We start from the raw sequence: 115,343 nt of genomic DNA on the forward strand, positions 1-115,343 counted from the left end.
GAAATTTCGAAAACCATAAGCCACTCGTTTAATGGGCTCTTCGTCAAATAGTGTTGATGAATCCAATGAACAAACTAATTTATCAAAACAGACAGCTGTTAAAGTTGCCTGTTTTTTTGTCTCTTTAAAAACCAATCCCTGTATCGAGTAGATTCTTGCCCAAAATTTTTGAAATTGCTATAACTATAAGCCATCCGCTTGATGATCTTGATTTTATTGTTTGTTCCTTCTACGGTGCCATTGTTGTAGGTGAGTTTGAAGGCGTGTGAATATGCTTCTTTTAGAAATGGTTTTCTGAGAAAGTTAAGTTTAAATCTAGAGTATCTAGTTGTTCTTTGATACTAGCTGAATGAGACATCTTGAATCCTCCTTTGAGTTTTTCCGAAAAATTAATTCTAAAGGATTTCAAGTTGTCTTTGTATGTCTAAAAATAGTAATATCCACCTGTGAAAACGGGTGAATAATTACTCATGTTGGTGGCGACAACACAAGATTCTCTCTTCGTTATGTTGGAGAACTATTACTAATTGAAAGTTGATTGGCAAGCGTCATCTATTGAACTCATTTCTGTAAATACTTTTACTATATGTAATCACCTCATTATTTAACATACAGAAATTTTGAAGTCTAGCGAATGGATTAAAAAGAAACTGTGAATGCTAGTAAGAAATTAATCAAAATTGATTATTTTTTATGATAATATATTTACATTATTTATTTTATGGTGTAGTATTACACCATAAAATAAATAAAAGGAGAAATAATATGCCAGTATTAGAAAAAATTAAAGGTGGAGTTATTGTTTCATGTCAAGCTTTAGAGGATGAACCTCTACATAGTTCCTTTATTATGGGGAGAATGGCAATGGCAGCACAACAAGGTGGTGCAGTGGGAATTCGTGCCAACTCAGTGGTTGATATTGATGAAATTAAAAAAAATATTGACTTACCAGTAATAGGAATCATTAAAAGAGATTATCCAGATTCCGCTGTATACATTACTGCGACAAAACTTGAAATTTATGAACTGTTACAAACTTCTGCAGAAATTATTGCTCTTGATGCAACTAAGCAAAAACGTCCTAATATGGAGTCATTGAGTGACCTTGTAGAAATAATCCACGAAGCAAATCGTTTGGCGATGGCAGATGTATCTACTTTAGAAGAGGCTGTACTAGCAGAAAAAATAGGATTTGATTTGGTTTCTACGACTTTAGCAGGTTACACATTTTATTCAAAAAAGACCGAAACACCAGATTTTGAGTTATTAAAAGAAGTAGTAGAAGCAGTTAGCATTCCGGTTATTATGGAAGGGCATACCGATTCACCTGAACAAGTAACGACCGCTTTGGAAATTGGTGCTTACGCAGTAGTTGTAGGTTCAATAATTACCAGGCCACAAATTATTACAAAACATTATGTTGAAGCGGCACGAAAGGCGAGAATGGATGAATAAAATGAAAGACGAATTATTAGTTTGTGATTTAGATGGGACCTTATTAGATGCTCAAGGGAATATCGATCAAGAAAGTCTAGAAAGTATTAAAGATTTTTGTAAAGATGGGGGGCACTTTGTCATTTGTACAGGTCGAATGGATGCGGACATTCTCTATGTAGAAGAAAAACTTGGGTTTAGTAGTGATTTTCGTATCAGTCAAAATGGCGCTGTTATTAAAGATAATCAAAATAAGATTATTTCTCTACGAACAATTGATAGAAAATTTATTCCTAGTTTAAATCAGATTATTTTTTCTAAAGAATTACGCACAGAAGTTTCAAATCCAACTAATCGACTATTTCCAAGCCCAAGAAACCCTGAAGATGTTGCTGAATTTGTTGATACCTCATTGGTTGTCTCTGATTTAGAAAAAGTTGTCTTAGAAGAAAAAGAACCGATAATTTATCTTACGTTTGGTTCAGCAGAGGTTTTTTCAGAAATACGCCAAGAAATAGAAGATACTTTAGGGAAAGATACTGTGAATATTGTGATGACCAGTCCATCTTCATTAGAGGTGTTTTCAAAAGAAGCGTCAAAAGGAATTGCCCTGGATCAAATTCAAAAATTATTATCAATCAAAGCAGAACATACTTTTGTAGCAGGTGATGCTGAAAGTGATGTATCTATGTTTGCTTATACAAAGCATTCTTTTGCAGTTCAAGATGCAGAAGAAAGTATTCGCCAAAAAGCAGATTACTACGCCAAAACAGTCGGTGATGTGGTGAAATATATTTATGAACAGGAGGATAACTATTGAAAATCGTATATGTCCCTTTAGATGAGCGTCCTTGTAATTATGACTATCCCTTAAATCTGTTACAACAAGCATCACAAGTTTCTTATAAAACTTTATCAAAAGAGATGTTAGGTTATAAGAAAAAAGCGGCTGATACAAATGAAATTTGGAATTTTCTTCAAAAAGCGGTTCAAGATACGGATTATCTGATTTTATCGACAGAAATGGCATTATATGGTGGGTTGTTACCGTCTCGTTTACATGAAATGACCAAGGAAAATAAGAGTGAGTATATAGAAAAGTTACGCCAACTAAAAAAGGATAATCCAAAACTAAAACTTTTTGTTTCAAATCTTATCATGCGAACGCCACGTTATAATAGTAGTGATGAAGAACCAGATTATTATGCTGAATTTGGTGAGCAAATTTTTTTATATGGTTCTCTGTGTGATCAAAAAAATCGACAAGGATTAATAAAGGAAGAGGAACAAAGATTAGCGATTATCAAAGAGGAATTACCCAAAGAAGTGATTGCTGATTATGAAAATCGACGAGCGTTTAATGTCGATATTAATTTAGCAAATATTTCATTAGTTGAAGAAGGTGTGATTGACTTTCTAGCTATTCCCCAAGATGATTCAGCACCCTATGGATATACAGCTATGGATCAAGCTAAAGTTTACGGTCAAATCGAGCAAAAAAACTTGAAAGATCAAATCATGGTTTATCCTGGAGCCGATGAAGTAGGGTTTACCTTATTGGCGAGAGCATATAACGAATTTAATCGCAGAGTACCAAAAGTCTATGTTAATTATTCTTCTACATTGGGACCAACGATTGTTCCGCTGTATGAAGACCGTATCATAAATGAAAGTTTGAAAGCACACGTGATGGCTTGTGGTATGATGCTGACAGATAGTAGAGATCAAGCAGATTATTATCTTGCATATAATACTCCAGGTCAAGTAATGCAAGAATCTTGGAATCAACGGAATAAAAAAGATATTACGTATGATACTTATCGTCATTTGTTGACTTTTGTGCAACAAATTTCTCAAGCTTTATCAAAAAAAATGACAGTTGGAATTTGTGATAGCGCTTTTTCTAATGGTGGTGACCTAGAGCTAATTGCTATGTTAGATAAGCAATCGTTATTGGATAAAATTTCTGTTTATAAAGGCTGGAATACGAATTGTAATTCCTTAGGTAGTACTCTTAGTGCATTAAGTTTTGTTGATAGCACAACAAATGCTAAGAAAGTACGAGATAATCTGTTATCAAACCTATTTGAAGATGTTTTTTATCAAAGTATTATTCGGATGAACTTGACAGAAAATTATCTACCCTCAATTGAAACTGATTATTTCGATTTAAAAAATCAAAGTTCAACAGTAATTGAAGAAGTTAGAAAGTTAATGATTGATTTGTCGAATCAGTATCTGACTCATACTGTAAAAACAGAAACACTTAATTTTACTTCACTAGCGTCACCATGGAACCGTATGTTTGAAATCAACTGCCAAGTTGAATTGAAGGGAGAATAAAAAATGGATAATAATGCTTTTGTAAATAAACTTTTAAATTTTGCCAATAAGTTTTCTAGTCAACGTCATATAACTGCTATTCGAGACGGTTTTATTACATTAATACCAATTACAATTATCGCTTCTTTTTGGGTATTAATTAATAACCTAGTCCTTAGTCCGACCAATGGACTGTTGAAAAATGTGGAAGGTATGACACAATTAATGGATTTGGGTAATCAAATCTATAATGCTTCTCTAGGAATTTTATCTATTCTGATTGCCGCAACTGTCGGCTATAAATTAGCTGTTAGTTACAAAGAAGATGGGTTGTTTGGTGCGGTTTTAGCAGTGGTAGCTTTCTTTATTGTGTTACCCGCAACTGTGAGTATAACTGATGTAAATGGTGAGGGTTTTACTGCTTCTGCTTGGACTCAAACACAGACTAGTGCAACTGGTATGTTTTTAGCTATTATTGCAGCATTGATTTCTGTGACGATGTTGGCAAGTTTTTCAAAAATGGAAAAATTAAAAATAAAAATGCCTGAAAGTGTGCCACCATCTATTTCAAAATCTTTCAATGTGTTAATTCCGGCTTTCTTAGTTACATTAATCTTTGGCCTTGTAGAGGTTTTAATTGTATGGTTTGCTCATACTGATATTCCAACTTTGATTACTAAGTTTTTCCAAGCGCCTCTAATTAGCTCATTCCAATCATTAGGAGGAATTTTGTTATATGTCTTCTTATGTAATCTGTTATGGGCATTTGGATTGCACGGTACCTTTATTTTAGGTTCTATTGGTGAACCAATAATGCTAACAGCCATTCAACAAAATATGGATGCTTTAAAAAATAATACAGAACTACCAAATATTGTAACTAAACCATTCCTTGACTCATTTGCTTGGATGGGTGGTGGAGGCATGCTTCTTTGTTTAACAATCGCTATTTATATTGGTTCTAAGAGAGAAGACTATCGTTCTATTACTAAAGTAGGGACTGTACCAGTGCTATTTAATGTTAGTGAGCCAATGATGTTTGGACTTCCTGTAGTATTCAATCCATTATTTGGAATTCCACTTGTTTTGGTTCCAACGGTAACAACAACTATTGCGTATTTTGCCACACAAGTTGGTTTGATTGCTAAGACTAGTGTATTGATTCCTTGGACAACGCCACCTATCATTTCTGGTTATCTTGCAACTAATGGGGATTGGAGAGCATCAATTTTACAAATTGTTTTGATTGCAATAGGTGTGTTAATTTATCTACCATTTGTCTACATGACAAATAAAGAGAAAGTATAAAAAGTCATACTGAAAAGTTTCGTAAAACTGGTTAGTTTTACGAAACTTTTTATTTGAAACTTCAAAAACGTGTGGAATGAGATAATATTTAGTATAATTACTTTAGACTTTACATATGATGAAAGTAGGAAAATAAGATGGATCTTCTAGCAGTAATCAGTAGTTATCTGCCATCTCTAAGTAAATCTGAGAAAAAGGTAGCCCAATTTATTCTAAGCAATCCAGATGAGATTGAGAAATTATCTATAAATGAAATATCAACCATTGTTGGCGTTGGAGAAAGTACGATTGTCCGATTTTCGCGTAAAATTGGCTTGAGTGGTTTTCAAGAGTTGAAGCTTTCTTTAGCTCGTTCTCAGGCATTAATGTCAGAAAAAACTGCTGGAAAAGAAAATGATGAAGAGCATGTCATTTTAAAACAATATAAAGATAGTTTAGAAGAAACTAAAAGTTTTTTAAATCAAGATGTAATTCAAAAGATTACGAAACTTATTCATGATGCAAATCGTATTTTTATTTTTGCAGTAGGAAACTCAGGGCTAACAGGAATGGAATTAAGTAATCGTTTGAAACGTTTAGGGAAAACTGTAGAATTTGTGACAGATGGTCAATTGCAAAGTATTTATGCCACCATGATGCAAACAGGTGATGTAGCATTTGCTATTAGCACTTCTGGAAATACTGAGGAAATTCTTGCCAATATGAAGATGGCTAAGGAAAATGGTTGCTCTGTGATTGGCATGACTAACTATATAGGTTCTAGAGTAGCCGAAACAAGCGATGTGTGTTTATTGGCATCTTCTAAAGAATATATTTCTGATGCGGGTTCATTTGCAACTACCGTTAATCAATTATTTCTTATCGATATTTTGTCACAGGAATTAGTAAAATTAGATTCTGCACACTACCATGTATTACGTATGAAAAGAAATCAAGCATTGATGAATCGTTTAACGTAGCACAGAAATGCATTCTTTAAACTATCTTTCTATTGTTAACACCCCTAAGTCATGCAATAAAACTAAACAGTTTGATAAAAAACAATGAGTAGTCAATTTATTTTTGGTCAAGAAGTAGTTAAGTATTACAAAATCTATTCTCTGAATACAGTGAATATCATGTATTTAGATGTATATATGTCATTTTGATAAATGTACAACGGAAATTTCAAGCAGATGAGATAGATTATATGCTTGAACAACTACTAAGTAACGATTAGAAGCAACTCAAGATTGAAAGAAATTTTCTGGAACGAGTAAAGAAAACAGGCTTCAAAATACAATAATCTGTGAAAAATCTGATTATTGTATTAGCAGACTCCTTGGAAGAGTAAGGCAAATAGTGTATCAAATAATCTAGCCTCTTTTTCAATCAGGACTGATGAGTTAGATTGAGGTAAATCCAAAACAGAAAGTGAAAGCTTCTGTTTTGGATTTTTTTGTTAATGAAAGATGGGACTGAAGAATCATTTCTGATTCATCAGTCCCATATATTATAGAGACGATTGACCTCGATATACCAAAATTATGCCACGAAATTCCAATTTTTAATACATGCTGTCTAATTTATCCGCTGTTGATATTTGTTTGCTAGGATAAAGGTGACCATATAAATCATAAATTGTTTGTATTGACGTGTGCCTAATGGGTCCTTTAATCATACTAGTTAACGATTTTCTTGTTCAAGTTTCTTTATTTCATAATGGGCGTCAAAAAGTACACACTCTTTTCCAGGAAATGCACTTTCTACATATTTTTCAACTTCTTGAATCCATCGATACAAGCTATTGACGTTAATTCCTAACTGTAGACTAACTTCTTTTACAGAAAATCCTTCCTTAGTTACTAGTTTGACAGTGGCAATTTTAAAAACTTTGTTAAATGAATGTTTGGCATAATCTCAATCCTCGTTTTTCCTTATCTTTTTGTCTTCAAGTCCCAATTATAGTTGCTCTTACATTACAAATTAATACATTTAAATAGTTAATAATTTCAAAATTTGAAATTTTCAACCGCTTTCAATTAAAAAGTGTTAAAGTCTGTTTGTAATATAAAAAAAGAGGAGTGTTTTAAGTGAAAAAACAAGCAGTAGCAATCGCTGGAGCTGGATCAACTCATACGCCAGGAATTATTCAAAGTATCTTACAAAAAAAAGATGAATTTCCTATTAGAAAACTAGCTTTATATGATATTGATGAACCGAGAATGAAATTAGTTTATGATATTATGAAACAGTTTATCCAGCAAGAAGCACCAGATATTGAAGTAATTGTAACCACAAATAAAGAAAAAGCTTTTACAGATATTGATTTTGTATTTGCACAAATTCGACAAGGCGGTTTATCTATGCGTTCAACCGATGAAAAAATTCCACTTAAGTATGGTGTTGTAGGTCAAGAAACATGTGGGCCTGGAGGATCAATTTCTTATGGTATTCGGTCAATTCCTGGTGTGATGGATTTGATTCGTGAAGCTAAGAAATATTCTCCGAAATGTTGGATTTTAAATTATTCAAATCCAGCTGCTGTAGTAGCCGAAGCAACTCGACGTGAATTTAATAATGAGCGGGTTTTGAATATTTGTGATATGCCAACAGCAATTCTACTTTCTTATACCAAAATGCTAGGATTAGACAGCTGGCAAGACTTGGATCCTTGCTACTTTGGGTTAAACCATTTTGGTTGGTTTACTGAGTTATATGACAAAGACGGTGTCGATCGTTTACCAGAATTAAGAGAAATGATTTTGACTCAAGGAATGTCTGTAAGTGATAAACACCACCGTGACCCTGATTGGAATAAAACTTGGAAACAATATGCCAAAATTGTTAATGACTATCCTGAATATTTACCTAATAGCTATTTACAGTATTATTTGTATGCTAAAGAAATGGTTGAAAAGACGGATCCTAATTGGACACGCGCTGATATGGTTATAAATGGACGTGAAAAAGAAATGTTTGTAGAACACGATGAATATTTGAAGAATCCGGATACGTACAAGAGTCCAATTCAAGATTTCACTGTTTTTGGTGATTTTATTGTTGATGCCGCAGCTTCAATTGCATACAACAAAGGAGAACGATTTTTAGTTATTGTTGAAAATAATGGGGCAATTCCAAACCTTCCTTCTGATGCTATGGTTGAAGTTCCTGCCTATATTCGCTCTTGGGGGCCTGAGCCTATCTCTCGTGGACCTATATCAACTTTCTATAAAGGGATGATTGAAAATCAAGTTGCTTCAGAAAAATTGGCTGTAGATGCGTTTTTTGAAAATTCTTATGATAAAGCATTGCAAGCTATTTCTATTAATAAAACAGTTCCTTCAACTACTATAGCTAAACAAATTTTAGATGACTTAATAAAAGCAAATGGCAATTTTTGGCCAATATTAAATTAATGAAAGTGAGTTAAATCTTATGAAAAATAATAACTTTTATAACTCGTTTCAAAAATTGGGAAAAGTTTTGATGACACCAGTTCTATTATTACCTGTTTCAGGTATTTTAGTAGGAGTAGGAAGTGCATTATCTAATCCTGGTTTAATCAAAGTTGCTCCCTTTTTAGGAAGCGAAGTTATGATAATGATTAGCACCTTGATTAAAGATGCTGGAAATGTTATCAATAACAATATTCCTGTTTTATTTGCTATTTGTATTGCTTATGGATTTGTAAAGTCAGAAAAAGCAACTGCGGCGCTTTCAGGTTTTATTGGTTATATGACAATGAATACAGTCATGGGAAGCTTCTTAATCCTACGAGGAATAATTAATTCAGAAAACTTACTTACAGGTCAAAAATCTATTTTAGGAGTCATTACTTTAGACACAGGTGTGTTTGGAGGAATCATTATTGGATTAGTTGTAGCATACTTGCATAATAGATATTATAAAATCGAACTTCCTCCAGTACTATCAATTTTTAATGGAACTAGATTTGTCCCTGCCATTACTGTGATTGTCGCAAGTTTAGTCGGAATTATTTTATCGTTTGTTTTTCCACCTATTCAAAATGGTTTGAATATATCTTCAGTTATTATTGATAAGACAGGTGTATTTGGTGCCTTTCTATATGGATTTTCTGAACGTTTACTTCTACCATTTGGATTACATCATTTTATTTATTTACCATCTTTCTTCACATCTTTAGGCGGAACTTTAGATGTTGACGGAACCGTTGTTGAAGGTGCCGTTAATATTTATAATCAAATTTTGAATATGCCTGGAATGAATTATGATATCGATATAAGTAAATACGTAATGAATGGAAAAGTTGTATTTGCTATGTTTGGTTTAACTGGAGCTGCACTAGCAATTTATCGTTCTGCACGTCCAGAAAATCGTAAAAAAGTAGGGGCATTAATGATTGCTGCTGTAATTCCTAGTGCCATTATGGGGATTACTGAACCGTTAGAATATGCATTTTTATTTGTTGCCCCAGTTTTATTTGGTGTTCATGCATTATTGGCAGGACTTGCCTATGTTTTAACATACCTTGTTCAATTCAATGTTGCTGGACCTTCCGCATTTGGGGGTCCACTACTATCTTTAATCTTTAATGGTATATTGAACAGTGATAAGGGGTCGAATTGGATATGGATACTACCTTTAGGGATAACCTATTTTGTCTTATATTATTTCTTATTTAAGTTTTGTATTGAAAAATTTAATTTAAAAACACCTGGTCGTGAAATTGTAGAAGCAGATGAAGATAGAGGGAGTTCACAAGTTGAAGATGATCTAATTCCTAAAATTGTAGTAGCAGTAGGTGGTGAAGAAAATATAGTTAATGTAGAAGCCTGTTTTACTCGACTAAGGCTTAGCTTAAAAGACATAACTCTTATTGAAAAAGATGGTTATTTTACTGATGTTTTGGGAGCTAATGGGATTGTTAAAGTCGGAGATGGTGTTCAAATAATTTATGGAAATAAAGCAGCCGTATACAAGTCACAGATGCTAGATTATCTAGGGATAGAGTAAAATTTTTATTAGTCTCACAGATTGTTTTGAATTATAATGGTACATGATAAAGGAATAATTCCCTTATTATGTATCATTTTAGGAGGAACTTTAAATGTTTTCCGTATATTCCAATCTTAAGCAATGTGTTGAAAATTTAGATGAGTATGTATCCATGGATTCTATAATTGCCTTGTACATTTTAGAGCACCATATAACGGTTCCTAAAATGTCAATCAAAGAACTAAGTGAAAGTTGCAATACGTCACAGGCTTCTGTTACTAGATTTTGTCGAAGAGTAAATAATAGTAATTTTAAAACATTGAAAGAAGAGATCACTCAGTATAATGAGTATGTTTATCGAGAAATGAATAGTTATTCAAATACCTTAAATCTGATAAGAAAAGAAGATTACTTTCATATGTTGTATTTAGCGATTAAAGATACGCAGCAATTACTAGATGATGAATTGATTAGTCAAGTAGTTCAATGTGTTCACAAAGGAAAAAATCTCTATTTTTTTGGAAGCTCGTTTTCTAATAATATTGCTAAAAATGCATGTGAAAAATTCAATCGTATAAATAAGCTAGCTTTTTCTTTTTCTTCAGTAAAAGCGCAATTAAATGCAATAAAACTAATTGAAGAAAAAGATGTAGTGATATTTATTTCATTCTCAGGTACAAATAAGTATATACAGCATTTGTATCGATTGGTAAAAAGGAAAAATTGTTCTATTATTTGGATTACTTCAAATAATAGTCTTGCTGAAAGAAGTATTTCTTTATATAGAGAATGGGTGTTGATCATTAGTCACCAATCATTAAAAGGTTACGAGACAGCCTTACTAGAAAGTACAAGTATGAATATTGCTGTAGATTTACTTTATTTACAGTACACTAATTCTTTACGTTTGGGAAATATGGGAAATGATATCTTAAAAAAATGAGGAAGTATAGATTTCTAATACTTTAGATAATCTTTATGAATTGATTGTTAATAGCCGTTAAAATGAAAGTAGTTATTATTCGTCCCGTAAAAGCAAGTATTTGCTTTTACGGGACGAATAATTAACTATGTGGACGATTAAAGAAAAAAGTATCTAAACTAAGAATTATTTAGGGATAGAGTGATGGATATATATAAATTTTCTATCTACTATACATTCATAAGTTAATTATTTTTGAAAATTAATTTAATTAAAGTGCGAGGAGAATAAATTATGTTTGAAAAATTCAAAAAAAAAGTTGAAATTAATACTCCTGTTAATGGCAACATTTTAGAAATAACAGAGGTCAACGATCCTGTTTTTAATCAAAAAATGATGGGAGAAGGATTTGCTGTAATCCCCTCAGATGGAAATATTTATTCACCGATAGGAGGAATAGTTAAATCTATTTTTCCTACAAAACACGCATTAACATTGAAGAGTAATAACGGATTGGAGATTTTGATTCATATTGGTTTGGAAACTGTTGAACTAGAGGGAGAAGGATTTCATGCGATAGTAAGGGAAGGTCAAAAAGTAATGAAAAATGAGCTGTTGATGGAAGTTGATTTATCTGTGCTAGCTGAAAATAACAAAGATAATGTGATTATAGTAGTGTTCCCTGAATTGAATAGCAAGAATATAATTGTGAATACGAGTAAAAAGCTAGTCGGAGAAGTAGCTGCTGTATTAAAATAGTAAATTACTTTGAAAAACCTACTATTTCTACTAATTTAAAAAATAGTTTATTAGACATTATATGACATAAACTATTTTTTAGTTTGGTAAATATAGTATAACTTTACTAATATTCATTTAAAACAGACTAAGCATGTAGTGAACCTCTTAAGTTAGACAAAAAATCTGGCTCTTTAACAACTGGTGTTGGTAAAAGTTTAGACAATCTTTAACAGTTCGAATAGTGTCTTTTTCGCTGTTTGCTCTTTTTACGGTCTTCATCAAATAGTGTTGAATCCAACGAACAACTATCTTATCAAATCAGGTGGCTATCAAAGCTGCCTGATTTTTTGTTTCTGTATGAACATCTTTAAAAATCAATCCTTGTATAAAGTAGATTCTTGCCCGAAATTTTTGTTTGAGCAGTGAAGATTGCCCCGTAATCTCTGCACATAAAACGAGAACGTTTCAAGTGTATCACTATTTTTCTACCACGAAGAGGGGAGAGTTATGAACGAGTTAGATGTGTTCCATTATTAACGATTTTTCCTGTATTTTTACAGCCACATTTCCGAAAAAACGTGAGTGTACAGCTTAATTTCCCATGAATGATAAAGGTTACTTATCTGTTGATTATTTGTTCCTCCAACCAGTTTTCCATCAACACTAAATATTGTATAACCAAAATAAAGGACCTATGACATAAGAAAAATGAGACGAAAGTAACCGAACAAAATAGAATGAGTTGCACCAAATCAAGACAAAATTACGACGAGAATCAACTGGATCGAAAGAATGATCTTCTATTGTTCAGATATTTTACTGTCAATTTACTCATGTCACAGGCCCTTTATTTGTCTACAGTCTTATAGTACTTTAAGTGCTACGCATTTAAAGTAGTTCTAACATCATCGGCAACGCTTTGTACTTTTGGTCCGTAGATAACTTGAATATGTGTGTCAGATGGTTTGACAATTCCCAGGCTACCTGTCCTTTTCAGCTTGTCTTCTTCTACAAGGGTTATATCTACTAAGTCTACACGTAACCTAGAAATACAATTATTCACAGCTTTGATATTTTTCTGACCACCTAATCCCTCAATTACTTGAAGGGCTAGAGAATTATCTAAAGGGACACCCTGATTGTTTGATGCCTCCTCTTCTAAGTCCTCTGCAACATCTATAGATAAATCTTTAACAGTGAGATATTTTTTGAAGACTACATAGTAAATCATGGCATAGAATACTCCTACTATGATAATCATATACCAACGTGAACCAGGTTGCATCACGCCCCATACAATATAATCAATCAGACCGCCCCCAGTATTCCCAACTACAACTCCTAGTAAGGACATCAACATGAAAGATAGTCCCCCCATAAGTGCGTGGAATAAGAACAATGTTGGAGCTAAAAACATAAAGGAGAACTCCAATGGCTCGGTAATTCCTGAAATAATACTAGCTGCAACACCAGCAATCATAAGTGCTTTGACTCTTTTTTTCTTATTAGAAGGGCTTGATTGGTAAATGGCTAAAGCCGCAGCTGGCAATCCGAACATCATAAATGGCATTTTTCCTTGTCCTAAAAATTGTGTATAAGGACGTAAAGTTTCAATATCAACCTTATCAAAAAACTGTAAAAAGATATTTAGACAACCTTCTACATTTTCATAAACACCTCCAACAGCTGTTGTCCGAAAGATACTATTCAAGACATGATGCAAACCTGTGGGTATTAACAAACGTTCTAAGAAACCAAAAAGAAAGACACCTAATGAACCTGCATTAGCAATAGCAGTACCCATTGTTGTGATTCCCGTTGAAATTGGTTGCCAAATAAATGGAGCTAGTTGTCCTATCAGACCCATGACAACGATTACAATAATTGCAACAAAACGTTTTCCACCATAGAACGCAATAGCTACAGGAAATTGTATTTTATAGAATTTATTGTGTAAATAAGCAACAATTAGACCTGCCATCATCCCCGCAATAGCTCCCATGTCAATCGTTTCAACACCAAGTATTGGTACTACTCGTAAAGAATCAAAATTAAATAGTTCCGAGTTAATCATTGTACTTGCACTAGCTAAAAACGTATAGTAGCCAATAAATCCTGCGAACGCAGCAGTTCCTTTATCATCATTTGCTAATCCCATTGATATTGAAATAGCAAATAAAACAGGAATTAATGTAAATACAACACCAGAAATAACACGTAATGTATCGATAGTATAGTAAATGATGGGATTTTCAATAAAAGGCAATACTGCAATAATTTGGTCTTTTAGTAAGGCTCCTGAGATTCCTAGTAAAATCCCACATGCTGCTAAAGCAGCAATTGGCATCATCAAGCTACTACCTAGTGTTGAGAAAAAATCCATAATTTTATTTTTATTCATAGTTACCCTCTCATTCTGTAAGCGGTTTTATTATTTTCTTAATATAAGACAACTGAATTTCTTCAGTTGTCTTATCCATTAGCAGTGAGATAAATGTATTACTTTAGTTCTGGCCACATCCCGGCATTAGCTTCGATTAAAGCGTCTAGTATTTTACGAGCTTTTTTCGCATCATTAATCAAACGGTTTAGTGTAAATGCTTGTAATGCTTTTTGGTAAGAATTTTCATAATAAGCATCAACTAATAACTTTTCACTGGAGACTTGATTGACTAAAAGTCCTAAATAAAATTGTGGAATATTCCCAACGCGCATTGGTCGTGGTCCATTTGCGCCAAGTTCACAAACTACTTCAACCATCGCATCGTCTTGCATATTGGCAATTGCACCGTTATTCTCAATAATAAGAATGTGACGAGTGTTTTGGTTAAACGCAATTGCAATTGCTACTTCAATCATCATTTCTGCGTGAGCATCACTAATATCATCAAACTTATTTCCTAAACTTCCTGTTGCTATGACTGCACGACATTCATCAAAAACGCGTTTTTCTCGTCCATTCATAACTTCGTCTGCTCGAGTGTAGTCTTTGTCTAAAGTTCCTACTTTATAGTCTGGATATAGATAATATTGATTATATGTGTTTGGTAAATAGTCTGGGAAATCATTCATCATACCTTCCACCATACCGTAAGTATCTAACCATGAAGGATCTCTTTGTTCGGCATCTTGAGGTAAAAATCCATCCTTCTTAATTAATTCTCTAATTGTTGGTAGCAAATCTTCGCCAGTATTTTTATCGTACATATTTGTAAACCAACCGTAATGATTCAATCCAAAGTATACTGGATCAAGATCTTCCCAAGAACAACCTAATAAGCGACTACAAGAACGAACAACATTTTCTGGTTGATCACAAATATTTAGAATTCGTTCATCACCAGGAAATTCTCTTCTCAACGCTTCAGCAACAATGGCAGCGGGATTAGAATAGTTCAGTATCCATGCATCGGGTGCATATTCTCGAATATCATGAACTGCTTTAATCATAGATACAATAGAACGCAATCCATAGGACATTCCCCCAGGCCCACAAGTTTCTTGTCCAATTAAGCCCATACTTAGAGGGATATGTTCATCTTTCGCACGCATCGGTAAGCCTCCTGCACGCATTTGCATAAATACAAAATCCATACCTTCATAAGCTTCTTGAACATCTGTTGTATAATGAAAATCAAGTTCAGGAAATTGCTCTTTGTATAAAATGTCTCCAAATTTTCCCACAAGTTCTTGACGTTCTTTGTCAATATCGAAAAGAACTAGCTTATTAAGTGGAAATCGCTCTTTCATTTGGACAAAAGATTTTAAAAATCCTAACGTAAATGTACTTCCTCCACCGACGATACAAACATTAAATTTCTTCATTATTTTGTCAACCTACCTTAACTATCGTAAACAAAAATCTATAGGTAATTACCTAGTATGTTCTGTTATTTACGATGATTCTTTTTTCATTCTTGGCCATTGAATGTAAATTCATTATGCCATCACTTGAAATTGAATACAATATATCGTACTATTTTACGAAAGGATAACATAATATGTTTTTTGTTACATTTTGTGAAACAAATTCCTTCAATAGGTTTAAATTTTTATACTAAATTTTATATAAAAAGCAGGGAGAAAATATGTTTGCTGAACATTTGAATAACGAAATAATTAATAGTCTTACTCCAAGTGAGCAAGCTATATTGCAATATATTTATAGTAATTCCAGTGCTATTGAGAATGCCACAGTTCGAGAAGTAGCAGATCACTTATGTGTTTCAACCACAACTATTTTAAGATTCTGTAATAAGCTTAATTTATCAGGTTACAGTGAATTAAAATATTTGTTAAAGAAAAATAATGAACAACAAATAAAGAATGATATTATAAATAAAGAAGCAGGGCATTTGTCACATTTTATAGCGAATGATATTGAGAATACATTATTATTAATTAAAGAAGAGAATATAACGAAAGTTATCAACGAACTAAGTAGCACAAAAAACATTCACCTATTTAGTGGCGGAGGAATTACAGCGAAGGCACTAGATTATTTAGAAAAATTACTTTTCTCTTATGGACGTCAGAATGTCTATCGGTATGAATCAGAGCGATTAGCTGCACATGTATGTACGTCTTTAACCGAAAATGATGTGGTGATACTAATAAGTGCTAGTGGAACTTATGAACCAACAATTAGAATGGCCAATTTATCAAAAATGAATGAGGCTACGATTGTGGCCATTTCGCCTTATACAGATAACGTACTAGCAAAGATAGCTGATATTAATTTTCGTTTTATTAGTCAACCTCGATTTAATAAAAATACAGAATTCACTTCACGTCTACCGATTTTTTTTATTATTGATACGATATTTAAAGCTTATCTGACTTTTAAGGAGGAATCTTCCAATGATTAATTTTTTAGACAGAGTAGATCAAACAAAGTTAAATAAAACAGATATCAGAATACTTACCTATATACAAGAACACCTAGCAATCGTTGTTCGAATGACAATTAATGAATTAGCAGATAGATTATACACTTCAAGCACAGTTATTATTCGTGTTTGTCAAAAAGTTAATCTATCGGGATTTAGTGAATTGAAATTCCTCATAAAAGAAGAATTGATTCACGAGCAAAAACGACAAAGTAGTCTAAGAGAGCAGGTAAATCAACAGATTAATGATTTTTCATTTTATTTAGAGACAGTATCTTTTTCTACTATAGAATCTATTGTTCAATTATTATGTAGTGAACATTCTTTATACATTCATGGGCGAGGACTTAGTGCAATTCCTGCAAGATATATGCACACCATTTTAAACACTTTAAATCGTCGCTGCATTCTAATTGATGACGTAAATCTCATAAATAGTATTAGTCATACAATTCAACCCAATTCAATTATCTTTCTTATTTCAGATAATGATTCTTTGGATACTTACGAAGAAGTATTTGCTAATAGTCAACAAAAACAAGCAGTTGTGATATTAATTACACCTATGAAAAAGTATGTTCCTGAACACTTAGTAAATTACTATTTATTTTGTGATGAAAATTTATTGAGCTATAATAATGTTGATGTGACTCTACGAACCAATACTTTTGTATTGATTCAATTAATTATTGAAGGTGTTAGTCAAAGAATGTTGTAGAGGAACTTCATATGTCTATTAAATGACAATCAATTTTATATGATATGAATTATTTAGAAAAAGTAGACAAATAAGTGAACAGTTTGATGGAATTAGTAATCTAGTTAGTAAGTGACAGAAAGGTTCTTTCCAAAGCTATGTGAAATTGTATAAGCGTAGTATAATTATGGTTATCGTCGAATGACCGTGGCTGTGAATAAGGAATTGAAAACGAAGTACAATGTCAAAAGAATCCGTCGTATCATGCGTATTTTAGGTCTCTACTCGGTCATTAGACGTCGTCGCCCTTCTTGGTAACGGTCTAATCCGATTCATCTGGCAGAGAATCTTTTGAATCGCACCTTTGATTCCGCTACAGCCCCCAATCAAATTTGGTGTACAGATGTGACTGAGTTTAAATACGGAAATGGTCAGAAAGAATACCTCAGTGCAATCGTTGATCTTTGGGATAAGTCAATCGTTGCCTAAACAATCGACAAGAATAAGTAAAGAGTGAGAACCCATACCAACACCGATCAATGCAACACATGATGTAACTAATGATGATTTACCATTTTAAATAGTCAAACTAGAACTGAAGCAACTTTATCATGAATTGTTTCAGTTTTTTTATGTTAAAATAATCGAAAAGATTTATCAGGAGGTAAAACATGATTCGTAAGGCAGCAATCAAAGATAGTCTACAGCTACAAAAAATGTTTACACAAGCCTATCAAACCACCTATCAAGGATTATTACCAAACACGATGATTCAAGCTGACATTCAAAATTTCTATAATCAAGAGAGAATTATTAAGGATATTGAGCCTGCTCTACCTGCATGGTCTGGTTATTTGGTAGCCGAAGAAGAAGGACAAATCGTAGGAGCCATTGGTGGTGGTTTAATTAATACAGAAGAATGCGAAGTGTTTGTACTATATTTAAATCCGGAGAAAAAAAGAAGAGGCTATGGATCGGCTTTGTTGTTTGAACTAACAGAAATTTTCCTTAATTATGGAATAAAAAGACAGTGGGTATCAGTCACAAAAGGCAATCAAATGGGAATACCATTTTATGAGAAGCACGGCTTTGTTTTTCAACATGAACGGCCAGCTTACACCCATGAAAAAAGCAATCGAACATCACTAAGGTATCTCAGAATGTTAACAAAATAACATAAGTAAAAATATCCGAATATTGTGATGAGCAGGAGATATCCGTTATAAATAGTGGAATCCCGAGTACGTTCATTACACTTTGATACAAGAAACTCGCGAGAAAAAATCAGAATGCTATCCATTATTTTAGTTGCATATAAACCTTTTAAGTTAGCCATGAAAGAAATTGAAAAAAAGCCATTTCAAAATTTTGAGATGACTTTTTTAATAGATTGGATTTTTTTTATGAAACAAGCGATTGCTAAAAATAAGAAAGTTCTATTGAATGAAATCGAGGAACATCTGATTCGAGATTTGATTGTTATAGGTTCTTTTGAAATTGACTCGTTTTTTTTAATGGGGAATTTTCGCAACATGAGACGACTGAACTAGAAAATGAACTTGTATAATTACATGAACTTTATATGTAATTCACTGGTCATGATGTAATTTTACTAGTATCAGAATAAATTTAATATCTTCTTTCAAAAAGATTGGAAAGATATGATTTGTATATCTTTTGATGTATAATAATTTTAAAGAAAGGTGGGTCTGTGATGGAAAAGATTAAAATTGGTTCATGGGGCAATACGAGTGCAATACGACTTTCAAAAACGATTATGGCAGCATTAGGAGCCGAAAAAGGCGAACAACTCAACGTTGTGATTGAAGGCAATCGAGTGATTTTAGAAAAAACATCAGAAACTGAAGAAGAATTGACATTTGATGAATTATTTAAGGACTACGACGGTGAAATTTTCCAAGCAACTCCATATGAGTTTGAACCCATAGGTAAGGAGAAATGGTAAAACAAGGCGATATCATCAAAATCAATCTTGACCCTAAAGAAGGTCATGAACAACAAGGTTATCGTCCGTATATTTGCTTAAGTTATAAAGGGGTCATTAAATTTTCCAATGTAGCGATTCTTGCGCCAATCAGCAATACAAAACGAAACTACCCGTTATATGTTCCACTAAAAGATACGAAAACCACTGGAAAAGTTTTATTAGACCAGTTAGTAACCATTGATTTCAATGCTCGAAAACACAGCTATGTGGAAACGGTCAATGAAGAATTTATCGGACAATTATTAAAAATTGTCAAAGTGAATTTTGAGAAAGATTAATGTACAAAAAAGAGAATTACCCGTTTAAACAGGACAATTGCTGCTTCTCTAAATTGAGATTGTATTGATTTCATGATATATTCCTTATATAAGGAAGAGTTGTGCTAACAACCCTTCTATCAGCATCGTTTAAGACGGTGACCAAAGTTAATAATTTTATAGAAATAATCGTCGACTGGCTAAAGAGGATGGTTATTTCTTTTTTGTCATTTTTTACTGTGGATAGGATACCAAAGATAATCGTTACGGTAAAATAACCCAACGCAATCATTAGCCCTAACGCTTCAGCGACTGACAAAAGGGCATCTTCTTTCTAAAGATTTCAGCACTCATTTTCATAAGCACCATCACCTCTCGAATAAGATTAGCCACCGTCACAAACTTTACTGCCATGCAACAAAATATCTTTCGTTGCAATATTTCTAACAATTATTGAATTTTTTAAACAGCAGCTAAAGAAATCATTAAAACTAAAAAGTAAAAGTTAGAACGGATGTAAATATCGAGACCCAGAAACACAGTTAATCAATCTTAAAGTAAGGCAATACGATTAAGAGCTGATAATTACATCAAAATCTGCATAGACTTTGTTAACATCAGTTCCAATGACTATTTGTAGGTCATGTTCACTCTGCTTAACGATTGCAAGAGCACCTGTTTTACGAATCGATTCTTCATCTACAATACTCATATCCTTGACATTTAATCTCAAACGAGTCATACAGTTTGAATAACTAGAAACATTGTCTTTACCACCAACGAATTGTAGAATTTTTTTTGCCATATAGTAATAATTACTATGATTTAGTTTTAATTGTAGTTCTTCCTCAGTAACCTCATCGCTAATTTCAACTTGTTCCACACGTCCAGGAGTCTGCACATTGTCTCTGATAATAATTGTTTTGAAGGTAAAGTAGTAAAGAACGCCAAAAACTAAACCGATGGGGAAAATTAGCCAAGCACGTTCACTCATGTTGTATAAAAGGATATACTGAATAATGTTTTTACCACCGCCATGACTGACACCTAATAAGGCCGTAATGACACCAGCTAAACCGCTATACAATGCGTGGAAAAAATAAAGTTTAGGGGAGGCAAACATGAACGTAAATTCAATTGGTTCAGTAATCCCACCTAACACAGAAGTAATTGCACCAGATGTCATCAAACCTTTAACTTCTTCTTTTTGACTATCAAAAGCTGTTTGATAAATAGCATAAGCAATTGCTGGTATACCGAAGAAAAAGGCAATATAAACACCAGGACCATAAATTCCAGCAGAGATATCTCCTGCAAGGAAGCGTGGAGTAAGACCTTTAACGATTTGACCTGTCGCTGTTGTGTATGATCCTAATTCAAACAAGAAATAAGCATTTAATACATGATGCAAACCAAAAGGAACTAAAATTCGTTGTAGGAAAATGAATAAGAATACACCAAATACACCTAAACTAGCAATTCCAGCACTTAAAGCTGCTAACCACGATTGTGGGTAAACCCATACTACTGAAAAGAAATAAGCCATAATAATTGCCAAGATAGGTGAAAGGGTGATAACCATTTTTTCTCCGCCAAAGAAAGCGAGATAAGTAGGCACGTTCCATTGGCGAGAGTAATTGTATAAGATAGCAACCATCGCACCAAAGATAATCCCACCGAATACCCCCATATTAATAGTTTCATTTAGAAGAGCTATATTTGATTTGAATATCAAAAAGGAGATTGAAGTGGCAAACATCACATAAACTTTTTCGTTGCCTTTTGAATAAGCCACTGCAGCAGCCATGGCAAAAATCAAATCTAAGTTACCGATAATAATAGAACTAGCATTAGCGATGACGGGAGCATCTAACATGGCTGGTGAGAACAAATTACCAATGATTGCGGTAATTGGAATAATCGCAATTGGAATCATCATAGTTTTACCTAATAAAGATAACTGAGTAGAAATTTTATTCCATATTTTTTTCATTTGATAAGCTTCCTTTCGTAAATCATTTATTTTGGTGTAGCTGTTGAATGCGTAAAACATGAATACTTAAATAAATTTGTTCGTTTTCACTAAGTTTTTTCTCGAATATTTTTTTAGATAATACGTTCGCTTTATTAATAACTTGGTTCAACTTAATCAAGTCCATCTCCTTCATTCGTAAAAAACCATCACCTAAAATTACCTCACTTGTATCTTTTTGATTACTTATCAGTCGTTGAGCTAAAAATTTTAAATGGACAATCAATCGTTCATAGATCCAATCATTATATGAACCATCCACTTCATAGCTTTCGCTAATGATTTGAATCATTTGTTTAATAAACTCGGTAATCTTATAAACATCCGTGTTATTGCCTTGCATCGAAGCATTCAGAATGTGCATAGCTAGATAAGAAGCTTCATCATCATCAAAATTCGCGTTATATTTTTTTCTAATTAACTCAACTCCAAATTGCCCGACAGCAAATTCTTTTGGATAGAAGAATTTAATTTCTGTCATCAATAAATTGGGAACAATAATATCCTGATGAAACATTTCTATTTTAAAAGAAATATGATCTGCAAGTTGGAGTAATAGAGAGTCAAGTAAAGGGTAATCAATACTTGCTTGTGCTCTAATAAAAATTTTTCGCGCAATTTCCAATGCCTCCGCATCTATCCGATCGATTATTTGTTGGATATCTTGTTTATTAGGTTCAGATAATTTGAATAATTGATAATCGTCATCTAATGATAGTTCTTTTTGTCCACGCGTCTTATGTCCAATGCCTCGACCAGTAACTAAAGCAATTTGATCGGTGTCAGTAAGTACAGCAATAATATTGTTGTTGTATATTTTTAAAATTTCCATAAATTACCTCAAACCTTTCATAATAGAGTCTGTAGAAACTTAATTTCTTGCTCGGTGTGAGCGGAACTACCTCCTTCATGACCACTAAATGGGTAGTAAAACAGTTCTTTTTTTGACTTGATTCGATTGTAAGTGGCGAAAAAAGCTTTTGCGGGACAAACGTTATCAACGCCACCAACTGAAGCTAACAGAGGAACAGTTAGTCTTTTTGCTAAATTTTTTGTATCAAAATAACTTAGGTTGTGTAAAATAAGGGCTAATTTTTCTGGGTCATATTTACAAATCGATTGAAAGGCTTTAAATGAGCCAGTGTTTTTTAAAACTCGCTGATCAATATCACTATTGCTAGGGACATTAGCGAGTACTGCAGTTGCATTTTGCATAAGGCAACCAATCGCTACAGCTAATCCTCCCGCCTGGCTAGTACCCTCTAAAACGTATTCTGAATAACCTAGTTTTTCTGGTAAAAGGGAAGCTAACATCATATCAGTGTAAATCATTTTTAGGTAACATGATTCTAGATCAAAAGCATTTAATGTAATGATTTCTGACATTGGACCTTGTAGTGGTGTATTACATCCAGTTTCACCACCTTGAAGTCGTACGTCAAAAGTTAAAACATCATAGCCAATGTCTAGCCAATGAAAATAAAGATGCGGTTCCCGTTTAGAGCTTCGATAACCATGAGTAGTTAAGATACATTTCTTGTTGGCATTATTTTTACTACGAATATACCAACCATAGATTTTTGTGCCATCTAAAGCGGGAAATGTAATTTTAAAAACTTCTTTTGTTTTTAAAAAATAATTTTCCTCAGTTAATGAATAAGTAAAATTATATTGCAATATTTCTTGAATTTGTCCTTCCCAAAATTCATCAAAATCGTCTGCTCTCGTTTCCTCTCCAAGATAAGATAAGTAGTTTTCAGGGATATTTTTAGTCATTTTCTCTCCTCCGTTCTTAAAAAAGCGCAAAAAAAGGCAAAACTTGTAAGTTTTGCCTTTCCAGTAGCACCTTAAACAAAATATAACATAGTAAAAAATATGTGTCAACGCTTTCTTTTAAATTAAAGGTTCATTTTTTGACAAGAAACCACTTTTAATGTCATATAATGTAACATGTGAGTTTGGTTAAGCTTTAATCATATATAATTGGATTGTAAGTGTTTAAAAACATAGAGAGTGTTTGACGAAAAGAGTAAGGGAATATTAGTTCTTAATCTAAACTGAAAAGGATCAGTGGTAAAAATTAAACTGAGGGGCAGACCACTTCATATGTCCTAAAAAGAAAAAATCGAAGAAAATTCTGTAATAAGATAAAACAGTAGAAGAGAATCATAACGGCTAGTTGTCTAAAACAATTGTTTGTATTTACATTTTTTTATTCAGCATTGTTCAGTTTTTGCTTTTTGATAATAATCCGAGCTCTATTAAAATAGAATCTCTTAACTGTATTTGTTGTAAAGATACAGTTAAGAGATTCTTTGTATTTACTCAATATTTAGGGGTTGATAATTTTTAAGAATCTATAAAGCAGCTCGCTATTGTTAACTGCTCTTAAAAGATAATAATCCTGTAAGAACCCGTTGTGATTTTGAATTATGCAGATTGTGCAAACGATGATTTCGCAATACTGTTACTCCCAAAATTAAACTTAATATTTCTGAAGTGACTAAAAGGGATGTTAAAGAGAGCAGTTAAAGTTTGCCCTAAAGTTATTTCTGATTAACCATTAGTATAAAGTAAGAATAAATTGAGTAGCTCTAATAACCATAAAATACTGATACAACTTATATGAAAATACTTATGATTAACCAAAAGTGCAATATATTCACGTAAAAAAGCATTGGGAATGAAAAATCGCGTTGTTTTTGCTCCCAGACCATCTATTTCTAAGCCTACATAACGAGCGTAACCAGCAGCTCTAAACGTATGATAATCACTCGTAGAAAAAAGCCCCTTGCTTATATTAAGTTGTTTTTCTGTCAAAATAGCTTTAGAAAATTGCATGTTTTCGTAAGTAGTACGCGAGTTTTCTTCTGAAATAATTTTATCAGGAGGGGCACCTTTACCTAAAGCGTATTTTTTCATTGCGGCCCCTTCTGGAATAGTTTCGTCTATTCCTTGCCCACCGGAACAGATTAGTAAAGGATACTTTCCATTTTTTTTGAATTGTTTTTGAGCAAAAGTTAATGCAGCTTCAATGCGAGAAGCCAATAATGGAGTAACCTGATCACCATCGTAAAGTCCAGCGCCTAAAATAATAATGTAATCTTTATCGTAACTAGGCTTATATAACCGTGTGATAAAAAAAGAAGTGATAAAAGCTAAAAACCAAAAAGCAATGTAGATAGCAACGGGAGTTACCATTGCTTGGTAAACAACAATCATCCATGAAGGAAAAAAATTTTTTAATAGATTTTCCACAATTGGAAACGCAATAAGGATTATTCCTAAAATAAGAGTCAACGTATTTGCTAAAGTATGACTTTCTTTTTTCCAGACGATAGCTGCGTTCCATAATAATAAGATTCCTAATACTGAATAGATGGCAATTAATGGAATCGTGATGATTGCAACCAGGTAGTAGACAAATAAGTATAACCAATGTATCTGACTTTTTTCAGCAGATAAAATAATAGCTACTCCTAAATTGATTAACCAGATATTAGCTAATGCACCATTAAGTAAACGAAATTTATTTTGACGTAAACTAATGACAAGACCCATAAAAACAATAAAGGAAGTTATCCATAAACCAATAATTAGATGAGAATCTATACTATTCACCATATTTTTTCCTCCTATAACAACATTGATAATTACTATATCAAAAATAAAAATTTTAGTCTAATCCACAAAGTTATTCGTAAAACAAAGATCAGTAAATTGTTGCAGTAATTGCATGCTCGCTTATTGTGTCTAGTCATAATCAGAATCAAATAAATGAGGTCATTAACAAGATTCATCGCTTTATAGATGTAGATACATGAAAAAGTAGGGAAGCCTTAGTAAGGATTCCCACCAAAATGAAGTAGTAGTGTAATTTTTTCGGATAAATTAATAGTGAGTAAAAACTTAGCTAGAGTTAGAAAAATAGTTGTTTCGAAATATTGTATTTTTAAGCTAGATTTCTGATACTTTAAAATGAAAAATATAGCTAAAATAGAAGGTATAAAGTATGAAAGAGGAGAAGCATATGGGGAAATTTGAAATCAAAGAAGAGTTCTATTTAAATGAAAAGCCAATCAAAATTATTTCAGGAGCAATCCATTATTTTCGAGTGGTTCCAGAATATTGGCGTGATCGTCTAGAAAAATTACGTTTAATGGGATGTAATACTGTAGAAACATATGTAGCTTGGAATATCCACGAACCTCAAGAAGGAAAATATGAATTTAGTGATGGTTTGAATTTACGGAAATTTATTGAGATTGCTCAAGAAGTTGGTTTATACGTTATTTTACGATCTGCACCTTACATTTGTGCTGAATGGGAATTTGGTGGACTGCCCTATTGGTTATTAAAAGATGCAAATATGAAAATCCGTTTTGAATACAAGCCGTTTATCGATAAAATTGATCAATATTTTGATCATTTGTTGCCACAAGTGACAGACTTGCAAATTACTCAGGGCGGACCAATTATCATGATGCAAGTTGAAAATGAATACGGAAGTTATGCCAATGACAAAGAGTACATGCGTCATATCGCACAAATGATGATCGATAAAGGAGTGGATGTTCCACTAGTAACTTCTGATGGACCTTGGGGAGATATGCTAGAAAATGGAGCTATTCCAGAAATAGCTTTACCTACAATCAATTGTGGTTCAAATGCTAAAGAAAATTTTAAACGCTTACGTGAATTTCATGGAGAAAAGCGTCCGTTAATGGTTATGGAATTTTGGATTGGTTGGTTTGATGCGTGGGGAGATGACGAACATCATCGCACGAGTGTAGAAGATACAAGCAAAGAATTAACGGATATTTTAGATGAAGGATCTGTCAATATCTATATGTTTCATGGTGGAACCAATTTTGGCTTTACGAGCGGCGCAAACTATTATGAAAAACTAACGCCTGATGTCACAAGCTATGACTACGATGCACTGTTGACTGAATGGGGAGATATTACACCAAAATATGAGGCATTTAAGGAAATAATTAGTCGTCATACAGAAATTCCAGAGTTTCCATTGTCAACAAAGATTCAAAAAAAATCATATGGAGAACTACAGGTAACGGATCGCGTCTCTTTATTTGAAACATTGGATACAATCAGCGAAGCGTATCACTCGAACTACCCTGTATCTATGGAAAATTTAGATCAAAGTAGTGGATATATTTATTACCAGAGTAAAATTGGGGCTGCTCGAAAAATTGAAGATTTTCGCTTGATTTCGTGTATGGACCGAGCAAATGTATTTATTAATAAAACGCCTCAGTTTATTCAATATGACTTAGAGCTTGGGAAAAAAGAAAGCTTTACTTTGGAAAAACCTAACAATGAGTTGGGCATTTTAGTGGAAAATATGGGACGTGTAAACTATTCTGTCAAAATGAATCATCAACACAAAGGGATTAAAGATGGCGTAATCATTAATGGTGCTTTTCAAAGTGGTTGGGACATGTACACTTTGCCAATGAATAATTTAGAAAAGGTTGATTTTACAAAAGAATATGTCAAGGGACAACCTAGCTTTTCTCAATTCGTTTTCCAAGTAGAGGAACCAGGTGATACCTTTATTGATATGGAGGGATGGGGAAAAGGCTTTGTGGTAGTAAATGACTTTAATATTGGGCGTTATTGGAAAATCGGACCCCAAAAACGTCTCTATATTCCTGGACCGCTTTTAAAAGCAGGGGAAAATAAGATTATTATTTTTGAATCCGATGGTGAAACGTCAGACAAAGTAGTGTTAACAGACATGCCAGATCTAGGATGATAGATCATTAACACAAGTATCAGTTTAATTAGTTACCTATAGACAGTCAATGGATTTATTCCATCTAATCTTAGCATTGGATGGGATGAATCCATTTTAGAATTCTCAGTATGTATTAGAAAATGACTAATAGATGGAGTGATGACTTTATAGTATCAACTGGTACATAAAAAACCTTAAAGTTAGAGAGTCTCTCCCAACTTTAAGGTTATATACAAAACAATAGAAAATTATTGTCGTTTGTTTTATTTTACAGAACCAAGCATCCCTTGAACGAATTGTTTTTGCAAGATGAAGAATATAATTGCGATTGGTAAAGTAGCTATTACGATACCACACATCATCATTCCATAATCTGGCGTATAAGATGCGCCCATAGCTGATAATACTAAAGGAATAGTCCGTTTATCAGGGCTTTGTAAAGCAATTAATGGCCATAAATAGTTATTCCAGCTATTCATAAATGTAATGATTGCAGCAGCAGCGTAGGTATTTTTTGCTGTAGGCATATATACACGAAAGAAAATGCTAATTTCATTTAATCCATCAATTCGAGCTGCTTCAATCAAATCTTTTGGAAAGGACTTAATATTTTGTCTGAAAAAGAAAATCAGAAAAGCTGTAGAGACAAAAGGAAGTATAACGACAGCGATATTATTAATTCCCAGAAAAGTTCCATTTAGCTTACTAAACATGCGATATAGAGGAATCATTAATGCAGCAAAAGGAACCATCATGGACAATAATAAAATATTGAAAATCATATCTTTCTTTTTGGTTCGATAAATTTCAAATCCATAACCTGCCATTGATGACAAAATTAGTGCTAAGACAGTTGTAATAATGGCGATGACAGCTGAATTCCATAAAGCCTGAACAAAATTTAAATTAGATTGAAATAGATTTTGAAAATTAATAGTTAGTTGATCTCCAATCATTAATTTTCCGGCTGTAATGTCGACCGCTTTATTTGTCATCCCTAAGATCATCCATACGAATGGAAAAATAGAAAGGAAGGACATAACCGATAAGAAAAGATATTTTAATATACGTAAAATAAGTGACATTAGTCTTCACGCCCCCCAATAGCAGTTTGAATAATTGATAGAATGACAATAGCAATGACGATTACGAACGAAACGGCAGCAGCATAACCAAAATTTGGTGTGAATTTGTAGCTTAGATTATAGATATACTGAGATAAAGTAGTCGTTGCATTTGCAGGGCCACCTTGTGTAATGTTTTGAACTTCGTCGAATAATTGTAGCGTACCAATTGTTGATGTAATTGTGGTAAACAAAATGATTGGTTTTAGATTAGGAATAGTAATTTTGAAAAACTGTTGCATTTTTGTCGCACCATCAATATCAGCTGCTTCATAGATAGAAGGTTCAATATTCTGCATTCCTGAGATAAAGAAGATCATGTTATAACCGGTCCATCGCCACGTAATAGCGAAAATAATTAAAAATTTCGCCCAAAAAGGATCAGTCAACCATTGAATCGGTTGCTCCAACAAATGTAAATCTAAGAAAACTTTGTTGACCAATCCATTGGCAGAAAATAAGGATTTCATGATTAAGGAATACGAGACTAAAGAAGTAATACATGGTAGAAACATGGCTGTTCGAAAGAGACCTTTAAATTTCAATTTTTTATCATTGAGAATATTCGAGATGACTAAAGCTAAGAATAACATAATGGGCACTTGAATAATGAGGTACAAGAATGTGTTGCCGAAAGCTTTTTTAAAGGTAGAGTCAGTTAGCATTCTTTGGTAATTTCCGAAACCATTAAAAGTCATGTTATTGGGTGTTCCAGATTGAAACGATGTAAATAATGAAAAGATCATCGGTACAAATACCAATAAAGTAATCAAAGCAACTGGAATAATAATGAAAATATTTCCGTTAGCAAACCAATTTTTTTTCCGATTCATAGTTTTCCACTCCTAATTATTAAAAGAGAAACTCATGATAGATTATCACGAGTTTCTAAATTACTTTAATTTGCAATTTGTGCTTCTACTTGTGATTGGGTGTCGTCTAGGACTTTATCAATATCTTCTCCTGCAATTACCCGTTGTAAACTTTCAGTTAAAATAGACTCAATGGCATAAGTAGAATTTCCGTAATTCACTGCAGGTACTTGACTTGACCAAGTTGAAAAATCTTCAAAAACTTTTTGATTACCGTAGAATTCTTGTTCTTTTTGATATTCTGAAGTTTCTTGAGCAGCATTCATAGTTGAAATTAACCCAATTTCAGAAGCTAAAGTTCCCATTAATTCTTGATTTGATGCAAAAGTATCCTTCAAGAAGTTTTTGGCATTTTCTTCACCAGCCACACCTTTGATGACATACCAACCACCGCCACCAATACTAGAAGCATGAACAGATTGTGAAAGAGAAGCAACTGTAGGAATCGGAGCAATTTTCCATTTTCCACTTTGGTCTTGAGCGCCTTGAATGGAGCTAGAATACCAAGAACCTAAAGGAACTGAAGCAACATTTCCAGATTGAACTGCATTTACACCGCCATCCCAATCAGAGGTTTGTTCAACAAGACCTTCGTTGATTAGCTCAGAGAAGATTTTCAAGCCATTTTTTAAAGACTCGTTATTTTTAATTGTGACTTTTTTTCCATCTTCACCGGTATACCATTCTCCTGCAGATTGCATGATGATACGAATTAACCCTAAATCACTTGGGTTTAGAGAAAGCAGTGGATGACCAGTTTTTTCTTTTACATCCTTCCCGATTTTTACATAATCTTCCCAAGTAATGTTTTGTAAATCCTCATCTGTATAACCAGCTTCTTCTAAGTAATCGGAACGATAGAACAAACCAGCCACTCCAGAATCAAAAGGCACACCATAAATAGTGTCATCGATTTTATTTACTGCAAATTTATAGCTAGAAAAAGCACTTTCGTCGACGATATCTGTTAAATCTACAAAAGCATCATCATAAGCCGTTAAATATCCTTGGATTCGATAATCTTCTATTAAGACAATGTTTGGTAAGCCTTCTGTATTTCCTGAAGCTAAACTCGTATTTAATTTTTGTACAATATCGTCTTGAGCCATGGTTACCACTTCAACATCTACATCTTGATTGTCATAAACTTTTTTAGCTTCCTCAACTGCTTTGATATTAAAGGTCTCATCCCATGCCCAAACAGTTATTTTATCGCTGTCTTCAGCAGCGTCATTATTTGTAGAATTACTATTTCCACAAGCTGTAAATAGCAGTAATGATGATGTAAATAAAATACCCTTTAAAAACTTTTTCATAATTCCCACTTCTTTCAAATTAGTTTGTTTTTCAATAAGAATATACCTCATGAGGAAAGCGCTAACAATACGTTCTTGCTAAAGAGAGAAATAAGTCCTAAAAAAGGAAAAAAATACTAATTGTTTATTTTATAGAATAAGCTATACTTTAAATGGAAGGAGGGAGGACTTATTAACGATTTTGTAAAATTACTGATTGTTGACGATGAAAAAGCTATCAGAGAAGGAATAAAAAATTTAGTATTATGGGAAGAATTTGGTTTTAAAATAGTCGGTGAAGCCAGTAATGGCAGTGAAGCACTAAAACAAATCCGTTTGGTTAAACCACAAATTGTCATTACTGATTTAGTTATGCCGGAAATGAACGGATTGGAACTGTCTAAAATTATTCAACATCAATATCCCGAAATTGAATTCTTAATTCTTAGTAGCTATGATGATTTTGAATATGTCTCACAGTCGTATAAAAACGGGGCTGTCGATTATATTTTGAAGCCAACCTTAAACAAACAGAATTTATTGAAAGCGTTGACAAAAATTGCGCATAAATATACTAGAGAAGATACGCAACGTTCTTTGCAAGAAGAATTACCAAAAAAAGTTGTTCGAATCTTAAATGGTTATTTGGATGACAGTGTTGATGAATTAGCATCTTATTTAAAATATCCCCATTACCGATTGTTGTATACAAATTCTTATTGGTATACAGATAATCAACAAATTATGCGTTGGTACGAAAATGTCGAGACCTTTTCGGAATTAGAATGTCAAAGTTTACCTTTTTTTGCGAATGACGGAGAATTATTATTGTTGCTGTCAAGTCCCACTCCCTTAACACAAGATGATTTAAAGCAATTATTAGCGCCTATTCGTTATACTATTCCACATTTATTTATGATAATAAGTAAGGATTTCCAGGATTTAAATAGCCTAACCAAAACTTATGATTATTTAAAAATGAATGCAAGCGGTCAAAAATTTTACCAAAAGAACCTTAAAATCGTTTTTCCAGAGGATTTTATTTTATTAAATAATGGTGAAAACTTTGATACCAATAAATTTATCAGAGCATTATTAAATAATGATTTTTTATCAAGTATGATTCGGATTGAAGACTTTTTTAATCAAATGATTTTAGCCTTTGTTCATCCAATTTATTTAAAACAACAAGCAAGCAGTATTTTTTATACGCTACTTTCAAGTTTGGAAGGGCGATACCCTCATAATAAAGTGTTTCAAAAATTAAAAAGGAGTTTCTTCAATAAAATAAATGGAAGTACTACTTTGGAAGATTTTTCTAAAATCTTTTTTCAAACATTAGAAGAAATTCAAGCAGGTATAAATAAAGAAGGCACTGAGTTGCTTGAAGATGATTTAGTTAGAGAAATAGCGGTGTATATTCAACAAAACTACAAAACTAATTTAACTTTAAGTGAGTTAGCAGACCACTTTCATTTTAGCTATAATTATTTATCAACCTTTTTTTCAAAACATTTTCAAATGAGCTTCAAAGATTATTTAAGCAAGATTCGTTTTAATGAAGCAAAAAAATTATTAATTCAATCTGACTTAAATTTATCTGAGATCAGTAATTGTATAGGTTATTCAGATTTAAGTTATTTTTCTCGGATTTTCAAAAAAGAGTTTGGTGTAACTCCAACTCAGTATAGGAGAGAAAATCGCTTATGAAGGCTTTTTTAAACAAAAATGAATTGTTTATCCGATTGTTAATGATGTTTATTACCTGTATTGCTATGGCGAGCACACTGGTTTTACTCATCACTTATAATCGATCAAAGGAAACCTATATTGCTTCGTATAGAAATTCCAATCAATTATTAATGCGTAAAATCCAAGACGATTACGAGTATCTCCATGAAAATATTAATTCTATTTTTCAAATAGTCTCGAAAAGTACAGCAACCGTAAATTATTTAAAGAATAAAGAGGTTGATGGAAAAACTATTTTAAAATTGAATGAAGAAATGCAAGATACCCGTTTTGTCACAGCAGATATTCCTTCTAATCTAATTCTTTTAGGTGAAAATGGGCAAACTTTCTTTCAAAATGAAGGTGTCAGAAGCATAGAAATTGAAGAACTATTAGCAGGAGAATTAGTCCAAAAAATAAATAGCTCAGAGAACTTAACACAAATGTATTTTATGGAAAATGGCTTAACAACTGCTACTAAAAGTTCTCCAGGTCTACTATTTGTTCATAAGCTTCAAGATGCGAATGAACAGTATGGCTATGCCTTAATATTTATAACTGAAGCCAATTTTGCCTCTATTTTTCATTCGCTTTTTGATACTACATTGCATAAAACCTTTGTAGTAAATAATGAAACGAATCAAATTGTTTCATCCAACCGAAAAGAATTGGTAGGAGAAAAATTTCTATCCGAAAAAGAGAATAAAGGCTTCTATTCAAATCAAATGAATCTGTATTCTTTTAATTATCGTTTATATGATGTGATTGATGAGAATATTCTAGTTCGAAAGATGAATGTTATTCAACCAATGTTAATTATAACCGTAGCTGGTATTTTTTTAGTTAGTATTTTCGCTTTTTTTATCATTCGACAATTAACAAAACCTTTATATCAATTAATCGATGAGTTGCCATCAGTTATTGATGATGGTTTTTCGAATCAGGTGAAATTAAAAGGAACATATGAAGTGGAAGAACTGGGACGCTCTTATAATCTAATGTTAAAAAGACTTCAAGAGTACTTTGATCAGTTATTAAAAACTGAAAATGCCAAACGTTTGGCAGAAATCAGATCTTTGCAGATGCAGATTCAACCACATTTTATATACAACACACTAACCTCAATCAAATTTCTTATCTTTCAAAATGAAAACGAAAAGGCGATAACTGCTTTAGATCATTTTATTAAATTGTTACGACATAGTCTACGTAACTCAAATGAAGTAGTTACGCTAGCTGATGAAATAAAAGGGCTAAAAGCATATACTGAAATTTTACGACTTCGCTATGGTGATAATATACAAATGAATTATTTTGTTTCAGATGAAGCAAGTAATTGTTTGGTACCCAAAATGATTGTGCAACCGATTATTGAAAATTCTTACTTACATGCTTTTCCAACTCAAGAAGAAGGCTTTATTCAATTATTTGCGACAATGAGAGAGGGCGATTTAATTATTGAAATAATGGATAATGGCATTGGTTTTAAGCCAGAGACGGAATTAGCGGGGAAAACAAGTAAACTTAATTATTCTGGAATTGGACTAAAAAATATTAATGAACGGATTCAACTCCTATACGGAAATCGGTATGGTTTAACTATCCAGTCTGATGAATCGCTAGGAACGACGATTATGATACGTCTACCTAAAAAATAATATGAAATGAAAAAAACAACTGAGAGCAGAAGTAGGCGCTCTCAGTTGTTTTTATTTAGTATAGACCTCTAAATTTTTTTGGGGTATATTGTGTACGTTTTTTAAACATATCAATAAATTGACTAGTGGATTCAAAACCTACTTTTAAGGCAATCATTTGAATGGACAATTGGGGCTCATTAATCAATAGTTCTTTTGCTTGTCGAATCCGAAAGTCAATGATGTATTGGTAGGGGCTTTGTCCCATAAATTTTTTAAAAAGACGGCTAAAATATTGAGGACTTATGAATAATTTCTGAGCAATTTTTTCAACGGTGATGGCTTGATTGTAATTTTTTTGGATTTCTTTTATTCCTGGAGTAATATATTTTTGAAATAATATATGATCTTGAATAGGCTCCTGGTATTGTCCCAGTTGAAGTAAAAAATGATAACTAAGGACGGATAAACTTAGCTGCTCTGGTTCATTTTCAAAGGTAGCAATCATTGTTTTGATTGTTTCTGAGAAGGAAAAACGTTCGGTATCTTCAGCTAAAAGATAGGTCTGATTCGATAAAATATCATTAAACTTACTTTTTAGCTTTCCGTCAAAAGTGATAAAATTTGTTTTCCAATTTTCCGTTATAGGGTAATATGCGTGAGGAATGAATGGAGCGATTAAAATGCCTTCGCCTTCTTTCAAAATAAATTTATGGTGATTAATCCAAATTTCACCAGCGCCTTGCTCTGTTTGTAGCCAATGATATAAAGGATAGCCTTGCATTCTTTGTAGGCTAACTTGCGTCCAATTGTTCCCAATACTTTCAAGACTAATTGGGAGTTGTTGATTGGATAAATTGAAATAAATTGCCATAATAGTCACCTTCAATGTTTCTAAATCTTATATTTTTTAGTTTAACATATTATACATTTTCTGTCAGATAGCGTTTACAATTATTCTGAAAAAGGAGGAGTTCAATTTTGAAAGAAATGAAACGAATGCTTTATGGTGGAGATTATAATCCGAATCAATGGGAAAAAGAAGTCTGGACAGAAGATATGCGCATTTTTAAAAATGCAGCCATTAATTCTGCAACAATTAATGTATTTTCTTGGGCAAAAATCCAACCTAGTGAAGAGGTATACTTTTTTGATGAGCTAGATGAAATTATTGAAATGTTATCAGAAGAAAATTATGATATTGTTTTAGGAACTTCCACAGCGGCTTTACCAGCATGGTTATTTAAAAAATATCCAGAAGTAGGCCGTGTTGATTTTGAAGGACGGCAACATCGCTTTGGTCAACGTCATAATGCGTGTCCCAATAGTTTGGTGTATCAAAAATATGTTACTTGTTTGGTTGAGAGACTTGCGGCACGATACGGTTCTAATCCACATGTAACTATTTGGCATATCAATAATGAATATGGTGGTGAATGTTACTGTGAAAACTGCGAAAAAGCTTTTCGCATTTGGTTGAAGAAGAAGTACCAAACAGTGGAAAGATTGAATAAAGCTTGGAATTTAGAATTTTGGGGGCATACCATTTATGAGTGGGATGAAATTGTAGTTCCCAATATTCTAGGCGATGCTATGAGTGAAAATGAGACTGCATTTGCGGGCTTGTCGATTGATTACCGTCGTTTTAACTCTGATAGCTTATTAAATAACTTTAAATTAGAACGCAAAGCAATCAAAAAATACGACACAGAAACACCCATCACAACCAACTTAATGGGAACTTATAAAGGCTTAGATTATTTTAAGTGGGCGAAAGAGATGGATATTGTTTCTTGGGATAACTACCCTTCTTATGATACACCATGGAGTTTAGTAGCAATGACACATGATTTAATGCGAGGCTTAAAGAATAAGCCGTTTATGTTGATGGAACAAACACCTAGTCAACAAAATTGGCAACCTTATAATTCTTTAAAAAAACCCGGGCAAATGCGTGCTCAAAGTTACCAGACAGTTGCTCACGGAGCAGATACGATTCAATTCTTTCAGCTACGTCGAACGGTTGGAGGGTGCGAAAAATTTCATGGAGCAGTCATTGAACATGTAGGTACAGAAAATACGAGGGTATTTAGAGAAGTTGCTGAACTAGGGCATGAGTTACGTGCTTTGGAAGATTCATTGTTAGGTGCTAAAAATGTGTCTGAAGTAGCAATAATTTTTGATTGGGATAATTACTGGGCTTTGGAATATACAAGTGGTCCAAGTAAAGATTTAAAATACATTAATCAAATTCATCACTATTATCAGTATTTTTATGAGCAAAATATTTCAGTGGATATCATCCCATTTGATGGTGATTTTTCAAAATATAAAGTAGTAGTCGCACCGGTGTTATATATGGTGAAAGAAGGAATGGCAGAACAGTTGGAGACATTTGTTGACGATGGCGGAACGTTGATCACTACTTTTATGAGTGGAATTGTTGATCAGTCAGACAACGTTCACTTAGGTGGTTATCCTGGACCTTTAAGAAAATTAGCTGGTATTTGGGCAGAAGAAATTGATGTCTTAGCACCTGAACAAATGAACAGTATTCAATTTAATGATGGTCAAGAAGGAAAATCGTATTTATTAAGTGATATTCTACATCCAGAAACAGCCGAAAAATTAGGCGATTATACTAGTAATTTTTATCAAGGAACACCGTTTGCAACAGTAAATACATTTGGAGATGGGAAAGTTTACTATATTGGTACACAATTAGATGACAAGTCATTGGCTAAGGTTTTGAATCAGGTCTGCGAAGAAGCAGCGATTCAATCTGTGCTAGGAGAAAAAACATCGTTGGAAGTCGCTTACCGCGAAAAAGACCAAAATGGCTATTATTTCATCATAAACTTTACGCAAGAAATACAGCCATTACCTAAAAAGCTGATTGGAAAAAGCGATATACTGAAAAAACACCAGTTAACCGAAGAAACAGTGCTAGAACCATATGGAGTTTTGTTAGTGAAAGAAAAACTTTCATAAATAATAAAAAAATATGCACCCCCTAAGTTAGATTTTTTCTAACTTAGGGGGCTTTTAGTGGTACAGTAAGCCTATGTGCTTAAAAAAATTATCTGACTTTATAGACAATCTAAAATATTGTGACTATAATTTTATAGAATGGAAATTGTGTTAGTAGTTATTTCCAATATTTCTGTATAAAGTTTGTAATGTTAGCGTGATTAATATGGAATCAATCTTTATTTGATAAAAAGAGGTGAGAAAATGCAAGCAAAATATCAGCTTATTGCTGACCAGTTACGAAAAAAAATTAATCAACAAGAATATAAAATGAATCAAGTAATACCTTCTGAATCTCAGCTGCAAGCAGAGTATCAGGTGAGTAGACATACTATTCGCCAAGCGATTTCTATTTTAGTAAACGAGGGATTATTAAGAAAAGAAAAAGGTTCTGGAACCTATGTGGATAATGTATTTAGCCAAGGACAACCGACACTTATAGAAAGTAAAACAATCGGTGTTATTACTACATACGTATCAGATTATATCTTCCCCTCGATTATTCGAGGAATTGAAGATGTTTTAAGTAAAAATGGTTACTCACTATTATTAGCTAGTACAAATAATAATTACCAAAAAGAAAAAGAGTGTTTAGAAAAAATGCTTCATCAGAATGTTCAGGGATTAATTATTGAGCCAACAAAGAGTAATCAGTATAATCCGAATCTGGCTCTATATGTTCAATTAATGGAAAAGGGGATTCCAATGGTGATGATTAATGCCTCTTATGAAGAGTTAGATATCCCTAAGATTGCTGTAGATGATATTTCTGGAGGATATCTAGCAACAGAATTACTGTTAAAAAATAATCATCGTAATATTTTACTCATAACAAAAATCGATGATTTACAGGGGAAATATCGCATGAAAGGTTTTATTCAAGCTTTTGAAAAATATAAAATGGCATTGGCTGCTGAAAATATAATAACTTATACAACAGAAACTAAAATGGAAGTTCTGTCTATGGTACTTAAAAGAGTTTTACAAGGAGATATTACAGGAATCGTATGTTACAATGACGAACTTGCTAACAATGTTAGTCAATTACTATTGAAACAGAAAATAAATATTCCTCAAGATATATCTATTATTGGAAATGATAACTCTAGCTTAAGTCAGATAGGAGATGTACAATTGAGTACATTAGAACACCCAAAAGAAAAGCTAGGCATTGATGCTGCGGAGTGGATTGTGAAGTCAATTAAAACTGGTAAAAAAATGCCAGGGATTAGTTATACTCCTGACATTATCGAAAGAGATTCTATAGAGAATATCAAAAAGACTTAAGATTTTGAAAATCTTAAGTCTTTTTTTGATTTAGGTGTAATAGAAACAAATTTTCAAGTACATGTACGTATATAAATTAAAAATATATTGACATGTACGTACATCTATCTTAAAATGAAAGGGAATTCAATAGGAAAGGTTTGTGGAGAAATGAATCATGTTGTTGACAAACAAAAGCTAGATATTATCAATGGTCATACTGCTTTAGGGATTGAATTAGGATCAACTAGAATTAAAGCTGTTTTAGTTGATTCAAAATTGGAACCAATTGCTTCAGGGAGTTTTGAATGGGAGAATCAACTTGTTGAAGGGGTTTGGACATACTCTCTGGAGCAAATATGGAAGGGGTTACAAATCAGTTATCAGAATATGACGGCGGAAGTGTCAGAAAAATATCAAGAGACTCTTGATAAGGTTGGTTCTATTGGTTTTAGTGCGATGATGCACGGCTACCTTGCTTTTGATAAAAATGACCAATTGTTAGTTCCCTTTCGTACATGGAGAAATGCGACAACTGAGGAAGCAGAAGAAAAATTAACGAAAACATTTAAATATAATATTCCTCAACGATGGAGTATAGCTCACTTGTATCAAGCAATATTGAATAAAGAAGAACATATCTCAGAAGTAGCCTTTTTTACTACATTAGCAGGTTATGTACATTGGAAATTGACAGGAAAAAAAGTTTTAGGTGTGGGAGATGCATCAGGAATGTTTCCCATTAATCCACTAACAAAAAATTATGACCAGAAGAAAATAGCGACTTTCCAAGAACTCTTAGATGACGAAGGTGTTTCGTTAAAATTAGAAGCGATTTTACCACAAGTACTTGTGGCAGGAAAAAATGCAGGTCGACTAACAGAAGAAGGAGCCAAATTATTGGATCCGTCTGGTGATTTACAATCAGGGATAGCTTTTTGTCCACCAGAAGGCGATGCAGGAACAGGGATGGTGGCGACTAACAGTATTACGAAACGCACTGGAAATATCTCAGCAGGAACATCGGCTTTTGCAATGATTGTATTAGAAGAAGAGATGAGAGAAGTGCATCGTGAAATTGATTTAGTGACTACACCAGTCGGTGATCTAGTAGCGATGGTGCATACTAACAATTGTTCTTCAGAAATTAATGGCTGGTTGAAAATATTTAAAGAGTTTGTTGATGAGTTAGGTATAGATATTAGCATGGATAAACTTTATGAGACCTTATTCAAAAAAGCATTACAAGGAGATGAAGATTGCGGTGGATTGTTATCTTACGGTTATTACTCTGGAGAAAATATCACACGTATGAATGAAGGAAGACCTTTATTTGTTCGCACACCAGAAAGTAACTTTAATTTAGCGAATTTTATCCGTGTACATCTTTCGAGTGCTTTTGGCGCTATGCGTGTAGGTATGGATATTTTAAAAAATGAAGGAATTAAAATTAATCAATTAGTTGCTCATGGTGGGATTTTTAAAACTCCTGAAGTTGCACAACGTATTTTAGCTTCTGCGATGGAAGCACCCGTTACAGTAATGGAGACAGCTGGTGAAGGAGGGGCATGGGGAATTGCGATTTTAGCAGCTTATCTACAAGTAGCAGATGACCTCTCTTTAGAAGATTACTTAAATGAGCATGTCTTTTCAGAAAATGAAGGAGTAACGATTTATCCGACTGATGAAGAGCTAGAAGGATATGAATCTTTCATTCATCGTTATAAAGAAGGATTACCAATTGAACAAGCGGCAATTGATTATTTGAAATTAGGAGGGAAGTAACTTGTTAGAAAAATTGAAGGAAGAAGTTTTTAAAGCTAATTTGGATTTACCCAAACACGGATTAATCAAATTCACTTGGGGCAACGTTTCAGCAGTAGATCGTGAAAAAAATTTATTCGTTATTAAACCAAGTGGTGTTGATTACGAGACGATGAAAGCTAGTGATATGGTAGTTTGTGATTTTGCAGGGAATGTAATAGAAGGTGAATTAAATCCATCTTCTGATACACCTACTCATGCAGTTTTATATCAAAAATTCCCTGAAATAGGTGGAATTGTTCATACGCATTCAACTTGGGCAACTATTTGGGCGCAAGCGGGGCTAGATATTCCTGCGATGGGAACTACTCATGCGGATACCTTTTATGGGGCAGTTCCTTGTGCGAGATTTTTGACACAAGAAGAAATAGATTTAGGTTATGAAGAACAGACTGGCTACTTAATTGCCGATACTTTTGCGGAACGCCAAATTAATCCGATAGAGGTACCAGGAATATTACTTCATGGACATGGTCCGTTTACTTGGGGAAAAGATGCTCAATCAGCAGTTGTTAATGCAGTTGTTTTAGATGAAGTAGCTAAAATGAATCTTTTTGCACGCGAGCTAAATCATTTTGCAGAAGTGTTACCTCAGCGAGTTTTAGATAAGCATTATTTACGTAAACATGGAAAAAATGCCTATTATGGACAAAAAAAGAAATAAGGAGCGAATGAATATGTTAGAAATTGGAAAAAAAGAATTTTGGTTAGTTGTAGGATCACAACATTTATATGGAGAAGAAGCTTTACAAGAAGTGAAGAAAAATGCCCAAACTATTGCTGATGGCTTAAACAATAGTGGGAAATTACCTTATCCAGTCGTACTACAGGAATTAGCAGTTTCAGCTGATACGATTACAAAAGTAATGAAAGAAATCAATTATCGTGATGAAGTAGCTGGAGTGATTACTTGGATGCACACATTTTCACCTGCGAAAATGTGGATTAGAGGAACAAAATTATTACAAAAACCCTTGTTACACTTAGCTACTCAATACAATGAAAGCATTCCTTGGGCAACAATTGACATGGACTTTATGAATTTAAACCAAGCTGCTCATGGAGATCGTGAGTATGGTTTTATTAATGCACGCTTAAATAAACAAAATAAAGTTGTCGTTGGTTACTGGGAAAATGAATCTGTTCAAATACAAATCAGTCAATGGATGGACGTAGCAGTTGCTTACCTTGAAAGTTTCAATATTAAAGTGGCTCGTTTCGGTGATAATATGCGTAATGTTGGTGTGACTGAAGGTGACAAAGTAGAAGCTCAAATTCAATTTGGCTGGACTGTCGACTATTTTGGAATTGGCGATTTGGTACAATATGTAGAGGCTGTTAAGCAAGATGAAGTGGATGCGTTGTTTGAAGAATATCGGGAGTTATACGATTTTGACTTTGGTTCATATGATGAAGAAATTTGGGAAAAGCATGTGAAAGTGCAAGCGCGTCAAGAAATTGGGATTCGTCGATTCTTAGAAGCTGGAAATTATTCAGCTTTTACGTCTAACTTTGAAGACTTGTATGGAATGCAACAGTTACCAGGCCTAGCTGTACAACGTCTAATGATGGAAGGGTATGGATTTGCTGGAGAAGGCGATTGGAAAACAGCAGCGATTGATCGTTTAATGAAAATTATGTCGCATAATCAAAATACCGGTTTTATGGAAGATTACACTTATGAACTAGCGAAAGGAAAAGAAGCGATTCTTCAATCTCATATGTTGGAGGTAGACCCATCATTGGCTGCCAATAAACCAAAAATTATGGTTTCGCCATTATCAATGGGTGATCGTGAAGATCCAGCACGTTTAGTATTTGATGGAAAAGGTGGATCAGGAGTAGTTGTTTCTATGGCTGATTTTGGTACGCAATATAAACTATTAATCAATGAAGTAGATGCTTTTGAGCCGACTGAAGAAGCACCTAATTTACCAGTTGCTCGTGTCATGTGGACGCCAAAACCAGATTTTTATCAAGGAGTGAAATCATGGATTGAAACTGGTGGAGGACATCATACTGTGCTTTCTTTGAACTTAACTGCTGATCAAATTGAAACATGGGCGAAATTAGTTGATTTAGAAACCGTTGTAATTAAATAAGCAATAAAATTGGAACATAAGTCTATTTAACAGTAAAATATCCGAATCTTATAGAGATTACTTCAGCAAATTCTCGTCACAAATTTATTGGAGTTAGTATTACTCAGTCTATATTTTTCGGATATTTTTGTCTTGTTTTTACTTATGTCATAGTTTCAATTGTTTACTTTTAAATTGAAAGAAAAGAGGGCAAAGCAAATGAATCAGGAAAAATTTGGTGTAACAAAAACCGGAGAAGCGGTATTTTTATACACGTTTGAAAATGAAAAGGGCTTAAAAATGACGGTTAGTAATATTGGGGCGGTTTTAACCAATCTATGGGTTCCAGATAAAGAAGGCACACTGAGAGATGTCGTTTTAGGTTTTGATACCGTTGAAGGATATGAGACAAACGATGATTTGTATTTAGGATCAACGATTGGCCGTAATGCGAATCGAATTGCAAATGCTTGTTTTGAATTAGATGGTGTAACGTATCAATTGACTAAAAATGATGGAGAAAACAATCTGCATAGTGGAAAAGCTGGGTATCAATTAAGAGTTTGGGACGTTAAAACGGTAGATGAAGCTAATAATAAGATTACATTTAGCCTAATTAGTCCAGATGGCGATCAAGGCTATCCAGGCGAATTGACTTTAGATGTGAGTTACCAATTAACAGAAGATTCAATAGTGATTACATATCAAGGAAGTTCTTCCAAAGATACAGTGTTGAATCCAACCAATCATAGTTATTTTAATTTGAATGGTCACAACAGCGGAACCATTATGAATCATCGCCTACAGTTACAAGCGAGTCATTTTACACCGATGAAAGACAGCCAAGCAATTCCGACCGGTGAAATTCTTTCAGTGGAACAGACTCCAATGGACTTTAGAGTAGAAAAACCAATTGGAGAAGAGATTGATCAAGCGTATAATCAACTTGTTTATGCGAAAGGCTACGATCATAATTTTGTATTGGATGATCCAACGAAGGGCTTTGTTCGTTTGACAGGCGATCAAAGTGGGATTGTGATGGAAGCAACGACAAATCTACCCGGAGTCCAATTTTACACAGGCAACTTCATGTCACATACTTTAGGCAAAGAAGCAGCGATTTATCGTTTCCGAGAAGGCCTTTGTTTAGAAACGCAATATTTCCCTAATGCAGTCAATGAACCACAATTTCAAACGCCTTTGTTGAAAAAAGGTGCGATTGTGGAGTATTGGGTAGAGTATAGATTTAGTAATTAACTTAAGTGTTAACTACTTTTTCTGTATCTATTTTTATTTTTTTTGACCTTAATCTAAATATTAATGTTAATTATTTTTATCAATACTATAAAATAGTATGTAAAAATGTTATTGACAGCGTTTTCTATTTATTGTATATTTATATATAAGTTAAACGAATTGAGAAAGGAGAATAAAAATAAGCATGAAAATTTGATATCTTATTTCTTTAAATATGAAAGTGGTTACAGAGTAGGATTGAAAATTTAGAGTAAGCATATCAAGATATCGATGTGAGGTTTTGAAAAAAATATTGAATTATTACTAATTTAGTATTTAATATTATAAAAATAAGGAGTGTTAAACATGAAATTGAAAAAAATATTAGGAATCGGTAGTATGGCGTTATTTTCTATTTTACTTCTTGGTGGGTGTGGTAAGAAAGAAGATCCTAATACAATTGTTTTTTGGAATCCGTTGACAGGCGATGACGGAGCATATATGGATAACATGGTAAAAGAATATAATTCGACAGAACCCGAATATCCAGTTAAATCTATTGTAACCTCAGATATGTATACCAAGATATATACAGTCATAAACTCTAAGAAAGATATCCCAGATTTAACTTTAATTCATGCCGATCGTGTTCCAGGGTTCGTTAAATCAGATATGTTAGAATCGATGGATAATGTTTTAAGTAGTAAAGCAGAAATAAATGCAGACAACTATTTACCACAAGCATGGTCAGCCGGAGAAGTTGAGGGTGTTCAGTACACTGTTCCGTTAGACATTCATTCCAGTGCCATGTATTACAATATGGATTTGTTAAAAAAATATAATGTTGAATATTTTTTGGATGATGATGTTGTAACTTTTGATGAAATGATGTCGTTGTCAGATAAAATGGAAGATGGAGACTTTGTTGTTAATAATTCATTGCTTTCATGGGTTATTTTGGCTCAAATTATTAATTTAAATGGCGACATTCAAGTGGATGGTAAACCTACTGTTAATACACCAGAAATGAAGAAAGCGTTAGAATCAATTAAAGGGATTGCTGATGCTGGTCTAATGACCCCTAATGGAGAAGATGGCTACCTAATGTTCCAATCTGGGAATGTGCTATTCTCTACAGATGGTACTTGGACGTCTACAGCGCATGATGAAGTAGATGGTTTGAATTACGGTGTAACTAATGTCTATGGCTATTCGCCAGATAAATTTACTAATAGAGCTTCTTCTCATATGTTTTCTATGCTGACAAATGAAAATAGAACAGATGAAAAAGAGGCTGGAATTGCTGACTTCTTAGAGTACATTCGCGAGAATTCAATTGAATGGGCAAAAGCTGGACAAATTGTAGCTAGTACTGAAGTAGTGGAAAGTCCTGAGTTTAAAGACTTCAAACAATCATTCTTTACTTCTACACCGGAAGAAGTAGAATCATTACACATCTTTACTTATGAATATTATCCTTATGTTGAAGAAGCAATTAATGTCTATTGTATGGATATAGTTTATGGGGATATGAGTATTGAAGAAGGCTTGGAAACAATGCAAAAATTTGTTGAAGATAAGATAGTCGAAAATAACTAGTTTTTAAAACTGTTAAATTAAGCTAATGGTGTATTGAATGTTCAATACACCATTAGAGAAAGAGAGATTTTTATGAAGACAAAACGAAATTTAAAACCAATATTTTATGTTGGACCTCATCTGCTATTGTTTTTAATTTTCATTTGTATACCAACTGTTTATGGTATATATGCTTCTTTTACAAAATGGAATCTAGTGGGGAATCCACAATTTGTAGGACTAGATAACTATAAAACAATTCTATTTGATCAAAGTTCGACATTTAATTTTCAATTTTATAATGGTGTAAAAAACACACTTATATTTGTACTTCTTACAGTTCCGTGGTTAATTATTTTACCATTGTTAATTGCTGTGGCTTTAGAAAATAAGAAAATTAAGTTTAAAAGTGTTTTTCAAGGGATTCTTTATATCCCAGGATTGATTTCAATCTCTGCAGCAGCTTTAATATGGTCGTTACTATTTCACTCAAAATTAGGAATTCCCAATAATGTTTTTGGTATTGATATTTCTTGGGCAGCACATCAGCCTTATTCATGGATTTTAATTTTAATCGTTACAATTTGGGGTGGTATTGGAGGAAATATGATTATTTATAGAGCTGCAATAGCAGGTATATCCCAAGATTTATATGAATCAGCAGAAATTGATGGCGCTAATTCAATGAAAAAATTTTTTCATATAACATTACCTTCTATTAAGTTTCCGCTAATTTATACATTAGTTATGACTACTGCAGGTGCTTTTAATGTTTTTGCTCAACCATTGATGATGACAAAGGGCGGTCCTAAACAAAGCACACATGTTTTAATGATGTATATCCGTTCGTTGGCATTTGGACATGGGGAGTCGATTGCTGGAATGGCATCTGCAATGGCAGTTCTTTTAGGCTTGATTATTTTAGTAATTTCTGCTGCTCAATATTATGTAATGAATAAAAATTCAGTATAGGAGGAAAGTTCATGAAAAAAGAGAGTTCAGTATCTAAATGGATCTCCTATTTATTTTTAACAATTCTTTGCTTTATTTGGATGGTTCCGGTGTTTTTTGGTTTTATGACATCGTTTCGTTCACAGAGTGAAGTAGTATCAATAGGATTCAGAATGTTGCCAGTTGACTGGATTTTAGAAAATTATATTGCTATTTTAGAAAATACTTCGACAGCTCCGATTTTACGGTGGTTGGGAAACTCATTATTTATTGCTACGACACATACAATATTAGTTGTTATTGTCGTTTCTCTAACTGCATATGGTTATTCACGCTTACGATTCAAATACCGAGATCAATTATTTTTCTTACTCATGGGAATTTCAATGTTTCCTGGAGTCGTTAATTTAATTCCTTCTTACAAAATAATTGAATCATTTGGCTGGGTGAACTCACCTTTAGCAATGATTATCCCTGGATTAGCAGGAATGGGTAATATTTTTTTAACAAGACAATTCATGAAGGGAATCCCAAAAGAATTTGATGAATCTGCAAGAGTAGATGGAGCAAGTGAATTCACTATTTACTCAAAAATTATTTTGCCAATGATTAAACCTGTATTAATTGTATGTGCTCTATTTTCATTTACGGGTTCTTGGAATGACTTTTTATGGCCAGTTATCGTATACAATGATGTTGAAAAAATGCCAATAACTGCCGGGTTGTTATTATTACAGGATATTTATGGCAATTATCGAATGGTTGGACAATTAATGGGATCTGCCTTTTTAGCGATTATCCCAACAACATTACTATTTTTATTTGCACAAAAATATTTCGTTCAATCGATGAATTTAAATGCAGGTGTGAAAGGATAAAATATAATGAAGCACAACGCAGAAAAAATATTATTATTAATAGGAGCATGTTGGAATATTTTTACTGCCCTATTAACCATTTTTGGTTATTCAGATTGGTTGAAAAAGGAAGGGACGCAAGCTTTTTCTAGTGCTAATCAAATCGATTATTTTTCAGTTAGTTTGGTAGATAGTTTAGTAAATGTGGTAATGATTTTTGGTCTGTTTATGTTAGTGACAGGAATAGTGACACTTTTTGCTGTTCGCTTTTTAAATGATGAATTACTAAATAAAAAAATTTTAGTGTGGCTCATTTTTTGTGTTGTTATTCAATTTTTCTCTTTTGACTTGATAGGAGTATTTTTATATCTGGCTGCGGTAATTATTTATATTGCTCGTAATCAGGCATATAAAAAAGTAATTAAAAATAATTAATATATAGGAAAGAAGGGAAGATATTTGGAGTATCGTAATCCAATTGTTTTAGAAAGAGCTGATCCATGGGTTTATCGCCACTCGGATGGATATTATTATTTTACTGGTTCTGTACCAGGATATAAGTCAATTGAAGTTAGACGTGCTAAAACGTTAAATGGCTTAGAAGATGGAGAGATCATGACTGTATGGCAAGCTCCTAAAGAGGGACCGATGAGCTGTCTGATTTGGGCACCGGAAATTCATTATATTGAAGGAAAATGGTATATCTATTTTGCTGCAAGTAATGCCGAAGGAGAACGCGATGCCAAGAATCATCATCGGATGTTTGTCATCGAAAATAGTCATGATAATCCTATGAATACTGACTGGGTAGAAAAAGGCCAGATTGTTACACAATTCGACAGTTTCAGTTTAGATGCAACAGTGTTGCAGCATCGAAACCAATTATATTATATTTGGGCTCAACAAGATCCTCGAATTCCAGGTAATTCAAATCTTTATCTTTCAAAGATGAAAAATCCATGGATTTTAGAAGGAAAACAAACATTACTGAGTGTCCCTGAATATGACTGGGAAAAAATCGGCTTTAAGGTCAATGAAGGACCTGCAGCAATAGTAAGGAACGGAAAAGTGTTTATCAGTTACTCTGGTAGTGCCACAGATGAGAATTATGCGATGGGTTTATTATGGGCAGAGGAAGATGCAGATTTACTGGATGGTTTTTCTTGGCATAAGCTTCCAGAACCAGTCTTTGTATCATCGGAGAGTCATCAATTATATGGACCGGGTCATAATTCATTTACGAGAAATGAAGAAGATACGGAAGACGTACTGATTTATCATGCACGACCAGAGAAAAATAAAGTCGGAGATCCGTTAGATAATCCCAATCGTCATGCTAATGCACAAGTGTTTCACTGGACTAGCGAAGGGTTTCCTAATTTTGGAATTCCAGGTCAATCACAAGAATAGGAAAAAGGATTTGTACTTTTTTAGTGTTGGTAGAAAATACCAACACTCTTTTTTTGTCTAAATAATCAAAATGTAATAAAACCGGTTTTCAAAAACTGTCATGACGTAGCTAAGCAAAATAGTAAGCCTTCCTGCAAGTCCTCTGTCATTCTGAGGAATAACGCTATCCGGTATTTTGAAGACTTGCTCAGGCTAAGTTACAAAATAATTTTTGAAAATTATCAAACGATAGTTCGAACATATAAGAAGTATTAGAAAAAATTTTTTTGCCTTATTTAAATGTATTTGTTGAAGTAACAAATAGCCATATTAAGTAATCAAATAGAAGGATTATAGGAGGTTAGGTAGCTTGTCTATTTCACAATTAAAATATTTGTTTATCTTTGGAAATTCTGCCATATCTTACTACTTAAGATAAAAAAAGATCAAGTAGCGAAAATGCTATTTGATCCAAAGATTCTATTCTAAATTCTAGACCTTTACCAATAGTAGTCGTTAAAGATTCTTTTTCCAAATAGTATAATGAACAAATTCCGTTAAAAATAGGTGTAAGGCGACTAGTTACTTTTTAACTATAAAACATTTTTATCTTAATATCTTGAGCATAGTTTCCAAAGTTTCGACCAAATAAACTGCAACCACCAACGTGATCTGCATCCTCTTTAACCTCAATTCTTAGCTTCCATAAATCATTGTCACTACTTTTCAAATCTTCAATCGTTACGTCAGATAAGGGTTCACCATCCATATATGTACCATGATGCATGATGCGGATAGTTTTCAAAAGACCATATTGATTTTGATTGTCTGGATACCAATCAGGAGTATATTTCCCTCTAATATCTGCAAAATCACCAGGGCTTGTCCATGTGCCCACTTCAAGACCGTTTAAAGAAAAAGTAATATCGGATAACCAGTTATTATTGGAGAAAGGAAACTCTGAAGAGATTTCCATTGAAATTTCCATCATTTCTAGTGTTTCATTTTCATTTAAAAAATTTGGTGTTTGATACTCTACAAAGCCTTTTGTAAACCATAACAATTGAGCATCCATTCGAGTAGTGTCCATAAAGTATTTGGGTTCATCAACTTTTCCAATGAAATTATTTGCAGTAGCTAAACCACAAGTTGGCGTGACAGAATAGTTTGTATAATGACCAATGGGGAGTGAACTTTCTTTTGTGTCAAACGCATTGAATATTTTTTCAGGAAAGTTGATCTCAATTTTATCGACACGTAAACTAGAAATTTTCTGTTGTCCAACTTTTTCAGTTTTAATGATATTGGCTTTTTCTAATTTTGAAACATGCATAGTTGTAATAGCGCTGCTCAAACCGATAGCAGAAGCAATTTCTTTGATATTCATTTTATTTTTTGATAAGAGTTGAACAATCTTAATCCGAACAGAACTAGCTAGTGCTTCGTAAACAGGTAAAGCTTCTTCATTAATCTGCAGTTGCATAAAAAAACACCCTTTCTAATAGTTATTTTCAAATATTTTAACATAAATGTTAATAAATAGCTATGTTAATTTATAATTCTGTATTTTATTAATTTTCAAGTTTATCTGCATGATATATAGCTTTTTTTTATTAATGTTAATGTTAATGAATACGAACTTTAATAAAGAATTGAAATTGAATGGAGATAGCAGGGGGTGGGATATTTGTTCTATGGAAGAAAAACTTTCCATTAACAACAAATAATTTTTAATCAATTTATTGAATTTCTGTAGTGATGTTGGACAAGAAACAACATAATCCATTAAGTGACTCAATCCAGAAGATAAATTCTATGTTATTAGTTTTTTTAATATTTTTAAAAAGTTAAAGATGAATTTGAATCTGTGAATGTGCACTGGAGCTGTAGGATTTTTTGTTGGTTTTGGTAATCTCTCTTCTTTTATAAAATATCCAATAAAACTCATTAGTTATTAAATTAACAGGGAAAATCTAAAAAATGTATAATCTGTAATTGAAGTTTACTAGGACTTGATTAATGATGATTCAAAGGTGTTTACGTATTCTAATGGTCTACTATTTATAATAAATCAAGAGGTTTAGGGTTTAGTTATTGCAGAATAACACTATAAAAGCTAGCTGATTCATATGAAGAAACTATTTCATTAGAGTACATAGTTTGATTTCTAGATACTAGATATTTTAAAAAAGTATAATTTTGATGATATGGGGCAAGTGACTAACGGATAATAAATACTTCTGCTATGCAAATGGTTGATTTGAAAAATCGAATTTTCCAATGATTGTGTAATTTATAGCCTTATTAGACAAAAAACAGACTGTCATTAATATTAATATTAACAATTATGGTGTTTTCTCTTTTTTTTTAATAAAAAAACCTCCGATATTAACATGTATGTTGTTGACAACGTTTTCTGCATCTGTTAAAATTCATATAAACATTTATATAAAGGAGGAGCAAATGAAAGCAAAATTAATCGTAAATAAAGTCAATCAATTTGCAGAAGTAGACCCTAGATTGTATGGATCATTTATTGAACATATGGGAAGAGCTGTATATGAGGGGATTTATCAGCCGGGTCATCCTGCAGCTAATGAAGAAGGCTTTCGAACAGATGTCATGGAACTTGTTAAAGAATTGAATATTCCAATTATACGTTATCCTGGAGGAAATTTTCTTTCTGGGTATAACTGGGAAGATGGCGTAGGACCTATCGAAAATCGTCCGAAACGTTTAGATTTGGCATGGCGAACACTGGAAACAAATGAAGTAGGGATGCATGAATTTGCTAAATGGTCAGAAGAAGTTGGAGCCGAAATCAATATGGCTGTTAATTTAGGGACACGTGGAATCGATGAGGCACGAAATATTGTTGAATATTGTAACTTTGAAGGGGGAACCTATTGGAGTGATCTTCGTAAAAAAAATGGTCGAGAAGAACCGTTTGCTATTAAGACCTGGTGTTTAGGAAATGAGATGGATGGTCCATGGCAAATTGGACATAAAACAGCAGAGGAGTATGGTCGTTTAGCAGAAGAAACTGCTAAAGCCATGAAGTTAGTCGATGATTCCATTGAATTAGTTCTATGTGGTAGTTCAGCAAGTCATATGCCGACTTTCGGCGAATGGGAACTGACAGTTCTAGATCATGCGTATGAATACGTTGATTATCTGTCATTGCATCAATATTATGGTAATCGCAACAATGATTTAAAACATTATTTAGCTCGTTCATTAGACATGGATGAATTTATTAGTGGAGTTGTAGCAATTTGCGATGCAATTAAAGCGAAAAAACACAGTAAGAAAACAATCAATTTATCATTTGATGAATGGAATATTTGGTATCACTCAAATGAGCAAGATGGAGCAATTAAACCATGGCAAGTTGCTCCGCCATTGCTAGAGGATGTTTATAATTTTGAGGATACTTTATTATTAGGCTGTCTTTTAATTACATTATTGAAACACGCTGATCGTGTCAAAATTGCTTGTCTAGCACAGCTTGTTAACGTTATTGCACCAATTATGACCAATCCTGAAGGCGACGCTTGGCGACAAACGATTTTTTATCCTTTTGCACAAGTGTCTAATTATGGGCGCGGTCAAGTTATTCGTCCTATTGTTGAAAGTGAAACTTATGCAACAGAGGATTTCGATGAGGTTCCTTATTTAGAAAGTATTGCCGTATTAAACAATGAACAAAATGAGTTGGTTGTTTTTGCTGTCAATCGTGGGGAAGAAAACCTAGCTTTTGATATTCAACTAGATGGATTTAAAGTGAAGGAAATCAAGGAGTTTTCTCAAATGTCTGGACATGATATTAAGGCAGTAAATACTGAAAAAAATGCTGCTATTAAACCTACAAATTCAGAAGAAATTTTATTATCTGAAGGAAAAGCAACAGCAACATTGGCGCCTTTATCATGGAATGTGATTCGTTTGGGAGTATAAAAAGGAGAATAGAAATTTATGACAATCAGTGTTTTAAATAAAAAAAGTGGTCCAAAAATTAGTAAGCACATTTATGGGCATTTTGCAGAGCATCTAGGTCGTTGTATTTATGAAGGATTATATGTAGGTGAAGAATCGACTATTCCTAATATCAATGGTATGCGTACAGATGTAGTAGCTGCATTGAAAAATATTGCTATTCCAGTTTTGCGTTGGCCCGGAGGTTGTTTTGCGGATGAATACCATTGGAAAGATGGTATTGGTCCTAAAGAAAACCGCAAGAAAATTGTAAATACCCATTGGGGTGGTGTAACTGAAAATAATCATTTTGGTACGCATGAATTTTTTGAACTAGTTAGTCAATTAGATTGTGAAGCATATGTTAACGGTAATGTTGGAAGCGGTACAGTTCAAGAAATGCAAGAATGGGTTGAGTACATGACGATGGATGGTGAATCACCAATGTCTACTCTCCGCAGAGAAAACGGACGTGATAAACCATGGAAAGTTGAATTCTTTGGTGTTGGTAATGAGTCGTGGGGCTGTGGAGGAAATATGCGCCCAGAGTATTATGCCGATTTATATCGCCGTTATCAAACATATGTTAGACACTATGGTGAAGAAAAAATTTATAAGATTGCATGTGGACCCAATATCGATGATTACCATTGGATGGAGCAAGTGATGAAAATTGCCAGTCCTTGGATGGATGGTATTAGTTTACACCATTATGCTTTAACTGGTGCTTGGGAAGAGAAAGGTCCAGCTTTAAATTTTGAAGAAGCTCACTGGTGGAGTTTGCTTGATAGCGCTAAAAAAATGGATGAATTGATTACTAAACACAGTACAATCATGGATAAATACGATCCTGAGAAACGTGTAGGATTAATTGTTGACGAATGGGGTTCTTGGTTGAGCGTTGAACCAGGCACAAATCCTGGGTTCTTATATCAACAAAATACAATTCGGGATGCTATGGTGGCAGCAATCACATTAAATATTTTCCATAAACATGCAGATCGGGTACACATGGCTAATATTGCCCAAACAGTGAATGTTTTACAGGCGATGATTTTAACAGAAGGTGAAAAAATGGTGAAAACACCAAGTTATTATGTGTTTGAGCTTTATAAAAATCATCAAGAAGCTGAATTGGTGGAGACTTATGGTGAGTGCCAAGCAACAACATCCTACACTATTTCTAAGAAGGATGATCGTTTGACTATTTCTATCTGTAATTATTCACTGACTGAAGCAGATGTATTGGAATTTGTTTTAGAAGACCAAGCAAAAGTGGTAGAAGCCAACTATATTTATGGTGAAAAAATGGATAGTCATAATGACTTTGAGCAGCCAGAAGAAATCACTCTGACTCCTTTTGAAGATTATAAAATAGCTGAAACTTTACAAGTACAAGTGCCACCTATGTCAGTTACGACACTGGTTGTTGAACTGTAATATGACGTGTATTGGTTGTGAAATAAAAAAAGAAGCCACTGCTTTTGATGTTGAGTCGCTGATAAAAGAGCAACTTGAATTAGAAATAGATCTTGTTTCTGAAAAGAAATTAATGGGACGTTTAGAAAAATGTGAAATGTGTCCATTTCGTTCTAAACATACGTGTACTAAATGTGGCTGCTTCTATAAATTTAGAGCAAATTTACAACATAAATCATGTCCAGATAATAGGTGGTAACAGGAGAAGGCAGAAGCATTTTTAATGTATTCTGTCTTTTTTTTTAGGAAAATAGAAGGAGCATAGGAGCTATAATGAAAAATTATCAAAACGGTGTACATGATCCCACTATTATTAAAGTGGAAAATACGTATTACCTTGTTTCAACAGATACTACTTTCCCAAAAACCAGTGGCGTTCCAATTCGTTCCTCCAAAGACCTAATCCATTGGGAATTTGAAGGAACAGCGCTGAAAGGTGTACCCAAAAAAGCCAAAGAATGGTCTAATGCAGTTGGTCTTTGGGCACCAGAAGTTATCAAAGTTGGTGATGAATTCAGGATGTATTATTCCGCTTCAACATTTGGTAGCACAACTTCCATGATTGGTTTAGCTACCTCAAAAAACATTTTAGGTCCGTGGATTGATCAAGGTGAAGTAGTGAAAACTAATGAAGAGTTAGCTGGACACAATGCGATAGATGCAAACATTTCTTATGATAGAAAAGGTCAACCTTGGATGGTGTATGGTTCATTTTTTGAAGGAATCTATATTATGCAAATTAATCAGGAGACTGGAAAAACTACAAGCGAAGACTATGGTAAAAAAATTGCAGTTAGATCACAGACTGTAGAAGGAGCAATCGAAGGTCCATTCATTTATTATCATCAACCAACAGATTATTATTATTTATTTGTTTCTTTTGATTCGTTAAACGATAGCTACAATATTCGTGTTGCACGTTCAAAAGAAATCGATGGTCCTTATTACGACATGCAAAATCAAAAATTAACAGATCTGTGTATTGAGCCAAATGATGTAGGTACAAAATTATTAGGAAGTTACCAATGGCAAAAAGAACCAACCTTGTATGCACCTGGACATAACTCAATTTTTGTTGATGATAACCAACAAGTATATCTTGTCCATCATGCTCGCAGAAAACCATTTAGTGATGATTTTTTTGTCCAAGTTCGCCCGCTATTCTGGTTAGCAGATGGTTGGCCAGTAGTAGGCGCTGAAGAATTTGATGGTAAGGTTGAGGCGTTATCTTCTAAAGAAGGGATTTTTGGAAAGTGGAAGTGGATTGTTTTTAATGAACAATCTAATGTAGTGAAGTCACAAGAAAAATTGATTTTAGATGAAGACGCTTTTACTAATGGAATTATTTACAAAGATAAACATCATCGAATATTATTTACCGGACGAACATCATCGAATCAACCAGTAATTGGAAAGAAGATTAGCACAGATTGAGAGGGATAAAATGAGTAAAGTTAAGATTAAAGATACCTTTTGGACGTATTATCAACAGTTAGTTAGTGAAACAGTCCTTCCGTATCAATATGCTGTTTTGAATGATTCAATTGAAGTCAACGTGGAAGCAGAACGCAAGGATGAGCAATTACCAGCTGGAAAAAGTCATGCTTTAGAGAACTTTTGCATCGTTGCTGGTATGACAGAAGGAGAACATTTTGGTTGGTTTTTTCAGGATAGTGATGTTTATAAATGGTTAGAGGCAGCATCTCATTCTTTGAAAAGAGAGCCTGATAAACAACTGGAAAAATTGATGGATGAAGTGATTTTTCTTATTGCTCAAGCACAAGAAAAAGATGGTTATTTGAATACTTTTTTTCAATTGAAAGCTCCCGATTTGAAATATCGTCAACTACATTTTAGCCATGAATTATATTGTATTGGACACTTAATTGAAGCAGGAATTGCCCATGCTGAAGCAACAGGTAAAAAGACATTGCTTGCTATCGCACTAAAAGCTACAGCTAATATTCAAGTGCATTTTGGAGAAAAAGCAGGACAGATACAAGGAGCTGATGGGCATCAAGAAATTGAATTGGCGCTAGGGAAGCTTTACGAATTTACAAAAAATCCTGAATATTTACGTTTGGCTAAATTTTTTCTTGATGTTCGAGGGAAAGATACAGACTTTTATGATAAGCAAATACAACGAAATATACTGGAAGGTCTGAGTACGGAAGTATCTGATGTGAATTTGGTATATTTACAAGCCTATGCCGAGCCCAAAAAACAAACATCGGCAGAAGGACATGCAGTTAGGATGCTATATATGGCCGCAGGTATGGCAAAAATTGCCAATCATACAGGTGATGAGGACTTGTATAATGCTTGTTTAAAAATTTGGGAAAACATTGTTGAAAAAAAACTTTATGTGACAGGTGGGGTAGGTTCGACAGTACATGGAGAAGCCTTTACAGGGGACTATGATTTGCCTAACGATACAATGTATTGTGAAACTTGTGCAGCTATTGCTTTGGTGTACTTTGGTTATGAATTATTTAAAATTGATCCTCAAACGGCCTATATCGATGTAGTCGAACGTGCATTGTATAATTGTGTTCTTGCTGGGGCAGCAATCGATGGAAAACACTTTTTCTATGTTAATCCTTTATCAGTGAATCCAGATCAATGCCATCGTAATCCAGGGAAGGGGCATGTGAAAACGCAGCGACCAGACTGGCTTGGTTGTGCCTGCTGTCCGCCGAATTTTGCGCGAACAATTGCATCGCTTGAACAATATATCTATCTAATGAAAGAAGAAAAACTATATGTCAATCTTTTTGTAGAGAGTGACATTCAGACAGAAAATTTCTATCTGAAACAACAGACTAATTTTCCTTATGAAAATCAACTAACTCTTGATTATCGGGGACCTAAAAAAACTATCTACTTACGCAAGCCTTACTGGGTCAAAAATATGGTAGCAGAGCAAGCTGATTATAAGGAAGAAGAGGGTTATATCATCTTACAACTTGAAGGAGATACGAAACGAACCTTTACTTTTGAGCAGCCAGTATTGTTGATTAATTGTAATCCATATGTGGTAGACAATGTAAATAAAACAGCCATTCAAAAAGGACCGTTCGTCTATTGTGCCGAAGGAGTAGACAATGGCCAGAATCTCCACTTGCTTCATATGCCATCAAAACTACTTGCGGTTAAAACAAATGTAACAGCAGAAATTTTAGAGCAAACCTTAAAATTGGAAATGATGGTAGAGAAAACGGAACTATGGCAATCATCGAAATTGTATCAATTTAATCAAAGCGACGCTCAAAAAGTCCACAAATTGATTCTAGTACCTTATCATTTGTGGGGGAACCGTGGGGAGACAGAGATGCAGGTATGGTTTTCGAAATCAAAAAATTAATTTTAAAAGGAAGTGTGATAGTGAAATGAAAAAAGAGGATAATCATTTAACGTTTGCCAAAACGCCTCCTATGGGATGGAATAGTTGGGATTGTTACGGTGCTTCAGTTAGAGAGGATGAGGTTCGTAATCATGCGGATTTTATGGCAGCTCATCTGAAAAAATATGGATGGGAATACATCGTTGTAGATATCCAATGGTCTGAACCTGAAGCTAGTTCTACTAAATATAACGATTTTTATCATTTAGCTATGGATGAGTATTCTCGATTAATTCCCGCTGAAAATCGATTTCCAAGTGCTGCAGATGGTTGTGGATTCAAGAGATTGGGCGAATACATTCATAGTCTAGGATTGAAGTTTGGCATTCATATTATGCGAGGGATTCCGCGACAGGCAGTCCATCAAAATACGGCGATTAAAGGTACTGAAAAGAGAGCTAGAGATATTGCATTAAATAATATTTGTCCATGGAATTCTGATATGTATGGTGTAAATGTAGATTTACCAGAGGGACAACTGTACTATGATTCGCTGATAGAATTGTATGCAGAATGGGGAGTAGACTTTATTAAAGTTGACGATATTGCAGATTCTAAATTATATGGTGGAGCACACCGTAAGGAAATTGCGGCAATTCGCCAAGCGATTGATAAAACTGGACGCCCCATCGTTCTTTCTCTGTCACCAGGACCAGCACAATTAGATGATGGTACCTTCCTACAAGAACATGCCAATATGTGGCGATTGACTGACGACTTTTGGGATCATTGGGATGCATTATATCAAATGTTTGATCGTTGTGAAAAATGGGCACCGTTTGTTCGTCCTGGTAATTGGCCGGATTGTGATATGTTACCGCTTGGACATATTGGTATTAGAGCACATGATGGCGGTGGTGGTGATAATTGGACACGGTTTACTAAAGACGAGCAATACTTATTGATGTCATTGTGGACTATTTTTCAATCACCGTTGATGTATGGAGGTACCTTACCTGATATTGATGCATTCACTATGAACTTATTTACGAATGAAGAAATTTTAGAAATGTATCAATCATTAACTGGTCGACGTCAGTATTATCGAGATGAGAAATGGATTGTTTGGTATGCATTTAGTGAAGAAAAAGAATATGTAGCCTTTTTTAATATAAGTGATGAAAAACAGGAGTTGCATTTAGATAATTGGTCAGAACTTATTGGTCAAGAAAAAATCATTCGTGATGTATGGAAACAAACAAATATTCAACAGAATCAAATGGTTTCTTCTCACGGCGTGTTGTTAGTTTCTTTTTAGTCAAATGACAATTAGTGTAATATTTATTAAGGTAAGGCGTTAGACAAATAAAAAATGAAACCGTTACTCTGGTAATTTGGCTGGCAAGCCTTTTACCAGAGACGGTTTTTTTGAATAGTAATTCATAGTCTCAGTGAAAGTAAGGAAGCAAGCTGATATTTTTTAAGAGTAAACAAGCGAGGATGATTCTCTTCGACAGTTGATTTAACATATGTTGAACTAGCCTTTCAAACAATTAGTTGGAAAGGTTTTTTTAAAAGGTACATATCAATTATGTTTGTCTTAACAAAAGTCATTGCAGAAAAATGACGAAGAAAGTTCATGAATATTATACATCAAGAAAAAAAGCTCAACTTAACCGTGTATCCTTTTATCGTTCGAAGGATGCACGGTTAAGTTGAGAAATCAATTATTTTATGTTCGTTTAGTTAGCAAATAAAGTTTATTTGTCTATTTAGCTTAAATAGTAGGTATTAATTAAAATATTTTGATCATGATTACCAAATCCTTGACCAAATAAAGTAAGTCCACCCTTATTTTTTGCATCTTCTTCGATTTCAAAACGTAATTTTATTACAGGATGATCGTGTAATTTTAGGTTGTCAATCGTAACTGTGGAGTAGTTCTCACCATCGATACCTGTATCTAATTTATTAATACGAATATGTTTTAACAATCCGTACTGACTAAAATGGTCGTTCCACCATCTTGGTGTATAGCGTCCGCGTGCATCAGAAAAATTTCCTGGTACAGTATATGTAGCTACTTTGATATCATTGATGAAAATTGAAATGTCACTAGGCCACATATTATTTGAAATCGGAAATTCTGAAGCGATTTCAAAACTGATTTCAAGCATCTCGGGTACTTCATTTTCGCGTAGCAAATTAGGAATTTTGTATTCTACGAAGCCTTCGCTAAACCATAATAAGGCAGCATCAACACGATTTGTATCTAAGAAATATTTTGGATCATCTGATTTTCCAACAATCTCTTTTACAGTTGCTAACCCGCAAGTTGGCTTAACTGAAAAATCTGTAAAGTGACCAATTTTTAAATCAGTAGAATGTAATTGAAATTCCGAGTAGACTTTTTCGGGAAATTTAATATGAATATCATCGACTTTTAGATAGACTATTTTTTTATTTCTATGTTCATTTATGCCACGTTCTGAACCTAAGAGTCCACAATCTTCCATTTGTTGTATATGACGAGTAGTAATGGCTTTACTGATTTCTAAATAATCTGCAATTTCTCCGATGCTTTTTTTTTGATTTCCGAGAAACCGAATAATTTTTAATCTTGTTTCACTAGCTAAGGCTTGGTAAACCAGTCCAGATTCTTTACTCAAATCAAGTTCCATGTTAAAACCTCCATTAACTTTTTAGTTTATGCAAAGGGTGCAATTGAATTATAACGAAAAAAGGTTTAACTGTAAAGTTGTTTTTGCTGTTTTGCTATAAAACGGTGTTGACATCGCTTACAGCTGGTGTTAATTTATATATGAAATTAATAAATAAAAAACAAATTACTATTTAGTTAAAAACGATTGGATTGTCGTTAACTAAAAAGTAATAATAGGAGGACTAAAAATGCGTGTAAAAAAATTTGCAAGTATTGTTTTGATGGCAGGGGCATGTGTGAGTATACTTGCCGGATGTGGGAATTCATCAGATGATTCAAAATCATCAGGTTCATCAAAAGGCGGAAGTAATGAAATTGTTTTTTGGAATCCTTTCACTGGACCAGATGGATCAAATATCAAAGCGATGGTTGATGAGTATAATAAAACCAATCCAGAATTTAAAGTGAAAAATGTTTCTATGAAAGAAGGGGATATGTATACTAAAATCCCTACAGTTGTTAACTCTGGTAAAAATATACCAGACTTAAATATTATTCATGCTGAACGAATCAAGCAATACAAAGATAATGATATGCTACAAGCGTACGATGATGCTTTGGCTGATTATCCAGAAATTAAAGCAGAAAACTATGTACCAGAGGCGTGGAATATTGGAGATCTTGATGGATCACGTTATTCAGTTCCACTTGATATTCATACATCAGGTACTTATTACAACAAAGAATTAGTTGAAAAATATGCTCCTAATGCTCTTGATGACAACATTATTACTTATGATGAAATTAAAGAAGCAGGAGAAAAAGCTCAAAAAGATGATGTTTCAGCTTTGGGTGTTACATGGATGAAACCAATTCTTCTTTCTTTATATAAACAAAATGGTGGCGAATTAAGTTCAGATGGAATTGACCCAACACTTGATAACCCAGCGATGGAAGATTCTATTGCATTATGGAAAGAACTATACGATAGCGGAATTACTACAAAAGATGGAGAAGATCCTTATCAATTATTTGTAGCTGGTAAAGTAATGTTTTATCCAGAAGGAATTTGGATGAGAAATGATGTAAATGAAGCACAATTTGATTGGGGCTTGACAAATGCACCACAAATTTCTGATGATTTAAGCAAAGCAGTTAACTGGTCTTCTTCACATCAATTCGTAATGTTTAAAAACGAAAATCGTTCAGACGAAAAAACTAAAGGAATTATGGATTTCTTAGAATGGGTACGTACGAACTCACTAGAATGGGCAAAAGCAGGACAAAATCCAGCGACGCTTGATTTGTTAAACAACGATGAGTATTTAGAAATGCCACAATCAATGTTTATCAATGATCCAGCTATCCAAGAAACTTTAACAATCTTCGACTACAAATATAATGGTTATGTGTCTGAATATATGGATGCACATGCTTTAGATGTTGTTTTTGGTAAAGCAGAAGTGAGTGATTTTGCTCCATCAATGCAAAAAGAAGTAGCAGATAAAGTTGCAAAAGATAATTCAAATAAATAAATCTACTCATGAGAGAAGGAGCTTTTTAGAGCTCCTCTCTCATATAAATGGGAAGGATTGAGAATACATGTCTCTATCACAAAAAAAGAAAAAAGGAAATCAAGCTCAAAGCAAAGTTTTTCCATGGCTGTTTATTGCGCCACACTTGGTCATTTTTTCAATATTTTTCTTGATTCCTGTTGTTTTTGGAATCTATATTTCGTTTACAGATTGGGACCTTGTTTCAAGTCCTAATTTTGTTGGATTGGCAAACTATCAAGAAATTTTTACTAATCAAGATTCTATTTTTTATACACAACTAAGAACTGGTTTAACAAATACATTTAAATTTGTTATTTTTGTTGTTCCATTTTGTATCATGGTCCCATTATTGCTTGCCGTAGCTTTGAATACAAAGCCTAAATTAGGGAAATTTTTTCAATCTCTTTTTTATATGCCAAGTTTATTTGCTATCTCTGCTGTAGTTATTATTTGGACATTGATGTTCAATGTTACATACGGACCAGTCAATAAATTGTTGGGTACCTCTATCCCACTAACAAGTACAATGCCTTATGCTTGGGTTACATTAGTTGTAGTAACCATTTGGTGGACAATCGGAGGAAATATGATTATTTATCAGGCTGCTTTAAATGGAATTCCTCAAGATTACTATGAAGCGGCAGATATTGATGGTGCCTCTTCGTTACAAAAATTCTTTAAAATTACTTTGCCTTCTATAAAAGGACAAATTTTGTACACTTTAGTAGTAACAACAATTGCTCAATTTAATGTATATGGACAACCACTTATGTTAACAGGTGGCGGCCCAAGTGATGGTACGCGAGTTCTTTTAATGTACATCCAGCAAAACGCATTTGGTTCTGGACAATCAATTGCAGGTATTGCTTCAGCAATGGCAATTGTTTTAGGAGTTTGCATCATGATTGTATCAGCTATTCAATTTAAATTTTTGAGAACGAAAGATTAGGAGGGGAAACGATGAAAAAAAGACAAACATCAAAAATTGTTGCTTCTGTTTTCTTATTAGTAATGGCCGTGGTTTGGATCGTTCCCTTATTATATGGTATCTTTACATCCTTTAAGTCACAATCAGAGTTATTAAGAGAAGGTGCGCGCTTATTACCAATTGATTGGGTATTAGCCAACTATCAAGAACTATTGATGGATAATTCAAGTACACCTCTAGTTCGTTGGTTCTTCAATTCATTGTTTATTGCAACAATGAATACCTTATTAGTGTTATTCGTTGTTTCTTTATCTGCTTTTGCCTATAGTCGTTTGCAATTTAAAGGCAGAGATAAAATTTTTACTTTTTTATTGGCAACGATGATGTTTCCAGGTGTTGTAAACTTAATTCCACTTTACAAAATTGTGGATCTGCTTGGATGGGTGAATACACCTTGGGCAATGATTGTTCCAGGGGCAGCAGGAGCAATGAATATCTTTTTAGTTAAACAATTTATGGACCTGAATAATTCATACTTTGACTTCAAACCGTCTGAAACTGCCTAACGGCAGTCTTCATTTACTTTTTCATTTTCACCTGTTAAGTGATGCAAAAAGAACCCCATTCTGATATGGTAAAGGTGTCGAAACCAACCATAAGAAAGGAGTTCTTCTCATGACTAGCTTACACAAAAACCAGGTAAAATTCAATTCAAATTTGACTATTTCACATACAGGTGGTCGCTTATCGAGTGATTCGGGTTTGGTCTTAGTTAAAGAGGTGATGAATACCTTCGACTTTTCACACGTAGCTAAACAGTGGCTCCATATTAAAGACAAACGTGTTTACTTCACACATGATAACTTAGCGATATTAGAACAACTCATTATGCAGTTAATTGCTGGGTACTCGGCAGACTCATCAGCTAATCTATTAAGACAGGATCCAGTCTTTCAAGCTGTACTCGGTAAAAAAGAGTTGGCCTCACAATCGTCAATCTCACGGTTTTTAGATCGTTTCACCGAGGAGAACATGGATCAACTCCAAGCATTAAATCAGTCGCTGATTGATAAAGCGCGTTTGATTCGCAATGACACCGAGTTAATCATTGATGTCGATTCCACACATTCGGATACCTTTGGACGCCAAGAACAAACAGATTATAATGCCCATTATCAAACCTACGGCTATCACCCATTAGTTGCATTTGACGGATTGACCGGAGATTTCCTAAAAGCTGAACTGCGTTCAGGCAATCAGTACACGTCTAAAGGGGTAAAAGCCTTTATCGACCCGCTGTTACACCACTACAAGAGCACGTTACCTCATACCGAGATATTGGTTCGGGGTGACAGCGGCTTCGCCACACCAGAGGTGTATGAATCTTGTGAAGCAACTGAAAGCCAGTACGTTATCCGATTAAAGAGCAATCGGAGGTTAAGTCAGTTAGCTGAACACTCTGTTCTTTATGGGGATAATAAAAAATGGGAAGACCGAGAAATACAGTATTTTTCACTCCCTTATCAAGCACAATCCTGGTCAAAACCCCGTCGCGTTTGTATTCGATCAATCCGTGAAGCAGGAGAGCTTCTTTTTCACCACGCATTCATTGTGACGAATCTATCCGATAATGTCTCGCCTGAAGTCATATTCTCTCTTTACGGCAAGCGTGGAACAATGGAAAATTTCATCAAAGAAGCGAAATCAGGCTTTTATTTTGACAAAACAGATAGTCCGCGTTTCCTGGAAAATCATGTCAGAATGATGATCAGTGTCCTGGCTTACAACCTCGTCAATTTTTTAAAGACCATTGGATTTGAACAAGTGAATCGGGGGATGACGATTCATTCTATACGATTGACATTGCTTAAAGTTGCCGGAAAACTCGTTAAAACAGGTAGACAAGTCTATCTCAAACTGTCGAGTTATCATGTGTATCAAACTGAATTTTATAAGGTTTTTGAACGCCTACGGCGATCTAGGCAATGGATTTAGGCTAGTTATCGTAAAAATTTTTAACCTATTTTTCCAAGGGATCAGTCTGCCCTTAAATAGACAAATAATTTTTATTATAGCCTTCTTCCGTATATATCCTGTTCGAAAACACATTATTTTGGAAGAATGTATCTGCCTAATTTAAATATAGGCACTTTGTTCAAAAAAATAGCTTAAATTTAGAGCTATGAATTATTCAGGTATGGATAATATTCCTAAAGACTATGATGAAGCAGCCCAAATAGATGGTGCTAGTGAACTAATCATTTTCCGGAAAATTATTTTACCTTTAATCAAACCAATTTTAACAGTTATCACTTTATTTACCTTTACTGGTTCATGGAATGATTTCTTATGGCCATCTATTGTTTTTAACGATATCGAAAAAATGCCGATTACTTCCGGCTTACAATTATTACAAGGAATGTATCAATCAAAACCAACACTCTTGATGGCAGGAGCTTTGATTGCGATTGTTCCAACATTTATTATTTATTTATTTGCACAAAAATATTTCTTAGAATCAATGTCATTATCAGGTGGCGTGAAAGGTTGATAAAGATTGAGTAGAAAACAAGAGCGTCTTTTAATTAAAATCATGGGAATTTGGCAAATCATTGATGGATTGATTACCATTATTTACTATGGAATTTTCCAAAGTGGAAGTGGTCTGCTTGGCTTGAAGCCAGCAGTATATCCTAGTGGATATATGCTAATTATTACAGGTTTTGGAAGTCTTTTGATTGCACTTGGAATCATTAATTTATTGTTAAGCAAACGTTATATTAAAGATAATCAAGTTCAGTGGAAGGTTGGCTTTTTTCTACTTTTCGAATCAATTCTATCGTATATTGTTTTAGATTTTGTAAGTGTTGTTATAGGAATGACAGCTACAATTATTTTATTAGCTAAAAATAAAAGTTTGAAAGCAAACTGAATAAGAGATTAGGAGTTAAGCACATGGCAAGAAATGAATACCCAAGACCTCAATTTGAGCGTAAACAATGGATTAATTTAAATGGACAATGGAAATTTACTTTTGATGATAAAAATGAAGGAATGAATGAAGGTTGGTTTGCAACTTCAGAACCATACGATCAAACAATTGTAGTTCCTTTCGTTTATCAAAGTAAAGAAAGTGGTATCGAAGACCGAACACCACATGATATTGTTTGGTATCAACGTGATTTTGAAGTTTCAGCACAAGAAAATGAACGTGTCTTACTTCATTTTGGGGCTGTGGATTATGAGTCAGATATCTATTTGAATGGTCAACACGTTTGTCACCATATTGGTGGACATACTTCTTTTGAAATGGACATTACCCCATTTTTGGATCCTTCAGGACAACAACAGGTAAGTGTTCGAGCATTTGACTCCCATTATGATGAAACAATTCCTCGTGGAAAACAATTTTGGGAAGATGAATCTGCAGGTATCTGGTATACAAACTCTACGGGTATTTGGCAGACAGTTTGGTGTGAAGTAGTAAATGAACAACATATCCAAAATGTTAAACTGACTCCCCATTTTGATGAAGGAAAAATCGAAATTGAAGCAGAAATTAGTCAATTAACTAATCAAAGCGCATTGGCTTACACTATTAACTTTAAAGACCAATTGATTGCAGGCGGACAAGTAAATCTGACTGCTAATAAAGTGATTTTTGAAGTTGAATTATATCAAGATCACATCTTTAGACAAAACTATCATCATGAAGGATATTCATGGACACCAGAAACACCTAATTTGTTTGACCTTAAGTTAGAATTGAAAGAAGGAGAACAAAGTAAGGATAGTGTAGCTTCTTATTTTGGTATGAGAAAAGTACATGCTGTCGATGGAATGATCTTTTTAAATAATAAACCATACTATCAAAAACTAGTTTTGGACCAAGGCTATTGGCCAACAGGTTTATTAACAGCACCTTCTGATGAAGACTTTATTAAAGATATTCAATTATCAAAAGAAATGGGCTTTAATGGCTGTCGTAAACATCAAAAGATGGAGGATCCACGTTTCTTATATTGGGCAGACAAACTTGGTTTCATTGTCTGGGGAGAGTGTGCAGCACCAGCTGTTTATACAAATAAGGCAGTTGAACGCTTAATGATTGAGTGGACAGATGCCATTAAGCGTGATTACAATCACCCTTCAATCATTACTTGGGTGCCAGTTAATGAAAGCTGGGGCGTTCCAAATATATCGTTTGATCGTCAACAACAACATTTCTCTCAAGCAATTTTCCATTACATTCATTCATTGGATACAACACGTTTAGTTATTTCTAATGATGGATGGGCAGCAACAGATACGGATATCGTCGCTATTCATAACTATGCGCATGGTCAAGAAAATGAGAAAGCAAAATATGAATACTTTAAAGAAAGCTTGCATAGTAGAGAAGCACTACTTCACAATCGATCAACTCCTTGGCCAATTTTTGCGGATGGTTTCTCTTACAAAGGACAACCAATCTTATTGACTGAGTTTGGAGGAATTGGTTTTGATGTTTCTGGACAACCAGGATGGGGTTATACTTCAGCGGCGTCTAAAGAAGAATTCCTTTCTGAATATGGTCGAATTATGGATGCTGTGTACGCTTCTAAAGCGCTTTGGGGCTATTGTTATACTCAAATCACAGATGTGGAGCAAGAGATTAATGGCTTATTGACTTATGATCGCCAACCTAAATGTGATTTAAGTAAAATTAAAGAAATCAACGATCAATTTCACGTTCTTACTGTAGAGTAAGAACGTGGAGAAGTATCTGTAGATTGCTCTAAACAATAGAGAAACTATCTACACAGCTTGTCTTATCGTTATACAGTCAAAGATACATCCTAATTTGTATAGAAAGGATGGCGGATGTGAAGAAAATTATAGTTTGGGGCGGTCTCTTATTAACTGCTGGAATCGCTCTTTTCGTAGCGACTACTCTAATTTCGTCAGGAAAAAATACAAATATCACTAACGCTAAAAATTGGACATTTTATCAAAGTGATGGAGAGAATGACGGATTTGCGAAGGAAGGAGTGATAACGTTGAACGACATTGAGAATAAAGCAATCTTGAAAAAAGAAGAATATGATGATTTTCAATTTGATTTAGAAGTAAAAGTCAGCAAATCAGAAAAACAAAAAGAAAATACTAATGCAGAAGCAGGTGTGTTGTTTCGGATCCAAAATCTTAAAGATAACGGCGATGGTTATGATGGCTATTACTTTGGAATTGATGTTGAAAAACAACAGGTTGTTCTAGGTAAATCAACTACGGAAGAAGATTCTTGGACTGAAATTGCTACAAAGAAAATGTATTTTGAATATGATAATGTCTATAAATTAACCGTAAAAGTAGCAGGAAATCATATTCAAGGTTTTGTAAATGAAACAGAGGATAGTTATCCTCAGATAGATATTATCGATGAAGATTACGTTAATGGCCAAATTGGTGTTTATAATCACTTCAGCCAAGCAAGTTTTGATAAAATGTCAATTGATTCATATCAAGAATCAGAACATGAGGGAGCTACATATACAAATGCTCTCTTACCCGAAGTAGCAGATCCAGATATTTTATTTGTGGATGGGACGTATTATTTATATCCGACTACAGCAGGTAGAAATGTTGGCGGAATCAAAGTATTTACTTCCACAGATATGGTTAATTGGACAGACAAAGGCATGGCCATGAGTATGGGTGAAGATAACTGGGGAACAAATGGTTTCTGGGCACCGGATATGATTGAGCGTGATGGAAAATATTATATGTACTACACAGCAAATGAGCATCTTTGTGTAGCAGTTGCTGATTCACCATTGGGACCTTTTAAGCAAACTAAGATTGGTCCGATGCATGAAGATATCAACGAAATTGATGCACATGCCTTTAAAGATGATGATGGACAATATTATTTGTACTTTGTTCGTTTTAATGAAGGAAATGTTATTTGGGGTGCTAAGTTAAATGATGATATGATATCAATTGATGAGAGTACACTTACAGAAATTTTAGTTCCTTCACAACCATGGGAATTAGATATGGCTAGTATTAATGAAGGTCCTTATATGTTAAAGAAAGATGGTATCTATTATTTAACGTATTCAGGTTCTCATTTTGAAAGTCCAATGTATGGGGCAGGCTATGCAACAAGCACTAACCCATTAGGACCATTTGAAAAATATGAACAAAATCCAATTATGCAATCTAATTCATTTGTTCCTGGAGCAGGACATCATGCAGTAGCAACGTCACCAGATGGAAAAGAAATGTTCATGATCTATCATCGACACGAAACAATTTGGAATACTGATCCCAGAGAATTTGCGATTGATCGCATGAGATTTACTGAAAATGAAAAGGGAGAAACTGTTCTAGAGGTTCATGGACCAACTGTAACGCCACAACCAGTACCATCAGGAGCAGTGGATGTTGATAACTTTATCGGTTTTGCATCAGAAGATTTAGTTGACAAAACGGTTAAAAAAGATCAAAAATCAACTGAATGGTCTTTACCTGAAGAAATCGGGCTAATCACGTCAAAAAGTGTACCAGAAGAAAACGTGAAAGTTGCTGTTGATTGGCAACTGCCAGAAGATGTATCATCAGGCAAGATGGTTATTAAAGGTGAAGTTAGCTTACCTGAAGGAATCGAAAATTTAGGCGAACTATCTTTGACACCAGAAATGACTATTACTGTAGAATAAGTGGTAGTAAAGTGTTGTAATTAAATAAAAAATAGGAGTACTTAACTAAGTACTCCTAGCTTTTTTATTTTTAAATTGAAAGAAAAGAGGGCAAAGCAAATGAATCAGGAAAAATTTGGTGTAACAAAAACCGGAGAAGCGGTGTTTTTATACACGTTTGAAAATGAAAAAGGCTTAAAAATGACGGTTAGTAATATTGGGGCGGTTTTAACCAATCTATGGGTTCCAGATAAAGAAGGCACACTGAGAGATGTCGTTTTAGGTTTTGATACCGTTGAAGGATATGAGACAAACGATGATTTGTATTTAGGATCAACGATTGGCCGTAATGCGAATCGAATTGCAAATGCTTGTTTTGAATTAGATGGTGTAACGTATCAATTGACTAAAAATGATGGAGAAAACAATCTGCATAGTGGAAAAAATGGGTATCAATTAAGAGTTTGGGATGTTAAAACGGTAGATGAAGCTAATAATAAGATTACATTTAGCCTAATTAGTCCAGATGGCGATCAAGGCTATCCAGGCGAATTGACTTTAGATGTGAGTTACCAATTAACAGAAGATTCAATAGTGATTACATATCAAGGAAGTTCTTCCAAAGATACAGTGTTGAATCCAACCAATCATAGTTATTTTAATTTGAATGGTCACAACAGCGGAACCATTATGAATCATCGCTTACAGTTACAAGCGAGTCATTTTACACCGATGAAAGACAGCCAAGCAATTCCGACCGGTGAAATTCTTTCAGTTGAACAGACTCCAATGGACTTTAGAGTAGAAAAACCAATTGGAGAAGAGATTGATCAAGCGTATAATCAACTTGTTTATGCAAAAGGCTACGATCATAATTTTGTATTGGATGATCCAACGAAGGGATTTGTTCGTTTGACAGGCGATCAAAGTGGGATTGTGATGGAAGCAACGACAAATCTACCCGGAGTCCAATTTTACACAGGCAACTTCATGTCACATACTTTAGGCAAAGAAGCAGCGATTTATCGTTTCCGAGAAGGCCTTTGTTTAGAAACGCAGTATTTCCCTAATGCAGTCAATGAACCACAATTTCAAACACCTTTGTTGAAAAAAGAGGAAGTAGTAAATTACCAAACAAAATATAAGTTTAAAGTTGAAAAATAAAAAAAGCAAACATGTAAAATCAGACTATGCTTGTGTTTGTCACAAATAGATTCTGAAAAAATGAGTTACGCAGATACGAAATAGACTTTGAATAAATGAAATCAGATCAGTTTTAGTAACGAAATGTAGAAACTCAGATTGAGTCATTGTAAACTTCAAAGCATACTATAGAACATCACATTTTTTATAATCGAATGAGATACTAAATCTAAAAAATGTAAAAATGGTATAATAAGTATGTCATTCAAGTAAAAGTATCAGGAGGTATTTTATGAAATTATATAAAAATGACCGAATATTGTTTTTAGGAGATAGCATAACTGATAATAATCGGATATATGGAAATGATGCTAGTTTAGGTTTTCCCTTAATCACTGCGGGGTTGTTGTCTGCTGATTATCCAGAAGCGAATTTCACCTTTTTTAATCGTGGAATCAACGGCAATCGAATCAAGCATATCCTTGACAGATTAGATCAAGATTGTCTTGCTCTAAAACCAGATGTACTAGTTCTTTTGATAGGCATTAATGATACCTGGCATAATGTGGATAGTGAGACTTTTGGTAGTCAAGAAGAAGCAGTCCGTTTTAAAGAGACTTACCGAGCAGTCTTAGAAAAAGTGACTGCAGCTGGAATCAAGCGTATTTTAATTTTGGAACCTTTTGTTCTGCCGTATCCTCAAGACCGCATGAACTGGCGGAAAGATTTGGATCAAAAAATCGCTAGCATTCGTTATTTAGCAGGTGAGTTTTGTTGTGAGTATATACCTCTAGATGGCATTTTAGCCGAAAAAGCTATTGTAACCTCTCCTAGATATTACGCAGAAGATGGCGTGCATCCAACAATAGCTGGTGATGGCGTAATCGCTAAAGAAATTTTATCTCGAATAGAATATGTAAAATAGTAGTTGTACATTTTTTAGGCTCTAAAAAGTCGATATTTTATCGCTCTTTAGTAGCCTTTTTTAATACCCAAAGAATTTTTTAATTTAACTTTTTTATAATTCACCATTGACGTAACCGTTTACGTCATATATAATCGTTTTTGTAAACGTTTACTGAAGAGGTGGTTCCATGGCAATGACAATTCGAGATGTTGCTTCAAGAGCAAATGTATCTGTAGCAACAGTCTCCAGAGTAATTAATAATAAAGGCGGTTATAGTAAAAAAACCGAAGAGAGAGTTAGACAAGCAATAGAAGCCATTTCTTTTCAGCGCAATTTTTCAGCACATAGTTTAGCAGTTAATCGAACACAGAGTTTAGGAGTTGTTATTCCCAATTTAGGAACAGATGTATTAAATGGAATTATTGATGGGATTGAAGAATCTGCATTTGCCAATGACTATACTATTTTATTAGTGCATAGTGATATGAGAAAATCTAATTTTAAAGTGTCTATTCAGCGAATTTTAGATCGAAATGTTGATGGAATTATTTTCTTATCAGAATCCTTGGATGAAGAAGTGAGTGAATTGCTTCATCAAAGAAAAGTTCCGTACATTGTGACGACCTCACATACAGAAAATAGGAATGTGTCTTTTCCTTACATTAAAATCGATGATTATCAAGCTGGATTTGATATTGCAAATTATCTAGTGCAAGAGTGTGGTTACCGACATGTTTTGTGTGTTGGTGGGGTAGAAGACGATCAAATTACTACGATTCCGAGATTGATGGGAATCAAAGATGCACTGAAAGTAAATGGTTTGTCCTTATCTGATAGTCAAATTTTTTGTGGCGATTTCTCCTATGATTTTGCCGAATCAATTGCTGACTCACTGGTTCCACAGTGTAGCAATCAAACAGCAATTATTTGTTTAAGTGATGACAATGCACTAGGTGTTTTGAATCGGTTAAGGGAGCATCAAATTAGTGTACCTCATCAAGTAGGGATATCAGGATTTGATGATACTAAAATTAGCTTGATGTCATCGCCTAAAATCACCACTGTTCATCAACCACTTAAAAAAATTGGAAATCGAGCATTTGAAAAATTACATGCTTTTTTGATGAATGGCGAACGGATAGAAACCGAAATTGTGAAACATCGAATTGTTGTCCGACAGTCAACTAGAAAAATAGATTCAATCAATATAGATTAGTAATTATATTAATCTATATTAGTTTTTACCTAAAACGTAACCGGTTACGTAAAAACCGACTGCATATAAATTAATGGAGGGATCAATGTGAAGAAAACTTTAGGAATTATAGGAATGGGGCTTTTAAGTTTAGGATTATTGTCAGCGTGTGGAAATGGAGAGGCAAGTAGCAATAAAGATCAAACTGAGATTAGTATGTTCTTATCAAAAGTAGAATACAAAAATGAACTGACAAAATTAGTTGAAGATTATCAAAATGAACATGATGATGTGAAAATTAATTTAACATTTGTCGGTGGTGGAGAAGATTCTGGAGCAGCTTTAAAATCTAAATTTGCCTCAGGAGAAGCACCAACTATTTTTATGTCCGCTGGAATCAATGATTTTGTTGAGTATAAGAAATATGCAGCCGATTTATCAGATACAGAATCAATCAAAAATGCTTTGCCGGGAACTACGGATGCCTTTAAATTAGATGATGGTGGCGTTGGCGCTATGCCAATGAGTTATGAAGTATATAGTTTCTTATATAACAAAACAGTTTTTAAAGAAGCTGGTATCGATCCATCAACAATTGATGATCAGGCGAAATTAAGAGCAGCTGTAGAAAAAATTGATAAAAATAAAGAGAAATTGGGTCTGGAAGCTGTTTTTGCTTACCCTGCTAAAGAAACCTGGTCGACAGGAATGCATGGCGCTAGTGCCTTTTATTCATTAGATTTCGATAATGATCCGGTTGCTGCATTTGATGCAGAACAAGTTGATTTTAAATATGGAAATCAATTAAAAGAGTTTGTAGATATTCAAAATGATTATTCTGTGCAACCAACCACTAGCTTAGATTACTCTACACAAATTGAAGATAAATTTGTTGGTAGAAAAGTAGCAATTGTGATGCAAGGTAGTTGGGTAGTACCAACTTTAATGACAAATGATGAAGAATTTGCTCAAGAAGAAGTAGGAATCCTACCAATCCCAATCGATGGTGTAGAATACGGAAAAGTTGATGGAGGCGCTTTAAATAACTATGTAGTGAATAAAGAGTCTGGTGAAAAAGAAGTGCAAGCCGCCAAAGACTTTTTAGATTACATGAACACATCTGAAAAAGGAAAACAAGTTGTTGTTGATGAATTTATGTTTATTCCTGCTTATAAAGGCTATGAAGACTATCAATCAGATATTAATTTAATTAAAGAATATACAGAGTATACCAATAATAATTTAGTTCGTATTTCAACATTTCCTTCAATAAAAGGAGATTGGACACAATTTACAGTTGGAACAGACATTCAGAAATATGTTTCTGGAGAAATGACATGGAAAGAATTAATTAAAGATTCTCAGGATAAATGGAGTGTCAATAATCCAGAAAAATAAAGGGGTATCGATATGAGTGAGAAAATAAATGTATTAAGAAAGAAAACTACCTCAAAACAACAATTATGGTCAGGTGCTTTTTTAGCACCTGCACTATTTGCAGTTGGGGCAGTCGTATTTGTTCCTTTTATTTTTGGAATCTATTACGGTTTTACTAAATGGGATGGGATTAATCCTGCTCAATTTGTTGGTCTAGATAACTTTATTCAAATTATGAAAGATAAAGAATTTTTGGCATCTATTTGGTTTACCATTCGTTTTTCTGTCATTACTATTATTTTAATTAATTGTATTGGTTTAGGCTTGGCTTTGATTGTGACACAAAATTTTAAAGGAAATTCAATCTTGAGGACTGTTTTTTTTATGCCTAACTTGATTGGTGGCCTAATCTTAGGATTCATCTGGCAATTTGTTTTTATTAAAGGGTTTCAAGCTTTTGGTGAGTTTGCAGGAATGGAGAAGATGCTTGGATGGCTATCTACACCAAGTACTGCTTTTTGGGGAATGGTTATCATGGTTTGTTGGCAGTATTCAGGTTACATTATGGTTATCTATATTGCCTTTTTACAGGGAGTCGATACGTCCATTTTGGAAGCGGCAGACCTTGATGGAGCCTCTAACTGGCAAAAATTTATTTTAGTCAAATTTCCAATGATTCGACCAGCATTTACAATTAGTTTATTCATGACACTATCCTTCTGTTTTAAAATCTATGATCAAAATTTATCTTTAACATCAGGTGGTCCGTTTAAATCGACAGAAATGGTAGCGATGAATATTGTAAATACCGCATTTTCTCAAAAACAAATGGGCTTAGCACAAGCAAAAGGGATTGTTTTCTTTGTGTTGCTAACGATTATTTCAGTATTACAAGTATACTTGTCCAGTAGAAAAGAGGTTGAGGCATAAATGAAAAGAAAAAAAATTAGTGTAGGTCAGATAGTAGGTTTCATCTTAATGATTATCTGGTTAATTCCTTTTTATCTGATGATTGTCAACTCTTTTAAAGAAAAAAGAGAGATCTTTAGTAATACTTGGGGAATTCCCAAAGTAGCTACATTCGAAAATTATCCACAAGCCTTGAAAGAATTAGAGTTCTCAACGACCTTATTTAATAGTGTGATTATTGCAGTAGTTTCTGTAGCTTTAATCGTTATTGTCTCTGCTATGGCAGCCTATGCTATTCAAAGATCTGAAACAAAATCAAGCAAAGTCATTTATTATGTCTTTGTTGCAGCAATGTTAGTAACGTTTCAGTCGGTTATGATTCCTTTGGTTTCATTGTATGGAAATTTAGGGATGTTGAATCGTGGAGGACTGATATTTATGCATCTAGGATTTAATACCAGTATGGGTGTATTTATGTTTGTTGGTGCACTAAAAGCGATTCCAAAAAGCTTAGATGAAGCAGCCACAATTGATGGGGCTTCAAGATGGCAAATATTTTTTAAAATTATTTTTCCATTGTTGCGTCCAACCGCAGTTACAATTGGCTTATTAGATGCCATTGCTATCTGGAATGATTATCTGTTACCTTCATTAACAGTGAATAAACCAGGCATGCAAACAATTCCGATAAAAATGTTCTATTTCTTTGGTTCATATACCAAACAATGGCACTTAGCTCTTGCCGGATTATTAGTGGCGATTATTCCAATAATTATCGTTTATTTCTTTACACAAAAACAAATTATTAAAGGTGTTGCTGATGGAGCAGTCAAATAAATAATGGAAGGAATTATTAAAATGTCAGAACAATTAAGCAATCTACTTAGTAGGTTATCAGATATGAAACACTTAGCTAATCCCCCTGTAGGAGAACAAGCAGGGAGTTTTAGCAGTTACGATCGTACCTCAAGTTATGAATCAGAAACAGATAGTTATTGTAATTGGGATGCAAATGAAGATGGGACAGGAATTATTCGAACAGAGAATGAGGAAGAGGTCGTTGTCGAACTAGAAGGCTCAGGAGTAATTTGGCGTGTTTGGTCAGCTAAACCTGAGCAAGGAAATATTAATTTTTATTTTGATGGTGAGCAACAACCGAGCTATTCACGTCCGTTTAAGCAATTTTTTGAGCAATTAACGGATGATGTATCTCCTGCTGGTTTTCCTAGTTTAGCGCCAAAATTATCGGGAGGCTATAATTCATATATTCCGATTCCTTTTAAAGATGGGATAAAAATCACCTTTTCTAAAGAATGGGGAATGTATTATCATTTTACCTACAGCCTCTTTGAACAGGAGGACTTGCCTAGCTTTAAAGAAGTGGTTTCTAAAGAAGGATTACTTCTGCTAGCAGAAGTAGACCGAGCGCTTTATGCGCGTGGCGATACATATGATAGCGATTGTGACAAAGTGTCTATTGATTTCGCTAAAGAGGCAATTCAAAGGTTTGAATTATCTCATTCAGGGGCAATCACTTATTTAGGAGTTGAGACTAATTTAGAAGATTTTTCTCTTGAAAGTCAGAAGACAATTCTTCGTGAGACATTGTTAACTATTTATTGGGATAAACAAGAACAGCCAGCTGTTGAAGTTCCCTTGGGCGATTTTTTTGGGAGTGCACCTGGATATAATTTAGTAAAATCTCTGGCCTTAGGTATGACGGAAAAAAGAATGTATGCGAACTGGTTTATGCCTTTTTCTGATGGTGCAAAAGTGGTTTTTTCTTATGCCGGAACAGAAAATTTACAACTACAGATTTCCTATCGTTTCGAAAAAATCCCTAAAAATCAAACGAATCAGCTACTTCGTTTTCATTCTAAATGGCATCAAGGGGATTTTAAAAATTGGGCGAGTGAGCGTTTCGAACCTGGTGGCGATCGGCATCCAGACTGGCCAATTCTATTAACCAAAGGAAGTGGTCGCTTCTGTGGTGTTCATTTACATGTACTGGATACTTGGGAACAACCTACAGAAGAAAGTCAGACTTGGTGGTATGGTCAATGGGATGATAAAACAATTGATTGGTGGTGGGGAGAAGGCGATGAAAAGTTTTTTGTCGATGGCGAAAAGTTTCCTTCGACCTTTGGTACAGGAAGCGAGGATTATATTGGTTATGCCTGGGCGGCAGAGCCTCCTTTTGCACTCTTTGATAGTGCCTATGCGACGCAATCACTAATGCCTATCGATGGGAACGGCCATACCTCGGTTATGCGATTACAAATTTGTGACAATGTTCCTTTCAATCATTCTTTTGAAGGTTTTATTGAGAAATACAAAGCAGATAATTGGGGAGATACAGGAGTCTGCATTTATGAAGTCACACCATATTGGTATCAAGACATAAACAGTGTCGATGAGTATCCGTTGGTTTCAGAAGAAGATAGAGTAAGGAATATTTAAAAATTATTGAAGAGTGGTATTAACTAGCTAAGAATATCTTGGCTAGTTTTTTTGCATGTCTCAATTTCTCTATTTTACGTTTGAATACATCATTTTAGAGTAAATTTTTTAACAAAGTTAGAGAGTTTTTTTTTGAAAAGAGCTGCTAAAAATCAAGCGGGATTGTTCTTTTAGCAGAAAAAAACAATTGTGAAATCATTGATTTACTAAGATATATTGCGAAGATAAAAAAATAAAAAACTTTTGCTTACGAAAAAAATTTAATTGTGCTATGATACTCCTTGTGATTTTATTCAAAGAGAGGAAGAAGTTAGTTGCCAACAAATAGAAAAGAGAGTTTTATTTTTACAGGAATTATGTGTACCTTAATGGTGGCAGGAATGAGTGCATATAATCTAATTTTACATCATCATTTTACCTTGGAAAACTTTATACAAGGATTTATACCAGGGATTATTGTAGCATTTATTCTAGATGAATACATAGTCGGTATTGTTGCAAAAAAAGTTGCATTTTCATTACCTATTAATCGCGAGAAAAAAATACAAGTAGTTTTAGCAATTACACTTTGTATGGTTATTGGTATGGTGACGTGTATGTCATTATTTGGTGTAATTATCGAAGTGGGGATAGATAAAAACTTACTTTCAAATTATCTGCAAGCTTGGGGCACCAATATCATATTTGCTTTACCACTTCAATTATTGATTGTAGGACCAATTTCAAGAGGATTGTTGGGAAGACTGCAAACGGCATAGAAATTATCAAATAAGAGATATTGTCAATCTGTATTAATTAATCCACATAGGCAGAAAGAAAATACGTGCATGTATTTTTCTTTTTGTCTTTTTTGTCAAGAAGGGTAGGCAAATTACTTATGCTACATTTTTAAATGATTCAAAGTAATGAACAACTTAGCTGGCAAATTATGCGTAGTGTATTTGTCAGAACATAATCAGGGATGCTAGAGGCTGTCAAAAGATTTTGTGAAAGTGTGCTTGTATATTACTTGTCTAGTGATATATTGACTTAGTTTCTATGACTACAAAAGTCAGCAGGGAGATGTTCTCTTAAAAAATAAACAGGAGAGCTCCTTCAACAGATGTAACAAGTCTGTAAGCTTGTATATAAGTAGTTCATAATATTTTTATGATAAAATATAAAATATTTGTTTAAATGTATTGAAGAACTAATAATGTTATACTGGAAATATGGTGCTTCCTTTTTTAAAAGTAAATTAAAAATTATAATAGAGGTAGAATTTTTATTGGAAAGGAATGAGTATAATCAAGGTTCTTGGAACGTCGATGAGAGTAATCGAGTAGGAAGAGTCCTACAACCTTGTCTATTATTGAATAATGAAAAAAATTGGTATAAGAGAAGTTGCTAAAGAAGCAAATGTTTCTCCTACAACAGTATCAAGAGTTTTAAATAATAAAGGATATTTAAGTGAAGATACAAAGAAAAAAGTATTTGCTGCCATGAATAAATTAGAATATTATCCAAATGAATTGGCTAGAGCATTATTTAAAAATGAAACCTATACTGTAGGTTTAATATTTCCAACTATCGTTAACCCATTTCATGCTGAATTAATACAAAATATAGAATTTGAACTTTCGAATAAGGGATATAAAGTTTTGTTATGTAATAGCTTGAATAATCCTACTAAAGAAAAAGAATATTTAGTAATGTTAAGAAGAAATCAAGTAGATGGTATTATTGTAGGAACGCATAATAAGGAGATAGAAGACTATAATATTCCGGGATTACCGATAGTAGCTATTGATCGAAATTTAGGAGAACATACAATTACAGTATCTTGTAATAATTATGAAGGTGGAAAGTTAGCTACGCAGTTATTAGTAGATCAAGGATGTAAACAAATTTTATGTATCAGAGGAGATAGTAAAATTAAATTACCAGCTAATAGTCGAACATTGGCATACAAAGATGTATTAGCTCAAAATAAATTAGAAAGTTTTATTTTAGAAGTACCTTTTGTTCTAGACACTGAAGAAAAAAGCAAAATAATAAAAGATTATCTTGATGTAAATCTAACTATTGATGGTATTTTTGCTGGAGATGATTTATTAGCTACTTTGGCAATAAATCATTTGAAAAATCAGAAAAGAAAGATACCTGAAGATGTGAAAGTAATTGGGTTTGATGGAGCACAACAGACATGTATTTATAATCCAGAATTGACTACTATTCAACAGCCTATAAAACAAATTTCTGAAGTTTCAGTTGGAAAACTATTGAATATGATTAATGGAAAAAAAGAGAAAGATGAACTTTCTCTCCCAGTTAAAATTTTAAAAAATGAAACAGCTTAATAGAATAATAAATCGACGAAAAGATTTTTTTCGTCGATTTATTATTCTAAAAATATGAAACGGGTTGACATATGAAACCGGTTGATATATATTGTTTATGAAAATAAAATTTTTTATTGGAGGCATTAATATGGATAAACTAATAGAAAAAAGTAATCAGCATCAACTTTATTATCAACCCAAGGATGTTTGGGTTGGTGATGTCATGCCATATGGAAAAGATGGAAAATTCTTTATTTATCATCAACGAGATACTCGGAATCCTGTACCTTTTGGAGAACCGTTTGGTTGGGCGTTAGCAACTACAGAAGATTTTGTTCATTACGAAGATTTTGGTGAATCTCTTTTGAGAGGTAGTGATAGTGAACGTGATCAGTTTATTTATGCGGGATCAGTTTTTGAAGCAAATGGGAAAGTTCATGCCTTTTATACTGGGTATAATCGTGAGTTTCTAGCAGAAGGAAAAACTTCCCAAGTCTTACTTCATGCAGAAAGCGAAGATTTTGTTAATTGGAGAAAATCAGAAACAGCTTTAGAACTAGAACCACAAGAGGGATATGATATTCGTAACTGGAGAGATCCTTTTGTTGTTTGGGATGATGAGAAAGAAGAATACTTATTAATACTCGGTGCACGTAAAGGTCAAGATAAACATCTACAAACTGGACGATTAGTTAAGTTTACATCTAAGAATTTAACAGATTGGGAATTTAAAGGTGATTTTTGGTCTCCTGGATTATATACAATGTTTGAAATGCCCGAATTATTCAAGATAGGTAATTGGTGGTATCTAGTTTATTCTGAATATTCAGACGGAAATAAAATATTATATCGAATGAGTCAAAGTTTAGATGGACCTTGGATTAAACCAAAAGATGAAGCCTTTGATGGCCGAGCTTACTATGCAGGAAGAACTGCCTTTGATGGAAAGCGTAGAGTTCTATTCGGATGGGTCCCAACAAAAGATCAAGAGAATGATATGAATAACTATCTTTGGGGAGGAACTTTTGTTCCACACGAAGTCTATCAAAAAGAAGATTTTTCTTTAGGTGTGAAGCCGATTGATGAGATATGGAATGCTTTTAGGAATAAAATAGATATTAATGATTTTTCTATTTCTACAGTGGATACTAGGGAAGAAGTAATGCTTGTCGAAAATAGCGGAACACTGTTTAGTTTCGAAACGACAATTATATTTGATGAGAACATTAGTGATTTTTCACTCAGATTCTATAAAAATATTGAAACAGATGAATCTTATGAATATCGATTTAATTTAGATGAAGGGAAACTTACTTTTGATAAAAATCCATGTTATCCATGGTTCCAATATATGGATAAAGGTTTAATTAGACCAATTTCATTAGAACCTAATAAATCATATAATCTAAAAGTGATTGTGGATGACAACATAATGACTCTATACATTGATGGTATTTCTTTAAATGCTCGTGTTTATAATAAATTTGGGGATGCAATTACAATCACGGCAACAAATGGAATGTTGACGGCCACGAATACTGAATTTTCAACAGATATTTTAAAATAAAATTTGTGATAGCTATTGCGACAGGTTGAATTTTTTTGACCTGTCGCATTAAAGAGGAGGAAATATAAATGGATTATAGAAAAATTGCTGAAGAAGTATTAGATAATGTTGGAGGCAAAGAAAATATTGTAAGTGCTACTCATTGTATTACTCGTTTACGCTTGATTCTTAAAGATAAAAATAAAGCAGATATGGAGAAACTTGAAGATATTGATGGTGCTAAAGGTGTGATATTTAATAGTGGACAGCTTCAAGTTATTTTTGGAACGGGTACAATTGAAAAGGTATACAAAGAATTTGTAAATCTAACAGATGCAAAAGAAGTGTCTGTTTCAGAGATGAAAGACGAAGGAATAAATAATAGTGGAAATAAACTTCAACAAGCTTTTAAGGTTTTTTCTGATATCTTTATTCCAATTATTCCTGCATTTATTGGAGCTGCAATGATTTTGGGTATTCGTTCCTTGATTACTACTCCTGGAATGTTTGGTATGGATGGTTCTTTTGCAGATCATAATGTTTTTTTGAATGATTTAGCAAGTTTTTTTGGAATTATTGCTACTACATTTGATTATTTACCAGTTTTGATTATGTACTCTGCAACAAAACGTTTTGGTGGAAATCCTATTTTAGGTTTACTTGTAGGTTTTGTAATGATTCATCCAGGTCTTGCTAATCGAAATGATTTTGTTATGGGCGCTATAAAACCTAATTATTGGCATTTGTTTGGTTTGACAGTTCCTGCAGTGGCTTTTCAAGGTGGTGTTTTTCCAGCTATTTTAACATCTTGGTTTCTATCAAAGGTTGAAAAAGTCACAAATAAGTATTCTCCACAAGTACTTGCTTATATCCTAGTTCCTACAGTGACGGTTATTCTATCTAACTTTGCTTTATTCTTAGTATTTGGACCATTAGGCAATTTTATCGGTAACGTTCTTGGAGGAATTATTGATTTTTTATATATGAAAATGGGGGCATTTGGAGCATTTGTTTTTGCTGGGGCATTACAGCCTTTGGTAGTAACTGGCACACAACATGCTATTCAGGGAATCGAAGCGAACCTAGTTGCGACTACTGGTTTTAATTATATTCAACCAATCTGGTCAGTTTCTATTATTGCTCAAGGTGGCGGTTGTATTGGAATGTGGCTATTATTTAAGAAAAAATCAAAAGATCGTGACATTGCAATTTCAAGCTTTATTCCAACATTAGTAGGTATTACTGAACCAGCAATATTTGCAGTTAATCTAAAATATTCGATTGTTCCTTTTGTTTGTTCATTTATTGGAGCAGGTTTTGGTGGAGCGTTTATGAAAATATTTGATGTAAAAGCAATCGGTCAAGGATTGACAGTTTTACCAGGTCTAACTATTGCAAATCCTGTTGGACCATATATATTTGGCAACCTTATAGCATTTGTATTACCAATTATCTTTATAATTATTTATGACAAGTATAAGGTGTTTATTCCTGAGGCTAAACGTCGTAATTAATCATTAAATGTCAAAAAATGCAATATCTTAAGTAGTTTACGCTGGTGAAGTGTTAAATACAAAATTATGAAAAATCTTGTTGCTTCACCTGCAACCTTTAATGACTGAATTATCTACTTTGAGAATGTATTTAAAATAACAAAGTAAGTTATAGTAAAATGTTAGTTAAACTAGATCTGTCGAGAGCTCAATTGAAATTAAGTTTGCTTTAAGCTATGATATGAATGAAACAAACAATATAATTGCCCCATTTGGTTGAATAGAAGGGCATTCAATTATTTTTTCACTATTCAATAGACTAATTTATTTATTGACATAATATCGAACTTAGGTAAGATTCTCTTCTGTTCGATAGAGAGCTATTTACTGTGAAAAAAATAATAAAAACTGTAAATATATTATAGAAGGAGAAGAACATATGAAATTAAATGGTTTACAGCATATTGGTATCCCTACTGAAGATTTTTTAGCCTCAAAAAAGTTTTATGAATCATTAGGTTTTGAACTAATCAATCAAGAATTAAACAAAACAAGTAAAGTGGGTTTTTTCGAATTAAATGGATTGATTATTGAGATTTGGGAAGATGAGTCGACAGGTAGTAATGGTGCAATTAATCATATCGCACTTGATACCGATGAAATTGAAGAAGCTTATCGAACTATTCATCAATTAGGATATACGTTAATCGATGAAACAATTAAGGAGCTACCATTTTGGGAAAAAGGGATTTTATACTTTAATTTTTTAGGTCCCAATAGCGAAATAATTGAGATTTCTCAACGGATTAAATAAAAATTGATAATTGACAGATTATGATGTTGCATACAGATGTAAGCAGTGTTTTAAAATGATTGCTAGTTCTTTATAAATAGCCGAGATTAACTTTATTAGAATAGTAGAATCTTAGAAAAAGTTAGCGATAATTTTAATGTATTATAAAGAAGCTAGATTTTAGTTGAATCTTTCCATTCAAACGACAGTTTAGTGTTTGAATAGATCTATAATAGTTAAGTAAGAAAAGAAACCAAAAACAATTTTAAGTTTTTGGTTTCTTTTTTTACGTTTAAATGATTGTCTAGGCAAGTGAGCAGATTACTTCTAATACTTTTTTACTTCAAACTACATAGTGCGCTCACAGGCAGGGTATTGTAACGAAAAGCTTCATCACAATTAGTACCACAAAATTTACATTTTTTGTGAAAAAAGACAATAGAAAAAAGATGTGGAAGCGCTTATGATGAAACCAAGGAGGAATGATTAATATGAGCGATCGCAATCAAGATATACTCCGTCAGCTGATAAAAAACAAAAAAATCAAAGAAGAAACATTATTAACAGAGTTTGGAATAACAGCTCGCCAATTGAGTTATACGGTTCAACATATCAATGATAAATTAGTTGAAAAAGGCTTATCTATTATTGAAAAGCAACAAGGATATTTTATTTGCCCCAGAGAAACTATTGACTATCTAACAATACATCAAACTCTACAAGATGTCATTTTTTCAAAAGAAGATAGAATTTATCTGATACTTATCATGATTTTGACAAGAAATGAAGAATTATCTTTGGATCATTTTTCGATTGAATTGAAGATGAGTAAAAATACCATTGTTAATGACATAAAAAAAGCAAAAGATATGTTGATACCTTTTCATCTAGAAATTGAATTTAGTAGAAAATTAGGTTATCGAATTCATGGGAAAGAATGGAATAAACGAATTGTTCTGTCCCGTGCAATTACGAAAATATACAAAATTTATGGAGAAAACTTAACTAATGAGTTATTAATCAGTACGCATAAATATATAGTAATTGCTAAGAATGCCATCTTAAGAATTGAAAAATATCTAGGAATAAAATATACAGATGAGGATTTTTATCCATTAACCTATTTTCTTGCTGCAGTATTAATTCGAATAGAGCGAAAACAAATGGTGACAATTGAAGATTTTAAGGATCCAGATGAAATTCAAGACACAAAAGAATATCAAGTATTATCTTATGTGTTCACGGAATCACCGTTTTTGTCTCATAGTGAAACTCTATATATTGCCTTACAGCTATTAAGTGCAAATGTACGTAGTAATCATGCATTTACTGAACTTGATTTACCATTACTGTCAAATTCTTTATGGGAGTTTTTGATTGAGTTTGAAGCAAATACTTTCCTAGTGTTAAAAGACAAAAAAGAATTGTTAGGGAAATTAATCAATCATTTTAAACCAGCCTATTATCGAATTAAATACAATTTACCTGTTGATAATGTTCTATATGAAAAAATCCGTTCTGAATACCGTGTTTTGCACGGCTTTGTAAAACAATCATTTTGGCCGATAGAAAACTTCTTTCAAACAGCAATTTCTGATGAAGAAATTGCCTACATTACATTATTTGTAGGTGGTCACTTATTGGCAAACGAACAAAGTGATTTTGAAGATAAGGTAATTCGTGCAGTTATCCTATGTCCCAATGGTATCTCAATGTCAAAATTAATCGAAAATAAACTAAAGGAAATTTTTCCGGAATTTCTATTTTATCCAACAAATTCAATTAGAGAATATAAAAAGTTTGTATTACCACATGACGTAGTTTTCTCAACAGTTCCAGTAGTATCTGAAAAAAAAGTCTATGTGATTAATGAAATATTGTCAAATCATGAACGCCTTCAGTTAAGAAAAAACGTGATTAAAGATTTATTTCAAATTGATTTTGAAGGAATACAGTCAACAGATATTCTTTCAATTGTAAAAAAATATGCATCAGTTAGAAATGAGAAAAAATTATTAGAAGAACTGGACTCATTGTTATTAAGAGATTCTAGTGGAACGAAAGAAGAGTATTCTTCCCAATCAAACTTAGTACAAATATTGAGTAAAGAAACAATCAGTATTGTTGAAGAAAAAATAGATTGGGAACAAGCCTTAGAAATAACAAGCAACAAACTGGTTAAGCAGGGAATTATTTCAAAAAATTTCTTTGAGAAGTTGAAAAAGGAGTATAACAGTCAACCAGAATATATTTTATTAAGACAAAAACTCGTTTTGCCACATTTAGATCCAGATCTTATTTCTCAGAAATTAGGAGTTAGTGTTTTGATAGCAAAACAAGGTATTTGGTATAACGAACACAAAATCCATGTTGTTATTTTATTAACAACGCCAAATAAAACAAGTCATTTGAATATACTGTACGATATCAATCGTATGGTAAAAGACGATACGTTTGTTAAACAATTATCGAAAGTAGATGATTGGGAACAAGCAATTCAAATGCTTCAACATTTTATAAAAGAAGGGAATACGGCGAATGTTAGAACAATATATTAAAGAAGAGTTGATTTTTTTAAACCAACAAGTGTCCGATCGTACTGAATTGTTTAAGACGTTATCGGATACGTATCTCGAAAAAAATTATGTGGGGGATGGATTCTATGATTTTCTTTCTAAAAGAGAAGATGACTATCCAACAGGATTACAATTAGATAACCATACTGCAGCTATTCCACATGGTGACCCCCAAAACATAAAAAAGGCATTCATTTCAGTAGTTACTCTGAATAAGCCCATTCAGATGAGAAAAATGGAAGATCCTGACGAAGCAATTGATGTCGATTTATTCTTTGTATTAGGTTTAGCTGATGGAGGTCAACATTTAGATATTTTAAGAAAAGTTATTGGTTTAATTCAACAAGAAGCATTTGTAAATGAAATTAAGGCTGCAAAATCATCTGAAGAAGTTTTAGCAGTTATTCAAAAATATAGTGTATAAAATGGAGGAAAAGAAAATGGCGAAAAAAATTAATATCTTAGTAGCATGTGGTAGTGGTGTAGCAACATCGACTTTAGCAGCTGGGGAAGTAAAATCAGTATGTGAAGAATATGGAATTACCAGCTATAGTTTATCTAAATGTAGCATGACTGAATTAGAAACAATGGCTAAAAACGCTGATATCGTTCTGACAACCAATAATTACAAAGGGGATTTAGGAAAACCTCATATGAGCATTATTGGTTTTGTGACAGGAATCAATGAAGCTAAATTACGCAAAAATTTAGGTGAGAAACTAGTAGAAATCCAAAATACTTAATGATGGGGAGAAAAATAAATGGATACTTTAATTAATATTGTACAAACAATTACTGGTATGGGTGCATCTGCAATTTTGCCTCTAATCATTACTATTTTAGGTTTAGTGTTCCGTATGAAACTTGGAGATGCAGTTAAAGCTGGTTTAACAGTAGGAGTTGGTTTTATTGGCTTGACATTAGTAGTAGGGTTGTTAAATGAATCACTATCCCCAGCAGTTGATTATTATTCAGAAATTGGCTCAGGTTTTACTGTTGCTGATATTGGTTGGCCTGCTGTAGGTGCAGCTTCTTGGATAGCACCTTTTGCTGGATTAGCGATACCAATTGGTCTATTAGTCAATATTATTATGGTTCGATTAAAATGGACAAAGACGTTAAATGTTGATATTTGGAATTATATGCACTTTTTAGTACCTGGAGCATTAGCTTACTTTATTTTTGATAATTTTTGGATTGGTTTAGCTGTAACAATTGTTCTTTCTATTCTAGCACTTTTCGTAGGTGATTGGATAGCACCGATGTGGCAAGAATATTATGGATTAGAAGGTACCACTTGTACAACGATTATTCATACTGGATGGACATTAGTGATTGCTTGGCTTCTAAATAAAATTATTGATTTTATTCCGGGTTTAAATAAGTTAGATGTTAGTTTAGAAAAGTTGAACAAACGAGTAGGTGTATTTGGAGAACCAGTTATTATTGGTGCAATTGTTGGTTTAATTTTAGGTCTGTTAACTCGTCAAGAAGTGACAACGATTGTTCCTATGGCAATGGGTGTTGCTGGTGTAATGGTCTTAATGCCAAAAGTAGTAAGTGTTTTAATGGATGGTTTATCACCAATTGGAAAAGCTGCTAAAGACTTTATGACACGTCAAATGGGCGAAGATTCCGATTTAAACATTGGAATGGATGTTGCTTTAGGTTTAGGTGATCCAGCAACAATTACAACAACGGTTATTTCAATACCACTTGTGATGTTGTGTGCACTAATTTTACCTGGAGTAAGTGTATTTCCAATTGGTATCTTGATGTCAATTACGTATATGTCTGTAATGACAGTAATGGCAAGTAAAGGAAATCTTCTACGTTCAATTATTTCCACAGTTTTATTCTGTGTAGCTGTTTTATATTTAGCAGGTTATGTTGCACCAGGTGCTACAGAAATGTTGAATGGTGCAAATGTAGGGTTGAAAGGTCAAGGAACTGACTTTGTATTAACAGGTCCATGGAGCATTTTGACTTATTGGTTGAGTACAATTTTCGGCTAGGAGGAACTAGAAAATGGCAGAGATTTTACCTTCAATTTTTGGAGCTGACTTATTAAGACTCCAAGAAGAAATTGTTTTTTTAGAAGAAGAAAAAACAAATATTTTACATGTGGATTTAATGGATGGAAATTTTGTTTCTAATATTGCCTTTGGTCCCAATCAAATTAAGATGATGAAAGAAGCATCAACTATGACTTTTGATGTGCATATGATGGTCGCACATCCCAAGGATCATATTGATGATGTAATTGATACAGGAGCAGAAATGATTTCTGTTCACTATGAATCAACACCACATATTCATTTTATTTTACAAAAAATTCGTCAAGCTGGTAGAAAAGCAGGAATAGTAATTAATCCAGGAACACCAGAATCGGTTTTAGAATATTTATTAGATGATATTGATTATATCTTAATCATGACTATTAATCCTGGACAGCCAGGACAGGCATTTATCGAAAAAAGTATTGAAAAAATTAAGAATACGAAAGAGCTGATTGGTAACCGTCCGATTCAAATTGAAGTTGATGGTGGTGTGAATCCAACGATTGCTACTAAATGTAAAGAGGCAGGAGCAGAACTGATTGTTGTTGGAGGTGCATTATTTTCGGATAATCCCCAAAAGCAATATCAAGTTTTACGAGATGCAATTAAGTAGAAAGGATCGATTGATAAATGAAAAAATTTGAAGGACAAGTCGCTTTAGTTACTGGGGGCGCACACGGAATTGGTAAAGGAATTGCTAAACAATTTGCAGAACAAGGAGCACATACTATCATTGTAGACTACGATGCAAAGAGAGGACCGGAAACTGCGAAAGAGTTGACATTCGACAATGTTAAATCATTATTCGTTCAAACGGACGTAGCTAACCCAGAAGCATTAGTGAAAGTTCGCGAAGAAGTATTTAAAGAATTCGGTAGAATCGATGTATTGGTGCTAAATGCAGGAATTGCTTTTGCAAAGAAAGCAAATGAAATTACTTTTGAAGAGTGGAATCGTCTCTTAGCGATTAACTTAACTGGTTTATTTAATACGGTACATGCTTTTTATGATGATTTCTTAACAAATAATGGTTCAATTGTTTACATTAGTTCAGGATCAGCACTTAGCGGAACAGGTGGAGCAGTTGCTTATCCTGCCGCAAAAGCAGGTGGGGAAGGTTTAATTCGTGGACTGGCGAAAGAATTAGGACCAAAAGGCGTCAATGTGAACGCTATCGCCCCTCGATTGATTGATTCTGGTGATATGATGCGTGTGAATTATCCAACAGAAGAGAGCTTAAATGTTGTTTTAGAAAAAATACCTGTACGTCGTTTTGGTACGATTGAAGATGTAGCGAATCTAACATTATTCTTAGCAGATCCTGCGAATTCTTATATTCAAGGGCAAACTATTCTATTAGATGGTGGCAGAACAATTGCGTAATAAATTAGATAAAGAGGGATAAAAATGAAAAATTATACCTTAGAAATTTTGAATGAATTAACACGAAATGCAGAAAAAATTGATACAAAAGATATTGAAAATTTTATTGAAAAAATTCAAGCTGCTAAACACATCTTTTTATCCGGAGCAGGACGTTCAGGAATTGCAATTCAAGCGTTTGCCAACCGTTTAATGCATTTAGGATTTTCAGTGAGTCTTGTTGGAGAAATTAGTTCTCCTCATTCACAAGAAGGAGATTTATTAATCATCTGTTCTGGATCAGGAGAAACGGGTAGTTTAAAAAACTTAGCAGCAAAAGCAAAACAAAGTGGTGTAAATATCGCTTTAGTAACTATGAAAAAAGACTCTACGATTGGGCAACTAGCAGATTCAGTCCTTGTATTACCAGGTAATACTAAAGATGAAAATCAGCGCGAAGAAACTATTTTTTCACAGCCTATGGGTTCAAGTTTTGAACAACTTGCGTTTCTAATATTTGATAGTTTAATCTTAAACTTAATGGATGAAACAGGAGAAAATTCAGAAACGATGTTTGCAAGACATGCAGATTTTGAATAGTAAATTTTAAAATGATAATAAACCATTCTTATAAATATTGAGGAATCAATATTTAGAGAATGGTTTATTGTGCATTTGATTTGAAACACTAGAATAATGCAGCGTTTTTTAGCGCTTCATATTTATTTTAGTGATTCATAAATGTTTAGAATTGTAATGTTCAAAATAAAATGATTAGAGTAAAACAGAAGCAATACTTGTGTCTATAATCAAATGGTCAATCACGTTCTGTTTTAAAAGTTGTTGTATACCTTTAGCTTTTTCTTTACCAGATGCAACAACTACGAGATTATTTATTTTTTTTAAATCCTCTAAATTAACCCCCAACATTCTTTTTGAAATATTTAAATCTACCGGTTTACCTTCTTCGTCAAAAAAAGTAGTTAACAAATCTCCAATAATATGTTTTTCGGATATTTCTTCGCAGTCTTTTTTACTAAAGTAACCTAGTTCTCTATAAGAAGAAGATTCAATTGGATTTCCAATACTTACGATTGCCATATCTACCGTTTTGCCTTTTTCGATGATGTCACTTATAAATTTAGATTTTTCAAAGGTTTGTTTCATTTCTAAACTTTCTGCAATTGCAGGAGCATAAAAATAATCAACTTTACAATTATATTTTTGCGACAAAACAAAAGCTAAATGGTTCGAATGTGTTTTTACATCAGAAACATCTACACCACCAATAAGAGGAATGATAGAAAGATGTTCGAAATTTCGATAATTTGCAGCTTCTACAAATTGAAATAAAGTAGTGCCCCAACCAATTCCTAATTTATTAATATTTCCAAGATTACTTTCAATAAATGATACACAAAGATTCCCTAATGCTTGTTTTATTTCATTAGCTGTTCCGCTAACTGATGAGATAAGAACAGTTTTTAAACCATATTTTTGTGCAATAGCTTCTTGCTGTCCAAAATTCATGATTTCAGCATCTTGTATTGAAATTTTGACAATCCCTCTTTCAACAGCTTCCTTCAGAAAAGTAGCTACAGTGGGTCTAGAAATGCCTAATAGTTGAGCTATTTCTGTCTGGTTTTTATTCTCTTTATAAAAAAACATAGCTGCTTTTACAATCATTTTATCTCGGTTGTCCATAATTATATTCTCCAATATTCACAAAATAATATTAATTATATCATTTATTTTACATATGTAAAATAAATTATCTTTTGTTAATTTTAATTTGACTTTAACAATTAGTAAGGCTATAATCATTTGTATCAAATGTAAAGTTATTTTACTAATGTAAAAAAGGAGAAAAACGATGAAACTGAATGTACCATTTTTTACCTTTAACCCGAAAGCTTATTTTTATGGAGAAGTGTTATTAAAATTAGCAAAAAAAGCTGATGAATTAGCAAGTAAGTTTCCCGAAATTTCTATTTTTGTCACTGCACCTTATGCAGATTTAGCTACAATTGCTAACAATACTGAGCATATTATCGTTACTGCACAACATATGGATGGAATTAATCCAGGTAGGGGAATGGGAGCTGTGTTACCAGAATCTCTTTATAACGTTGGCGTACGTGCAGTATTTTTAAATCATGCAGAGCATCCTATGAAATTTGCGGAGTTAATTCAAGCTATCAAAAAAGGAAAAGAATTGGGGATTAAGACAATTGTTTGTGCGGATTCTTTAGAGGAAGCGAAAGCAATCGCAACATTGAAACCGGATATACTACTATGTGAACCTACAGAATTAATTGGTACGGGGAAAACAAGTGATAAAGACTATATTGTAACAACCAATAGAGCCGTAAAAACTATTGATGATGAGATTTTAGTGTTACAGGGAGCAGGGGTAAGCAACCCGCAAGATGTTGAACGAATGATTCGTTTGGGAGCAGATGGGACTGGTTGCACAAGTGGAATTACAGAGGCAGAATCTCCTGAAGAGATGTTGTCACAAATGATTGAAGCGGTTTACAAAGTCTATCTTGAACGATTGGAGAAATAAACTATGAGGATTGAACATGGACAATTAAACGTATTATCAAATGGAACTCGAGTAACTTATACAGATATAACTGAACAAGTAAAAAAAATTATTAGAGACTCAGAAATACAAGATGGATTATGTATTGTTAGCTCGCAACATACCACGTGTTCTGTTGTATTTGAAGAGTTTGTTCATGATAAAGATTGGAATGGTGATGAATTGTTGCAAGTGGATTTAAATCGAATTCTTGATAAGCTCATTCCTAGACAGTTAACCGAAACAGATTACCTTTATCCTGGATCAGAACATGTCACCTTTTTGAAAGAAATTTCAGAACAAAACCCAGATTATCCGAATGATCTTACGACGATTTTAAATGCAGATGCTCATTTGCGTGCTTCTTTTTTTGGATCAAGTCAAACACTAATTATAAAAAACAGAGAACCGTTAATCGGTTCAGTAGGTTACATTTATTTCATTGATTGGGATCAAAATAGAAAAAGAGAACGCACATGTAATTTATTGATGATGGGTAATTAGCTTATAATTAAAAAGGAGAAATGAGAATGTTAGTCACAAGCAAAGATTTATTCAAAGATGCTAAAAAGAAAAGATATGCTATTCCTGCTCCAAACTTTATTGATGTTGACTCTATGAAATCTTATTTAGAAGTTGCGGAAGACCTACAAGTTCCAATTATTTTGTCTTTAGCTGAAAGTCATCTTGATTTACTCTCGCTTGAAGAAGCTGCATTAAATGGAAGATATTTTGCTGAAAAAGCCCAAATTCCAGTTGTATTACATTTGGATCATGGAATGACCAATGCAATTATAAAAAAAGCAATAGACTTAGGTTTTACTTCAGTTATGATTGATGCTTCAAAAGATGACTTTGTAACAAATGTAGCTAAAACAAAAGATATTATTGCTTACGCACACCAACGAGGAGTCGTGGTTGAGGCTGAAATTGGTCACGTAGGATCAGGAGAAAATTATGAAAATCATGAACTTTCAGATTCAAAATACACTACAGTTGAAGATGTGTTAAATTTTGTTGCAGAGACTAATGTAGACTCGTTAGCTATTTCTATTGGCACTGCACATGGTATGTACAAAGGAGAACCTGAAATAAACTTTGAAAGATTAAATGAGATTGCTTTATCTGTAGAAACACCCCTTGTGTTACATGGTGGTTCTTCTTCAGGTGATGATAATTTAAATCGTTGTGCTAAAGAAGGCATTACAAAAATCAATATTTTTTCAGATCTTATTAATGCAGCAATGGTGAAAATTAATGAAGTGGAGCCAACCAATTATCTGGATGTAAAAAAAGTAGCCAAACAAGGAATGAAAGAATGCCTAACACATTATTATCATGTATTTGAAACCAATCATTTCAACTGAACAACCAAATTGTTTTACACACCTATATAAACTTAATCGAAGCTAGCTAAAAAGAAGAGTCAAGCAGAAACTAAGAGAAGTAAAAATCAGGGAAAAATATCCAAATTATATAGAAAAAGACTTGTTAATACTAGTAAGTTTGTGAAATTGACTTACTGGAGCTAACAAGAAAATTCTATCTAATTCGGATATTTTTCTGTTAGGAAAACTGTGTGTTACACCCTATGTGCATCCTAACTTTACAAACGGCATAAGAATTTTGGGGAGGTAATATTTGCTGTTTGTATGTAAGTTAGTTGTAACATAAAAACACATGTTATAACCAAAAATATCTTAAACGTATCAAATTTATGCCTGAACGTAAATATGAATCATTTTTCAACGGTACAATATTTAGTAGAATTTATATTTATGACTCCCATTTAATGGCTAGTAATTTTGTCAAAATAATTTGAAGAAAGCTCTCCTGTAGATGATATTTTTTCCTTATATAAGAGGAGCATATCAATAAACAGGAAGGGCTTTTTTTCTTGTAGAACGGTTTATTTGGTATAGGGTAAGGCATGGCGGAACTGTTCCAGATGGGAAATTGTTTTTTCTGGATCAGACGAAATTGTAAGTGTAAATAAAAGATCAATTAAGACTAGCTGAGAAACACGTCGCGTATAGATTCCAGCGTTTTTAAAATCTAACTCTTCCGTCGGCGTTAAAAAAACGACATCAGACTTTTTCACCAGAGGGGTATTGTCAAAGCTAGTGATTGAAATAATGGGAACACTGTTTTTTTTCAATAATTCCACTAGGCGAAGAATATCTGGATTTTTACCGCTATGAGAAATAATAAATGCACAAGAGTTTTCATTTAATTTACCTGCTTTTAGTAATTGCATATGGTATTCCAAATTGAATTCGACGTCTAATGGTGTTCGTAAAAATTTATGATAAGCATCTAAAGCGATAGGCGTTGAACCGCCTAAAGCAAAAAATACAATTTTATTACTGTTTGTTAAAAGCTGGACGGCATTCGTTAGATTTTCATAATCAATTAACTGAGCAGTATCTTCCAAAGCACGAATGTTTGAATCAAATACCTTTTTGACAAGTCCTTGAGTGTCTTCGTTGCCATCAACGCTATCTAGCAGTAATTTATTATGATCGTTAGCTAATAGAACGGTTAATTCTTTAAAACCAGAGAGCTTTAATTTTTTAGAAAATAAAAAAATAGTGGATTCTGCCACACCACAAGTTGTTGCTAATTCAGAAATGGTCATATTTTTTGCTTCTTGCGCATGATCTAATAAATAGTCAGCAATCAGCTTCTCTTTTTTGGTAAATGATAAATAATTGATTTGAATTTTACTTTTTAAATCTTTCATATGTATTCTCCTTTTAAAAAAAATTCGAAAAAAATGTTTACTTTTCGAAAAAATTTGATATTATAAAATTAAGTTTTAAATAAATCAGTAAAAATCGAATTTTTTTTATTTTATATTGTTTAGTATAACATAAAATGAAAAGGCTTTACTGTAGGTTAGCAAATTAAAAGGAGAAAATGGAGGTTTTTTTGATGGGAAAAATTGGATTAGTAAGAGTAGATAGTCGGTTATTGCATGGACAGGTTGTAACTAGATGGATTGGTCAGGTTGGTGCTAAAGAAGTCATTATCATTGATGATGCTTTAGCAAAAGATGAATTTATGATTGAAGTTTTTGAAATGGCAGCTCCAACAGGTGTTCAGTTAATTGTGAAGTCGATTGCTGAAGCAAAAGAATTTTTGGATGCGAAAAATTTAGAAAAATCAATTATTTTATTTAAAGGAATTCCATCATTATTAGATGGAATTGCTCATGGTTTACCATTAGAAGAAATCCAAATTGGTGGTATTGGTGGCGGCGCAGGACGTGTTGTTGTATTTAAGAATATCACTCTAACGGCAGAAGAATATGGGCAACTGCAAGAATTGGAAGCAGCAGGGAAACATATTTTCTTGCAAACGGTTCCTGAAGAAAGAGAAGTTAAATTAGTAAGTATTGCCAATAAATTCTAAGGAGGAAAGAAAATGACAATTGTACAAGCTATTATTTTAGGTGTTTTATTTTGTTTTTGTCGAATGGGGATTTTATATACATGGCCTAAAAATATTCCGTTGTTTGGAGCAATGTTAATTGGAATCGTTTTAGGAGATGTCCCACAAGCAATGATTGTGGGTGCAGCAATTCAAGCTATTTACATGGGAGTGATTCAACCAGGAGGAAATATTCCGACTGATCAGGTGTTGGCGACTTTTATTGCTGTACCGATTGCCTTGCAATCGAATTTGGAACCTGCTGTTGCTGTAACTTTGGCTGTACCAGTAGGATTGCTAGGGGTGTTATTAGACTATATTCGTCGAACTGTAAATGCCGCTTGGATTCATATGGCAGACTCTTATGCAGAAAAAGGGAATGCTAGTGGTATTATGCGTGCCCATTTTCTATACCCTACACTGGCATTGATTGGTATTTATATCATTCCGGTAGCGATTGCTATTTACTTAGGACCAAATGCCGTGAATGCTTTTATGGAAATTGTTCCAGATTGGATTATGACAGGCTTACAAGTAGCAGGAGGTATTCTTCCGGCATTAGGATTTGCTATTACAATTTCGGTCATTGGTAAAGGAAATGTTATTCCATATTTCCTATTCGGTTTCTTCTTATTCCAATACGCTTCACAAGTAAATACAATTGCTTTTGCATTATTTGGAATGTTCCTAGCGTTCTTGCATATTACGTTTACTAAAAATAAAACTGGGGAAGCAGGTGCTTTATAATGGAACAAAAAGAAAAATTACTCACTAAAAAAGACATACGACGTTCTTGGATGTATTGGTTAGGTACGTGTGAGCTTTCCAACTCTTTTGAACGTTTACAAACGCTGGCCTTTGCTGCTTGTTTAGCACCAATTTTTAAGAAATTGTACAAAGACGATGAAGAACTAAAACTAGCTCTAAAACGCCATTTAACTTTCTTTAATACTGAAGGTGTTTGGGGTAGTTTAATTCATGGGATTGTGATTGCAATGGAAGAGGAGCGAGCAAGGGGTGAAGATATTTCAGACGAAATGATTACAGGATTAAAAACTGGATTTATGGGTCCCTTGGCTGGAATTGGTGATACTGTAGACTGGGGAACAATTCGTCCAATCGTAATTGGTTTGTTTCTACCGTTAGCTTCTGCCGGTAGTTGGATTGCTGGTTTGGGACCATTTGTTATCATCAGTCTGATTACGTCTTCGATTAGCTACTACTTATGGCACTTAGGCTATCGTGTAGGACGTAAAAGTATTCTTCAAGTTCTAAAAGATGGACGTATTAATCAGTTCATTACAGCATCTAGTGTGTTGGGAATGTTTATGATGGGGATTTTATCTTCACAATATGTAAAAGTTTCCTTGAAACCGGAAATTTTAGTAAATAATGAAATGACAACTATTCAGTCTTATGTAGACCAAATTCTACCAGGTCTTCTACCAGTAACGGCAGTATTTATTATGTACTACTTAATTCGTTATCGTAAAGTGAAATATACCAATATTTTATTGGGGGTATTAGCAATTTCGTTACTAGGTGCATTAATTGGATTATTTTAGTTTGGAGGACATTTGAATGTTAGAAGAAGTAAAAAATAGAATTGAGCGAGAGGTTGATGAACGAAAAGCTGAATTAATTGAGATTAGTGACTATATTCATAGCCATCCAGAGTTAGGATATAAGGAATTCTTAGCTGTTGAAAAAATTATTTCCTATATAAAACAACAAGGTGCAGAAGTTGAATCCAATTATTGTGAGCTGGAAACCTCTTTTAAATCAACTCACGTACAAGGCGAAGGTGGCGTACATTTTGCAATCTTGGCGGAATATGATGCTTTGCCTAAAATTGGTCACGCTTGCGGACATAATATTATTGCGACTTCGGCTGTTGGGGCTTACCTGGCAACTAAAAAAGTAATGGAAGTATTTAATATTTCAGGAAAAGTTTCTCTGATTGGCACACCAGCTGAAGAAGGTGGTGGCGGAAAAATCAAACTAATTGAGCGAGGTGCATTTAAAGATGTAGATGCTGCAACAATGGTTCATCCAACTTCGGGGACAACGCGAATTGCCGGTCGTTGTACAGCAACCTATAAATTTTTGATTGAATACACTGGACGTTCGGCTCACGCAGCAAGCCAACCTTTTAGAGGAATTAATGCCTTAGATGCAGCAAATTTATTTTTTAATGCAGTATCAATGTTGCGTCAACAAGTTACTTCGGATGTTCGCTTATCTGGTATTCTGGTGGAAGGTGGAACGGCCACAGGCATGATTCCTGATTATTCTAAAATTGAATATAGCATTAGATGTATGGAAGAAGATGAACTTCCTAGTCTAATAGAGCGTGTTCGTAACTGTATTCAAGCAGGTGCTTTGGCAACTGGATGTGAAGTAAACATAGTAGAAGAGAAAGGATACGGCGCAAGAACATTCAGTCGAGTTTTAGGCGATATCTGTCGTAAAGCATTAGAAAGTTTAGATGAAGAAGTTCTACCTGATTTTCCAGATGATTTTGGTTCAACTGATTTTGGTAATGTAAGTCAGCTTATTCCAACGACCAATCCTTATTTTAGTTTGAATAAAACTAGAGTGTCTCTTCACACGCCCGAATATGAAAAATTAGCAGGCTCACCTATTGGCCACACTGCCATTGAACGTTCAGCAAAAGCAATGAGTATGACAGTAATTGAGAGCTTTCTGAATCCTACTATCATTGAAATGGCAAAAAAAGAAAAACAGAGTGAAATGAACATAAATACAAGACCCAGATAAGGAGACGGTAGAGTTGGTTGGAATTTTATTAGGAAGTCATGGATATTTTGCTAAAGAAGCATTAGCTAGTGCAGAGATGATTGTTGGCAATCAAGAAAATACAGCTAGTTTTTCGTTAGAAGAACACATGGATTTAGAGACAACTATTTTAAGCGCACAAAAATCCTATCAATCATTGGATAAAACATCAGGTGTTTTGATTTTGACAGATATACCAGGTGGGACGCCATCTAATGTGGCGATGGTAATTCAAAGAAAAAATGAACACACCTATGTCTTAGCAGGGTTCAATTTACCATTGCTGATTGAAGCATTATTAAATAGAGAAAAAGATGTGGAAGATCTAGTCTCTTATTTGGAAAAGCTTTTTCCAACGACACTAAGTAATTTATCAAAATAATAATCGAAATTGAAGAACAGAAATTATTTTTCTGTTCTTCAATTTTTTTATCTAGATATCCTCTCTTATAATCTAATGATTTTAATCTGGTTTTGTGAAGTTTTAACTGAATAGAAGTAAATATGCTATTGTTGGAGGTTTGATTACATAAGGTGCATGCAGAAATAGTCGCTCACAAGAGTGTGGGTAGGCGAATGCTTAAACACTAAGTGACTCTTGATTAATCGCAACTAATTATCTTTTTTTGTAAAATTTTTGAATTATTTCACAAATTAAATTAAAAATAGCTTGTAAAGTGTTAATAAATAAATTATAATTTTTTTCATTGATAATGAGAATCATTATCAATGAAAAAGGAAAAGGAAGTGTTAAAATGAAAAAACTAGCATTGTTGGGAATTATATTAGGATTAGGCAGTTTTTTAGCTGCATGTACAAATAAGAGTGAGACAAAAGAAAGTGCTGAATCACAGACGAAAGTCGTCGAAACGGAAATGGGTGAGGTTGAGGTTCCAACCAATCCTAAAAACGTATTGGTCAATTGGTATGTTGGTGACGTAATTACTTTAGATGTAACACCAGTAGGGTATTCTGGATGGGCTCAAGAAACGATGCCTTTTTATGATGAGTTAAAAGATGTTCCAGCCATTGAAAAATGGGAAAAAGAAGAACTACTTTCTTACGAACCAGATTTGATTATTACTTATAATCCGGAAGATTACGAAAAACTATCAAAAGTTGCACCCGTTGTTGTTATCTCTGAAGATAAGAGTTCCGAAGAACGTTTAGAATTTTTGGGTGACGTTTTAGGCAAAGAAGAAGAAGCAAAAGCAGCAATTGATACATTTGAAACAAAATTAGCCAATGCTAAAGAAAAATTCTCAACGGATGCTTTCAAAGACAAAACATTTAGCATCTTTGAAGACTGGGGCAGTGATTCTTATGGTGTCTACTATGAAACTGGTTCACGTGGTGGAAATTTGTTATATGATTACCTGGGCTTGAAACTGAGTCCTAAATTAGAAGAATTAGTTGAAACATCAGGCGAAGGTCGTGGCTCTTTATCTTATGAAGTTGCTGCTGATTATTTCGGGGATTATATTATTCCTGAATAATTCATACTTTGACTTCAAACCGTCTGAAACTGCCTAACGGCAGTCTTCATTTACTTTTTCATTTTCACCTGTTAAGTGATGCAAAAAGAACCCCATTCTGATATGGTAAAGGTGTCGAAACCAACCATAAGAAAGGAGTTCTTCTCATGACTAGCTTACACAAAAACCAGGTAAAATTCAATTCAAATTTGACTATTTCACATACAGGTGGTCGCTTATCGAGTGATTCGGGTTTGGTCTTAGTTAAAGAGGTGATGAATACCTTCGACTTTTCACACGTAGCTAAACAGTGGCTCCATATTAAAGACAAACGTGTTTACTTCACACATGATAACTTAGCGATATTAGAACAACTCATTATGCAGTTAATTGCTGGGTACTCGGCAGACTCATCAGCTAATCTATTAAGACAGGATCCAGTCTTTCAAGCTGTACTCGGTAAAAAAGAGTTGGCCTCACAATCGTCAATCTCACGGTTTTTAGATCGTTTCACCGAGGAGAACATGGATCAACTCCAAGCATTAAATCAGTCGCTGATTGATAAAGCGCGTTTGATTCGCAATGACACCGAGTTAATCATTGATGTCGATTCCACACATTCGGATACCTTTGGACGCCAAGAACAAACAGATTATAATGCCCATTATCAAACCTACGGCTATCACCCATTAGTTGCATTTGACGGATTGACCGGAGATTTCCTAAAAGCTGAACTGCGTTCAGGCAATCAGTACACGTCTAAAGGGGTAAAAGCCTTTATCGACCCGCTGTTACACCACTACAAGAGCACGTTACCTCATACCGAGATATTGGTTCGGGGTGACAGCGGCTTCGCCACACCAGAGGTGTATGAATCTTGTGAAGCAACTGAAAGCCAGTACGTTATCCGATTAAAGAGCAATCGGAGGTTAAGTCAGTTAGCTGAACACTCTGTTCTTTATGGGGATAATAAAAAATGGGAAGACCGAGAAATACAGTATTTTTCACTCCCTTATCAAGCACAATCCTGGTCAAAACCCCGTCGCGTTTGTATTCGATCAATCCGTGAAGCAGGAGAGCTTCTTTTTCACCACGCATTCATTGTGACGAATCTATCCGATAATGTCTCGCCTGAAGTCATATTCTCTCTTTACGGCAAGCGTGGAACAATGGAAAATTTCATCAAAGAAGCGAAATCAGGCTTTTATTTTGACAAAACAGATAGTCCGCGTTTCCTGGAAAATCATGTCAGAATGATGATCAGTGTCCTGGCTTACAACCTCGTCAATTTTTTAAAGACCATTGGATTTGAACAAGTGAATCGGGGGATGACGATTCATTCTATACGATTGACATTGCTTAAAGTTGCCGGAAAACTCGTTAAAACAGGTAGACAAGTCTATCTCAAACTGTCGAGTTATCATGTGTATCAAACTGAATTTTATAAGGTTTTTGAACGCCTACGGCGATCTAGGCAATGGATTTAGGCTAGTTATCGTAAAAATTTTTAACCTATTTTTCCAAGGGATCAGTCTGCCCTTAAATAGACAAATAATTTTTATTATAGCCTTCTTCCGTATATATCCTGTTCGAAAACACATTATTTTGGAAGAATGTATCTGCCTAATTTAAATATAGGCACTTTGTTCAAAAAAATAGCTTAAATTTAGAGCTATGAATTATTCAGGTTATTTGGTTCTTACAAGAAGGTAAAGAATCAGAATTCGAAAAAACAGAAATTTGGAAAACAATTCCAGCTGTTGAAAAAGGCAACATAACGACTATTCCAGGCGAATATGCGGGCTTGTTCTATTATTCTGATGTGGCAAGTTTAACGGCACAATTGGATTATGTAGTTGAAAATTTAAACATCAGTGAATGATTTTAAAGGAGGCTTCCCGATGATGATGTGGAAGCTTTTTTCCTAGTTATTCAGTAACGGAGTGAGAGTATGCAAAATTCGGTAAAACCAAGAAAACAAAACGGTTCTTGGAATTTTACATTTAAAATGGTAGTTGGTTTGATTCTATTAGTTTTTGTTGTAGCCGCATCTATTTCATTTGGCGCTGCAACAATGGACTTTACGACTGCTTGGGGAGCTATTTTTAAGTTTGATGGTGCGCTAACTGAACATCAAATTATTCGCACCTTACGTCTTCCACGAACAGTAGCAGATATTATCGTAGGGTCTAGTTTAGCAATTTGTGGTGCGATTATGCAAGGAACAACGAAAAATCCATTGGCTGATTCAGGATTAATGGGGATCAGTTCAGGCGCGACATTTGCCATTGCTTTATGTTTGTCCTTTTTAGTTAATCGAACATATGGCCAGATGATGCTTTATGCTTGTTTAGGCGCTGCAGTTACAACGGGATTAACTTATTTTATTGCTTCTGTTGGTCGTGGTGGGATGACGCCACAGCGATTAGTTTTAGCAGGATTATCCATTTCTATGTTGTTTGGAGCATTAAGTTCGTATTTGTCAATTCGTTATCATTTGGGTCATGCTTTGACTTATTGGAGTGCAGGAGGTACTGCTGGGGCAAAATGGAGTGAATTGTTAATTATTACGCCTTTTTTCGTTCTTGGTGTCTTAGCTGCTATCGCTTTGTCGCCTTCCATTACTATGTTGAGTTTAGGTGATGAGGTTGCTATTGGCTTAGGTTTAAATACGAAACTAGTCAAAGGAATTTCGACAATAGTTGTCCTTATTTTGACGGGTTTATCAGTTATTGTAGTAGGACCAGTCAGCTTTGTAGGTTTAATTATCCCTCATATGATGCGGTATTTAGTAGGAGTGGATTATCGTTATATCATTCCTGCTAGTGCCTTATACGGTGCAGTATTGACCGTTGCGGCTGACTTAGTAGGACGTTTAATTAATCGCCCTTTTGAAACACCTATAGGGATTATCTTCTCAGTTATTGGTGTTCCGTTCTTTTTATATCTAGTGAAAAAACAACGGAGGGAATTTGAATGAAAACGTCAAAATTTAGCTTACAAAAAAATATCCTTATGACAATTGGTTTAATTTTATTAACTATTTTTGTCGCTGTGGTTAGTATCAACTCTGGAAAAATGAATTTAGCACCAAATGAAGTGTTACAAGTGTTGCTTGGAAATGGAACAAGTCAGCAAGAATTAATTGTTTATGACTTCCGTTTGCCACGAATTGTGTTAGCTATTTTAGTAGGTATTGGTATGGGAGCATCAGGAACAATTATGCAAAGTTTGTTGCGAAATGATATGGCTAGTCCAGGAACTTTAGGGATTAGTTCAGGCTCAGGATTATTCGTACTAGTATATATTGGGCTTTTTTCAACGAAAGGATTTTCCTCCCCTTTTGCCATTCCTGTTTTAGCTTTTATTGGGGGGATTGTCTCAGCTCTGATTATTTTTTTCTTATCTTATAACCGAGGGCGTGATATTTCGCCTACAGGATTAATTTTAACTGGGGTTGCTGTGAGTAGTGGTTATAGTGCTCTGACGACTTTAGTAACGTTAAAGTTAGATGATCGTGATATGGAATTTATTCAGCGCTGGCAAGCAGGCAACTTATGGGGAGATGAATGGCGGTATTTGGTTATTTTGGCACCATGGATTATTTTTTTATTAATTTATACAATTTATAAGTCTCGTGTATTAAATACGTTAAATCTTGGAAATGAAACGGCAACTGGCTTAGGTGTAGCCGTCAAACCAGAATTTATTGGGTTATCTTTGGCTTCAATTGCATTAGCTGCTGGCAGTGTAGCGTTAGGTGGCAATTTTTTCTTTGTAGGAATGATTTCCCCGCACATGGCCCGAAAATTAGTAGGACCAAATCATAAATTTTTCTTACCAGTTTCAGGGATTATAGGGGCGATCATCATTTTATTATCCGATACAATTACTCGCTCAATTAGTTTTGGTAGTGATGTTCCTACAGGGATTGTAATTACAGTATTAAGTACACCATACTTTTTATATTTATTGGCTAAAGCCAATTAGGAGGGTTATATGAATCACATTGAAACTCAATCATTGGCAATAGCGTATGAAGATACACTAATTGTTGATGAGTTAAACTTAGCTATTCCCACAGGCAAAATCACGTCTATTATTGGTCCAAATGGTTGTGGGAAATCAACAATTTTAAAAGCGATTGGTCGTATTATTAAGAAAAAAGCAGGAGTTGTTTATTTAAACGGCAGTGATATCAATAAATTATCGACTAGAGAGATTGCTAAAAAAATGGCGATTTTACCACAAACACCCACGGCACCTAATGGATTAACAGTCAGTGAATTAATTGCTTATGGTCGATTTCCTCATCAAAAAGGGTTTGGAAAATTAAAAGAAGAAGACAAAGAATTAATTGATTGGGCATTACGAGTAACCAAATTAACTGAATTCCAGTTCCGTGAAGTAGATAGTTTATCAGGTGGTCAACGTCAACGGGTCTGGATTGCAATGGCTTTAGCTCAACAAACAGAGTTGATCTTGTTGGATGAACCAACCACTTATTTAGACTTAGCACATCAATTGGAGATTTTAGAATTGTTGCAACAATTGAATCAAACTCAAAATTGTACAATTGCAATGGTTTTACATGATTTGAATTTAGCAGCACGTTTTTCCGACTATATGGTTGCAATTAGTCAGGGAAAAATCGTCAGTTATGGAACGGCAGTAGAAGTTCTTGTGCCCGCAGTCTTAAAAGAAGTTTTCCATATCAATGCTAAAATCGTTATTGAAGAAAGTACGCAACGACCGATTTGTTTAACCTATGATTTGATTAAGGAGAATGTGAATGACAATTTTACTTAGAGTATTAAGAGACTCAAAAAAGTATCATAGATATATTGCTTTAGGTATCTTAGCTAGTGGTTGTGCAACAATTGCTAGTTTATATGCTCCTTGGGTAATGCAACGTTTAATTGCTTTAATTACAAGTGGAGATCCTGATGTTGCACAAAAATCATTGATTATGGGATTAACATTGTTAGGTGTTTATATTTTACAGGGAGTCTTTCATTATATTAAAGGATACTATACACATTTAGGTGCCTATAAGTACGTAGCAGAATTACGACTAAAAATTTATGATAAGTTACAACAGTTATCTCTTCGCTATTATAGTGATAAACAAACTGGAAATTTGATGAGTTACGTGATGAATGATGCTGGAGGAGCAGAACGTTTATTTGCGCATGTTTTTCCGGATCTTGTTGTTCATGGTTTAACGTTAATTGCTGTTGCATTTATGTTATTTACAATTAACATTCCACTAGCAATTTTAAGCTTAGCAAGTGTGCCCTTAATTATTTTTGCCAACTATCTGTATTCAAAACAAGCTTTTCCTTTATGGGGGAAAAATGCCAAAGTAATGGCTGAAATGAGTGGGACTCTTCAAGACAACTTATCAGGAATGAAAGAAATTCAAGCGTTTAATCAACAAGCAAGTGAAAAAGAAAGAATGTCAAAAGCTATTAATAAAGAGCGTGACGCAATGTTACAAGCAATAAAAATGGATGAATTTGTCCGACCGTTAATTGGTTTTTTCAGTTCAGTTGGTTTAGTAGGCGTTATTATCTATGGGGGGTACTTAGTTTCAATCAATCAAATGGTTGTTTCAGAATTAGTAGGTTTTATTTTATATTTAAATCTATTTTATGCGCCAATTAATGTCTTGTCTTCTCTCAATGAAAGTACCAACAATGCGATTGCTAGTTGTCAGCGGGTATTTGACTTATTAGATGAAGAATCTGAAATTCAAGAAAGTGCGGATGCACAGGAAGTTCTTAAATTTGCTGGAAGAATTGAATTACAAGATTTAGGATTTGCTTATAAAAAAGAGCAACCAGTACTGCAACATATTAATTTGGTAATTGAACCAGGAGATACCATAGCATTGGTAGGTTCAACTGGTGTTGGAAAAACGACGATTAGCAACTTATTGAATCGATTTTATGATCCAACACATGGCCGAATCTTATTTGATGGTATTGATTTAAAGCAACTAAAAATAAGTAGTATTCGCAACAATATCAGTATGGTATTACAGGACACATTTTTATTTAATGGGACAGTTTTTGAAAATATCGTTTATGGCTTGAAACATGCGACTACAGAGCAAGTGATGCAAGCGGCTAAAGCTGCTAATGCGCATGATTTTATCGAATCATTAGAAAATGGCTATGACACTTTAATCGGGGAACGTGGTTTTAAATTATCAGGTGGTCAAAAACAAAGACTATCCATTGCACGAGCGATTTTAAGAGACACACCTATCTTAATCATGGATGAAGCAACTTCTTCTTTAGATACAAAGACTGAAAAAGAAATCCAGCAAGCATTAGATAAAATTTCTAAGGATCGTACGACGATTGTTATTGCTCATCGCCTATCTACAATTCGTCATGCAGATAAGATTGTGGTATTAGAAAATCGTGAAATTGCTGAAGTTGGTACACATGATGAATTGCTTCAAAACTCGGGTGTTTACGCAAAGTTGTGTCAAAATCAGCAAATTTAGGAGGGGAAAAATGAAAAAGTTCAGTTTTTTTTTAGTAACATTGTTTTTGGTAATTTTAGGTGCTTGTAGTAATCAGGAAAATAAAGAGATGAAAACAGAAAGCAATGAAACTCGTACAATAGAAACAAAATTAGGTGATGTAGAGATTCCTGCTGATCCGCAACGCGTCATTGTGACCTATAATTTAGGTGATGTATTGGCGTTAGGAATAAAACCAGTCGCAACCTATGATGCAACTGGAAAAGCCTATGAAAAAGAAGTCGCTGATTTACCAGTTTGGAATACTTTCGATGAAGAAACAATTATGACTTATGAGCCAGATTTAATTTTGGTTATTGCTGAAGAAGATGTTGAAAAAATGTCGAAAATTGCTCCGACAATCTTTGTTCCTTTTACTGAAATGTCAATGGAAGAACGTTTAACCTTTCTTGGAGAAGTGTTTAATAAGCAAGATGAGGCGAAAAAATTACTAACGGATTTTGACCAAAGAATTACTGATGCCACAGCTAAATTGGAAGAAAACGGCATATTGAATCAAACAGTAAGTATTTTTGAGGGAGATTATGATGCTAATGGTAGTATCTGGGTTTTTGGTGATAAATGGGGACGTGGTGGCGATTTGATTTATAGTCACTTAGGATTAAAAGCACCAAAAGTTATTGAAGATGAAATTATTGGGAAAGATCAATATCGGGAATTATCAATGGAAGTTTTACCAGAATATACCGGTGATTTTATTGTTTTTTCTGGTGAAGTGGGGAGTTTAGCTGACAATAAAGTATGGCAAGCAATCCCGGCTGTTCAAAACGGAAAAGTCGTACCTATCGATTTTGACTTATTCTATGATATTGATATTTACTCATCGCAAATACAATTGGATTATTTAGTCGATGCAATGATTAAAACAATTAAATAAGAAAAGCCTGTAATGTAAGTAAAAATAAGCTAGCATGATCCGAACTATTTAAAGGTGAAGCGCTAATTCTGATAAATTTATAAGGGAGAATTACGGGGCTTCAAAATCTCTAGCTAGTTCGGATAGTTAACCGTTGGGTATACAAGAGAATGTCTCTTGTTTTGATTAAAAGTATCAAGTTGGCATTTAAATAATTTATAAATTAAAGCGATAGCCGCTCCCCCAAATTGTTTCAATTGGTGAATTTGAGAGGTTCGCTTTTTTTAGCTTTTCACGGATACGTTTGATATGCACAACAACTGTCGCGACTTCCGTATCAAGTGAATCAAATCCCCACAGTGTCTCAAATAATTCTTCTTTTCGCCACACTCGGTTGGGATGCTCTGCTAAGAAAACCAAGAGATTAAATTCTTTGTGCGTCAAGAAAATTTCTTGCTCAAGGGCCCAGACTTTATGAGCTGATTTGTCAATACGTAAGTCTGGTGTTTCAATTATAGCTGGATTAACTAGTTGTGGTTGTAAAGATTGGTAGCGACTAATATGAGCTTTGACTCGAGCTACTAATTCATTTGGGCTGAAAGGTTTAACGAGATAATCGTTTGCACCTAAACCTAAACCTCGTACTTTATCAAAGTCTTCTTTTTTTGCAGAAACAATCATAATCGGAATTTGGGTTTTTGCGCGAATTTTTTTACAAATTTCAAAACCATCCAAATTAGGCAACATGACATCAATTATAATTAAGTCGAAAGTACCCGCTAAGGCAGTTTCTAAACCAAGCTGACCATCATTTTCAATGGTCACTTCCATCTGATTAATTTCTAAGTAATCCTTTTGTAGATTAGCAATACTGGAATCATCTTCAATAATCAATATTTTATTCATAGTTAAACTCCTTTGCGAACGGTAAATTAATTATGATAGTAGTTTCTTTATTTAATCGGCTTGTAATAGCAATTGTCCCATGATGGTAGTCAATAATTTGTTTGACAATACTTAAACCTAAACCACTACCTTTGATTGTGGAGCTTCGAGCTTTGTCAGAACGATAGGAACGTTCAAAAACGTGAGGTAAGTCTTCTTGAGAAATTCCTAGTCCATTATCAGTAAAAATCAGTTGAATCCCATTTGTTTGTTTAATTTTTATGGTTAACTGTAATTGACGATTAGGATGTTGAAATTTTAAACTATTTTGAAGCAAATTACTAATTACACGATTAAATTGTGTACTGTCAATCATCGCATATAGTGGTTGTTTGGGAAACTCTGTGATGACTGCCACACTTTCTGCCAACTGAAACTCTTCTAAAAGATGGGTCATATACGCAGCTATATTTACTTTCTCAAAAGAAAAAGACATCGCTTCTAAATCCAGTTTCGAATATAAAAATAGCTCATCAATCAGTTCATTCAAGGTTAAACTCTTTTCATGAATCGTTTGTAAATAATGGCTTTGTTTTTCAGGACTATTTGCTACACCATCTAGCAATCCTTCTACATAGCCGATAATGGAAGTCATGGGCGTTTTTAAGTCATGCGAAATATTTGCAATCAACTCTTTGCGGTTTTCTTCAATTTTTTTCTGTTCAGCTTGTGCTACTTGTAAGTCAATCCACATCGTTTGAAAACTTTGTTGCAGTTGTTCCACTTCTTTGGAAGAATGCTCCGTAGTGAGGGTGTTAAATGGCGAAATTTCTTTGCCATGAATTAACTGCCGAGTGCTTTTTTCAAGTGCCATTAAAGGTTCAATCGTTGTTTTGGATAATTGTTTACTAATAAACCAAAAAGAAAAGATAGCAATCCCAAAAATAAACAAAATCACCCAAATACCCCAGCGAATAAAAAATTCAAAGAGATTACTTTCTCGTTTTAAAATAATAAAGCTTCCCTTTGAACCATCTAAATATTGAAAATCATGTTTGATATAATGAAAGAAACGCCCATTGTTATCAATGGTTCCTGTTGGTTCAAGATTATTTAACTCAAACGCAGGTGCATGCGCGTGTAATGACTTTTCAATGAGGGGGGGAGAGTAATAGGTAAATGTTTGATTTTTTCGAATCACAACATTTAATTGTTTTTGTTCAATGCTCTGAATGATCGTTTGTAATTCAGTATTAAACGGTTCTTCAAGTAACTGTGATGATTTTTGAAGAAGTTGATTCATTTGCATATAGCTTTCTTTTTCCTCTGATGTTAGCGATCGTTGTGTCGTTAGAATTCGATAAATTTTTGGAATAGAAGGAACTTCTCCTAAGGTTGTATAAGAAATAAAAGAAAAAATCATCAATAAAGAACCTAAAGTAATTAAAATTGCACTTAAATAAGAAAGTAAAAAACGTTTTTTGATTGTCATCTTGTCACCACTTTTCAACTAAGGTACTGTTACCATACACCGAGTGGGTTATTTAGGGAAGTAAAATTCATAGTTATTCAGATTAGTTTATTTTTTGTTCATTTTTTTGAAAGTTGCGTGTTATTACTTTTTGTTAGGATAGAGTTACTAAAATAAAAGGAGCGACAAAAAATGAAGACAAAAATTTTATTTCTTTCACTGATTACATTAGGAACGTTAATGGTAGGCTGTGCACAAAACGAACAAACAGTTACGGAAACAACTAGTAGTAGTCAAACGTCAGAATCACTAGAAGCAAAAGAATCTAAAGGTGACGCTTTAACAACAATTCTTACTGCGACAAATTGGGAAGGAACACGTGTTTTTGATAAAGAAGGGAATGATTTAACGCAAGAAAATCAAAACTTTATTGGTTTAGCAAAATACGATGCAGAAACTGGTTATTACGAGTTTTTTACAAAAGAGCGAGAATCACGGGATGATGAGGGAACTTTTTTCATTACGAATGATGGTCAGCGTCGAGTGCTGCTTTCTGAAACCTTAAATTATCAAGCAGTAGTTGAAATTACAGAATTGACTGAAGATGTTTTTACTTATAAACGTCTTGGGAAAGATAAAGAAGGCAATGAAGTTGAAGTGTTTGTCGAACACGTACCTGCTGCTGAAGAATTGACTTTTACGAATGGACGTAAACCATTGACTACTCAAACAGGCGAAATTGTCAAAACACCTGGCGCTGAAGTTTTAAGTCAAACGCTATGGAACGGTACAAAAGTTTTAGATAAAGAAGGTAATGATGTAACCACTGAAAATCAAGGATTCATCAGCTTAGCAAAATTTGATGCTACTACGAATCAGTATGAATTTTTTGATTTAGAGACCGGTGAAACGCGTGGAGACTTTGGTTATTATGATGTGTTAGTGGACAATAAACTACGTGCCCATGTATCTATTGGTGAAAATAAATATGGTGCAGCCTTAGAAATTACCGAATTGAATAATAAAAAATTTACTTATAAACGACTAGGAAAAGATAAGGACGGCAAAGAGATTGAAATCTTTGTCGAGCATGAACCGTATCAAGGAAGTTTTGCACCAGAATTTACGTTTTAATTAGGGAGGAAATTTCATGCATTCTATTTATCGAAATTTGCTTTTAGCGAGTATACTATTATTAACAGGTTGCATGAATCAAACAGCACCGACGATGGAAGAAAGCAATCCACAAAAAGTTATTGAGAGCAAAACGATTCAGTCAACTGAAAGAAGCACAGAAACAACAACAGAAAGCGATAAAAGGAGTGTTGAAATGTATCAAGCAGGAAGTTTACTGAAAGCTGTTGAAGAAAATGACAGTCAAACAGTTCAAGCGATTTTAGCAAGTGAAAATTATAATATTAATGAGCAAAACAACCGCGGTGAGAGTCCGTTATTAATTGCTACCCATAATAATCAAGTAGCAATTGCCAAAGACTTGATTAAAGCTGGGGCGGATGTCAACCTTCAAGATCATATTCAGGATAGTGCCTATCTATATGCTGGTGCGCAAGGAAAAACAGAAATCTTAGCATTTATCTTAGAAAACAGTCAGCCAAACCAACAAGTATACAATCGTTTTGGTGGCAATGCGTTGATTCCAGCTGCTGAAAAAGGTCATTTGGATAATGTTCGACTGTTATTAGCAGATGGAAATGTCGATATTAATCATCAAAATAATTATGGTTATACGGCTTTAATTGAAGCCGTTGCTTTACGCGATGGTTCAAAAATTTATCAAGATATCGTCAAAGAACTTTTAGCGTATGATGCTGATAAAAAACTTCGTGATAATTATGGAAAAAGTGCGGAAGATTATGCCAAAGAATTAGGTTATCAAGCAATGTTAGATGAATTACAAAAATAAAAAATTTCCTACTTAATCTTTAAATAGATAAGTAGGAAATTTTTTTTAACCGCGTAAATCGTCTAAAAATTCTGTTTTTGCTAATGTCTTATCATCTTTCATTTTGATGATTTTAGCTGGTGAACCGGCAACTACCGCATTAGCAGGTACATCTTCTGTTACCACTGAACCTGCTGCAACCACCGCACCTTCACCGATTCTAACGCCTTCTAAAACAACGGCATTCGCACCAATTAACACATTGTCTTCCACAATGACAGGACTTGCTGAAGGTGGTTCTAAAACACCTGCTAAGACAGCGCCTGCTCCGATGTGTGCGCGCTTGCCAACCGTAGCACGAGCGCCTAAAATTGCTCCCATATCAATCATTGTTTCTTCACCAACAACTGCTCCAATATTGATTACGGCTCCCATCATTACTACGGCATTTTTGTTGATAATTGCTTGATCACGAATAAAAGCACCAGGTTCAATTCGTGCATCCACCTTTGTCATATCTAACATTGGTACGGCAGAATTGCGACGATCATTTTCTAAATAATAGTCGTTAATGACAGCTTTATTTTCTTCTAAAAATAGTACAATGTCTGTAGCATCACCAATTACAACATTTCCGAAAATTTTGACAACATTACTTGAAATGTTCGTTAAATCACCGTCAATGTAAGCTTTAACAGGTGTTTGTTTCGTCGCATCTTTGATGTATTTTGCTAATTGATAAGGATCTGAAAATTGTAATTCTGACATAAGTTTTTTTGGGCCTCCTTTTTAGTCAATTAGGCATACTTATAAAAAGAATGGGTGACTCATTTTATAAATAGGTCTAATTATTTGTCTAGTCATAAATAAAAATTTGTGTAATTGAAAATTTATGAGTAGAATATTGGAATTATATACTATATGATAAACACATATCAATTGTTATGATTTTTTTACTGAAAAATAATGAAAAAAACCACTTATTTTAATGAAAGAAGCGATTTTTTATGAAAATACCACAAGAAATACATGATTTATTACCTGATATTACGACATTTCGTCGAGAATTACATCAAATTCCTGAATTAGGTTTAGAGGAAATACAAACAGCTCAGTATTTACGTGAAAAATTAACTTCTTTTGGTATTAAAGAAGTTTATCCAATGATTCATACAGGAACGATCGCTATTTTGCGTAGCGATACTCCGGGTAAAACAATTGCTTTTCGTACGGATATTGACGCATTGCCGGTTACAGAAGAAACGGGCGTCGCATTTGCTTCAAAAACGCCTGGCAAGATGCACGCGTGCGGTCATGATGGTCATATGGCAACTATGTTAGGTTTTGCGAAATATTTAAGTGAACATCCAGAAAAACGTCAAGGAACGATTGTTTTAATCTTTCAACCAGCAGAAGAAGGCCCTGGTGGTGCGCAGCTGATGATTGACGCAGGATTAATTGAAACCTACCAAATTGATCAGATAGTAGGCTTACACGTCTTTCCTGACTTTTTAGAAGGCAAGATTGCTTGTCGACCAGGAGCGATGATGGCACGTAATGGGGAGGTCTCGATTACAGTTAAAGGTCTTAGTGCTCACGGAGCCCAACCACAACAAGGAGCAGATGCAATTTTAGCGGCTGCTGCAGTGATTCAAGGTTTGCATAGTATTATTTCTCGTAATATTAGTCCAATGGAAAGTGCTGTTTTGACATTTGGAAAAATTAGTGGTGGAGAAGCAATGAATATCATTGCTGGAAAAGTCCATTTGGAAGGCACGATGCGTGCGTTTGATGATGCTGTGTATGATAAAATGACTGAACGAATTGAGACGCTCGCCAAAGAGATTGCTAGAGGGTATGACTGTGAAGCAGAGGTGACTTTCAATCATATGTATCGTGTAGTTGAGAATGACGTGGCAATGGTAGCTGCTCTTGAAAAGATTGCATCTGATTCTTACCAAGAAACCCCACCTTATATGTTGGCAGAAGACTTCTCGATGTATCAACAAGTTGTGCCAGGCTTGTTTTTCTTTGTGGGGATTAGAAATGAAGAAAAAGGGTATATTTATCCGTTACACAGTGGCAAAATGCAATTTGATGAGAAAAATTTATTAAATGGAATTGCCTGTTATGTCGATTTGATTCAAGAATTAAATAATTAAAGAAAAGAGGGATCCTGATGAATATTCCATTTTATAAAATGCAAGGCACTGGGAATGATTTTATTGTTATTAACAATATGGAACTAAAACTTTCTGGAGAACAACTATCAGAATTAGCTAAAAGAGTTTGCCAACATCGGATTTCTGTAGGGTCTGATGCTGTGATGGCAGTTGATTTTCCGGAGAACACTGGTGACTTTCGTATGCGTTTTTACAATGCTGATGGAACTGAGGCTGAAATGTGTGGTAATGGTGCTCGTTGTATTGCTCGTTATGCATATGAAAAAAAAATTACCAAAGAAAATATGATTATCGAAACCATTGCCGGAGATGTCCATGCGTGGCGTTTAGATGAACGTTTATACAAAGTCCAATTAAATCAACCTACAACAGTGGAATTTGATTGTGAGTTTCCTGAATTTCCTGAATTGACAATTGATTATATTGAATTAGGTAATCCTGGCATTCCACATTTAGTTGTTCATTATCCTAACTTATCAAAAATTGAATTGTCAGAAATTCGTGAACTAGCAAAAAAATTGCGCTTTTGGGAAAAGTTACCTAAAGGAGCAAATGTTAATTTTTATGAATTAACGAATCAAGAGGTTATTGTGCGGACGTTTGAACGTGGTGTGGAAGATTTTACTTTAGCTTGTGGCACAGGTTCGGGTTCCACTGCCTACGCTTTAAGAAAAAGACAGCTGATTGAGCAAGATCCCATTGTTCTGAATGTTTTAGGTGGAGTCTTAAAAGTAGAAGTTTCAGATCAGGCATTAAATCTGATTGGTGATACCAATATTGTTATTGAAGGGATCATTCGAGACGAAGATTTAGTATTATAGCGAGGATAAATCAATTCTGTTTTAAAGAATTGATTTATCTTTTTGTATGAATATTCAGAATTTTGTAAAAATAGGGGGACATCTATTGGCAGTTAAAGTGAAAGACATCTATAAAAGGATTCAAGAACATAACAATAACATTGAGTTATTAGCGGGTGAAGGGGGAATGAGTAATTTAATTGATTGGTTTCACTTTGTAGAAGGTGTGGAAACCACGGAATTTTTAGAAGGACGCGAAATCATTATCGTTACAGGAATTGCCTTGAAAGAAAAAGGAGATACGTTGATTGAGATTATGCAAAAAGCGTTAGAAAAGGGTGCTTCCGCAATTATTGTCAATGTTGGACGCCATATTTTAAGCATTGATTCAGAAATGATTGATTTTTGTAATGAACATAGCTTTCCCCTATTTACGCTCCCTTGGGAAATCTACATGTCAAATATTGCAAAAATCATCGCTCAAGAAGTTCAAAACAATTACAAACGAAAAAATGAATTAGTCTCTTCTTTTAAGAATGCCATTTTCTTTCCAGAGAAACAAGAGTTCTATTCTGCTGATTTAGCACGCTATGATTATCAAGTAGATTGGAAATATTGTATTAGTATTATTCAAGTGCATTACCAGCATTCGTCAGGAGTTGTACCAGCTGAAGAATTACGGCGCATAAAAAAACATCTGGAAAATACACTAGCTTATCTTGCCCCACAGACAGTCGTTTTTCGTTTGAATGATGCGTTAGTTGTCTGTTTTGCTAATTATTTAGAAGAAAATATTTCCCATGTGATGACACAGTTAATTGATAATTTACCACGATATTGTCACAAAGAATATTTATTGTATGTCGGCATTGGACGCAATACCTTGAGTGTTCGTTGCATTAATAAAACCTACAACATTGCGAAAAAAGTGGTTCGTTTGCAGACAAAATTGGATAAACCGTACCAAGTATTATCATACAAAGACTTAGGGATTTCACAGCTCTTATTAGCGATGGAAGATACAGAGATTATGAGTGAGTTTTATGCCAATAAGTTAAAATATCTTGTGGATTACGACGAAATGAACCAAACGGATTATTGTCAATTCTTAGAAATTTATTTTGAAGAAGGCTGTCGTGTGCAAGAGGTTGCGAAAAAAATGTATCTACATCGCAATTCAATTAATTATAAATTGAAAAAAATTGAAGAAATTTTAGCATGTGACTTAAGCGATTTTACCATAAGAGTGGAGTTAATGGTTGCGTTAAAAGTTCGTCTTATTTTATAGAAAGAATTTTTTTGAGGAACGGCACAAAGGTGTCGTTCTTTTTTTGTGGTTGTGCAGATGCACAAAAACATTTGGTGTAGGGAATATTGTTTGCTACATGTCTTTTTGATTAAATGAATCCATAAGAAAGAGGTGGTTCAAA

Annotated in this window: 99 protein-coding genes and 3 pseudogenes (1 of these 102 only partly in view); 82 read left to right on the plus strand and 20 right to left on the minus strand. The window is 33.9% G+C overall.

Annotated elements, in window-relative coordinates; translation table 11 throughout:
• Positions 1 to 161: 161 nt before the first annotated feature.
• A pseudogene (locus AC4BC5_RS11635) lies at positions 162 to 266 on the minus strand (transposase); the annotation flags it as partial.
• A 499-nt stretch (positions 267 to 765) separates the two neighbouring features.
• Here AC4BC5_RS11635 and AC4BC5_RS11640 point away from each other — a divergent pair.
• The 5 genes from AC4BC5_RS11640 to AC4BC5_RS11660 all read left to right on the plus strand — a co-directional run bounded on the left by AC4BC5_RS11640 (position 766) and on the right by AC4BC5_RS11660 (position 6,023).
• Positions 766 to 1,455 carry an N-acetylmannosamine-6-phosphate 2-epimerase gene (locus tag AC4BC5_RS11640; protein WP_490495533.1) on the plus strand — a complete coding sequence of 230 codons (690 nt, stop codon included), beginning with the start codon at positions 766 to 768 and terminating at the stop codon, positions 1,453 to 1,455.
• A 1-nt stretch (position 1,456) separates the two neighbouring features.
• Positions 1,457 to 2,254, plus strand: a complete 798-nt coding sequence (locus AC4BC5_RS11645) for a Cof-type HAD-IIB family hydrolase (RefSeq protein WP_490495534.1) — start codon at positions 1,457 to 1,459, stop codon at positions 2,252 to 2,254.
• Positions 2,251 to 3,777, plus strand: a complete 1,527-nt coding sequence (locus AC4BC5_RS11650; protein ID WP_490495535.1) for a DUF4127 family protein — start codon at positions 2,251 to 2,253, stop codon at positions 3,775 to 3,777. The genes AC4BC5_RS11645 and AC4BC5_RS11650 overlap by 4 nt, the downstream gene beginning before the upstream one ends.
• Before the next feature lie 3 nt (positions 3,778 to 3,780).
• Positions 3,781 to 5,064 (plus strand): PTS sugar transporter subunit IIC, encoded by a 1,284-nt coding sequence (locus AC4BC5_RS11655; protein ID WP_490495536.1) that lies wholly within the window; start codon positions 3,781 to 3,783, stop codon positions 5,062 to 5,064.
• A 137-nt stretch (positions 5,065 to 5,201) separates the two neighbouring features.
• Positions 5,202 to 6,023: a MurR/RpiR family transcriptional regulator gene (locus tag AC4BC5_RS11660; protein ID WP_490495537.1), complete on the plus strand. Its 822-nt coding sequence runs from the start codon at positions 5,202 to 5,204 to the stop codon at positions 6,021 to 6,023.
• Between the two features lie 706 nt (positions 6,024 to 6,729).
• Here the strand turns inward: AC4BC5_RS11660 and AC4BC5_RS11665 are convergent.
• Positions 6,730 to 6,942 (minus strand): annotated as a pseudogene (locus AC4BC5_RS11665) (transposase); the annotation flags it as partial.
• 194 nt (positions 6,943 to 7,136) lie between these two features.
• Between AC4BC5_RS11665 and AC4BC5_RS11670 the strand changes: the two are divergent.
• The 4 genes from AC4BC5_RS11670 to AC4BC5_RS11685 all read left to right on the plus strand — a co-directional run bounded on the left by AC4BC5_RS11670 (position 7,137) and on the right by AC4BC5_RS11685 (position 11,704).
• Positions 7,137 to 8,462, plus strand: a complete 1,326-nt coding sequence (locus AC4BC5_RS11670; protein ID WP_490495538.1) for a family 4 glycosyl hydrolase — start codon at positions 7,137 to 7,139, stop codon at positions 8,460 to 8,462.
• Between the two features lie 70 nt (positions 8,463 to 8,532).
• Positions 8,533 to 10,041, plus strand: coding sequence for a PTS transporter subunit EIIC (locus AC4BC5_RS11675; protein ID WP_490495539.1), 1,509 nt, complete (start codon positions 8,533 to 8,535; stop codon positions 10,039 to 10,041).
• A 94-nt stretch (positions 10,042 to 10,135) separates the two neighbouring features.
• Positions 10,136 to 10,966: a MurR/RpiR family transcriptional regulator gene (locus AC4BC5_RS11680; protein WP_490495540.1), complete on the plus strand. Its 831-nt coding sequence runs from the start codon at positions 10,136 to 10,138 to the stop codon at positions 10,964 to 10,966.
• Between the two features lie 273 nt (positions 10,967 to 11,239).
• Positions 11,240 to 11,704: a PTS sugar transporter subunit IIA gene (locus tag AC4BC5_RS11685; protein ID WP_490495541.1), complete on the plus strand. Its 465-nt coding sequence runs from the start codon at positions 11,240 to 11,242 to the stop codon at positions 11,702 to 11,704.
• Positions 11,705 to 12,566: 862 nt separating this feature from the next.
• On the opposite strand, the gene AC4BC5_RS11690 is transcribed toward AC4BC5_RS11685, so the two are convergent.
• Together AC4BC5_RS11690 and AC4BC5_RS11695 are read right to left on the minus strand one after the other, a co-directional pair.
• On the minus strand, positions 12,567 to 14,087 hold the full coding sequence (locus AC4BC5_RS11690; protein ID WP_490495542.1) for a PTS transporter subunit EIIC: 1,521 nt from the start codon (positions 14,085 to 14,087) through the stop codon (positions 12,567 to 12,569).
• Positions 14,088 to 14,185: 98 nt separating this feature from the next.
• Positions 14,186 to 15,511, minus strand: coding sequence for a 6-phospho-alpha-glucosidase (locus tag AC4BC5_RS11695; protein WP_490495543.1), 1,326 nt, complete (start codon positions 15,509 to 15,511; stop codon positions 14,186 to 14,188).
• Positions 15,512 to 15,774: 263 nt separating this feature from the next.
• Between AC4BC5_RS11695 and AC4BC5_RS11700 the strand changes: the two genes are divergently transcribed.
• From AC4BC5_RS11700 to AC4BC5_RS11725, 6 genes and pseudogenes are all read left to right on the plus strand, one after another.
• A complete protein-coding gene (locus AC4BC5_RS11700; protein ID WP_490495544.1) occupies positions 15,775 to 16,554 on the plus strand; it encodes a MurR/RpiR family transcriptional regulator in 780 nt (259 codons plus the stop codon).
• Positions 16,547 to 17,293, plus strand: coding sequence for a MurR/RpiR family transcriptional regulator (locus tag AC4BC5_RS11705; protein WP_490495545.1), 747 nt, complete (start codon positions 16,547 to 16,549; stop codon positions 17,291 to 17,293). The genes AC4BC5_RS11700 and AC4BC5_RS11705 overlap by 8 nt, the downstream gene beginning before the upstream one ends.
• Before the next feature lie 168 nt (positions 17,294 to 17,461).
• Positions 17,462 to 17,758: pseudogene (locus AC4BC5_RS11710) on the plus strand (IS3 family transposase); the annotation flags it as partial.
• Between the two features lie 185 nt (positions 17,759 to 17,943).
• Positions 17,944 to 18,447 carry a GNAT family N-acetyltransferase gene (locus AC4BC5_RS11715; RefSeq protein WP_490495546.1) on the plus strand — a complete coding sequence of 168 codons (504 nt, stop codon included), beginning with the start codon at positions 17,944 to 17,946 and terminating at the stop codon, positions 18,445 to 18,447.
• A gap of 539 nt (positions 18,448 to 18,986) precedes the next feature.
• Positions 18,987 to 19,238: an AbrB/MazE/SpoVT family DNA-binding domain-containing protein gene (locus AC4BC5_RS11720; protein ID WP_490495547.1), complete on the plus strand. Its 252-nt coding sequence runs from the start codon at positions 18,987 to 18,989 to the stop codon at positions 19,236 to 19,238.
• Positions 19,232 to 19,558 (plus strand): type II toxin-antitoxin system PemK/MazF family toxin, encoded by a 327-nt coding sequence (locus AC4BC5_RS11725; RefSeq protein ID WP_490495548.1) that lies wholly within the window; start codon positions 19,232 to 19,234, stop codon positions 19,556 to 19,558. Before AC4BC5_RS11720 ends, AC4BC5_RS11725 begins: the two co-directional genes overlap by 7 nt.
• Before the next feature lie 70 nt (positions 19,559 to 19,628).
• Here AC4BC5_RS11725 and AC4BC5_RS11730 read toward each other — a convergent pair whose 3' ends face one another.
• The 5 genes from AC4BC5_RS11730 to AC4BC5_RS11750 form a co-directional block, all read right to left on the minus strand.
• Complete coding sequence (locus AC4BC5_RS11730; RefSeq protein ID WP_490497547.1) at positions 19,629 to 19,829, minus strand: hypothetical protein; 201 nt, start codon at positions 19,827 to 19,829, stop codon at positions 19,629 to 19,631.
• Positions 19,830 to 20,108: 279 nt separating this feature from the next.
• Complete coding sequence (locus AC4BC5_RS11735) at positions 20,109 to 21,530, minus strand: PTS transporter subunit EIIC (protein ID WP_490495549.1); 1,422 nt, start codon at positions 21,528 to 21,530, stop codon at positions 20,109 to 20,111.
• Positions 21,531 to 21,552: 22 nt separating this feature from the next.
• A complete protein-coding gene (locus AC4BC5_RS11740; protein ID WP_490495550.1) occupies positions 21,553 to 22,401 on the minus strand; it encodes a PRD domain-containing protein in 849 nt (282 codons plus the stop codon).
• A gap of 17 nt (positions 22,402 to 22,418) precedes the next feature.
• A complete protein-coding gene (locus tag AC4BC5_RS11745) occupies positions 22,419 to 23,345 on the minus strand; it encodes an acetylxylan esterase (RefSeq protein ID WP_490495551.1) in 927 nt (308 codons plus the stop codon).
• Between the two features lie 780 nt (positions 23,346 to 24,125).
• Positions 24,126 to 25,193 carry a YdcF family protein gene (locus tag AC4BC5_RS11750; protein ID WP_490495552.1) on the minus strand — a complete coding sequence of 356 codons (1,068 nt, stop codon included), beginning with the start codon at positions 25,191 to 25,193 and terminating at the stop codon, positions 24,126 to 24,128.
• Positions 25,194 to 25,599: 406 nt separating this feature from the next.
• Here AC4BC5_RS11750 and AC4BC5_RS11755 point away from each other — a divergent pair, with 406 nt between their 5' ends.
• Positions 25,600 to 27,348, plus strand: a complete 1,749-nt coding sequence (locus AC4BC5_RS11755) for a glycoside hydrolase family 35 protein (RefSeq protein ID WP_490497548.1) — start codon at positions 25,600 to 25,602, stop codon at positions 27,346 to 27,348.
• Positions 27,349 to 27,593: 245 nt separating this feature from the next.
• Here the strand turns inward: AC4BC5_RS11755 and AC4BC5_RS11760 are convergent, their stop codons facing one another.
• The 3 genes from AC4BC5_RS11760 to AC4BC5_RS11770 all read right to left on the minus strand — a co-directional run bounded on the left by AC4BC5_RS11760 (position 27,594) and on the right by AC4BC5_RS11770 (position 30,642).
• Complete coding sequence (locus tag AC4BC5_RS11760; protein WP_490495553.1) at positions 27,594 to 28,415, minus strand: carbohydrate ABC transporter permease; 822 nt, start codon at positions 28,413 to 28,415, stop codon at positions 27,594 to 27,596.
• Entirely contained in the window at positions 28,415 to 29,287 is an 873-nt protein-coding gene (locus AC4BC5_RS11765) for a carbohydrate ABC transporter permease (RefSeq protein ID WP_490495554.1), read from the minus strand. Before AC4BC5_RS11765 ends, AC4BC5_RS11760 begins: the two co-directional genes overlap by 1 nt.
• A 65-nt stretch (positions 29,288 to 29,352) precedes the next feature.
• Positions 29,353 to 30,642, minus strand: a complete 1,290-nt coding sequence (locus tag AC4BC5_RS11770) for an ABC transporter substrate-binding protein (protein ID WP_490495555.1) — start codon at positions 30,640 to 30,642, stop codon at positions 29,353 to 29,355.
• Positions 30,643 to 30,837: 195 nt separating this feature from the next.
• On the opposite strand from AC4BC5_RS11770, the gene AC4BC5_RS11775 reads away from it, so the two are divergent.
• Positions 30,838 to 32,331, plus strand: coding sequence for a response regulator transcription factor (locus AC4BC5_RS11775; RefSeq protein ID WP_490497549.1), 1,494 nt, complete (start codon positions 30,838 to 30,840; stop codon positions 32,329 to 32,331).
• Complete coding sequence (locus AC4BC5_RS11780) at positions 32,328 to 34,010, plus strand: sensor histidine kinase (protein WP_490495556.1); 1,683 nt, start codon at positions 32,328 to 32,330, stop codon at positions 34,008 to 34,010. The genes AC4BC5_RS11775 and AC4BC5_RS11780 overlap by 4 nt, the downstream gene beginning before the upstream one ends.
• A gap of 55 nt (positions 34,011 to 34,065) precedes the next feature.
• On the opposite strand, the gene AC4BC5_RS11785 is transcribed toward AC4BC5_RS11780, so the two are convergent.
• The gene (locus AC4BC5_RS11785) at positions 34,066 to 34,863 is read right to left on the minus strand and encodes an AraC family transcriptional regulator (RefSeq protein ID WP_490495557.1); all 798 of its coding nucleotides are present in this window, start codon (positions 34,861 to 34,863) and stop codon (positions 34,066 to 34,068) included.
• A gap of 104 nt (positions 34,864 to 34,967) precedes the next feature.
• Here AC4BC5_RS11785 and AC4BC5_RS11790 point away from each other — a divergent pair, with 104 nt between their 5' ends.
• From AC4BC5_RS11790 to AC4BC5_RS11840, 11 genes are all read left to right on the plus strand, one after another.
• Positions 34,968 to 36,980 carry a beta-galactosidase gene (locus tag AC4BC5_RS11790; protein ID WP_490497550.1) on the plus strand — a complete coding sequence of 671 codons (2,013 nt, stop codon included), beginning with the start codon at positions 34,968 to 34,970 and terminating at the stop codon, positions 36,978 to 36,980.
• Between the two features lie 243 nt (positions 36,981 to 37,223).
• Positions 37,224 to 38,306, plus strand: coding sequence for a GntR family transcriptional regulator (locus tag AC4BC5_RS11795; protein ID WP_490495558.1), 1,083 nt, complete (start codon positions 37,224 to 37,226; stop codon positions 38,304 to 38,306).
• A 150-nt stretch (positions 38,307 to 38,456) separates the two neighbouring features.
• Positions 38,457 to 40,070, plus strand: coding sequence for a xylulokinase (locus AC4BC5_RS11800; RefSeq protein ID WP_490495559.1), 1,614 nt, complete (start codon positions 38,457 to 38,459; stop codon positions 40,068 to 40,070).
• Between the two features lies 1 nt (position 40,071).
• Positions 40,072 to 40,773 carry an L-ribulose-5-phosphate 4-epimerase gene (locus tag AC4BC5_RS11805; protein WP_490495560.1) on the plus strand — a complete coding sequence of 234 codons (702 nt, stop codon included), beginning with the start codon at positions 40,072 to 40,074 and terminating at the stop codon, positions 40,771 to 40,773.
• A gap of 13 nt (positions 40,774 to 40,786) precedes the next feature.
• The gene (araA, locus tag AC4BC5_RS11810) at positions 40,787 to 42,211 is read left to right on the plus strand and encodes an L-arabinose isomerase (RefSeq protein ID WP_490495561.1); all 1,425 of its coding nucleotides are present in this window, start codon (positions 40,787 to 40,789) and stop codon (positions 42,209 to 42,211) included.
• A 198-nt stretch (positions 42,212 to 42,409) separates the two neighbouring features.
• Positions 42,410 to 43,447, plus strand: coding sequence for an aldose epimerase family protein (locus AC4BC5_RS11815; protein WP_490495562.1), 1,038 nt, complete (start codon positions 42,410 to 42,412; stop codon positions 43,445 to 43,447).
• A 345-nt stretch (positions 43,448 to 43,792) separates the two neighbouring features.
• Positions 43,793 to 45,025: an extracellular solute-binding protein gene (locus AC4BC5_RS11820; protein ID WP_490495563.1), complete on the plus strand. Its 1,233-nt coding sequence runs from the start codon at positions 43,793 to 43,795 to the stop codon at positions 45,023 to 45,025.
• 72 nt (positions 45,026 to 45,097) lie between these two features.
• Positions 45,098 to 45,976, plus strand: coding sequence for a carbohydrate ABC transporter permease (locus AC4BC5_RS11825; RefSeq protein WP_490495564.1), 879 nt, complete (start codon positions 45,098 to 45,100; stop codon positions 45,974 to 45,976).
• Positions 45,977 to 45,987: 11 nt separating this feature from the next.
• Complete coding sequence (locus AC4BC5_RS11830) at positions 45,988 to 46,833, plus strand: carbohydrate ABC transporter permease (RefSeq protein ID WP_490495565.1); 846 nt, start codon at positions 45,988 to 45,990, stop codon at positions 46,831 to 46,833.
• A gap of 6 nt (positions 46,834 to 46,839) precedes the next feature.
• Positions 46,840 to 47,247: a DUF4064 domain-containing protein gene (locus AC4BC5_RS11835; protein WP_490495566.1), complete on the plus strand. Its 408-nt coding sequence runs from the start codon at positions 46,840 to 46,842 to the stop codon at positions 47,245 to 47,247.
• A 24-nt stretch (positions 47,248 to 47,271) separates the two neighbouring features.
• Positions 47,272 to 48,222 (plus strand): glycoside hydrolase family 43 protein, encoded by a 951-nt coding sequence (locus AC4BC5_RS11840; protein WP_490495567.1) that lies wholly within the window; start codon positions 47,272 to 47,274, stop codon positions 48,220 to 48,222.
• 568 nt (positions 48,223 to 48,790) lie between these two features.
• On the opposite strand, the gene AC4BC5_RS11845 is transcribed toward AC4BC5_RS11840, so the two are convergent.
• Entirely contained in the window at positions 48,791 to 49,684 is an 894-nt protein-coding gene (locus AC4BC5_RS11845) for an ArsR/SmtB family transcription factor (protein WP_490495568.1), read from the minus strand.
• A gap of 980 nt (positions 49,685 to 50,664) precedes the next feature.
• Between AC4BC5_RS11845 and arfA the strand changes: the two genes are divergently transcribed.
• From arfA to AC4BC5_RS11870, 5 genes are all read left to right on the plus strand, one after another.
• The gene (gene arfA / locus AC4BC5_RS11850; protein WP_490495569.1) at positions 50,665 to 52,158 is read left to right on the plus strand and encodes an arabinosylfuranosidase ArfA; all 1,494 of its coding nucleotides are present in this window, start codon (positions 50,665 to 50,667) and stop codon (positions 52,156 to 52,158) included.
• 18 nt (positions 52,159 to 52,176) lie between these two features.
• Positions 52,177 to 53,616 carry an alpha-N-arabinofuranosidase gene (locus AC4BC5_RS11855; protein ID WP_490495570.1) on the plus strand — a complete coding sequence of 480 codons (1,440 nt, stop codon included), beginning with the start codon at positions 52,177 to 52,179 and terminating at the stop codon, positions 53,614 to 53,616.
• Between the two features lie 312 nt (positions 53,617 to 53,928).
• A complete protein-coding gene (locus AC4BC5_RS11860) occupies positions 53,929 to 55,089 on the plus strand; it encodes an arabinan endo-1,5-alpha-L-arabinosidase (RefSeq protein ID WP_490495571.1) in 1,161 nt (386 codons plus the stop codon).
• A 10-nt stretch (positions 55,090 to 55,099) separates the two neighbouring features.
• Positions 55,100 to 57,019: a glycoside hydrolase family 127 protein gene (locus AC4BC5_RS11865; protein ID WP_490495572.1), complete on the plus strand. Its 1,920-nt coding sequence runs from the start codon at positions 55,100 to 55,102 to the stop codon at positions 57,017 to 57,019.
• A gap of 25 nt (positions 57,020 to 57,044) precedes the next feature.
• Positions 57,045 to 58,316, plus strand: a complete 1,272-nt coding sequence (locus AC4BC5_RS11870; protein ID WP_490495573.1) for a glycoside hydrolase family 27 protein — start codon at positions 57,045 to 57,047, stop codon at positions 58,314 to 58,316.
• A gap of 454 nt (positions 58,317 to 58,770) precedes the next feature.
• Here AC4BC5_RS11870 and AC4BC5_RS11875 read toward each other — a convergent pair whose 3' ends face one another.
• Positions 58,771 to 59,679, minus strand: coding sequence for an ArsR/SmtB family transcription factor (locus AC4BC5_RS11875; RefSeq protein WP_490495574.1), 909 nt, complete (start codon positions 59,677 to 59,679; stop codon positions 58,771 to 58,773).
• 229 nt (positions 59,680 to 59,908) lie between these two features.
• On the opposite strand from AC4BC5_RS11875, the gene AC4BC5_RS11880 reads away from it, so the two are divergent.
• The 27 genes from AC4BC5_RS11880 (at position 59,909) to hxlB (ending at position 89,566) form a co-directional block, all read left to right on the plus strand.
• Positions 59,909 to 61,195, plus strand: coding sequence for an extracellular solute-binding protein (locus AC4BC5_RS11880; RefSeq protein ID WP_490495575.1), 1,287 nt, complete (start codon positions 59,909 to 59,911; stop codon positions 61,193 to 61,195).
• Positions 61,196 to 61,262: 67 nt separating this feature from the next.
• On the plus strand, positions 61,263 to 62,165 hold the full coding sequence (locus tag AC4BC5_RS11885) for a carbohydrate ABC transporter permease (RefSeq protein WP_490495576.1): 903 nt from the start codon (positions 61,263 to 61,265) through the stop codon (positions 62,163 to 62,165).
• An 11-nt stretch (positions 62,166 to 62,176) separates the two neighbouring features.
• On the plus strand, positions 62,177 to 62,710 hold the full coding sequence (locus AC4BC5_RS11890) for a carbohydrate ABC transporter permease (protein WP_490495577.1): 534 nt from the start codon (positions 62,177 to 62,179) through the stop codon (positions 62,708 to 62,710).
• A gap of 109 nt (positions 62,711 to 62,819) precedes the next feature.
• Entirely contained in the window at positions 62,820 to 64,139 is a 1,320-nt protein-coding gene (locus AC4BC5_RS11895; RefSeq protein ID WP_003140845.1) for an IS1380 family transposase, read from the plus strand.
• 187 nt (positions 64,140 to 64,326) lie between these two features.
• Entirely contained in the window at positions 64,327 to 64,695 is a 369-nt protein-coding gene (locus AC4BC5_RS11900; protein WP_490495578.1) for a carbohydrate ABC transporter permease, read from the plus strand.
• A 6-nt stretch (positions 64,696 to 64,701) separates the two neighbouring features.
• Positions 64,702 to 65,076 carry a hypothetical protein gene (locus AC4BC5_RS11905; RefSeq protein ID WP_490495579.1) on the plus strand — a complete coding sequence of 125 codons (375 nt, stop codon included), beginning with the start codon at positions 64,702 to 64,704 and terminating at the stop codon, positions 65,074 to 65,076.
• A gap of 23 nt (positions 65,077 to 65,099) precedes the next feature.
• Complete coding sequence (locus AC4BC5_RS11910) at positions 65,100 to 66,893, plus strand: glycoside hydrolase family 2 protein (protein ID WP_490495580.1); 1,794 nt, start codon at positions 65,100 to 65,102, stop codon at positions 66,891 to 66,893.
• Between the two features lie 116 nt (positions 66,894 to 67,009).
• Complete coding sequence (locus AC4BC5_RS11915; RefSeq protein WP_490495581.1) at positions 67,010 to 68,845, plus strand: family 43 glycosylhydrolase; 1,836 nt, start codon at positions 67,010 to 67,012, stop codon at positions 68,843 to 68,845.
• 99 nt (positions 68,846 to 68,944) lie between these two features.
• Positions 68,945 to 69,988 carry an aldose epimerase family protein gene (locus AC4BC5_RS11920; RefSeq protein WP_490495582.1) on the plus strand — a complete coding sequence of 348 codons (1,044 nt, stop codon included), beginning with the start codon at positions 68,945 to 68,947 and terminating at the stop codon, positions 69,986 to 69,988.
• A gap of 271 nt (positions 69,989 to 70,259) precedes the next feature.
• Positions 70,260 to 70,892 (plus strand): SGNH/GDSL hydrolase family protein, encoded by a 633-nt coding sequence (locus AC4BC5_RS11925; RefSeq protein WP_490495583.1) that lies wholly within the window; start codon positions 70,260 to 70,262, stop codon positions 70,890 to 70,892.
• A 169-nt stretch (positions 70,893 to 71,061) separates the two neighbouring features.
• Positions 71,062 to 72,090, plus strand: a complete 1,029-nt coding sequence (locus tag AC4BC5_RS11930) for a LacI family DNA-binding transcriptional regulator (protein ID WP_490495584.1) — start codon at positions 71,062 to 71,064, stop codon at positions 72,088 to 72,090.
• An 87-nt stretch (positions 72,091 to 72,177) separates the two neighbouring features.
• Positions 72,178 to 73,467, plus strand: coding sequence for an ABC transporter substrate-binding protein (locus tag AC4BC5_RS11935; protein WP_490495585.1), 1,290 nt, complete (start codon positions 72,178 to 72,180; stop codon positions 73,465 to 73,467).
• 12 nt (positions 73,468 to 73,479) lie between these two features.
• Positions 73,480 to 74,376 (plus strand): carbohydrate ABC transporter permease, encoded by an 897-nt coding sequence (locus tag AC4BC5_RS11940; protein WP_490495586.1) that lies wholly within the window; start codon positions 73,480 to 73,482, stop codon positions 74,374 to 74,376.
• Positions 74,377 to 75,192, plus strand: coding sequence for a carbohydrate ABC transporter permease (locus tag AC4BC5_RS11945; protein WP_490495587.1), 816 nt, complete (start codon positions 74,377 to 74,379; stop codon positions 75,190 to 75,192).
• Between the two features lie 21 nt (positions 75,193 to 75,213).
• Complete coding sequence (locus AC4BC5_RS11950) at positions 75,214 to 76,815, plus strand: glycoside hydrolase family 172 protein (RefSeq protein ID WP_490495588.1); 1,602 nt, start codon at positions 75,214 to 75,216, stop codon at positions 76,813 to 76,815.
• Between the two features lie 314 nt (positions 76,816 to 77,129).
• Entirely contained in the window at positions 77,130 to 77,573 is a 444-nt protein-coding gene (locus AC4BC5_RS11955; protein WP_490495589.1) for a DUF2798 domain-containing protein, read from the plus strand.
• A 600-nt stretch (positions 77,574 to 78,173) separates the two neighbouring features.
• A complete protein-coding gene (locus AC4BC5_RS11960; protein ID WP_490495590.1) occupies positions 78,174 to 79,154 on the plus strand; it encodes a LacI family DNA-binding transcriptional regulator in 981 nt (326 codons plus the stop codon).
• Positions 79,155 to 79,284: 130 nt separating this feature from the next.
• Positions 79,285 to 80,703: a family 43 glycosylhydrolase gene (locus AC4BC5_RS11965; protein WP_490495591.1), complete on the plus strand. Its 1,419-nt coding sequence runs from the start codon at positions 79,285 to 79,287 to the stop codon at positions 80,701 to 80,703.
• 68 nt (positions 80,704 to 80,771) lie between these two features.
• Positions 80,772 to 82,196, plus strand: coding sequence for a PTS transporter subunit EIIC (locus tag AC4BC5_RS11970; RefSeq protein ID WP_490495592.1), 1,425 nt, complete (start codon positions 80,772 to 80,774; stop codon positions 82,194 to 82,196).
• Between the two features lie 418 nt (positions 82,197 to 82,614).
• Positions 82,615 to 82,989: a VOC family protein gene (locus AC4BC5_RS11975; protein WP_490495593.1), complete on the plus strand. Its 375-nt coding sequence runs from the start codon at positions 82,615 to 82,617 to the stop codon at positions 82,987 to 82,989.
• A 470-nt stretch (positions 82,990 to 83,459) separates the two neighbouring features.
• A complete protein-coding gene (locus tag AC4BC5_RS11980; protein ID WP_490495594.1) occupies positions 83,460 to 85,526 on the plus strand; it encodes a BglG family transcription antiterminator in 2,067 nt (688 codons plus the stop codon).
• On the plus strand, positions 85,507 to 85,968 hold the full coding sequence (locus AC4BC5_RS11985) for a PTS sugar transporter subunit IIA (protein WP_490495595.1): 462 nt from the start codon (positions 85,507 to 85,509) through the stop codon (positions 85,966 to 85,968). The genes AC4BC5_RS11980 and AC4BC5_RS11985 overlap by 20 nt, the downstream gene beginning before the upstream one ends.
• Before the next feature lie 16 nt (positions 85,969 to 85,984).
• Positions 85,985 to 86,287, plus strand: a complete 303-nt coding sequence (locus AC4BC5_RS11990; protein ID WP_490495596.1) for a PTS sugar transporter subunit IIB — start codon at positions 85,985 to 85,987, stop codon at positions 86,285 to 86,287.
• A gap of 18 nt (positions 86,288 to 86,305) precedes the next feature.
• Positions 86,306 to 87,559, plus strand: a complete 1,254-nt coding sequence (locus tag AC4BC5_RS11995; RefSeq protein ID WP_490495597.1) for a PTS transporter subunit IIC — start codon at positions 86,306 to 86,308, stop codon at positions 87,557 to 87,559.
• A gap of 13 nt (positions 87,560 to 87,572) precedes the next feature.
• The gene (gene rpe, locus AC4BC5_RS12000; RefSeq protein WP_490495598.1) at positions 87,573 to 88,217 is read left to right on the plus strand and encodes a ribulose-phosphate 3-epimerase; all 645 of its coding nucleotides are present in this window, start codon (positions 87,573 to 87,575) and stop codon (positions 88,215 to 88,217) included.
• 17 nt (positions 88,218 to 88,234) lie between these two features.
• The gene (locus AC4BC5_RS12005; protein ID WP_490495599.1) at positions 88,235 to 88,987 is read left to right on the plus strand and encodes an SDR family NAD(P)-dependent oxidoreductase; all 753 of its coding nucleotides are present in this window, start codon (positions 88,235 to 88,237) and stop codon (positions 88,985 to 88,987) included.
• A 24-nt stretch (positions 88,988 to 89,011) separates the two neighbouring features.
• Entirely contained in the window at positions 89,012 to 89,566 is a 555-nt protein-coding gene (gene hxlB, locus AC4BC5_RS12010; RefSeq protein ID WP_490495600.1) for a 6-phospho-3-hexuloisomerase, read from the plus strand.
• 174 nt (positions 89,567 to 89,740) lie between these two features.
• Here hxlB and AC4BC5_RS12015 read toward each other — a convergent pair whose 3' ends face one another.
• Positions 89,741 to 90,670 (minus strand): sugar-binding transcriptional regulator, encoded by a 930-nt coding sequence (locus AC4BC5_RS12015; protein ID WP_490495601.1) that lies wholly within the window; start codon positions 90,668 to 90,670, stop codon positions 89,741 to 89,743.
• Between the two features lie 169 nt (positions 90,671 to 90,839).
• Here AC4BC5_RS12015 and AC4BC5_RS12020 point away from each other — a divergent pair, with 169 nt between their 5' ends.
• The 3 genes from AC4BC5_RS12020 to AC4BC5_RS12030 are packed head-to-tail and all read left to right on the plus strand — an operon-like array spanning position 90,840 to position 92,920.
• Positions 90,840 to 91,535 carry a triose-phosphate isomerase gene (locus AC4BC5_RS12020; protein WP_490495602.1) on the plus strand — a complete coding sequence of 232 codons (696 nt, stop codon included), beginning with the start codon at positions 90,840 to 90,842 and terminating at the stop codon, positions 91,533 to 91,535.
• 3 nt (positions 91,536 to 91,538) lie between these two features.
• Complete coding sequence (locus AC4BC5_RS12025; RefSeq protein WP_490495603.1) at positions 91,539 to 92,057, plus strand: YjbQ family protein; 519 nt, start codon at positions 91,539 to 91,541, stop codon at positions 92,055 to 92,057.
• 26 nt (positions 92,058 to 92,083) lie between these two features.
• On the plus strand, positions 92,084 to 92,920 hold the full coding sequence (locus AC4BC5_RS12030; RefSeq protein WP_490495604.1) for a class II fructose-bisphosphate aldolase: 837 nt from the start codon (positions 92,084 to 92,086) through the stop codon (positions 92,918 to 92,920).
• Between the two features lie 542 nt (positions 92,921 to 93,462).
• On the opposite strand, the gene AC4BC5_RS12035 is transcribed toward AC4BC5_RS12030, so the two are convergent.
• Positions 93,463 to 94,296 carry a MurR/RpiR family transcriptional regulator gene (locus tag AC4BC5_RS12035; protein WP_490495605.1) on the minus strand — a complete coding sequence of 278 codons (834 nt, stop codon included), beginning with the start codon at positions 94,294 to 94,296 and terminating at the stop codon, positions 93,463 to 93,465.
• A 191-nt stretch (positions 94,297 to 94,487) separates the two neighbouring features.
• Between AC4BC5_RS12035 and AC4BC5_RS12040 the strand changes: the two genes are divergently transcribed.
• The 12 genes from AC4BC5_RS12040 (at position 94,488) to AC4BC5_RS12095 (ending at position 106,692) form a co-directional block, all read left to right on the plus strand.
• Positions 94,488 to 94,967 (plus strand): PTS sugar transporter subunit IIB, encoded by a 480-nt coding sequence (locus AC4BC5_RS12040; protein WP_490495606.1) that lies wholly within the window; start codon positions 94,488 to 94,490, stop codon positions 94,965 to 94,967.
• 12 nt (positions 94,968 to 94,979) lie between these two features.
• Positions 94,980 to 95,732, plus strand: a complete 753-nt coding sequence (locus AC4BC5_RS12045; protein ID WP_490495607.1) for a PTS mannose/fructose/sorbose/N-acetylgalactosamine transporter subunit IIC — start codon at positions 94,980 to 94,982, stop codon at positions 95,730 to 95,732.
• On the plus strand, positions 95,732 to 96,550 hold the full coding sequence (locus AC4BC5_RS12050) for a PTS system mannose/fructose/sorbose family transporter subunit IID (RefSeq protein WP_490495608.1): 819 nt from the start codon (positions 95,732 to 95,734) through the stop codon (positions 96,548 to 96,550). The genes AC4BC5_RS12045 and AC4BC5_RS12050 overlap by 1 nt, the downstream gene beginning before the upstream one ends.
• Before the next feature lie 16 nt (positions 96,551 to 96,566).
• Positions 96,567 to 97,766, plus strand: coding sequence for a M20 family metallopeptidase (locus tag AC4BC5_RS12055; protein WP_490495609.1), 1,200 nt, complete (start codon positions 96,567 to 96,569; stop codon positions 97,764 to 97,766).
• A 13-nt stretch (positions 97,767 to 97,779) separates the two neighbouring features.
• Complete coding sequence (locus tag AC4BC5_RS12060; protein WP_490495610.1) at positions 97,780 to 98,166, plus strand: PTS sugar transporter subunit IIA; 387 nt, start codon at positions 97,780 to 97,782, stop codon at positions 98,164 to 98,166.
• A 373-nt stretch (positions 98,167 to 98,539) separates the two neighbouring features.
• Complete coding sequence (locus tag AC4BC5_RS12065; RefSeq protein ID WP_490495611.1) at positions 98,540 to 99,280, plus strand: ABC transporter substrate-binding protein; 741 nt, start codon at positions 98,540 to 98,542, stop codon at positions 99,278 to 99,280.
• A gap of 146 nt (positions 99,281 to 99,426) precedes the next feature.
• Positions 99,427 to 100,746 (plus strand): IS1380 family transposase, encoded by a 1,320-nt coding sequence (locus AC4BC5_RS12070; protein WP_003140845.1) that lies wholly within the window; start codon positions 99,427 to 99,429, stop codon positions 100,744 to 100,746.
• 464 nt (positions 100,747 to 101,210) lie between these two features.
• On the plus strand, positions 101,211 to 102,239 hold the full coding sequence (locus tag AC4BC5_RS12075) for a FecCD family ABC transporter permease (RefSeq protein WP_490495612.1): 1,029 nt from the start codon (positions 101,211 to 101,213) through the stop codon (positions 102,237 to 102,239).
• Positions 102,236 to 103,249: a FecCD family ABC transporter permease gene (locus AC4BC5_RS12080; protein ID WP_490495613.1), complete on the plus strand. Its 1,014-nt coding sequence runs from the start codon at positions 102,236 to 102,238 to the stop codon at positions 103,247 to 103,249. The genes AC4BC5_RS12075 and AC4BC5_RS12080 overlap by 4 nt, the downstream gene beginning before the upstream one ends.
• A gap of 9 nt (positions 103,250 to 103,258) precedes the next feature.
• Complete coding sequence (locus tag AC4BC5_RS12085) at positions 103,259 to 104,068, plus strand: ABC transporter ATP-binding protein (protein ID WP_490495614.1); 810 nt, start codon at positions 103,259 to 103,261, stop codon at positions 104,066 to 104,068.
• A complete protein-coding gene (locus AC4BC5_RS12090; RefSeq protein WP_490495615.1) occupies positions 104,052 to 105,776 on the plus strand; it encodes an ABC transporter ATP-binding protein in 1,725 nt (574 codons plus the stop codon). The genes AC4BC5_RS12085 and AC4BC5_RS12090 overlap by 17 nt, the downstream gene beginning before the upstream one ends.
• A 10-nt stretch (positions 105,777 to 105,786) precedes the next feature.
• Complete coding sequence (locus AC4BC5_RS12095) at positions 105,787 to 106,692, plus strand: ABC transporter substrate-binding protein (protein ID WP_490495616.1); 906 nt, start codon at positions 105,787 to 105,789, stop codon at positions 106,690 to 106,692.
• Between the two features lie 195 nt (positions 106,693 to 106,887).
• Here the strand turns inward: AC4BC5_RS12095 and AC4BC5_RS12100 are convergent, their stop codons facing one another.
• Both AC4BC5_RS12100 and AC4BC5_RS12105 read right to left on the minus strand, forming a co-directional pair.
• Complete coding sequence (locus AC4BC5_RS12100; protein WP_490495617.1) at positions 106,888 to 107,577, minus strand: response regulator transcription factor; 690 nt, start codon at positions 107,575 to 107,577, stop codon at positions 106,888 to 106,890.
• Positions 107,570 to 109,048 (minus strand): sensor histidine kinase, encoded by a 1,479-nt coding sequence (locus AC4BC5_RS12105; RefSeq protein WP_490495618.1) that lies wholly within the window; start codon positions 109,046 to 109,048, stop codon positions 107,570 to 107,572. The genes AC4BC5_RS12100 and AC4BC5_RS12105 overlap by 8 nt, the downstream gene beginning before the upstream one ends.
• A 171-nt stretch (positions 109,049 to 109,219) precedes the next feature.
• On the opposite strand from AC4BC5_RS12105, the gene AC4BC5_RS12110 reads away from it, so the two are divergent.
• On the plus strand, positions 109,220 to 110,161 hold the full coding sequence (locus tag AC4BC5_RS12110; RefSeq protein WP_490495619.1) for a DUF4822 domain-containing protein: 942 nt from the start codon (positions 109,220 to 109,222) through the stop codon (positions 110,159 to 110,161).
• 16 nt (positions 110,162 to 110,177) lie between these two features.
• On the plus strand, positions 110,178 to 110,951 hold the full coding sequence (locus tag AC4BC5_RS12115) for an ankyrin repeat domain-containing protein (RefSeq protein WP_490495620.1): 774 nt from the start codon (positions 110,178 to 110,180) through the stop codon (positions 110,949 to 110,951).
• Positions 110,952 to 110,996: 45 nt separating this feature from the next.
• Here AC4BC5_RS12115 and dapD read toward each other — a convergent pair whose 3' ends face one another.
• Entirely contained in the window at positions 110,997 to 111,698 is a 702-nt protein-coding gene (gene dapD, locus AC4BC5_RS12120) for a 2,3,4,5-tetrahydropyridine-2,6-dicarboxylate N-acetyltransferase (protein ID WP_490495621.1), read from the minus strand.
• Between the two features lie 239 nt (positions 111,699 to 111,937).
• Here dapD and AC4BC5_RS12125 point away from each other — a divergent pair, with 239 nt between their 5' ends.
• From AC4BC5_RS12125 to AC4BC5_RS12140, 4 genes are all read left to right on the plus strand, one after another.
• Positions 111,938 to 113,092, plus strand: coding sequence for a M20 metallopeptidase family protein (locus AC4BC5_RS12125; protein WP_490495622.1), 1,155 nt, complete (start codon positions 111,938 to 111,940; stop codon positions 113,090 to 113,092).
• A gap of 17 nt (positions 113,093 to 113,109) precedes the next feature.
• The gene (gene dapF, locus AC4BC5_RS12130) at positions 113,110 to 113,934 is read left to right on the plus strand and encodes a diaminopimelate epimerase (protein ID WP_490495623.1); all 825 of its coding nucleotides are present in this window, start codon (positions 113,110 to 113,112) and stop codon (positions 113,932 to 113,934) included.
• An 85-nt stretch (positions 113,935 to 114,019) separates the two neighbouring features.
• Positions 114,020 to 115,201 carry a PucR family transcriptional regulator gene (locus tag AC4BC5_RS12135; protein ID WP_490495624.1) on the plus strand — a complete coding sequence of 394 codons (1,182 nt, stop codon included), beginning with the start codon at positions 114,020 to 114,022 and terminating at the stop codon, positions 115,199 to 115,201.
• A 141-nt stretch (positions 115,202 to 115,342) separates the two neighbouring features.
• Position 115,343: a 1-nt sliver of a P-II family nitrogen regulator gene (locus tag AC4BC5_RS12140; protein ID WP_490495625.1), read on the plus strand. Its footprint extends 326 nt past the window's final position; a 1-nt sliver of its 327-nt coding sequence is all that appears in the window; only part of the start codon is in view: it crosses the right edge, with 1 base visible at position 115,343; its stop codon lies beyond the right edge, outside the window.

It is taken from the genome of Enterococcus sp. AMC2644 (assembly GCF_058216475.1).

Bases quoted from the DNA above. Each gene is read 5' to 3' on its own strand.
- AC4BC5_RS11640 (WP_490495533.1), top strand. From the start codon at position 766: ATGCCAGTATTAGAAAAAATTAAAGGTGGAGTTATTGTTTCATGTCAA.
- AC4BC5_RS11645 (WP_490495534.1), top strand. From the start codon at position 1,457: ATGAAAGACGAATTATTAGTTTGTGATTTAGATGGGACCTTATTAGAT.
- AC4BC5_RS11655 (WP_490495536.1), top strand. From the start codon at position 3,781: ATGGATAATAATGCTTTTGTAAATAAACTTTTAAATTTTGCCAATAAG.
- AC4BC5_RS11660 (WP_490495537.1), top strand. From the start codon at position 5,202: ATGGATCTTCTAGCAGTAATCAGTAGTTATCTGCCATCTCTAAGTAAA.
- AC4BC5_RS11675 (WP_490495539.1), top strand. From the start codon at position 8,533: ATGACACCAGTTCTATTATTACCTGTTTCAGGTATTTTAGTAGGAGTA.
- AC4BC5_RS11680 (WP_490495540.1), top strand. From the start codon at position 10,136: ATGTTTTCCGTATATTCCAATCTTAAGCAATGTGTTGAAAATTTAGAT.
- AC4BC5_RS11685 (WP_490495541.1), top strand. From the start codon at position 11,240: ATGTTTGAAAAATTCAAAAAAAAAGTTGAAATTAATACTCCTGTTAAT.
- AC4BC5_RS11690 (WP_490495542.1), bottom strand. From the start codon at position 14,087: ATGAATAAAAATAAAATTATGGATTTTTTCTCAACACTAGGTAGTAGC.
- AC4BC5_RS11695 (WP_490495543.1), bottom strand. From the start codon at position 15,511: ATGAAGAAATTTAATGTTTGTATCGTCGGTGGAGGAAGTACATTTACG.
- AC4BC5_RS11700 (WP_490495544.1), top strand. From the start codon at position 15,775: ATGTTTGCTGAACATTTGAATAACGAAATAATTAATAGTCTTACTCCA.
- AC4BC5_RS11705 (WP_490495545.1), top strand. From the start codon at position 16,547: ATGATTAATTTTTTAGACAGAGTAGATCAAACAAAGTTAAATAAAACA.
- AC4BC5_RS11715 (WP_490495546.1), top strand. From the start codon at position 17,944: ATGATTCGTAAGGCAGCAATCAAAGATAGTCTACAGCTACAAAAAATG.
- AC4BC5_RS11720 (WP_490495547.1), top strand. From the start codon at position 18,987: ATGGAAAAGATTAAAATTGGTTCATGGGGCAATACGAGTGCAATACGA.
- AC4BC5_RS11725 (WP_490495548.1), top strand. From the start codon at position 19,232: ATGGTAAAACAAGGCGATATCATCAAAATCAATCTTGACCCTAAAGAA.
- AC4BC5_RS11730 (WP_490497547.1), bottom strand. From the start codon at position 19,829: ATGATTGCGTTGGGTTATTTTACCGTAACGATTATCTTTGGTATCCTA.
- AC4BC5_RS11735 (WP_490495549.1), bottom strand. From the start codon at position 21,530: ATGAAAAAAATATGGAATAAAATTTCTACTCAGTTATCTTTATTAGGT.
- AC4BC5_RS11740 (WP_490495550.1), bottom strand. From the start codon at position 22,401: ATGGAAATTTTAAAAATATACAACAACAATATTATTGCTGTACTTACT.
- AC4BC5_RS11745 (WP_490495551.1), bottom strand. From the start codon at position 23,345: ATGACTAAAAATATCCCTGAAAACTACTTATCTTATCTTGGAGAGGAA.
- AC4BC5_RS11750 (WP_490495552.1), bottom strand. From the start codon at position 25,193: ATGGTGAATAGTATAGATTCTCATCTAATTATTGGTTTATGGATAACT.
- AC4BC5_RS11755 (WP_490497548.1), top strand. From the start codon at position 25,600: ATGGGGAAATTTGAAATCAAAGAAGAGTTCTATTTAAATGAAAAGCCA.
- AC4BC5_RS11760 (WP_490495553.1), bottom strand. From the start codon at position 28,415: ATGTCACTTATTTTACGTATATTAAAATATCTTTTCTTATCGGTTATG.
- AC4BC5_RS11765 (WP_490495554.1), bottom strand. From the start codon at position 29,287: ATGAATCGGAAAAAAAATTGGTTTGCTAACGGAAATATTTTCATTATT.
- AC4BC5_RS11770 (WP_490495555.1), bottom strand. From the start codon at position 30,642: ATGAAAAAGTTTTTAAAGGGTATTTTATTTACATCATCATTACTGCTA.
- AC4BC5_RS11780 (WP_490495556.1), top strand. From the start codon at position 32,328: ATGAAGGCTTTTTTAAACAAAAATGAATTGTTTATCCGATTGTTAATG.
- AC4BC5_RS11785 (WP_490495557.1), bottom strand. From the start codon at position 34,863: ATGGCAATTTATTTCAATTTATCCAATCAACAACTCCCAATTAGTCTT.
- AC4BC5_RS11795 (WP_490495558.1), top strand. From the start codon at position 37,224: ATGCAAGCAAAATATCAGCTTATTGCTGACCAGTTACGAAAAAAAATT.
- AC4BC5_RS11800 (WP_490495559.1), top strand. From the start codon at position 38,457: ATGAATCATGTTGTTGACAAACAAAAGCTAGATATTATCAATGGTCAT.
- araA (WP_490495561.1), top strand. From the start codon at position 40,787: ATGTTAGAAATTGGAAAAAAAGAATTTTGGTTAGTTGTAGGATCACAA.
- AC4BC5_RS11815 (WP_490495562.1), top strand. From the start codon at position 42,410: ATGAATCAGGAAAAATTTGGTGTAACAAAAACCGGAGAAGCGGTATTT.
- AC4BC5_RS11820 (WP_490495563.1), top strand. From the start codon at position 43,793: ATGAAATTGAAAAAAATATTAGGAATCGGTAGTATGGCGTTATTTTCT.
- AC4BC5_RS11825 (WP_490495564.1), top strand. From the start codon at position 45,098: ATGAAGACAAAACGAAATTTAAAACCAATATTTTATGTTGGACCTCAT.
- AC4BC5_RS11830 (WP_490495565.1), top strand. From the start codon at position 45,988: ATGAAAAAAGAGAGTTCAGTATCTAAATGGATCTCCTATTTATTTTTA.
- AC4BC5_RS11835 (WP_490495566.1), top strand. From the start codon at position 46,840: ATGAAGCACAACGCAGAAAAAATATTATTATTAATAGGAGCATGTTGG.
- AC4BC5_RS11845 (WP_490495568.1), bottom strand. From the start codon at position 49,684: ATGCAACTGCAGATTAATGAAGAAGCTTTACCTGTTTACGAAGCACTA.
- arfA (WP_490495569.1), top strand. From the start codon at position 50,665: ATGAAAGCAAAATTAATCGTAAATAAAGTCAATCAATTTGCAGAAGTA.
- AC4BC5_RS11855 (WP_490495570.1), top strand. From the start codon at position 52,177: ATGACAATCAGTGTTTTAAATAAAAAAAGTGGTCCAAAAATTAGTAAG.
- AC4BC5_RS11860 (WP_490495571.1), top strand. From the start codon at position 53,929: ATGAAAAATTATCAAAACGGTGTACATGATCCCACTATTATTAAAGTG.
- AC4BC5_RS11865 (WP_490495572.1), top strand. From the start codon at position 55,100: ATGAGTAAAGTTAAGATTAAAGATACCTTTTGGACGTATTATCAACAG.
- AC4BC5_RS11870 (WP_490495573.1), top strand. From the start codon at position 57,045: ATGAAAAAAGAGGATAATCATTTAACGTTTGCCAAAACGCCTCCTATG.
- AC4BC5_RS11875 (WP_490495574.1), bottom strand. From the start codon at position 59,679: ATGGAACTTGATTTGAGTAAAGAATCTGGACTGGTTTACCAAGCCTTA.
- AC4BC5_RS11880 (WP_490495575.1), top strand. From the start codon at position 59,909: ATGCGTGTAAAAAAATTTGCAAGTATTGTTTTGATGGCAGGGGCATGT.
- AC4BC5_RS11885 (WP_490495576.1), top strand. From the start codon at position 61,263: ATGTCTCTATCACAAAAAAAGAAAAAAGGAAATCAAGCTCAAAGCAAA.
- AC4BC5_RS11890 (WP_490495577.1), top strand. From the start codon at position 62,177: ATGAAAAAAAGACAAACATCAAAAATTGTTGCTTCTGTTTTCTTATTA.
- AC4BC5_RS11895 (WP_003140845.1), top strand. From the start codon at position 62,820: ATGACTAGCTTACACAAAAACCAGGTAAAATTCAATTCAAATTTGACT.
- AC4BC5_RS11900 (WP_490495578.1), top strand. From the start codon at position 64,327: ATGAATTATTCAGGTATGGATAATATTCCTAAAGACTATGATGAAGCA.
- AC4BC5_RS11910 (WP_490495580.1), top strand. From the start codon at position 65,100: ATGGCAAGAAATGAATACCCAAGACCTCAATTTGAGCGTAAACAATGG.
- AC4BC5_RS11920 (WP_490495582.1), top strand. From the start codon at position 68,945: ATGAATCAGGAAAAATTTGGTGTAACAAAAACCGGAGAAGCGGTGTTT.
- AC4BC5_RS11925 (WP_490495583.1), top strand. From the start codon at position 70,260: ATGAAATTATATAAAAATGACCGAATATTGTTTTTAGGAGATAGCATA.
- AC4BC5_RS11930 (WP_490495584.1), top strand. From the start codon at position 71,062: ATGGCAATGACAATTCGAGATGTTGCTTCAAGAGCAAATGTATCTGTA.
- AC4BC5_RS11940 (WP_490495586.1), top strand. From the start codon at position 73,480: ATGAGTGAGAAAATAAATGTATTAAGAAAGAAAACTACCTCAAAACAA.
- AC4BC5_RS11945 (WP_490495587.1), top strand. From the start codon at position 74,377: ATGAAAAGAAAAAAAATTAGTGTAGGTCAGATAGTAGGTTTCATCTTA.
- AC4BC5_RS11950 (WP_490495588.1), top strand. From the start codon at position 75,214: ATGTCAGAACAATTAAGCAATCTACTTAGTAGGTTATCAGATATGAAA.
- AC4BC5_RS11960 (WP_490495590.1), top strand. From the start codon at position 78,174: ATGAAAAAAATTGGTATAAGAGAAGTTGCTAAAGAAGCAAATGTTTCT.
- AC4BC5_RS11965 (WP_490495591.1), top strand. From the start codon at position 79,285: ATGGATAAACTAATAGAAAAAAGTAATCAGCATCAACTTTATTATCAA.
- AC4BC5_RS11970 (WP_490495592.1), top strand. From the start codon at position 80,772: ATGGATTATAGAAAAATTGCTGAAGAAGTATTAGATAATGTTGGAGGC.
- AC4BC5_RS11975 (WP_490495593.1), top strand. From the start codon at position 82,615: ATGAAATTAAATGGTTTACAGCATATTGGTATCCCTACTGAAGATTTT.
- AC4BC5_RS11980 (WP_490495594.1), top strand. From the start codon at position 83,460: ATGAGCGATCGCAATCAAGATATACTCCGTCAGCTGATAAAAAACAAA.
- AC4BC5_RS11985 (WP_490495595.1), top strand. From the start codon at position 85,507: ATGTTAGAACAATATATTAAAGAAGAGTTGATTTTTTTAAACCAACAA.
- AC4BC5_RS11990 (WP_490495596.1), top strand. From the start codon at position 85,985: ATGGCGAAAAAAATTAATATCTTAGTAGCATGTGGTAGTGGTGTAGCA.
- AC4BC5_RS11995 (WP_490495597.1), top strand. From the start codon at position 86,306: ATGGATACTTTAATTAATATTGTACAAACAATTACTGGTATGGGTGCA.
- rpe (WP_490495598.1), top strand. From the start codon at position 87,573: ATGGCAGAGATTTTACCTTCAATTTTTGGAGCTGACTTATTAAGACTC.
- AC4BC5_RS12005 (WP_490495599.1), top strand. From the start codon at position 88,235: ATGAAAAAATTTGAAGGACAAGTCGCTTTAGTTACTGGGGGCGCACAC.
- hxlB (WP_490495600.1), top strand. From the start codon at position 89,012: ATGAAAAATTATACCTTAGAAATTTTGAATGAATTAACACGAAATGCA.
- AC4BC5_RS12015 (WP_490495601.1), bottom strand. From the start codon at position 90,670: ATGGACAACCGAGATAAAATGATTGTAAAAGCAGCTATGTTTTTTTAT.
- AC4BC5_RS12020 (WP_490495602.1), top strand. From the start codon at position 90,840: ATGAAACTGAATGTACCATTTTTTACCTTTAACCCGAAAGCTTATTTT.
- AC4BC5_RS12025 (WP_490495603.1), top strand. From the start codon at position 91,539: ATGAGGATTGAACATGGACAATTAAACGTATTATCAAATGGAACTCGA.
- AC4BC5_RS12030 (WP_490495604.1), top strand. From the start codon at position 92,084: ATGTTAGTCACAAGCAAAGATTTATTCAAAGATGCTAAAAAGAAAAGA.
- AC4BC5_RS12035 (WP_490495605.1), bottom strand. From the start codon at position 94,296: ATGAAAGATTTAAAAAGTAAAATTCAAATCAATTATTTATCATTTACC.
- AC4BC5_RS12040 (WP_490495606.1), top strand. From the start codon at position 94,488: ATGGGAAAAATTGGATTAGTAAGAGTAGATAGTCGGTTATTGCATGGA.
- AC4BC5_RS12045 (WP_490495607.1), top strand. From the start codon at position 94,980: ATGACAATTGTACAAGCTATTATTTTAGGTGTTTTATTTTGTTTTTGT.
- AC4BC5_RS12050 (WP_490495608.1), top strand. From the start codon at position 95,732: ATGGAACAAAAAGAAAAATTACTCACTAAAAAAGACATACGACGTTCT.
- AC4BC5_RS12055 (WP_490495609.1), top strand. From the start codon at position 96,567: ATGTTAGAAGAAGTAAAAAATAGAATTGAGCGAGAGGTTGATGAACGA.
- AC4BC5_RS12065 (WP_490495611.1), top strand. From the start codon at position 98,540: ATGAAAAAACTAGCATTGTTGGGAATTATATTAGGATTAGGCAGTTTT.
- AC4BC5_RS12070 (WP_003140845.1), top strand. From the start codon at position 99,427: ATGACTAGCTTACACAAAAACCAGGTAAAATTCAATTCAAATTTGACT.
- AC4BC5_RS12075 (WP_490495612.1), top strand. From the start codon at position 101,211: ATGCAAAATTCGGTAAAACCAAGAAAACAAAACGGTTCTTGGAATTTT.
- AC4BC5_RS12080 (WP_490495613.1), top strand. From the start codon at position 102,236: ATGAAAACGTCAAAATTTAGCTTACAAAAAAATATCCTTATGACAATT.
- AC4BC5_RS12085 (WP_490495614.1), top strand. From the start codon at position 103,259: ATGAATCACATTGAAACTCAATCATTGGCAATAGCGTATGAAGATACA.
- AC4BC5_RS12090 (WP_490495615.1), top strand. From the start codon at position 104,052: ATGACAATTTTACTTAGAGTATTAAGAGACTCAAAAAAGTATCATAGA.
- AC4BC5_RS12095 (WP_490495616.1), top strand. From the start codon at position 105,787: ATGAAAAAGTTCAGTTTTTTTTTAGTAACATTGTTTTTGGTAATTTTA.
- AC4BC5_RS12100 (WP_490495617.1), bottom strand. From the start codon at position 107,577: ATGAATAAAATATTGATTATTGAAGATGATTCCAGTATTGCTAATCTA.
- AC4BC5_RS12105 (WP_490495618.1), bottom strand. From the start codon at position 109,048: ATGACAATCAAAAAACGTTTTTTACTTTCTTATTTAAGTGCAATTTTA.
- AC4BC5_RS12110 (WP_490495619.1), top strand. From the start codon at position 109,220: ATGAAGACAAAAATTTTATTTCTTTCACTGATTACATTAGGAACGTTA.
- AC4BC5_RS12115 (WP_490495620.1), top strand. From the start codon at position 110,178: ATGCATTCTATTTATCGAAATTTGCTTTTAGCGAGTATACTATTATTA.
- dapD (WP_490495621.1), bottom strand. From the start codon at position 111,698: ATGTCAGAATTACAATTTTCAGATCCTTATCAATTAGCAAAATACATC.
- AC4BC5_RS12125 (WP_490495622.1), top strand. From the start codon at position 111,938: ATGAAAATACCACAAGAAATACATGATTTATTACCTGATATTACGACA.
- dapF (WP_490495623.1), top strand. From the start codon at position 113,110: ATGAATATTCCATTTTATAAAATGCAAGGCACTGGGAATGATTTTATT.